Source organism: Rhodococcus sp. AW25M09, from assembly GCF_000333955.1.
GTDB lineage: Bacteria > Actinomycetota > Actinomycetes > Mycobacteriales > Mycobacteriaceae > Rhodococcoides.
In genome coordinates this window covers 1-115,343 of the sequence record NZ_CAPS01000081.1, presented here as the reverse complement: position 1 = coordinate 115,343, position 115,343 = coordinate 1, and the positions used below count along the sequence as shown (strand labels likewise).

Genomic DNA, 115,343 nt, shown 5'->3' with positions numbered 1-115,343 from the left:
CTCGAAAGCGAAAGCTGTTCGCGCATTGGTCGATTCCGGTGACCTACGGTTGGTGGTCGAGATCGACGGCGGCATCAACTCCGACACGATCGAGCAGGCTGCAGAGGCCGGAATCGACTGCTTCGTCGCAGGTTCGGCCGTCTACAACACCGCCGACCCTGCTGCTTCCGTGCGCAATCTGCGTGCCCGAGCTGCGCGCGCGTCCCACCACCTGTCGTAATGAGCAACACGAGCGCGGCGGTATGAACGACGAGAGCGCAGCGGTATGAACGACGAGAGCGCAGCGGTGTCCGTCGTAGACGCCATGGCCCTCGCCATCGAGGCATCCGAGACCGCCCGCGGCGTCAGCAGTCCCAATCCCGCCGTCGGCGCTGTCGTTCTCGACGCACGCGGTGCAGTAGTCGGAATCGGTGCGACACGTCCGCCGGGCGGTCCGCACGCCGAGGTGGTGGCGCTGGCCGAGGCCGGGGATCGAGCCCGGGGCGGTACCGCGGTGGTGACGCTCGAGCCCTGCAACCACACCGGCCGGACCGGACCGTGCTCGCAGGCCCTGATCGACGCAGGAATCGTCGCGGTCGTGCATGCCGTCGCCGACCCGAATCCACTCGCATCCGGCGGTGCCGACACCCTGCGTGCTGCAGGCATCCGCGTCGAACAGGGGACAGGCGAGCACGAGGTGCGCAACGGGCCGCTGCGAGCCTGGTTGCACAAGCAGCGAACCGGTAGGCCACACGTGACGCTGAAATACGCCGCGACCCTCGACGGACGCAGCGCTGCAGCAGACGGAACCAGCCAGTGGATCACGGGACCGCAGGCGCGGGCGCATGTCCACACCGAGCGGGCCAAGCTCGACGCGATCATCGTGGGAACCGGAACCGTGCTCGCCGACGACCCACGGCTGACCGCACGGCACCCCGACGGCACCCTTGCGCCTCATCAGCCCGTGCGGGTCGTCGTGGGATCCAGGCCGACACCGGCGACGGCTGCGATTCGCGGGTCCGAGGCCGCCACGGTGTTCCTCGACACACACGAGCCGGCGGAGGTGATCGATGCGCTGCGCGAACACACCGACATCCAAATCGAAGGCGGTCCGACCCTGGCCGGTGCGTTTCTCGCCGCCGGTCTCGTGGATCGAGTGGTGGCCTACATCGCGCCTGCCGTGTTGGGCGCCGGACCCGCAGCGGTGGAGAATGCTGGCATCGGAACAATTGCCGACGCAATTCGGTTCCGCACGGAGACAGTCACCATGATCGGCAACGACATATATCTCGGTGTCGTGCCCGAAGGAGCGAAGTAGATGTTCACCGGAATTGTCGAAGAGCTCGGCGAGATCGTTGCCAAGAACGAAATGTCCGACGCGGCTCGCTTCACCGTCCGCGGCCCACTGGTGACCTCCGACGCCGGACACGGTGACTCCATCGCAGTCAACGGAGTCTGCCTCACCGTCGTCGAGGTGCTGCCCGACGGTGGCTTCACCGCCGACGTCATGCAGGAAACTCTCGACCGATCGAGTCTCGGAGCGCTGAACGTGGGCAGTCGGGTCAACCTCGAACGCGCAGCGGCGCTGGGGAGCCGACTCGGCGGGCATCTCGTACAGGGCCACGTCGACGGCACCGGATCCATCATCGGTCGTTCCCCGTCCGAGAACTGGACTGTCGTACGCATCGGCCTGCCCAACTCGGTCGCTCGCTATGTGGTGGAGAAGGGCTCGATCACGGTCGACGGCGTCTCGCTCACCGTGTCCGGATTGGGCGTCGAAGACGGATCGCACTGGTTCGAGATTTCGCTGATCCCCACCACCCTCGATCTGACCACCCTCGGGAAGGCCGAGGTCGGATCCCCGGTCAACCTCGAAGTCGACGTCATCGCCAAGTACGTGGAGCGGCTGCAGACCATCGACGCAGATTAAGTACTGTTGAGATGCACGCACCATAGCGATGCATCGAAGAATTCCAGGGCGCTGAGCCAGGCCCGAGACGTATGGAGCGCATTTTCGTGACCAGGTTCGACAGTATCGAGCGCGCAGTTGCGGACATCGCTGCGGGCAAAGCAGTGGTGGTCGTCGACGACGAGGACCGCGAGAACGAAGGCGACCTGATCTTCGCCGCCGAGAAGGCCACCCCGGAACTGGTCGCCTTCATGGTTCGCTACACCTCGGGCTACCTCTGCGTTCCGTTGTCCGGTGAGGACTGCGACCGACTGGGCCTGCCGCCGATGTTCGCCACCAACCAGGACAAGCACGGAACCGCATACACCGTCACCGTCGACGCCCGTGAGGGCATCGGCACCGGAATCTCGGCTTCCGATCGAGCGGCCACCATGCGGCTGCTCGCCGACCCCGACACCGGAGCCAGCGACTTCACCCGCCCCGGCCACGTCGTACCGCTGCGCGCCAAGGAAGGCGGAGTTCTGCGTCGCCCCGGCCACACGGAGGCGGCCGTCGACCTCGCCCGCATGGCCGACCTGCGCCCCGCCGGCGTCATCTGCGAAATCGTCAGCCAGAAGGACGAGGGCGCGATGGCCCAAACCGACGAACTGCGTGTGTTCGCCGACGAACACGATCTCGCGCTGATCTCCATAGCCGACCTCATCGCGTGGCGTCGCAAGCACGAGAAGCATGTCGTTCGAGTCGCCGACGCCCGGATCCCCACCGACCACGGCACGTTCCGCGCTGTCGGGTATCAGAGCATCTACGACGAGGTCGAACACGTTGCGCTGGTGCGCGGCGACATCGCCGGACCCGACGGCGACGGCAACGACGTCCTCGTTCGAGTGCACTCCGAATGCCTCACCGGCGATGTCTTCGGATCGCTGCGCTGCGACTGCGGACCACAATTGGATGCCGCTCTGGAAATGGTCGCCGCCGAGGACCGCGGCATCGTGCTGTACATGCGCGGACACGAGGGCCGCGGAATCGGTCTGCTGCACAAGCTGCAGGCGTACCAACTCCAGGACGCAGGCTCCGACACCGTCGATGCAAACCTCCAACTCGGCCTGCCCGCCGATTCCCGCGACTACGGAATCGGCGCACAAATCCTCGTCGACCTCGGCGTCTCTTCCATGCGGCTGCTGACCAACAACCCCGCCAAACGAGTAGGACTCGACGGCTACGGACTGCACGTCACCGAGCGTGTGCCGATGCCGTTGCGCGCCAACGCCGAAAACCTCACCTACCTGCGCACGAAACGCGACCGGATGGGCCACGATCTCACCGGCTTGGACGAGTACGAAAACGACCACCCCGCAGGCTCCACTCCCGATACGAACGGTCATTCCGCAGGCTCCACTCCTGATACGAACGGTCATTCCGCAGGCTCCACTCCTGATACGAACGGTCATTCCGCAGGCTCCACTCCTGATACGAACGGCGTCAACCCATGAGCGGCGAAGGAGAACCCACGCTCCAGCTGGCAGGCGCGAGTGATCTCAAGCTTGCGATCGTTGCCGGTCAGTGGCATCGGCAGATCTCTCAGGCCCTGCTCGACGGTGCGCTTCGCAAAGCCGAGTCTGCGGGAGTGCAGGACGTCACGGTCATCCGAGTCGCCGGTGCCATCGAGCTGCCCGTCGTCGCGCAGGCGCTCGCCCGCAACCATGATGCCGTCGTCGCGCTCGGCGTCGTCATCCGCGGTGGCACACCGCATTTCGAGTACGTGTGTGACGCTGTGACTGCCGGCTTGACGAGAGTGTCGCTGGACGAGGGCACGCCGGTCACCAACGGGGTGCTCACCACCAACGATGAGCAGCAGGCCCTCGATCGTGCCGGCCTGCCCGATTCGTTCGAGGACAAAGGCGCCCAGGCCACTGCCGCCGCGATCGACACCGCCCTGACACTCAAGCATCTTCGTCAGCCCTGGACGAGCCAGGAGTTCACGTGAGCGATAGCGAGCCGGCAGGCTGGGACATGCAGGTGAAGTCGCGTAAGTCGGCGCGGTTCGCCATCGCGGCCGCGGTGCTGCTCGTCGTGGCCCATTCGACCGTCGCCATTCTGCTCCGAGTCTCGCCGACGGGGGTGTATTTCCGTACCGCCGATCAGCTCGCGATGGCAGGGATCGGAATCCTGCTGGCCTGCCTGGCCCTTCTACTGACTCGGCCCCGTCTGCGGGTCGGTCCCGCGGGCGTCGCGGTGCGAAACGTTTTCTCGGAGCGGTTGATCGAGTGGGACCTCGTACGCGGACTGTCTTTCCCGGAAGGGGCGATGTGGGCCCGAGTGGACATTCCCGATGACGAGTTCATCAACGTGATGGCCATCCAGTCCAACGATCGCGAACATGCTGTCGCCGCGGTTCGCACGTTCCGCACCCTCGAGCGCAAGTACGCGCCCGCCCAGGTGGATCAGGACTGACGTCCTCGGGTACACACGGCAGCTGAGCTGCTGATGCGGAGAACGTCGGACCCTACGGCTAACGTGGAAGCCGTGTCCGACCCCGCTACCTACCGCCCGGCCACCGGAACCATCCCGGTGGAGCCGGGGGTGTACAAATTCCGTGATCAACACGGTCGCGTCGTCTACGTAGGAAAAGCGAAAAGCCTGCGCAGCCGGCTCAATTCCTACTTCGCCGACATCGCCTCGCTGCACCCTCGCACGCGCCAGATGGTCACGACGGCAGCATCTGTGGAATGGACCGTGGTCACCACGGAGGTCGAGGCGCTGCAGCTCGAATACAACTGGATCAAAGAATTCGATCCTCGGTTCAACGTTCGGTATCGCGACGACAAGAGCTATCCGATGCTCGCGGTGACGATGAACGAGGAATTCCCTCGATTGTTCGTCTACCGCGGCCCCCGCCGCAAGGGCGTGCGCTACTTCGGTCCCTACGCACACGCTTGGGCCATTCGCGAGACCCTGGACCTGTTGCTGCGGGTGTTTCCCGCGCGAACCTGTTCGACCGGAGTGTTGAAGCGGCACAACCAGATCGGTAGACCCTGCCTACTGGGATACATCGACAAGTGTTCGGCTCCATGCGTGGGTCGGGTCAGCGCCGACGAGCACCGCCGCACCGTCGAGGACTTCTGCGATTTCCTGGCGGGCAAGACCGACAAGCTCGTTCGGCAGCTGGAGAAGAAGATGCAGGTGGCGTCCGAGGATCTGGACTTCGAGACCGCCGCACGACTACGTGATGACGTCGGTGCGTTGCGGCGAGCGTTGGAGAAGCAGGCGGTGGTGCTCGGTGACGGCACCGATGCCGATCTCGTAGCGTTCGCCACCGACGCCCTCGAAGCCGCCGTCCAGGTGTTCCACGTCCGGGGTGGCCGAGTGCGTGGCCAACGCGGCTGGGTGGTGGAGAAGGCGGGCGAGGTGATCAAGCGGCAGGACGAGGCCGACCTACCGGCCCTCGTCGAGCAGTTTCTCACTCAGTTCTACGGCGAGCAGGCCTCGCTGTCTGCACAGGCACCGGGCGGTGACGACGGTGGTTCCAATGCCGTACCACGAGAAGTACTGGTGCCGGTCCTGCCGGACAATGCCGACGAGGTGCAAATCTGGCTCAGTGAACTCCGGGGGTCGAACGTGACCTTGCGTGTTCCCCAGCGCGGCGACAAGAAGGCGCTGGCCGAGACCGTCGAGCGCAATGCCAAAGAGGCCCTGCAGCAGCACAAGCTGAAACGGGCGGGCGATTTCACCTCGAGATCTGCCGCGCTCCAAGGTATTCAGGAAGCTCTCGATCTGGATTCGGCACCGTTGCGCATCGAGTGCATCGACATCTCCCACGTGCAGGGGACCGACGTGGTGGCGTCGCTGGTCGTCTTCGAGGACGGATTGCCTCGCAAGAGCGACTACCGCCACTATGCGATCAAGGAGGCCGCCGGTGACGGCCATTCGGACGACGTCGCGAGCATCGCCGAGGTGACTCGCCGTCGATTCCTACGACATTCGGCCGATGGGTCGGCGGGAGGAAGCGGAGGCGATCTGGCTCCCGAAGCGTCGCTCGATCCGCAGACCGGACGGCCGCGGAAATTCGCGTATCCGCCGAACCTGTTCGTCGTGGACGGAGGAGCCCCTCAGGTGGCCGCAGCGGCCGCAGTTCTCGACGAACTGGGAGTTACCGACGTGGCGGTGGTGGGTCTGGCGAAACGACTCGAAGAGGTGTGGGTGCCCGGCGAGGAGGATCCGGTCATTCTGCCGCGCACGAGTGAGTCGCTCTACCTGCTGCAGCGAGTCCGCGACGAGGCGCACCGATTCGCGATCACGTTTCATCGCAGCAAGCGGTCGCGTCGGATGACGGCCTCGGCACTCGATTCGGTCCGCGGGCTCGGTGAATCCCGTCGAACGGCACTCGTCGCGCACTTCGGTTCGGTCGCCAACCTCAAACGTGCGACGGTCGCGGAGATCGTCGAGGTACCGGGAATCGGCGAGACAACCGCGAAGTCGGTGCTGGCCGCGCTGGGTTCCGACACGGACGACGCCGATGTAGGCGATGATGGCAGCGCAACTGCAACGACATCGGGCGAGAACACGACGGAACGTGCGATAACACCGAGCGTGGAATCGGCGGGACAGGCTTCCTAGTGAGCAAACACCAGAACCAGAGACAGCCACCGTCCGAAGATCTTCCCGAACCGACCGGGGAGGGCGAATCGCGGAACGACGACATAGAGGTGGCACTGGTCACCGGAGTCTCCGGTGCCGGGTTGCGCACCGCGGCCAAGATTCTCGAGGACCTCGGCTGGTATGTCGCGGACAACCTGCCGCCCGAGCTCATCTCCAAAATGGTCGATCTCGGTCTCGAGTCCAAGCCCCGTATCGAGCGACTCGCCCTGGTCATGGATGTGCGAAGCCGGCTGTTCACAGGCGATCTGGGTTGGGTGGTCAAGGAGCTCGATTCCAAGGGCGTGCGCAACCGAGTGCTGTTTCTGGATGCTTCCGATGCGGTACTCATCCGTAGATTCGAGTCGAACCGGCGTAGCCATCCGTTGCAGAACGACGGTCAGGACGCAACGCTGACCGAGGGCATCACTGCCGAACGGTTGCGGCTCGCTGCGGTCGAGGCCGTGGCCGATCTGACAGTGGACACGACGTCCCTGTCGGTGCATCAGTTGCGTCGGAAGATCGAGACGGTGTTCGGTGACGCGGACACCACCGGTGTGGGTGTCACCGTGCAGTCGTTCGGCTTCAAGTACGGCCTGCCGATGGACGCCGACCTGGTCTGCGACGTCCGCTTTCTGCCCAATCCGCACTGGGTGCCCGAGCTCCGCGAGCACACCGGACAGGACGCGGACGTCCGCGATTACGTCCTGGGGCAGGACGGGGCCCGCGACTATCTGCAGACATACACGCACCTGCTGAATCTGACGATCGAGGGATACGTGCGGGAAGGCAAGAGGTACATGACGGTAGCCGTGGGCTGCACCGGAGGGAAGCATCGAAGTGTGGCGATGACCGAGGCGTTGGCCGCGATTCTCGGCGAGCAAGGTGATGTGTCGGTCCGCGTGTTGCACCGCGATCTGGGTCGCGAATGAGCGAGCTCGGCACCGAACATTCGGGATCGGGCCCGAAGATCGTCGCCCTCGGAGGTGGTCACGGGCTGTACGCCACCCTGTCGGCGGCGAGGCTTCTCGGTCACGATGTCACCGCTGTCGTCACGGTCGCCGACGACGGCGGATCCTCGGGGCGTCTACGGGCCGAGCTCGGGGTGATTCCGCCCGGGGACCTCAGAATGGCACTGGCCGCACTGGCCCGGTCCGACGAGCGAACGCAGCTGTGGACCGATGTTCTGCAACACCGTTTCGGCGGTACCGGTGCGTTGGCCGGGCATTCGGTGGGCAACCTCATTCTCGCGGGACTGACCGAGGTAGTGGGCGACCCGATCGCGGCACTCGACGAAATGTCGCGGATGCTCGGTATCGACGGACGAGTTCTCCCGATGTCGCCGATCGCGCTCGACATCGAAGCGGACGTCTCCGGTCTCGAGGACGACCCCCGCGTCAGCCGCGTCATTCGCGGTCAGGTGGCGGTGGCGACGACTCCCGGCAAGGTACGACGCGTGCGCTTGCTGCCACCCGACCCTCCTGCGTGCGCGGATGCTCTGGCGGCAATCCACGAGGCGGACCTCGTGGTGCTCGGACCGGGCTCGTGGTTCTCGAGTGTCATTCCTCACGTCCTCGTGCCGGAGCAGCGCGCTGCGCTGGCCCGCACGTCCGCGCTGAAAGTTCTCGTGTTGAACCTGGCACCCGAACTGGGGGAGACCACCGGATTCTCCGCGGAGCGCCATGTCCACGTACTCTCCCAACACGCACCTGATTTGGGAATCGACTACGTGTTGGTCGATTCCGCCTCGGTACCGGAAGGCAGCAACCGCGAACACCTAGCGCGGGCGGCGGCTCGGTTCGGTGCCGAGGTCGTCTATGTCGACGTTGCCGAAAACGGCACTCACGCACATCATTACGGCAAGCTTGCTGCGGCTCTCGGCTCCATCGTGTCGCCCACCGGCGACACCGAATCGACTGCCGCACGCAGAGAGGGGATCACTTCGTGGCCATGACAGCGGAGGTCAAGGACGAGCTGAGCAGGCTCACCGTCAGTCAGGTCAGTTGTCGCAAGGCCGAGGTTTCCGCGCTCCTGCGATTTGCCGGGGGACTCCACATCGTGGCCGGCCGGGTCGTGGTCGAGGCCGAGGTCGATCTCGGGTCCATCGCGAGGCGATTGCGTCGTGAGATCTTCGAGCTGTACGGGTATTCCTCGGATGTGCACATGCTCGGTGCGGGTGGTCTGCGTAAAACCTCCCGCTACGTGGTCCGCGTGGCCAAGGACGGGGAGGCCTTGGCACGCCAGACCGGCCTGTTGGACTTGCGTGGACGCCCCGTTCGTGGCTTGCCCGCGCAGGTCGTCGGCGGCACGGTGGGGGACTCCGAGGCCGCATGGAGGGGCGCCTTCCTGGCGCACGGCTCGCTCACCGAGCCGGGCAGATCCTCGGCGCTCGAGATCAGCTGCCCGGGACCGGAAGCTGCGCTCGCACTCGTCGGAGCTGCCCGCAGACTCGGCGTGGCCGCGAAAGCTCGTGAGGTCCGCGGAACCGATCGAGTGGTCGTTCGCGACGGCGAAGCGATCGGCGCGTTGCTCACCCGCATGGGAGCACAGGACACCCGGCTCGTCTGGGAAGAACGACGGATGCGGCGAGAGGTACGAGCCACGGCAAACCGACTCGCCAATTTCGACGATGCAAATTTGCGTCGATCTGCTCGGGCCGCCGTCGCAGCCGCAGCGCGGGTCGAGCGGGCCCTGCACATCCTCGGTGACGACGTGCCGGATCATCTGGCCGCCGCGGGCTCGCTCCGAGTGCAGCACCGGCAGGCTTCGCTGGAGGAACTCGGCCAGTTGGCCGATCCGCCGATGACCAAAGACGCTGTGGCGGGCCGGATTCGACGACTGCTGTCGATGGCCGATCGTAAAGCGAAAGAAACCGGAATTCCGGATACCGAGTCGGCGGTCACTGCGGAGCTGCTCGACGAAGCGTGATCGGCCCCGATCGAGTGATGCGCGCGCTCTGCCTGCGCGCACACTAGGGTAGGAACCGCGTGTGGCACCCCGCACGCAGGCACGACCAGACATCTGTTTTCACAACTTTTAGGAGCGAACAGTGACGATCCGGGTAGGCGTCAACGGCTTCGGCCGCATCGGGCGTAACTTCTTCAGGGCTGTCGACGCGCAGAAGGCGCTCGGTACCACCGACATCGAAATCGTTGCTGTCAACGACCTGACCGACAACGCATCGCTCGCACACCTGCTCAAGTACGACTCGATCCTGGGTCGCTTGCCGCACGATGTCTCGCTCGAGGGCGAGGACACCATCGTCGTCGGTGGCCAGAAGATCAAGGCACTGTCGCTGCGCGAGGGCCCGTCCGCACTTCCTTGGGGTGACCTGGGCGTCGACGTCGTCGTCGAGTCCACCGGCATCTTCACCGACGCTGCGAAGGCCCAGGGCCACATCGACGCCGGTGCCAAGAAGGTCATCATCTCCGCGCCCGCCAAGGGCGAGGACATCACCATCGTGATGGGCGTCAACGACGACAAGTACGACGGCAGCCAGAACATCATCTCCAACGCGTCGTGCACCACCAACTGCCTCGGCCCCATCGCCAAGGTTCTCGACGACGAGTTCGGCATCGTCTCGGGTCTGATGACCACGATCCACGCGTACACCCAGGATCAGAACCTGCAGGACGGTCCGCACAGCGACCTGCGCCGTGCGCGCGCTGCCGCGCTGAACGTCGTCCCGACCGGCACGGGCGCAGCCAAGGCCATCGGCCTGGTTCTGCCGCAGCTGCTCGGCAAGCTCGACGGCTACGCACTGCGGGTGCCGATCCCAACCGGCTCGGTCACCGACCTCACTGCGCTGCTGAAGAAGAAGGCCAGTGCCGAGGACATCAATGCCGCGATGAAGGCAGCTGCCGAGGGTCCCCTCAAGGGCATCTTGAAGTACAACACCGACCCGATCGTCTCCTCGGACATCGTGACCGATCCGCACTCGTCGATCTTCGACGCGCCGCTGACGAAGGTCATCGACGACCAGGTCAAGATCGTCTCCTGGTACGACAACGAGTGGGGCTACTCCAACCGCCTCGCCGACCTCATCGGTCTCGTCGGCAAGTCCCTCTGACACCGATGGCTGTCAAGACACTGCAAGATCTGCTCGATGCCGGTGTCGAAGGACGTGGCGTTCTCGTGCGATCGGACTTCAACGTCCCGCTCGAGAACGGCACGATCACCGACCCCGGCCGCATCCAGGCTTCGATTCCCACGCTTCGGGCGTTGGTCGAGGCCGGTGCCAAGGTCATCGTCACCGCGCATTTGGGGCGCCCCGACGGCAAGCCCGACGCGAAGTACAGTCTGGCTCCGGTCGCGGCCAAGCTCGGTGACCTTCTCGGACGCCACGTGCAGCTCGCCGGCGATGTGGTGGGCCAGGATGCAGAGGCGCGGGCCGAGGGTCTGACCGACGGCGACGTGCTGCTGCTCGAGAACATCCGCTTCGATCCACGCGAGACCAGCAAGGACGAATCGGAGCGAGCCGCTCTGGCTCGCGAGCTCGTCGCCCTGGCCGGAGACGACGCGGCCTTCGTCTCCGACGGATTCGGCGTCGTACATCGCAAGCAAGCGTCGGTCTACGATGTGGCGCAGTTGCTGCCCCACTACGCAGGCACGCTCGTCGCGGCCGAGGTGGAGGTGCTGGCCAAGCTCACCGAGGATGCGGCGCGTCCGTACGCGGTGGTGCTCGGCGGGTCCAAGGTTTCGGACAAGCTCGGTGTCATCGAGGCATTGGCTCCCAAGGTCGACACTCTCGTCATCGGCGGCGGAATGGTGTTCACATTCCTGGCTGCTCAGGGCTACGCGGTCGGAAATTCGCTGCTGCAGGAGGATCAGATCGAGGTCTGCAAGGACCTGCTCGAGCGCTTCGGCGACGTGATCCACCTTCCGGTCGACATCGTCGTCGGAGACAAGTTCGCTGCGGACGCCGAGGCGAAGACCGTGAAGGCCTCCGAGATTCCGGACGGCTGGATGGGTCTCGACATCGGCCCGGACTCGGTCAGTCGTTTCGCCGTCGTGCTCTCGAACGCCAAGACCGTGTTCTGGAACGGACCGGCCGGAGTGTTCGAGTTCGACAAGTTCTCGGCCGGTACCAAGGGAATCGCCGAAGCGATCATCGGAGCCACCGAGAAGGGCGCGTTCAGCGTTGTCGGCGGCGGCGACTCCGCGGCAGCAGTGCGCACCCTCGGATTGCCCGACGACGGCTTCTCGCACATCTCCACCGGCGGCGGTGCCTCTCTCGAGTACCTCGAGGGCAAGCAGCTCCCCGGTCTATCCGTTCTGGAGGCGTAACGCATGGCACGTAAGCCGCTCATCGCGGGCAACTGGAAGATGAATCTCAATCACCTCGAGGCCATCTCGCTGGTGCAGAAGATTGCTTTCTCGCTGCCCGAGAAGTACTTCGACAAAGTCGACGTGACAGTGATCCCGCCGTTCACCGATATTCGCAGCGTCCAAACTCTGGTCGAGGGCGACAAGCTTCTGCTCACCTACGGTGCGCAGGACGTGTCGTCCGAGGACAAGGGTGCCTTCACCGGCGAGATCAGCGGTTCGATGCTGGCCAAGTTGGGGTGCACCTTCGTCGTCGTCGGTCACTCCGAGCGACGCACTCTGCACAGCGAGGACGACGCCGTCGTGTTGGCCAAGACGAAGGCGGCACTGAAGAACGGCCTCACACCGATCGTGTGCATCGGCGAGGGTCTGAACATCCGCGAGGCCGGTGAGCACGTGGCATACAACGTGGCCCAGCTGCGCGGTTCGCTCAGTGGACTCTCGGCCGACGACATCTCCAAGATCGTCATCGCCTACGAGCCGGTATGGGCAATCGGCACCGGCCGGGTCGCGTCGGCGTCGGACGCTCAGGAAGTGTGCGGGGCCATCCGCGAGGAACTGAAGTCGCTGGCCTCGGATGAGGTCGCAGCGGGCGTACGCGTGCTCTACGGCGGCTCGGTCAACGCCAAGAACGTCGGCGAGATCGTCGGCCAGCCCGATGTCGACGGCGCTCTCGTCGGTGGAGCGTCGCTCAAGGCCGACGACTTCGCCACGCTGTCGGCCATCGCCGCAGGTGGACCGTTGCCCTGATCGGTATCACTGCACAGCGCGTATTTCGGACACCCTGCATACGGCGGGGTGTCCGAAGCTGTTCGTAGGCCAGGTAGGCTGCTGAAGGCATCGAATCGAGTTTGAGGTGGACATGGATCTGTTTCTGGATATTCTGCTGGTCATCACCAGCCTGGCGCTGATCTTGCTGATCCTGCTGCATCGCGGCAAGGGTGGGGGATTGTCCAGCCTGTTCGGTGGCGGTGTGCAGTCCAGCCTGTCCGGTTCCACGGTGGTCGAGAAGAACCTGGACCGTCTCACAGTCTTCACCGGCCTCGTCTGGCTCATTGCGATCCTCGGTATCGGCCTGGAGATCAAGTACACCTGATCGAGTTCTGCTCCGAGTGCGAGTTGGTGGCGGAGCGACGATAATGGGTTGATGAGCGAATCCTCCTACGAGTCAGTCGGTTCCCCAGCCTTTGTCCCACCGACAGCTCAGGGTCGGGAGTTGACCGAGCCTCTCCGTGAAGACATCCGCTATCTCGGCGGCATCCTGGGTGAGATCATTCGTGAACACGAGGGCGAGGACGTCTTCGATCTCATCGAATCTGCTCGTGTCGAGTCCTTCGCGGTGCGCAGATCCGAGATCGAACGCGACGACTCCGTCGGTAGGTACACCGATGTCGAAGTGGCGCAAGCAGTTCCGCTGATTCGAGCATTCAGTCACTTCTCTCTGTTGGCCAACCTCGCCGAGGACCTGCACCGCGAACGTCGACGCGCAATTCACCTCGATCGCGAGGATCCGCCTCAGGACAGCAGTCTCGACGCCACCTGGCTGAAGATCGATACCGTGGCACCGTCCCGCGAGCAGGTCGCTGCTGCATTGACCGACGCGCTGGTGGCCCCGGTGATCACCGCGCACCCCACCGAGACACGTCGCCGGACAGTGTTCGACGTGCAGTCGAAGATCACCGAGCTGATGCGGCGCCGCGACATTGCGACCGCTGCTCGTGAGGGCAAAGCTGCCAGTGCGGCCAAGGAACTGGCTGCCATCGACGTGCAGATCCGCAGACAGGTGCTGACTCTGTGGGAGACGGCTCTGATTCGCTTGTCACGGTTGCGAATTCAGGACGAGATCGAAGTCGGTCTTCGCTACTTCGAGTCCTCGCTCTTCGATGTCATGCCCTCTCTCAATGCAGATGTGCGCGCAGCGCTGCGCGCGCGGTGGCCCGAGGACGACCTGCTGCCCCGACCGATTCTGCGCCCCGGTTCCTGGATCGGCGGCGATCGGGACGGCAACCCGAACGTCACCGCAGAGGTGGTGCACACCGCGACGCATCAGGCGGGATACGTCGCGTTCGAGCGCTACCTGGACGAACTGGTCGCGTTGGAGAAAGAACTGTCGATGTCCTCGCGCTTGGTGGACGTCACCGAGGACCTGAAGGCGCTCGCCGGGGCATCGGCCGAGCCGGACGATCGCCGAGCCGACGAGCCGTATCGCGTCGCAGTCGTCGGCATCCGGGCCCGGCTGACTGCCACTGCACAGGCGGTACTTGACGCGGTACCTGTCTCGGGTACCGATCTCGGGGCGAAGAAGTACGACGGACCGCAAGACATTCTCGACGATCTCGATGTCATCGATCGTGCTCTGCGCGCCGACGGCGACGCGGTGATCGCCGACGATCGCTTGCTTCGGCTCCGGCAGTCGGTCGAGACGTTCGGATTCCACCTGCAGGCTCTGGACATGCGACAGAACTCCGAAACACACGAGGAAGTTGTTGCGGAACTGCTGGCCTGGGCCGGAGTGCACTCGGATTACCTCTCCCTCGACGAGGACGAGCGTGTCTCCGTGCTGTCGCAGGAACTCGCGACTCGTCGCCCGCTGATCGGCCCTCACGCGCAGCTCAGTGAGCTGGCAACCAAGGAGCTCGGCATCGTCAGGGCAGCCAAGGAAGCGATCGATCACCTGGGACCAGACACAATCCAGAACTACATCATCAGCATGTGTCAGTCGGTCAGTGACATGCTCGAAGCGGCATTGTTGCTCAAGGAAGCCGGCATCTTCGATCCCGGTGCGGACGGCTCGTCGCCCACCTCCACGGTGGGCGTCGTACCGCTGTTCGAGACCATCGAGGATCTTCAGCAGGGTGCAGCAACTCTGCTGGCCACGCTCGACGTTCCGATCTACCGCGCCCTGGTGGCCGGGCGCGGTATGAATCAGGAAGTCATGCTGGGGTATTCGGACTCGAACAAGGACGGCGGATACCTGGCCGCGAACTGGGCTCTGTACCGCGCCGAACTGGATTTGCTCGAGGCATCTCGCAAGACGGGAATTCGGCTCAGGTTGTTCCATGGTCGAGGTGGGACGGTCGGCCGTGGAGGTGGCCCCAGCTACGACGCGATTCTGGCGCAGCCGCCCGGAGTGGTGCAGGGGTCGCTGCGACTCACCGAACAGGGCGAGATCATCGCGGCCAAATACGCCGAGCCGTCCATGGCGCGTCGTAACCTCGAATCCCTTGTCGCGGGAACTCTGGAGTCGACTCTGCTCGACGTCGAGGGCCTGGGCGACGGTGCAGAGGCCGCGTACGACATCCTGGACGATCTCGCCGCCAAGGCCCGCGCCGCATACGGTCGTCTGGTGCACGAGGAGCCCGGGTTCGTCGAGTACTTCCGCACCTCGACGCCGGTAGCCGAGGTCGGTGAGCTGAACATCGGTTCACGTCCCGCGTCCCGGAAGCCGACGAACTCGGTATACGACCTGCGTGCCATTCCGTGGGTGATGTCGTGGAGTCAGTGTCGCGTCATGCTGCCCGGGTGGTACGGCACCGGCTCGGCATTCGAGGAGTGGGTCGGCGACGACGATTCCAAGCTCGATGTGCTGACCGACCTGTATCGAAAGTGGCCCTTCTTCCAAACCGTCCTGTCCAACCTCGCGCAGGTCATGGCAAAGTCCGATCTGGGCATTGCTGCGCGCTACGCCGACCTGGTTCCCGACGCAGACCTACGGACGCGAATCTTCGGCATGATCGAAGCGGAGCACGCGACCACGGTGCGGATGTATCTGAAGATCACGGGCCACAGTCGACTGCTCGAAGACAATCCGTCGCTCGAGCGCTCGGTGCACAACCGCTTCCCGTATCTGGAGCCCCTCAACCAGATGCAGGTGGAGATGTTGCGCCGTTACCGGAACGGGGACGAGGACGAACGCGTCAAACGAGGAATCCTGTTGACGATGAACGGCCTCGCGACGGCACTGCGCAACAGCGGCTAGCCTCCTGCTTCCCCGTCGTGCGCCTTTTGCATACCTCTGAGGGTGCAAAAGGCGCACGACGGGAAGGAACCGGTCCGCTGCGGATCGCGTCCAACAGGGTATGAGGCAGTGCAGAAACACCACCGATGCCTGGCGCGACGGATCCGCCTACCGCAAGCGCGGTAGGCGGATCGGTAGATCGAACCTCGGGCAGTCCGCTCGCGTGAACGACACCGACGACGAGCGACAGGAATGCGACCCGGACGCTGCCGAACCCAGCTAGCCCGGTGGTGCGGGACGTGAGATCAGACGCTGTGGGATCAGACGGTGTGGGATCAGACGGTGTCCAGTTTCGACGCCGCTCCTGCGTCGAGGAACCACACCGTCGATGCCGTGCCCGCAGCGCCGGCAGAGGGGACGTCATCCGCATCCGCTCCACCCACCGCAGCTGCAACGGCGTCCGCCTTGTTCGCTCCTGCTACGAGCAGCCACACGTGCTGTGCTCGGCAAACGGCAGGCAGCGTCAGCGTGATTCGGACGGGTGGAGGCTTGGGTGAGTCCTCCACCGCGACGACATAGCGATGCGTTTCACGCACTGCATCGGTGTGGGGAAAGAGCGAATTGATGTGGCCCTCGCCGCCCATTCCCAGCAGATGGATGTCGAATTCAGGCGTCGGCTGGCCCTCGGATCGAGAATGGAGGATCTGCGCATACGCCGCTGCGGCCACTTCGGCATCACTTCCGTGCGGACCGTCGGATGCAGCCATCGGAAAGACCCGATCCGGATGCACGTCGACGTGGTCGAGCAATGCTTCTCGCGCCTGAACTTCGTTTCGCTCGGGATCGCCCGAGGGCAAAAAGCGTTCGTCGCCGAAGTAGATGTCGACCTTGCTCCAGTCGATCGATCCGGAGTCCTTGCGCAGCGCCTCCAAGAGGCCGATGCCGGCCCCACCGCCGGTGATGACCACCGACGCCGAGCCCCGATCGGCCTGCGCTGCGGTGACGACCTCGACGAATCGAGAGCGCGCGGCGTCGACCAATGCCTGCGAGTCGAGGTAGTGGAGAACCGATGTCTTACCCATAGCTCACTTTCGAAAGTCCGTGGAGGGCGAGTTCGTAGATCTCGTCCGTGTCGAGTCTGCGCAGTTCCTCGGCGAGGCACTCGCGGGTGGTTCGCCGAGCCAATGCCACTTCGGCATCGGGCTGGCCGGTACGGCGCAAGGTAGCGGTCTTCCCGGTCTGCGGACGCATCAGCGAAATACTGCTGTTCTCTCTGGACAGTTCCACCTTGAGCTCACCCTCCCGGCGATAGACCGGCACGTCGAGCTTGGCGGCAAGCCAGCCGGCCAGGATGTCGAGTGCGGGTTCCTCGGCCAGTCCCGAGACCGTCGCCGAGACGACCGCGTCGAAGGGAGCCTGGTCCAGGGCCGTGGCCAACAGACCGCGCCAGTAGGTGATGCGACTCCAGGACAGATCGGTGTCGCCTTCGTTGTAGCTGCTCAGCCGGCCCTTGATCGTCGCGGTGGTGTCGGGGGAGTTGGTGGCATCGGTGATTCGCCGAATCGCCAAGCGCCCGAGCGGGTCCTTCGCCGGAACAGCGGGTGCCTCGTCCGGCCACCACACCACGATGGGAGTGTCGGGAAGCAGGAACGGGATCACCACACTGTGTTCGTGGTCGGCAAGTTCGCCGTGCAGACGCAGCACGACGACCTCCGACGCACCGGCGTCACCGCCGACACGGATCTGTGCGTCGAGGCTCGTCTCGGCCGATCGGTCACCGTGGATGAGCACGATCACGCGGCACGGATGCTCGCGGCTCGCCTCGTTCGCTGCGTCGATCGCTCGCTCGGCCTTGGCCGGATCGCGACTGGCGACGATCAGAGTCAGCACCCGGCCGATGGTCACCGCGCCGCCTGCCTCACGAACTTCCACCAGTTTCTTGCCCACTTCGGCCGTCGTCGTGGCTGGAATGTCGACAATCACGGCCTTCTCCATTCGCGTCCGGTGCGCTGCATCATTTCGTCACCCGAGGAAGGACCCCAGGTTCCGGCTTCGTACGGTTCCGCTGTACCGCCGGAGGCCCAGAAATCGAGGATCGGGTCCAGAATCTTCCACGACAGTTCGACTTCGGCGTTGACCGGAAACAGCGACGGCTCACCGAGCAACACGTCGAGGATGAGTCGCTCGTACGCCTCCGGCGACGATTCGGTGAACGCCTGGCCGTAACTGAAGTCCATGCTGACATCGCGCACCTGCATGCTCGACCCGGGCACCTTCGAGCCGAACCTCATTGTCACGCCTTCGTCCGGCTGCACTCGAATGACCAGAGCATTCTGGCCGAGCTCCTCGGTCATCGTGGCATCGAAAGGGAGGTGCGGCGCACGCTTGAACACCATGGCGATCTCGGTCACTCGGCGGCCGAGCGCTTTACCGGTGCGGAGATAGAACGGAACCCCACCCCAGCGTCTGGTGTCCACTTCGAGGGTGATGGCAGCGTAGGTCTCGGTGTTCGACTCGGAGTCGAAGCCCTCTTCCTCTTTGAGCCCCTTCACTTTCTGGCTGCCCTGCCACCCCGCGGAGTACTGACCGCGGGCGCTGGTGCGATCGAGGGGCTCGGCGAGCTTGGTCGCGGAGAGCACCTTGATCTTCTCGGACTGCAGCTCGGTGGGGTTGAAGCTGACCGGCTCCTCCATCGCCGTGATGGCGAGCAGTTGCAGCAGGTGGTTCTGGATGACGTCCCGGGCCGCACCGATGCCGTCGTAATAGCCCGCGCGACCGCCCAAACCGATGTCCTCGGCCATCGTGATCTGGACATGGTCGACGTAGTGCGCATTCCAGATCGGATCGAACAACTGGTTGGCGAAGCGCAGAGCCAGGATGTTCTGCACCGTCTCCTTGCCGAGGTAGTGGTCGATGCGAAACACGGTGTCCTCGGGGAACACTCGGTTCACGATCGCATTGAGTTCTTTTGCGCTCTGCAAGTCGTGGCCGAACGGCTTCTCGATCACCACTCGTCGCCAGTTCCCGTCCTGACCCTGCGCCAGACCGGAGCGCGAGAGTTGCTCCAGCACAACGGGAAATGCACTGGGCGGAATGGACAGGTAGAACGCGTGGTTGCCGCCGGTGCCGCGGGTTTCGTCGAGCTCGGTCAATGTGCGCGACAGCTCGTCGAAGGCAGCGTCGTCGTCGAAAGTGCCTTGCACGAATCGGAATCCCTCGGCGAGGGTGTTCCACACTTCTTCGCTGAACGGAGTTCTCGCGTGATCACGCACGGAATCGTGCACGATCTTGGCGAAATCCTGGTTCTGCCATTCCCGTCGGGCAAACCCGACCAGGGCGAAACCGGGGGGTAGGAGCCCCCGGTTCGCCAGGTCGTACACCGCAGGCATGAGCTTCTTACGCGCGAGATCACCGGTCACCCCGAAAATGACCATGCTGCACGGGCCCGCTATTCGCGGAAGCCGCTTGTCTCGCGCGTCGCGAAGAGGATTGGTCCAGTCCGCGGAATTCAGATTTTCTGTGTCTGCGGTGGGCACAGGTCAGCTCTTCTGGCCCGCGCGGGCGAGCTGCTCACCGGTTGCGTCGAGGAGCTCGTTCCACGCCGCTTCGAACTTCTGGACACCTTCGTTCTCCAATGTCAGGAAGACATCGGTGAGGTCGATTCCGAGAGCCGAAATGCGGTCGAAGATCTCCTGGGATTCCGGTCCCTTGCCCGTGACCGTGTCGCCGACGATTTCGCCGTGGTCGGCAACCGCATCCATGGTCTTCTCCGGCATGGTGTTGACCGTGTTCGGAGACACGAGGTCGGTGACGTACATGGTGTCGGGGTAGGCATCGGACTTGACTCCGGTCGAGGCCCACAGCGGCCGCTGCGGACGCCCGCCGCTGCCAGCGAGCTCGTGGAAGCGCGGAGCAACCTCGAAGATCTGCTGGTAGGCCACGTACGCCAACCGTGTGTTCGCCAGCGCGGCCTTGCCCTTCAGAGCCTCTGCATCGGGCGTACCGATGGCGTCGAGCCTGGAATCGATCTCGCTGTCCACCCTGGACACGAAGAACGAGGCGACCGAGTGAATCTTGTCGAGGTCGTGGCCCGCTGCACGCGCGGTCTCCAGGCCGTCGAGGTACGCATTCATGACCAACTCGTACCTCTCGACAGAGAAGATGAGCGTGACGTTGACGCTGATGCCCTCGCCGATCACCTTGGCGATGGCGGGAATGCCCTCTTCGGTCGCCGGGATCTTGATCAGCAGATTGGGTCGGTCGACTATCTTCCACAGTTCGACGGCCTGGTCGTATGTCTTGTCGGTCTCGTGTGCCAGGCGAGGATCAACCTCGATGGACACGCGTCCGTCGACGCCTGCACTGGCCTCGTACTGGGGCATCAGGATGTCGCACGCCTCGCGGACGTCGTCCGTGGTGACGGTACGGATCGTGGTCTCGACGTCGGCACCTTCACCGGCGAGCTTGGTCACCTGTTCGTCGTATGCGTCACCCTTGCTCAGTGCGGCCTGGAAGATCGACGGGTTGGTGGTCACGCCCACGACGCTCTTGGTGTCGATGAGGTCCTGCAGGTTGCCCGAGCGAATGCGATCACGGGACAGGTCGTCCAGCCATACCGAGATTCCGGCGGCGGAGAGCTCTGCGAGATTCTTGTTCTGGGTCATGAATTATCCCTTCACATTGGTGATGGAGCGCTGCGCGGCTGCGGTGACGGCCTCGGCCGTGAAGCCGAACTCGCGGAACAGCGTTGCAGCGTCGGCGGATTCGCCGTAGTGCTCGAGTGAGATGATCTCGCCGAAACCGCCGACGATCTTCCACCACGGCATTGCGATGCCGGCTTCGATCGACACCCGAGCCTTGACCGTCGGTGGGATCACCTGGTCGCGGTAGTTCTGGTCCTGACTCTCGAACCACTCGACACACGGCATCGAGACCACGCGGGCGGCGATGCCCTGATCCTCGAGCTGCTTCTGAGCCTCGACTGCGTACTGCAATTCCGAACCGGTACCGATCAGCACGACGTCGGGAGTCGCCTTGGATGAGTCGGCCAGGATGTAGCCGCCCTTCGAGACACCCTCGAAGCTGGTGCCGTCGAGGACGGGGACGCCCTGACGCGTCAGGGCGAGACCGACGGGGCCGCTGCTGCTCGACTTGGCGAGCACTGCCTGCCACGCGAATGCGGTCTCGTTGGCGTCACCGGGACGTACGACCGAAAGGTTCGGGATTGCCCGCAGCGCCGCGAGATGCTCGACCGGCTGGTGAGTCGGTCCGTCTTCACCCAGGCCGATGGAATCGTGGGTCCATACGTAGATGGGATCGATGTCCATGAGCGATGCAAGCCGAACAGCAGGCCGCATGTAGTCGCTGAACTGCATGAACGTGCCGCCGTATGCGCGGGTGGGACCATGCATGACGATGCCCGACAGGATGGCACCCATCGCGTGTTCACGGATGCCGAAGTGCAGTGTCCGGCCGTAGGGCTCGGCATCCCAGTCGTCGGTGGAGATCGACGTGGGGCCGAACGACTTCGCGCCCTTGATGGTGGTGTTGTTGCTGCCGGCAAGGTCGGCCGAGCCGCCCCACAGTTCCGGCAGAACCGGCCCGACGGCGTTGAGCACCTCGCCCGATGCCGCACGTGTGGCGACAGCCTTGCTGCCGGGCTCCCACGTGGGAAGCACGTCGGTCCAGTTCTCGGGCAGCTTGCCCTCGGTGAGGCGATCGAGCAACTTCTTGCGCTCGGGCTCGCGTGCGGCCCAGGCCTCGAACTGTGTGGTCCACTCGGCGTGGGCCTTGCTGCCTCGTTCCTGCAGCTTGCGGGTGTGTCCGATGACCTCGTCGGTGACCTCGAACGTCTTGGCGGGGTCGAAATCGAGGGCCTGCTTGACCTTCGCGATCTCGTCGTCGCCCAATGCAGCGCCGTGGACGGCACCGGTGTTCATCATGGTCGGAGCCGGAAAACCGATGATGGTGCGCAGGACGATGATCGACGGCTTGTCGGTGACGGCCTTGGCGGCTTCGATGGCCTCTTCGATCGCCGTGACGTTCTCGCCGCCCTCCACGACCTGCACATGCCAGCCGTAGGCCTCGTAGCGCGCTGCCGTGTTCTCGGACAGAGCGATGTCGGTGGAGTGCTCGATCGAGATCTTGTTGTCGTCGTAGAACAGGATCAGGTTGCCGAGCTGCTGCGTGCCTGCGAGCGAGGACGCCTCGGAGGTGACACCTTCTTCGATGTCGCCGTCGGATGCGATGACGTAGATGTGGTGGTCGAACGGGCTCTCACCCTGCGCCGACTCGGGATCGAACAATCCACGCTCACGACGTGCCGCCATCGCCATGCCCACGGCGGAGGCCAGTCCCTGACCGAGCGGGCCGGTGGTGATCTCGACGCCGGCGGTGTGGCGGAACTCCGGGTGCCCCGGGGTCTTGGACTTGTAGGTGCGCAGGGCCTCGATATCGGAAAGCTCGAGCCCGAAACCACCCAAGTAGAGCTGCAGGTAGAGCGTCAGGCTCGAGTGGCCGCACGAGAGCACGAATCTGTCGCGGCCGATCCAATGCGTGTCGGTGGGATCGTGACGCATGGTGCGCTGAAAGAGGGTGTAAGCGAGCGGAGCCAGGCTCATCGCGGTTCCGGGGTGGCCGTTGCCGACCTTCTGCACTGCGTCCGCTGCCAGAACACGAACGGTGTCGACCGCTCGGGTGTCCAGGTCCGACCAGTCGCTCGGGTGGTGCGCTGTGGTGAGGACGTCAATATCGTCTGTGATCGACACGAGCAGAAATCTCCTGACATTCGTTCGAGTTGTGGCTCCGAGGAATCGTCGCTTGACCCCGACTGTGATGTGCCTGCGTGAAGCGCACACATCGTCGGTGCCGAAGGACGTCCTCCACCAGCCTAGTTCCGTCCGACCCTACTGTCGTGCCTTCCCCCGGGCGAGTGCGTGCGGGTCGGTCGTAGAGCGCAGATTCATCCTTTGGGTGCCCTGCGAATTGGAGGTACAAACCCTGCCGTCTACCATCGGTTGTAGTAGGCGCGTGTTTGTCGGCTCTCGGTAGCAGTGATCCGGGTGGGGTGCGCGTCGGCGTCGAAGGTCGCCGCAAGAGCGAACCCGCGTGCCGGTGGTACGCAAGCAAGTGGCCGAGCGCCAGAGAACGACAGTCGTGCAAGGAGACGCAGTGCGAATTGGGCAGCAGCCGGGCGGACACGGTTTCGCCGGCGGCCCCGGATTCGGAGCAGACGATCAAGGTGAGTCCGTCCAGGGCGCACCAGCGCCGTCCGCCCCGCGCAGAGCGATCGCACTTCTTCTTGCGTATGTCGCGCTGACGAAACCCCGGGTCATCGAGCTTCTTCTGGTGACGACCATTCCCGCGATGTTGCTGGCCGACCGCGGCCACGTGAATCCGTGGTTGATTCTCACCACGCTCTTCGGTGGCATGCTCGCCGCGGCCAGTGCCAACACACTCAACATGGTGGTCGACGCCGATATCGACAAGGTCATGAAGCGGACCGAGAAGCGTCCGCTCGCCCGCGGTGCCATGCCGGTGTCGCACGCGTTGGTGTTCGGTCTCGTGCTCGGTGTGTTCTCGTTCTTCTGGCTGTGGGCAACGACGAACCTGCTCAGCGGCGTGCTCGCCGTCGTGACGATCTGCTTCTACATCTTCGTCTACACCCTCGTTCTCAAACGCCGCACCTCGCAGAACGTGGTGTGGGGTGGAGCTGCCGGATGTATGCCGGTGATGATCGGTTGGTCGGCTGTGACCGGCACGATCGGCTGGCAAGCCCTGGTGATGTTCCTGGTCATCTTCCTGTGGACGCCGCCGCACACCTGGGCGTTGATGCTGCGCTACAAGGAGGACTACCAGGCAGCCAACGTACCGATGCTGCCTGCGGTCGCCTCGGAAACGAAGGTCACCAAGCACATCGTGCTCTACGCCTGGGCAACCGTCGCCGCGACTCTCGCGCTGGCACCCGGCTCGGGCGTCATCTATGCGGTGGTCGCGGTGGCATCGGGAGTCTGGTTCCTGGTCGTGGCTCATCGCCTGTACGCGGGGGTACGAGCCGGCACTCCGGTCAAGCCTCTGAAGTTGTTCATCTTGTCCAACGAGTACCTGGCTCTGGTGTTCTGCGGCCTGGCGGTCGATTCGGTACTCGGCTGGCAGACGCTCGCTCAGATCTTCTCCTGAGCGAGCGTCTGCCGAGAATCCGATCAGGGAACCAGCACGATCGAGCCTGTCGTCTTACGCGATTCCAGGTCGATGTGGGCCTGGGCCGCGTCGTCGAGTGCGTAGCGCGCCCCGACCTCGACCGTGAGTGCACCGCTGGCCATTGCCGCGAACACGTCGCCGGCCCGCCAGTCGAGCTCGGCCCGGTCCCGTATGTGATGTGCGAGCGTGGGTCTGGTCAAGAACAAGGACCCTGCGCCGTTGAGCCGCTGCGGGTCCACGGGCGGCACCGGCCCGCTCGCGGCACCGAACAGCGCCAAGGTCCCTCGAATCCGCAGCGACGCCATGCTGGCCTCGAAGGTGTCGGCACCGACGCCGTCGTAGACCGCGTGCACCCCCGCGCCGTCGGTGAGATCGCGGACCCGTGCGGCGATGTCGTCGTCGTACCGCAGCACATGAGCGGACCCGGCCCGCCTCGACAGTTCGGCCTTCGCGTCGGTGGAGACCGTGGTGATGACGTTGACGCCTTTGGCCACCGCGAGCTGAGTCAGCATCAGACCGACGCCGCCTGCGCCCGCGTGTACCAGCACGGTGTCGCCGCGCTGAGCGGGGTACGTCGATTCGATGAGGTAGTGCGCCGTCATGCCCTGTAGCAGTGCCGAGGCGGCCTGGTCGGCAGGTACGCCCTCGGGGACCGCGATGGCCGACGAGGCGTCGACCAGCACGTACTCGGCATAGCTACCCGGCGCCGCCGCCCAAGCGACGCGATCGCCCGCGGTGAAGTCGGTGACGCCGGATCCGACCTGATCGATCACCCCGGACCCCTCGTCACCGGGAACGTACGGAAGCGTGCGCGGATACGAACCGCGACGGAAGTAAGTGTCGATGTAGTTGATGCCTACGGCGTCGATTCGGACCAGGAGCTGACCCGCTCCGGGGTTCGGTATCGGGAGCTCGACGATATTCATGACCTCGGGGCCACCTGTTGTGTCTATTCGAATGGCGCGCATGGAGACCGTTCTACACGGGAGCGCATCGCTTTGGTTCGAGGATCGGGACATGGCATGTCGGCCATCGAAGTTACCGAGCAGTAACGACTCGACGGGTCGATGCGGGGAGTGTGGACGACCTGGGTATCGTGTCTGTATGGCTACCGAAACCGACAGTGCGGGCACCGAGAAAATAGAGTCCAGCGACATTCCCAAGGGAACTCTGGCGGCGGTGAAGAGCTTCCTGGCCGATCACGGCAATTCCGCGAATGTGGTGATCCAGCCGGTCGGTCGATGCGGAACTAGGTTGACCATGGTCGGTGCCGACGGAGTGCTCGGCGATCAGGTGGTCGCCTCCCACGCTGTGGCCCGCGCGATAGTCGACGGGCTCGACGAGCTGACCGAGGCCGAATGGGACCGTGAGCTGGTCAGCTCCGTCAACCCAGCCCGCGGGCATTACGAGAAGATGGCCGGGTGGGTGGCCCGTCAGAAGAAGTTTCCGAAGGCACGAAATCAGGCAATCGTCTGAGCAGAAAGTTCCCATAATTTCGTTCGATTCAGCGGGAACCATTTCGGTATCCGGTGCGTCGAAGTCAGTGGAGGGGCAGTCGGCCATCTGAGGGGGAGGTCGGCTGCCCCTCCACTCTGTTCGAAGCCGGGCCCGCTCTCACGATCCGACTGCTACCCCTTCGGTGCTTTCGGTCGGTGTGGTCTCAACGGGGCCGCGCGTGCGGCACGATGCCCAGAGTGCTGCAGTCGCGGCGGTGCACGCGCCCGCTCCTGCGACGTGAAAAGCCACGAGCGCAGATGGAACTCCGGTGAAGTACTGCACCAATCCGATCAGAGACTGCGCCAGCACCAGGGCGATCAATACGTGTAGGCGGCGCTTGACCACGCTCGGTGCACCAACTGCGTACAGCGCGAATCCCAGTCCGACCAGTAGTGCCAGGTAGCCCACCAGAAATTGCGCGTGTGCGTGCACGAGCGTCACGATTTCGATGCCGAGGCGCGGTACCGGTTCTTCGATACTCTTGTCGCCGGCGTGGGGACCGGCTCCGGTCACCATCGTCCCGGCGATCAGCACGCCGGTCAGTGCAATTCCGGACAGTCCGGTGAGTGCGCGAAGAGCAGCTGGAACAGTCGGCGTCGACTGCGACGCCGCGTCGCTTTCGCCCACCTTGGCGTACAGCAGGGTGGCCAGCCAGACCATGGCCATCGAGACGACGAGGTGCACCGCTACGGTCCACCAGAGCAATCCCGTCAATACGGTGAATCCGCCGATCACGGCTTGCACGACGGTGCCGAGCGGCATCAGCCACGCGAAGAGCAACACCTCGCGGCGCCGACGTGCGCGGGTGACGGCGATGACGATAGCGGCGGCGGCGAGCACAACGACGAACGTGAGCAGGCGATTTCCGAACTCGACCGCCTGGTGCAGTACCGGAACCTCGGACACGCCGACGGGAGTGAAGCTACCGGGGAAGCACTGCGGCCACGTGGGGCAACCGAGGCCGGAACCGGTCACTCGCACGACGGCTCCGGTGACGGCGATGCCGCCTTGCGTCAGGATCGCGACGAATGCCAGCACCCGCTGCACTCGAAGTGACGGCAGTGGGAAGAGATCGACGACGCGCAAGAACGCTCTGTACAGCACTACACGATGGTAAACGCCGATCAACTACACAGCGTCGTTGGGTGGCGAGCGTCGTTGGGTCGTGCGCTCAGGTGAACTTGAACGTGCGGACTGCGAGAGTGCTGCACACCGCAGCCCACACCAGCAAGACGACCACTCCGAAAACGTCGACGGACGACGCGACGCCTCGGCTCAATGCCTCGCCGAGCGCCCCGGACGGAACGATGCGAGCGACGTTCTGCAGGCCCTGGGGAATTTGATCGTCGACGAACACTGCGCTGCCGATGCCGAGCATCACGAACCAGGCGATGTTGGCCAGTGCCAACACGATCTCCGCGCGTAGGGTGCCGCCGAGCAGCAGTCCCATCGAGGCGAAGGTGACGGTTCCGAGGGCGATGATCACGGCACCGAGCAACAGACCGATTGCGGTCGGGCGCCAACCCAGTGCGACGCCGATCGAGCCGAGCAGAATCGACTGCAAAATCACTACGATCACCACGGCAGCGGATTTGCCGCCGATGATGCCCCACCGGGGCAACGGCGTTGCGCCGAGCCGCTTCAGCGCGCCGTATCGACGGTCGAAGCCGACCGCGATGGCTTGGCCGGTGAATGCCGTCGACATGATGGCCACCATCATCACCGCGGGCACCACCTGAGCCACTCGGTTGTCGCCGAGTGCGCCGAACGGCAGCAGCGTGAGGCCGACCAGCAACGTGATCGGGATGAACATCGTCAACAGCAACTGCTCGCCGTTGCGCAGCAGCAGCTTCAGTTCGAGGCGGGTTTGCGCCGACAGCATTCGTGTTGCCGACGCCGGTTGCGGGCGCGGCGCGAACAGACCTGTCTCGAATCGGTTGTCGGCGAGCCGGGCGTCTCTGCGCACCGTCATTTCCTCAATTCTCTGCCGGTCAGCTCGAGGAACACGTCCTCGAGACGGCGCTGATCCACCTGCAGCTCGGTTGCCAACACGTCCTGCTGGGCACACCAGGACGTAACGACGACCAGAATCTGCGGCTCGATCACACCCGAGACCACGTAAGAACCTGGTGTCGGTTCCGACGGTACATAACCCGGGGGGAGTGCCGCATCGAGCATGGACAGTTCGAGACCCGGGGGAGCGGTGAAGCGTAGCTGGCCTTCGGCACCCTGCTTGGTCAGTTCCGACGGCGAACCGGAGGCCACCACACGGCCGTTGTCGATGATCGTGAGCCGGTCCGCCAACTGCTCGGCCTCGTCCATCAGATGCGTCGTGAGCAGAACGCTCACCCCGTCGCGTCGTAGCGCATCGATCATTTCCCACACCAACAGGCGGGCCTGCGCGTCCAGCCCGGCAGTCGGCTCGTCGAGGAACACCAGCTCGGGCCTCCCCACGATGGCGCAGGCCAGCGCGAGCCGCTGTTGCTGGCCGCCGGAGAGCCGGCGGTACGGGGTGCGGACGGCGGACTTCAGCCCGAGGCAGTCGAGCAGCCACGCCGGATCCAGTGGATCGGCCGAGTACGACGCAACGAGTTGTAGCATTTCGCCGGCCTTGGACCCTGGATACGCACCGCCGCCCTGCAGCATCACGCCGATGCGAGGCCGCAACTGTGCCGACTGGGCGATGGGGTCCAGTCCGAGGATGCGGACCGATCCGCTGTCGGGTTCGACGAATCCTTCACACATCTCCACGGTGGTCGTCTTCCCGGCACCGTTCGGACCCAGCAGTGCGAGGACCTCGCCTCGGCCGATGCTCAGGTTCAGGCCGTCGACGGCAGAGATGTCGTCGTACGACTTGCGTACGTCCGTCAGCTGCACGACAGATTGCGTCGCATTCGACGTCCCGTGGATCACGAGGACTCAGCGTATTCCCCGGCACTGCGGTCGCGTGCCGGTGGTCCGGTGCGGGTGGGCCACGGCATTCGCTTTCGCGTGAGCAGGTACAACACGCCGATGGTCAGGATCGTCATCACTGCGGCCTGCACGATCTGAAACGGCAGGTACTCGCTGCCGTTCGGCATCAGGATGACGCTGACCAGGGACGAGAACGCGATTGCAGGCCGGCGAAACGACGGCGTGGTGGCCCAGGCCGCCAGCGGAATGACCGCCCACAGCAGATACCAGGGTTGGACCACCGGAAAAAGGAGCACGACCGCACCCAGCGCTACGCCGAGTGCCCCGACCGGGTGCAGTCGTCCACGCAGAACGGCGATCAGCATGCGGACGACGATCACGCCTGCAACGACGGCAGCGATCGGTCGAGTGAGACTCAGCACAGCCGTGGTGTGGTCGCCCAGGCCGAGGAGCACGCCTACGAAACCGGTGCCCAGCCCCAGGATCGTGGGGATCGACATCCAACTGCGCACTACGCCTGCGGTACCCAGGGTATTGATCCATCCGAAACCGAGGCCACTGCTCACGCTGACACCGACCTGCACTGCAACGGCGATGGAGCCGAGCAGGACCGCCGCGTAGACAACGGATTTCAGGGTGCCGCCCCATCGCCTCGACAGTGCCATCCCCACGAAGCCGAGAGCAATGAGCGAGGGGATCTTGACGGTAGACGACAGTGCGATCAGTCCGGCTCCACCGAGGAGCAATGCGATGTCGGTCTTGCGCATAGCTCCCGAATGTTCGACGGCCCGCAGCGCAAGCTCGGTGCCTGCGAGCATGAGTCCGATCATCAGGGCTTCGTTGTGGATGCCGGCTACGAGGTGAAACAGCAGCAGCGGGTTCGCGGCTCCGAGCCACAGGGCGGTCACCGAGGCCACGCCGCAGCGTCGTGCCAGACGCGGCAGAGACCAGACGATCAACGCGACGCCCGCCAGTGCCAGGAGGCGATGCAGAAAGATTCCGGCAACGATGTTCTCGCCGGTCAAGTACGTGATTCCGCGGCCCATCCACAGAAACAGCGGGCCGTACGGTGCCGGCGTCTCACGCCAGATGTTGGGAACGGTTCGGGTCAGCACGTTGTCGGCACCGAGTGCCGTCTCCGGACCGACCTCGTAAGGGTCCAGCCCACGAGCGGTGATCTCGCTCTGAGCGAGGTAGGAGTAGACGTCCCGCGAGAACATCGGTGGCGCAACACACAGCGGCAGAATCCACAGCAGCAGCGTGCGGTCCATCTGCGATCGGGTGAGGCGCCGCGGAACGGCTCCGGATCGAGTACGCCCCAGAGCGAACCTGCCGAGCAGCAACCAGGCGAGCACCACGATGACGGTGCCGGTCATCGTCACGGTCAGGGCCGAGGTGGCCATGCGAGAAGGCAGGCTCAGAAGTCGCACGCCGGCGATCGGGTTCTGCAATACCGGCTGCGCTCCCGCACCGAGGGCTCCGATCGCCATCAACAGAGCGCCTGCTGCTCCGAATCGACGGATATTGCGCAGCTGAACCGTTTCGGACCGATCGAGCCCGGGCGCTTCCTGCTCGTCCCCGTGCAGGGTCGCAACACCCCTACCCAGCGGGGTGGAGTCGAGCCCGATCACGCGGCGTGCGGGGGCAACGACATACCGATGAAGGCCGCGTGTGAGTGCAGTCGGTGAGTTGTCGGAAACGAGCCGAGTATCAGCACCACCCGCGAGAGGTGAGCCCTCGGAACTCTGCTCACTGTCTGTCGATGGCACAGTGGGAGCGTAGCCGGGCTGTCGTTCGCATCCCGCACCGTCCTCCTCACTGCACAGCGCCGAGTATCGCGATCGGCATAGGGCACCCTTGGTGGACCAGGCAAAACAATTCCGTCACACTGGTGTTGTGAAAACAACCGAGAGCACGTTCGCGCGTCCGGGAAGTGTCGAATCCTCGGCCGCCGGCGCTAGCGCGCCGTCGGTCCGTCAGTCTCCGCTGCCCGAGGGGCAGACGAGGGGCGCGGTGGTCACCCTGCTGCTGGAAGAAGGTCCGATCACGGCTTCCGATATCGGGACTCGGCTGGGGTTGAGCGCAGCGGGCGTCCGCCGTCACCTCGACGCGCTCATCGATGCGAGCGAGGCTCGCATCACCACCCCTGCCGGCGCGCGGCAACGAGGCCGGGGTCGACCGGCCAAGTATTTCCAGCTCACCGCTGCGGGGCGTAACCGTCTCGGTCACACCTACGACGATCTTGCCGGTGCCGCCATGCGGCAACTCCGCAAGATCGGCGGGGACGCTGCCATCGAGACGTTCGCTCGCCAACGCGTGAACACCATCGTGGCAGATGTAGAACCAGCAGCCGGGTCCGATGCACATGCTGTGGAAGACGCAGCGGAGCGCATAGCGGACGCCTTCAGCGCTGCCGGGTTCTCGGCTACCACTCGCCAGGTGGGCAACGGTGTCCAGATCTGCCAGCACCACTGCCCGGTATCGCACGTCGCTTCGGAGTTTCCGGAGCTGTGCGAGGCAGAACAGACCGCGTTCGCCGAGATCCTCGGCACGCACGTACAGCGACTCGCGACCATCGCCAACGGAAATTGCGCGTGCACCACGCATGTGCCGTTGACGGTGTCACGGTTCGCGCAGGATCGACCCGATACCGATAGTCCCGACAAGAAAACTTCCGACACGCAGCCCCGTGTCGGAGAACGCCCACGCCTCCGGAAGGAGCCCGCATGACCGTCACACCAGACCAGGTGACACCCACCGCGCCGCTGACCCAGGACGAGACCATCGCCTCGCTCGGCTCGTACGGATACGGCTGGGCCGACTCGGACGTAGCCGGTGAAAGCGCCAAGCGCGGTCTCTCCGAGGCCGTCGTCCGGGACATCTCGCAGAAGAAGAGTGAGCCCGAGTGGATGCTCGAGGCGCGCCTCAAGGCGCTCAAGACCTTCGAGCGCAAGCCGATGCCGAACTGGGGTTCCAACCTCGACGGTATCGACTTCGACAACATCAAGTACTTCGTTCGTTCCAGCGAGAAGCAGGCTGCGACGTGGGAGGACCTGCCGGAGGACATCAAGAACACGTACGACAAGCTCGGTATCCCCGAGGCGGAGAAGCAGCGCCTCGTCTCCGGTGTCGCCGCGCAGTACGAGTCCGAGGTCGTCTACCACTCGATCCGTGAGGATCTCGAGGCCCAGGGTGTGTTGTTCCTCGATACCGACACCGCGCTCAAGGAGCAGCCGGAGCTGTTCCGCGAGTACTTCGGAACCGTCATCCCCGCCGGCGACAACAAGTTCTCCGCGCTGAACACCGCGGTGTGGTCGGGTGGATCGTTCATCTACATCCCGCCGGGCGTCCACGTCGACATCCCGCTGCAGGCCTACTTCCGGATCAACACCGAGAACATGGGTCAGTTCGAGCGCACGCTGATCATCGTCGACGAAGGTGCGTACGTGCACTACGTCGAGGGCTGCACCGCACCGATCTACAAGTCGGATTCGCTGCACTCCGCCGTGGTCGAGATCATCGTCAAGAAGGGTGGTCGCTGCCGCTACACGACCATTCAGAACTGGTCGAACAACGTCTACAACCTGGTGACCAAGCGCGCCAAGGCCGAAGCAGGCGCCACCATGGAGTGGGTCGACGGCAACATCGGCTCCAAGGTCACCATGAAGTACCCGGCCGTGTGGATGACCGGCGAATACGCAAAGGGCGAGGTTCTCTCGGTCGCGTTCGCCGGCCCGGACCAGCACCAGGACACCGGCTCGAAGATGCTGCACCTGGCACCACACACGTCCTCGAACATCGTCAGCAAGTCGGTCGCTCGTGGCGGCGGACGCACGTCCTACCGCGGTCTGATCCAGATCAACAAGGGCGCGCACGGTTCGCGCTCGACGGTCAAGTGCGACGCGTTGCTCGTCGACACGATCAGTCGTTCGGACACCTACCCGTACGTCGACATCCGTGAGGACGACGTGTCCATGGGACACGAGGCCACCGTCTCGAAGGTCAGCGACGATCAGTTGTTCTATCTGATGAGCCGCGGTATGACCGAGGACGAGGCGATGGCAATGGTGGTGCGCGGATTCGTCGAGCCGATCGCCCGCGAATTGCCGATGGAATACGCGCTCGAGCTCAACCGGCTCATCGAGCTGCAGATGGAAGGGTCGGTCGGATAAGTGAACAACCCCCTCACCGGAGTCATGGGTGCCGTCGCATCCGAAAACCCGACATCCGAGAACGCCGAGTCGGCCAAGGAAGACAAGTCGAAGCTCGTCGAGAACAAGGGTGCGCAGTTCACGTCCTACGACGTCGATGCGTTCGAGATCCCGTCCGGTCGTGACGAGCTCTGGCGTTTCACGCCGCTGCGTCGTCTGCGCGGCTTGCACGACGGTTCCGCTGTTGCCGACGGGGCCGCGCAGGTCACCGTCGGCGCACCGGACTCGGTGGTCGTGGAGACCGTCGGGCGCGGAGACGAGCGCCTCGGCAAGGCCGGAGTTCCGGCCGATCGCATTGCCGCTCAGGCATTCTCGGCTTTCTCCGAGGCGACGGTCGTCACCGTGCCCAACGAGGTCGAGGTGGCCGATCCCATCGAGATCACGATCGATGGGCCGGGCGTGGACCGGATCGCGTACGGACACGTGCAGATCGAGCTCGGCACCTTCGCGCGTGCGACCGTCGTGATCGATCAGCGCGGTAGTGGCACGTACGCCGAGAACATCGAGTTCGTTCTCGGGGACAGCTCGCAGCTGCAGGTGGTTCTGATCCAGGATTGGCAGTCCGACGCCGTGCACGTGGCTGCGCATCACGCGCTGCTCGGTCGCGATTCCGTGTTGCGGCACTACAACATCAGCCTCGGCGGCGATCTGGTGCGCATCAGCCCGACCGTGCGCTACAGCGCACCGGGCGGCGACGCGAACCTGCTCGGCGTGTATTTCGCCGACGCCGGCCAGCACCTCGAGCAGCGTCTACTGGTCGATCATTCGGCTCCGCACTGCAAGTCCAATGTGATGTACAAGGGCGCGCTGCAGGGAGAAACCGGACCCGGCACCGTCGATGCGCACACCGTGTGGATCGGAGATGTTCTGATTCGAGCCGAGGCCGAGGGCACCGAGACGTACGAGTTGAACCGAAACCTGGTGCTCACCGACGGCGCTCGCGCCGACTCGGTGCCGAACCTGGAAATCGAAACCGGCGAGATCGTCGGAGCTGGGCACGCCAGTGCGACGGGTCGTTTCGACGACGAGCAGCTGTTCTACCTGCGTGCTCGCGGCATCTCGGAGGAGGTTGCCCGGCGACTGGTCGTCCGCGGCTTCTTCCACGAAATCATCGACAAGATTCCGGTCCCCGCTGTACGCGAGCGTCTCGACGCCGCTATCGAGACCGAACTCGCCGTCGTCGGCGCGTAGGTCCACCCGAACCTTTCTCGACTGCACAAAGGAACTTTGATGTCCACACTCGAAATCCGCGACCTGCACGTCAGCGTCGCCAACACCGACTCGTCCGCCGAGCCGATCAACATCCTCAAGGGTGTCGATCTGACCGTGAAGTCCGGCGAGACGCACGCGATCATGGGGCCCAACGGTTCCGGCAAGTCCACCTTGTCGTACGCCATTGCAGGCCATCCGAAATACACCGTCACCTCCGGCACCATCACCCTCGATGGCGAAGACGTTCTCGCGATGAGCGTCGACGAGCGCGCCCGCGCCGGCCTGTTCCTGGCGATGCAGTACCCGGTGGAGGTGCCCGGTGTTTCGATGTCGAACTTCCTGCGCACCGCCGCCACCGCAGTGCGCGGCGAAGCTCCCAAGCTGCGGCACTGGGTCAAGGAAGCCAAGACCGCCATGAGCGAACTGGAGATCGAGGCCAACTTCCTCGAGCGCAACGTCAACGAAGGTTTCTCCGGTGGCGAGAAGAAGCGTCACGAGATCCTGCAGCTGGGGCTGCTCAAGCCCAAGATTGCGATTTTGGACGAGACCGATTCCGGTCTCGACGTCGACGCACTGCGCGTGGTCTCCGAGGGCGTCAACAAGTACAAGGAGCGCCAGGACGGCGGAGTGCTGCTGATCACGCACTACACCCGCATCCTGCGCTACATCAAGCCTGATTTCGTGCACGTGTTCGTCAACGGCGAGATCGTGAAGTCCGGTGGAGCAGAGCTGGCCGACGAGCTCGAGGCCAACGGTTACACCGGCTACGCGCAGGCCGCGACCACCGGAGCATGAGTATGGCTGCACCGGCAGCTGTGGCGGTGGCGGCGTCGTTCGACGTCGCCACAGTTCGCCGCGATTTCCCCATTCTTTCGCGCACCGTCCGCGACGGAAAGCCGTTGGTGTACCTGGACTCCGGTGCAACCTCGCAGCGGCCCGTGCAGGTTCTCGACGCCGAGCGCGAGTTTCTGACCACCTGCAACGCTGCTGTACATCGCGGCGCGCATCAGTTGGCCGAGGAAGCAACCGACGCCTACGAGGGTGCTCGCGGTGCCATCGCGTCGTTCGTCGGGGCCGACGTCGACGAGATCGTGTTCACCAAGAATGCGACCGAGTCGCTCAACCTCGTCACCCACGTTCTGGCCGATGATCGATTCGACCGGCACGTCGGTCCCGGGGACGAGATCGTCGTCACCGAACTCGAACATCACGCCAATCTCGTGCCGTGGCAGGAACTTGCCGCGCGTACCGGTGCGACACTGCGCTGGTACGGAGTGACCGACGACGGTCGAATCGATCTCGATTCCCTCGAATTGTCCACTGCGGTCAAGGTTGTCGCGTTCACCCACCAGTCCAACGTGACCGGCGCGGTAGCTCCGGTGGAGGAATTGGTGCAGCGTGCGCGGTCGGTGGGCGCGTTGGTCGTGCTCGATGCATGCCAGTCGGTGCCGCATATGAAGGTCGATTTTCGCGCGCTGGACGTCGACTTCGCCGCGTTCTCCGGCCACAAGATGCTCGGTCCCTCCGGGGTCGGAGTGCTGTACGGCAAGGCCGCACTGCTCGACGCGATGCCCCCGTTCATCACCGGTGGGTCGATGATCGAGACCGTCACGATGGAGAAGACGACCTTCGCCGCGCCTCCGCAACGCTTCGAGGCCGGGGTACCGATGACCTCACAGGTCATCGGTCTCGGTGCCGCTGTCCGGTATCTGGAAAACATCGGTATCGACGTCATCGCAGCTCACGAGAAGTCATTGGTTGCCGCCACTCTTGCCGAGTTCGCGCAGATCGACGGCGTCCGCGTGATCGGTCCTACCGAGAATGTCGAGCGAGGTTCGGCCGTGTCGTTCGTGGTGGAGGGCATTCACGCCCACGATCTCGGACAGATCCTGGACGACGAAGGGGTGGCCATTCGCGTCGGACATCACTGCGCGTGGCCGTTGCACCGCCGTTTCGGCGTTGCCGCGACCGCGCGGGCATCCTTTGCGCTGTACAACACAATCGAGGAAGTACAGGTTCTGGCACAGGCGATTCGCCGCGCACAGTCGTTCTTCGGAACCACCGACCATGGCGGGGGAGGGCAGCTGTAGATGCGGATGGAACAGATGTACCAGGAAGTGATTCTCGATCACTACAAGCACCCGCACGGGCGCGGACTGCGCGAGCCCTTCGGCGCGGAGGTACACCACGTCAACCCCACCTGCGGCGACGAGGTTACGCTGCGCGTGCAGGTCGAAGACGGCACCGTCGCAGACGTGTCGTACGACGGTCAAGGCTGCTCGATCAGTCAGGCAGCGACGTCCGTTCTCACCGATCAGGTCGTGGGCCTGTCCGTCCCCGACGCGCTGAAGACTGTCGACGCGTTCAGCGAGATGGTCGGTAGCAGAGGTACCGTCGACGGTGACGAGGACGTCATCGGTGACGGGATCGCGTTCGCCGGTGTGGCCAAGTACCCGGCCCGCGTGAAATGCGCGTTGCTGGGGTGGATGGCTTTCAAGGACGCGGTTGTTCAAGCAATGGACGCAGATTCGACAGCTACGACGGGCGGGACCGCCCAGTCGGCACTTTCCGGAGGACAGCAATCATGACCGAAGCAACAGAGACGACTCCAGCCGTGACCACGACTCCGGTGGAACTGACCGCCGATGAGATCAAGGTGCTCGAGGACCTCGAAGAAGCGATGCGCGACGTCGTCGATCCCGAGCTCGGAATCAACGTGGTCGATCTCGGTCTGGTGTACGACATCAAGATCGATGCCGACGACATCGTCACGGTGGATATGACGCTCACCTCGGCGGCGTGCCCGCTGACCGATGTCATCGAGGATCAGGCCCGCGGTGCGCTCGTGCGCAGCGGACTGGCCGCCGACCTGAAGATCAACTGGGTCTGGATGCCGCCGTGGGGTCCGGACAAGATCACCGACGACGGCCGCGAGCAGCTCAGGGCACTCGGCTTCACCGTCTGACGGACGGGCCGGTCGGCCTCGTCACGCGCCCTGTGCTTCGGCGTTCTTTGCGTCGTCGGATTTGGCGGCGGTCGCCTTCTTTGCCGTGGACTTCTTGGCGGGAGCCTTCTTCGGAGCCGACTTTTTCGAAGCCGCCTTCTGTGCGGTTGCCTTCTCGGCCGGAGCTGATTTCGTAGCCTGTGATGAGCCCGATTTCGTATTCTTACCGGCCGCCTCGACGCTGCGCTGCAATGCGGCCACCAGATCGACCACCTCGGCGTCCTCGCCGTCGTCGTCTTTTTCCGCCTCGGTGCGGACGACTTTCTCGCCACCGTTGGCGAGTGTTTCGTCGATGAGCTTGCGCAGTTCGATCTGGTAGTCGTCGGTGTACTCGGTGGGATCGAATTCCGAGGACATGCTTTCCACCAGCGACGTGGCCATCTTCACTTCCTGTGGCCGCGAAGACGGCGCATCCTCGAGCGAAGGGAACTCGGCGGCCCTGACTTCGTCCGGCCACAGCAGCGTCTGGATCACCAGCACGTCGTCGCGCACTCGCAGCGCAGCCAGCCGGGTTTTCTGGCGCAAGGTGAAGTGCACGAGGGCAGTTCGTTCGGTTTCTTCGAGAGTCTCCCGTAGCAGGACGTATGCCTTGGGCGACGCGGAATCCGGCTCGAGAAAGTAGCTCTTGTCGTACAGAATCGGATCGATCTGCTCGGTCGGCACGAATTCGAGAACCGGGATCTCGTGCTTCTCAGCGGCCGGAAGTTTGTCGAAATCGTCGTCGGTGAGAATCACGCGTTCGCCGTCGGGGGAGTCGTAGGCCTTGTCGATATCGGCGAACTGGACCGACTTGCCGCACTCCTGGCAGATGCGGTCGTATTTGATGCGACCGCCGTCCTTCGCGTGCACCTGGTGGAACCGAATGTCGTGTTGTTCGGTGGCCGAGTAGACCTTCACCGGAACATTGACCAGTCCGAAGGCGATCGAGCCCTTCCAAATACTGCGCATGTGTCCATGATCGCCGACCGGAAGCCCGTGTGTCGACCGTTGGGACGGAAAAGTCAGCCGCGGTGAAGTGGGCGCGCTACCGTGCGCGCTATTGCGATTCTGGCCGAGGCAGGCAGCGTGGGAAACATCTTCAGCATCGCGGTCATCGTGCCCACGGCGTCGTCGTGCCCGGAGAGATACGAACGCTGCAGTTCGACCGGAAGTGAGAAGAAGCTGGCGAAGAACTGCGGAACCATCTCCGGCTGGAGACTCAGGGCGGTACGGAGGCCGAGGTTGCGGAGCTTCTGGACCGTCCAGATGTGCACCGGACGGCTGCGTCGCGACCGGCCGCCACCGCGAAATCGCTCCACCAGGTGATCGGCCGAGGCCAGCGATGCCGCCACGCTGTACCCCGTGGCCGGATGCATCAGATTCGACCGCGATCCGAAGAGCACCGGGCCGCCTCGTCCGGTGTGCAATTGCGACCGAGGCGGCGGTTCCACCGAAAAACGTACCCGCTCGACATCCTCGTTGCCGGTAGGTTCCAAGTTGCGGTGGGAGAGTCGATGATGCAATCGCGTCCGGAGAACTCCGAGATCGAGAGCCGGTCGGCCCACCAAGCAGGTCTCTTCGAGCAATACCCGATCGGCGTCGAGCGCGACGGCGTACAGAAAGCTGGGAACGTCACCCGGCATCGCTCCGTTGTCGGTGCGCCAATCCATGAACCAGGCGTCCGAGCCCTCCAGGATCGGTTCGGCGCGCTGACGTTCGACGACGATGCCGTACGCGGTCTGCTGCGCAAGGTCGCGAGAATCGAGCGTCCCTCGGGCGTCGACGACGTGACGCGCATCGACGATCGTCCCGTCGGAGGTCGTCACGCGAGAACCGGTGACGTCGATGGCCGTCCCCGCCAACACGCGCACTCGGTCCAGCGCCAGGGCCGTCTGCAGCGCGAGTGTGTCCAATACGCAGTACGTGCGATCGATGATCCTATGGTGATCGGTCCATACGGCAGGCTTCGGCGCGATAGAGGCCACAGCAGTCTCGGGCAACCAGGACGGCAGCTCGTCGGCCCAGGCCGAGTACGTCGGCGTCCACGTACGCAACGGGTGTGGATCGAGGGCCACCACCTCGAGTCCTGCTGCAGCACATCGGTGCGCGAGGGCCCTTCCCGCTGGACCCAGTCCGACCACCGCCACGTCGGCGGAGAATGTGCTCACATTCCGCCGGTGGCGAGCAAACCACCGTCCACACGCACGGTCTCGCCGGTGATCCACGACGACGAATCCGACACCAGGAAGGCGACCAGTGCTGCCACGTCTTCGGGGGTTCCGAGGCGCTTCATGGGATAACCGGCCGCCGCTGCTTCTTCTCCGTTGGCGACCAGAGCCTCGGCAAACTTGGTCTTCACCACGCCCGGGGCCACGGCGTTGACGCGAATCTTCGGACCCAGTTGCCAGGCCAGTTCCTCGGTGAGACGGATCAGGGCGGCCTTGGATGCGCCGTACGCCGCGATGACGCCGGTGGAACGAATGCCTGCCACACTCGCGACATTCACGATTGCGCCGCCGTGCTCGCCCATCCACGCGTGAAATGCCTGCTGGACGAACCCGAGGGTGCCGACGACATTGGTGTCGAAGATCTTGCTCACCCCATCCAGGTCGGCGTCCATCAGTGAGCCGTAGACGGGGTTGATGCCGGTGTTGTTCACGAGGATGTCCAGTGAACCGAATGTCTCGACGGTCTTCGCCACCGCGGTGCGTCGGTGCTCCGGGTCGCCTGCGTTGCCGTCCAGTGCGAGGACGGAGTCGCCCAGTTCTGCGGCGGCAGCCACGAGGGGTTCGCGCTTGCGTGCGGTGATCGCGACGTTTGCGCCTCGGGCCAGAAGCTCTGCGGCGATCGCCCTGCCGATACCCCGGCTGCCGCCGGTGACGAGGGCGGTGCGTCCGGTGAGATCGAGGGGCGCCGTGCTGCGCGGGGTGACTGTTTCGGAAGCGTCGGTCATCGATCAGACGTTACCGGTGTCACCGTCGTTCCTGGGGTAAGGCACGTCGATTCTGAGCTAAAATGGAGGTTTGCTGTGTCGGCCTTCGACGCACCTGTGTTCGCTCGTCGCTCGACGGGCAACGGTTTTGTTCGGCAATCGCTAGGAGCTCACGCGTGATCACCGCCACCGACCTGGAAGTTCGTGCCGGTGTGCGGACCCTTCTGTCCACCGAGGGGCCCGCGCTCCGTGTACAGGCAGGCGACCGCATCGGGCTGGTGGGTCGCAACGGTGCGGGCAAGACCACTACCCTCCGGATTCTGGCCGGCGAAGGTGAGCCGTACGCGGGGGAGGTCGTGCGTACCGGAGACCTCGGTTATCTCCCGCAGGATCCCAAAGAGGGCGATCTCGACGTACTGGCCAAGGACCGAGTGCTCTCGGCCCGAGGTCTCGACACTCTGCTGCACAAGATGGAGAAGCAGCAGGCGCTGATGGCCGAGGTGGCCGACGAGGCACTGCTCGACAAGGCCGTCCGCAAGTACGGCGAACTCGAGGAGCGTTTCGCGTCCCTCGGCGGCTACGAAGCCGAGAGCGAAGCGGCCCGCATCTGCAACAGCCTCGGCTTGGCCGACCGCATCCTCGGTCAACCGCTGCGGACCCTGTCCGGTGGTCAGCGTCGACGCGTCGAACTGGCTCGAATTCTGTTCGCCGCGTCCGACGGCAGTGGCGGACGCTCGAACACCACATTGCTGCTCGACGAGCCCACCAACCACCTCGACGCCGATTCCATCACCTGGTTGCGCAGTTTCCTACAGAACCACGAGGGGGGACTCATCGTCATCAGTCACGATGTCGAACTGCTCGGTGATGTCGTGAACCGCGTCTGGTTCCTCGACGCCGTGCGCGGTGAGGCCGACATCTACAACATGAACTGGAAGAAGTACCTCGACGCCCGTGCCACGGACGAGCAGCGACGACGCCGCGAGCGTGCGAACGCGGAGAAGAAGGCCGGTGCGCTGCGCGTCCAGGCCGCCAAGATGGGGGCCAAGGCAACAAAAGCCGTTGCGGCACAGAACATGGCGAAGCGAGCAGACAAGCTGATGGCCAATCTCGATGCGGAGCGCGTGTCCGACAAGGTTGCGCACATTCGTTTTCCCGAGCCGGCTCCGTGCGGCAAGACACCACTGATGGCAAAGAACCTGACCAAGATGTACGGATCGCTGGAGATCTTCGCGGGCGTCGATCTGGCCATCGACCGCGGAAGTCGAGTGGTCGTGCTCGGTCTCAACGGCGCTGGCAAGACGACGCTGCTCCGGATCCTCGCCGGCACCGAGAAGGCCGACACGGGCGAGATCGAACCCGGCCACGGCATGCGCGTGGGCTACTTCGCGCAGGAGCACGACACCCTCGACGACCTCGCGTCGGTATGGGAGAACATCCGGCACGCAGCACCCGACACCGGTGAACAGGAACTGCGGTCACTACTCGGTGCCTTCATGTTCACCGGCCCGCAGCTCGAGCAGCCGGCTGGGACGCTGTCCGGCGGTGAGAAGACTCGACTGGCGCTGGCCGGGTTGGTGTCCTCGGCCGCGAACGTGTTGTTGCTGGACGAGCCGACCAACAACCTGGATCCGATCTCACGTGAACAGGTTCTCGACGCCCTCCGCAGCTACAAGGGCGCCGTTGTTCTCGTCACGCACGATCCCGGTGCCGCCGAGGCGCTGTCGCCGGAACGAGTGATTCTGCTTCCCGACGGCACCGAGGATCATTGGTCCCAGGAGTACCTGGAACTGATCCAGCTGGCCTGACGGATCACTCTCGCCGGCGGACCGATTCTTCGACCAGATCGAGAATGGCCGCCAGATTCGATCCACCCTGTCCGGACGCGATGCGGGCCACCAGTCCGTCGAGGACGAGATCCAGATAGTCGGCCAGGACGTCGTTGGGTACGTCGTCACGCAGTTTTCCGGCCGTCTTCTGGCGCTCCAGTCGGCCGAGGGTCGCGTCGGTCAGCTCGGCCGACCGCTCGGCCCAGCCGGTCCGGAAATCGGCGTCGGTTCGTAATCGACGGGTGATCTCCAGCCGGGTACCGAGCCACTCGAATTGCTCGGGTTGTGCCAGCATGTCTCGCATCACCTGGACCAGGCCCTGGGACGCAGCAACCTCTGCCATGCGACGGGCGTCTTCCTCTGCCAGCGCAAGGAAGAGACCGTCTTTGTCCTTGAAGTGGTGGAAAATCGCTCCGCGCGACAGGCCGGTGGCCTCTTCGAGACGTCGCACCGTCGCGCCTTCGTAGCCGAACTCGCCGAAACATTTGCGGGCACCATCGAGAATTTCGCTCCGGCGGGCGGCCAGGTGGTCTTCGCTGACCTTGGGCACGTGTCGATTCCTACTTTCGGTGGAAGGCCCCGACCGATACGGCGATGGGCCCGGAAACACGTTCTCGGTTCCGGGCCCATCGCCGTGCGAGGCACACGTCAGACGACGTGCACTCAGCCTCTGATCATGTTGCGCAGCACGTACTGCAGGATGCCGCCGTTGCGGTAGTAATCGGCTTCACCCGGGGTGTCGATACGAACGACCGCGTCGAACTCGACCTTGGTGCCATCGGTCTTGGTGGCGATGACGGCCATCGTCTTCGGTGTCGTGCCTTCGTTCAGTTTCGCGACGCCGGTGATGTCGAACGTCTCGGTACCGTCGAGCTCGAGCGACGCCGCGCTCTCGCCGGCCGGGAACTGCAGGGGAACGACGCCCATACCGATGAGGTTGGAGCGGTGGATGCGCTCGAACGACTCGGTGATGACGGCCTTGACGCCCAGCAGCGAGGTTCCCTTGGCAGCCCAGTCACGTGAGGAACCGCTGCCGTACTCCTTGCCACCCAGCACGACCAGCGGGATGCCGGCCTTCTGGTAGTTCTGCGAGGCATCGTAGATGAAGGACTGCGGTCCGCCGTCCTGGGTGAAGTCACGGGTGTAGCCACCCGAGACGTCGTCGAGGAGCTGGTTCTTGAGACGGATGTTCGCGAACGTTCCGCGAATCATGACCTCGTGGTTTCCGCGACGCGATCCGAGCGAGTTGTAGTCCTTGCGCTCGACACCGTGGGAGTCCAGATACTGCGCGGCAGGCGTTCCGGACTTGATGGGTCCGGCCGGGCTGATGTGGTCGGTGGTGACCGAATCGCCGAGCAGGGCCAGGACACGGGCACCGGTGATGTCCTGTACCGGAGCCGGGTCCATCGTCATGCCGTCGAAGTACGGAGGCTTCCGCACGTATGTGGACTTGGGATCCCACTCGAAGGTGTCGCCCTCGGGAGTCGACAGGTTCTGCCAACGGCTGTCACCGGCGAAGATGGTCTCGTAGGACTTGGTGAACATATCGCGGCTGATCGAGGACTGGATGGTCTCCTCGATCTCCTGCGTGGAAGGCCAGATGTCCTCGAGGAACACGGGGTTTCCCTCGTGGTCCTCGCCGAGCGGGTCGGACTCGAAGTCGAAGTCCATCGTTCCCGCAAGGCCGTAGGCGATGACCAGCGGCGGTGAGGCCAGGTAGTTCATCTTGACGTCGGGGGAGATGCGGCCCTCGAAGTTGCGGTTGCCCGACAGCACAGCCGTGACCGAGAGGTCGTTGTCGTTGATCGCCTTCGAGATCGGCTCGAGCAGCGGGCCGGTGTTACCGATGCACGTGGTGCAGCCGTAGCCGCCGAGGTAGTACCCGAGCTTCTCGAGGTACGGCCACAGGCCGGCCTTCTCGTAGTAGTCGGTAACGACCTGCGAGCCGGGAGCCATGTTGGTCTTGACCCAGGGCTTGGTGGACAGGCCCTTCTCCACAGCGTTGCGGGCGAGCAGTGCGGCACCGAGCATGACCGACGGGTTCGAGGTGTTGGTGCAGGAGGTGATGCCTGCAACCACGACAGCGCCGTGATCGAGGACGAACTCGCCGGCCTCGTCGGTGGTGACCCGGATCGGCTTGCTCGGACGGCCTTCGGAACCGTATGCGGCAGAGCGAACATCGACGGAGTCTTCTTCGGCGAAACTCAGCGAGGCGGAGTCGCTCGCCGGGAAAGACTCGTCGAGGGCCTCGTCGAGCTTGCTGTCACCCTCGTGCTTCGGGTGGTTCTCCTCGACGTAGTTGTGGATGTCCTTGCGGAACGCCACCTTCGACTCGGACAGCAGGATTCGGTCCTGCGGACGCTTCGGTCCGGCGATGGACGGCACGACCGTGTTGAGGTCGAGTTCGATGTACTCGGAGTACACGGCCTCGTTCTCGGGGTCGTGCCACATCCCCTGTTCCTTGGCGTACGCCTCGACGAGCGCGAGCTGCTCGTCGGTGCGGCCGGTCAGGCGCAGGTAGTTGATCGTCTCTTCGTCGATCGGGAAGATCGCAGCGGTCGAACCGAATTCGGGACTCATGTTGCCCAGGGTCGCGCGGTTCGCCAGCGGAACCTCGGCCACGCCCTCGCCGTAGAACTCGACGAACTTGCCGACGACGCCGTGCTTGCGCAGCATCTCGGTGGCAGTGAGCACCACGTCGGTGGCGGTCACGCCGGGCTGAATCTCACCGGAGAGTTTGAAGCCGACGACGCGCGGGATGAGCATGGAGACGGGCTGGCCGAGCATGGCCGCCTCGGCCTCGATGCCGCCGACGCCCCAGCCCAGCACACCGAGGCCGTTGACCATCGTGGTGTGCGAGTCGGTGCCGACGCAGGTGTCGGGGTACGCCTGGCCCTTGCGGGTCATGATGGTCGGTGCCAGGTACTCGATGTTGACCTGGTGCACGATGCCCATGCCGGGCGGGACGACCTTGAAGTCGTCGAAGGCGCCCTGACCCCAACGCAGGAACTGGTAACGCTCGCCGTTGCGCTCGTATTCGAGGTCCACATTGCGCTCGAGGGCATCTTCGCGGCCGAAGACGTCGAGGATGACCGAGTGGTCGATGACCATGTCGGCGGGGGAGAGGGGGTTGACCTTGTTGGGGTCGCCGCCCAGGGTGGTGATGGCTTCACGCATGGTGGCCAGGTCGACGATGCACGGAACGCCGGTGAAGTCCTGCATGATGACCCGAGCAGGGGTGAACTGGATCTCGAAGCTCGGTTCCGCGGACGGATCCCACGAGGCGATCGAGCGAATATGGTCGGCGGTGATGTTGGCACCGTCCTCGGTGCGAAGGAGGTTCTCCGCGAGGACCTTCAGTGCGTAGGGCAATTTCTCGGCACCGGGCAAAGCCGACAGTCGGAAGATCTCGTACGAGTTCTCGCCGACTTCGAGGGTGCCCTTTGCACCGAATGAATCATTACTTGCGGTCACTTCAGCTCCACTCGTCTATGCGGCACACCGCCGACGGGGCTGTGTCGACGGTTGAAGCGAGGCGCTGACCGAGGGTCTCGGCTTCGATTCTCGGGACCGAGAGTTCGAGGCGGACGTTCGGTCAGTGTCTCGATGGAAGTCTAACAGTACGCTTGTCCTGTGAAACCTGCGGTTCGGATCTCCAGGAGTGTCGAGAGACCAACCCGCATGACGATCCTCACGTAGTGCTCCGCGACGCGCAATGAAGGGCGACCTCAGAACCGGCACGGGGGCCGCAGGCCTACCCGGCCAGGGCCGGACGGTGACGTAGGGTTCGACGCGACTGGTTCCTACCGACTGGACGAGAGATGCCTGAGCCGATTCACGCCGTTTCCCCATTTGCCACCGATATCCCGGCAGGTGTGGACGTCGACAGCATCGTCGCCACGGTCCGCGAGTCCGGCGTGAGCGCACCCGCCGACGAGGAAGCAGGGTTGTCCGATGCAGTGGCCCGCGCCGATGATCACGGCATCGATCTGAGCATCGTGATCGTGCCGAACGAACCGCGTCACGACTCCCAACTGCGCGATCTCGCCACTGCCGTCGGTGCACGTGACGGCGGTACCGTCCTCGTGCTGAGCCCTGGGCAGGTCGGTACGTTCAGCGATTCCATCAGCCGGGTGACCCTCGAAGCAGGCCAGGACCGCACCTATACCGGCAATCACGTCGTTGCTGCCGACAACTTCGTCGACACACTCGTCGAGGATCAGACGCCGTGGGGTCTGCTCACCGGCGGTCTGGTTGTCGCCGTCGCCGCCGTCGCAACGCTGACAGCTGCCGTCAAGGCACGCAGGTACCGCTCTGCGGCGACGACGGATCACGCACGTAGCGGCTCCGGCGACAGCTGAACCGGCGGGCCGTCGTGTCGTTCGGTTGACCGACGGACGCATCGTGCGAGTCGTTCTCGATCCGAGCCCGGGGTCGGTCGAAAAAGTCGGAAAAATTGTTTCCGGTAAACCCCGAGTTCACAGCGTTGTGCCTGGTGAAATCACAAATGTGTCATTTGTGACTGGAGTTTCTTTAGGGTGCGAAGTGTCGTACGGTGCCATTGGCACTGCTGGGGAAGGAGTGTCGCAGAAGGCAGGGTGTCGTCCGTGGGGAACTCGGGAGGCCACTGCTTCGGGTGTGACTGACGTGGTCCACACCTGTCGTGTCGCTGCGCGTTTCTTTCCCGCCCGGCGAGACCGCTCACCGTCACCTGCGATCGGGGTGGAGGACGTGGAGCACCTCGGCGGCACGACGGTTCGACTCGGACCCGACTGATTGCCGGACCCGAGGGAGACATTTGTGAGCCGACGTCCAGTTCGCGGCATCCGCCGCAGAGCGCTCGTCCGTACCCGATTCGTCCTGGTAGGCGCAGGCCTCGTACTCGCGCTGACGGCAGCGCTGCCCGGGGTCGCCGCCGCAGTGCCACCGCCGCCGCCCAACCCGTCGGACAACGACCTCGCCGCGGCAGGAAGCGCAGTCGATTCACGGCTGGGCCAGGTAGGCCAGCTGATCGACTCGATCGCGTCCGCGAATCAGCAGCTCGCGCAACTCGACGACGAGGTCGCCTCGAAGCGAGAAGGTGTCAACAAGGCCTTGGTCGATCTGCAGAATGCGCGCGACGCAGCCGATGTCGCTGCTGCGGTGGTGAGTGCAGCCCAGCAGGCCCTTGCAGATGCCGGCACCCAGATTCAGGCGGCCCAACGCAAGTTCGACGAGTTCGCGAAGTCCAGCTACACCCAGGGTTCCGGAGTCGCGTCCATGGCGTCGTTCCTCGGTTCGAGTGGACCGGATGACATCCTCGACCGCGCCCAAGTGCTCAAGGTGCTCTCCAACAGCCAGAACGCAGTACTCGACGGCTTGCAAAGAGCACGCACCGAGCAGGCGAATCGTGATTCGGCGGCACGAGATTCCAAGCAGCAGGCCGATGCTGCGGCGTCCGAGGCCGAGACCAAGAAGGCCGAGGCCGAGCAGGCCATCGCAGAGGCGCAGGCGGCACTGCAGGCCGAGGCCGATCGGAAAGCTGCCATCGAGTCTGCGCGGGACGCAGCGCAAACCGAGCTCGATATCGCGCGAACCGACGTGGCAGGCCTGCAGGATCAGCGGGCGGCTTACGGCGACTGGGAAAATCAGAAGGCAGCGGAGGACGCGGCGGTCGCCGCAGCAACTGCCGCGGCGCGGGAAGCCGCCGTACAGGCTGCTGCCCGGGTATCGGCCAACCTCGCGGCGCAGCAGCGTGCAGCGGCCATTGCCGAAGGCCAGCGATCACACGTCGACGTCGACGACGATTCGAGTGCCACCACAGACTCGAACAGCTCGACCGGAACTACTCCGGTCACGCCCACCAAGCCCAGTACTTCCAAGCCCAGTCCTACCAAGCCGAAGACGTCCACAACGCCGTCGGTGACCGGCAGCGCGGCAGTGGAATTGGCAATCGACCGCGGAATGAGCCAGCTGGGGGTGCCCTACTCCTGGGGCGGCGGTGACGAGAACGGACCGACCAAGGGCATCAGGGACGGCGGTGTCGCAGACAGCTACGGCGACTACAACAAAGTCGGCTTCGACTGCTCGGGCCTGATGATCTACGCATTCGCCGGCCTCGGAATTTCGCTGCCCCACTACACCGGATACCAATACACGGCCGGCAAGCAAGTTCCGTCCTCGGACATGAAGCGCGGCGACATGATCTTCTACGGCCCCAACGCCAGCCAGCACGTCGCCCTCTACCTCGGCAACGGCAAGATGCTCGAAGCTCCGCAGTCGGGCTCGGTGGTCAAGGTGTCCGACGTGCGATACAGCGGCATGACGCCGTACGCCGTGCGAATGGTGTCCTGAGCAACAGCCGGTATTTCCGGGTCGTTCCGCAGGCCCCACTCTTGCTCGCCCGGGGGTGCCTTTCGGCACTCTCGGCGATCACCTGGAATAGTTGGTTGCGGCGGTATCGACACACGCCCGACGATGATCGACTGAAAGCGGTGAATTCTTGGTGACATCACGTGACGGCCGGATTTCGAACGACGAGGAGTCGACGCCAGTCGAGACCTCGACACCGAATCCACAGGGTGGGGAGCCGAAGCGCGTGGACAGCCCAGGCCTGGCACAGGACGTTCAGCTCCTGGAGAAGGCCGTGTACGAGGTCAAGCGGGTGATCGTCGGTCAGGATCGGCTGGTCGAGCGAATCCTGGTCGGTCTGCTCGCCCGCGGACACGTACTGCTCGAGGGTGTTCCCGGCGTTGCCAAGACCCTTGCCGTCGAGACCTTCGCACGCGTCGTGGGCGGCACGTTCTCGCGAGTCCAGTTCACTCCCGACCTGGTGCCGACCGACCTCGTCGGCACCCGCATCTACCGTCAGGGCAGGGAGGAATTCGACACCGAACTCGGCCCCGTTGTGGCCAACTTCGTGCTGGCCGACGAGATAAACCGCGCACCGGCCAAAGTGCAGTCGGCACTACTCGAGGTCATGGCCGAGCGGCACGTGACCATCGGTGGCAAGACGTTCCCGATGCCCGATCCGTTCCTGGTGATGGCGACGCAGAACCCCATCGAGAACGAGGGCGTCTATCCGCTTCCAGAGGCTCAGCGCGACAGATTTCTGTTCAAGATCATCGTCGACTACCCCACGGTGGAGGAAGAACGCGAGATCGTCTATCGGATGGGCGTCAAGGCACCCGCGCCGAAGCAGATTCTCGACCCGGTCGAGCTGGTTCGGCTACAGAACCTGGCCAGCTCGGTGTTCGTGCACCACGCGCTCGTCGACTACGTGGTGCGGGTCATTGCCGCCACGCGTACCCCAGAACAGTTCGGTCTGGACGATGTGGCCAACTGGATTGCCTACGGCGCGTCGCCGCGAGCGACGCTCGGCATCATCGCGGCCTCGAGGGCGCTGGCACTGCTTCGGGGTCGCGACTACGTGGTCCCGCAGGACGTGCTCGAGGTCATTCCCGACGTGCTCCGGCACCGTCTGGTGTTGTCCTACGACGCACTGGCGGACGAGGTGACGCCGGAGACGGTGATCTCACGGGTGCTGCAGACCGTAGGTCTGCCGCAAGTGTCCCCGCAGGCGGTTCCCATGCCGCAGAGCAGCGGAACCGGTTCGGACGCCCCGCACTTCGACGGACGCCCGAGCGGGCCGCAGGGGCAGTACCCGGCCCAGGGGCAGATTCCCGCGCCAGGTCAGTTCCCTGCTCCGGGTCAGTTTCCCGGCCAGGGACAGGTCCCGCCGTCGCAGCAGCCCGGATCTCAGCAGCACCCGCAAAGCGGTCAGTTCGGACAACCGGCACCGGCATTGCAAAAGCCGTCCGGTGACGGATCGTCGATCGGTACGCAGGGGCAGTGAACGGATCCGACACCACTCCCGCGGCAGGAGGCCGTCCCGTCGTCTCCCGGCCGCCGTCGTTCCGATCGGGTGAGCTTCGCGATCCGAAACTGGCCGCAGCGCTGCGGACCCTGGAACTGACGGTGCGTCGACGGCTCGATGGGGTTCTGCACGGTGACCACCTCGGATTGATTCCCGGCCCCGGCTCCGAACCCGGCGACGCCCGGGAATACCAGCCCGGCGACGACGTCCGTCAAATGGACTGGTCGGTGACCGCGCGTACGACGCATCCTCACGTGCGACAGTCCGTAGCCGATCGCGAGCTCGAGACCTGGCTCGTTGTCGATCTGTCCGCCAGCCTCGATTTCGGCACCACCGGGTGCGAGAAGCGTGATCTCGCGGTCGCGGCCTCGGCGGCTATCACCCATCTGTCCGGCGGCGGCGGTAATCGTATCGGCGCGGTGGTGGCCACCGGTGCCACCACCACTCGCATACCGGCCCGGGGCGGCCGGGTACATACACAGTCGATGCTCCGCGCCATCGCCACGACTCCCGCCGCGGCAGACGGTGTGCGCGGAGACCTCCGGGCGGCTATAGAAGCCCTACGACGACCCGAACGTCGGCGAGGGATGGCCGTGGTGATCAGCGACTTTCTCGGGCCCATCGACTGGGAACGGTCGCTGCGTGCCATCTCGGCCAGACACGATGTGTTGGCCGTCGAAGTACTCGACCCACGGGACCTCGCGTTGCCCGACGTAGGTGACGTGGTGTTGCACGATCCGGAATCGGGCCGAACTCGAGAATTCAGCACTACGCCACGGCTACGTGCGGACTTCGCGCGCGCTGCGGCCGCGCATCGCGACGACGTGGAGAAGGCTCTTCGAAGGTGCGGGGCACCTCGATTGACGCTACGTACCGATGGTGACTGGATTGCCGACGTGGTCCGGTTCGTCACTGCACGCAGGCACACCATCGGATCCGGTTTCACCAATACTGCTCGGGCGGGTTCGCGATGAGCCTGACCGATTTCGCGTCGCCGTGGTGGCTCGGATTTCTCCTGGTCGTCATTGCGCTCACGGTCGGATATGTCTGGGTTCAGCGGCGCAAGCAGAAGCACGTTCTGCGTTTCTCCAACATGGAACTGCTCGAGTCCGTTGCGCCGGTGCGGCAGAACCGGCTGCGACACCTGCCCACGGCATTGGTCTTGGTCGGTCTGCTGTTTCTGACCGTCGCGCTCGCGGGTCCTACCGCGGACGAGCGTGTCCCACGCAACCGAGCGACCGTCATGCTCGTCATCGACGTGTCGCTGTCGATGGAGGCCACCGACGTCGAGCCGAGCCGGTTGGCCGCTGCGAAGGACGCCGCGAAGTCCTTCGCCGAAGGCCTGACACCTGGCATCAATCTCGGGTTGGTTGCGTTCGCCGGCACCGCGTCCGTCCTGGTGTCCCCAACAGCCAATCGCGAGGCCACCAAGTCCGCGATCGACAAACTGCAGCTCAGCGAGCGAACGGCCACCGGTGAGGCGATCTTCACCTCGCTACAGTCGATCGACACTCTCGGAGCGATACTCGGCGGCGGTGACGCGGCGCCACCTGCTCGCATCGTGCTGCTCTCCGACGGTAAGCAGACCGTGCCGCAGAATCTCGACGACCCGCGCGGCGGCTACACCGCGGCGCGGGCCGCCAAGGACAAGGGCGTACCCATCTCCACGATCTCGTTCGGTACGAGCTACGGCTCGGTCGAGATCGATGGGCAGGGCGGCCCAGAACGCGTTCCGGTGCCGGTCGACGATCCATCGCTGCGCGAGATTGCCGATCTGTCCGGCGGCAGCTTCTTCACTGCCTCGTCGATCGAGGGTCTCCGCGATGTGTACGACACCTTGGAGGAACAGATCGGCTTCGAGATAACCCGCGGGGACGCGTCGCGTCCGTGGTTGATTCTCGGGGTGCTGTTCATCTCGTCGGGGTTGGGTTCGGCATTGGTGATGCGGCAGAGATTGCCGTGATCACTGTTATTACTCACCAGTAAGTTTCGCTTTGTCATTCCAGGACGAACAGATAGGTTGCTAGGCATGTCCACACCTGACTTCATCGCGCGATCGGTACTCGTCACCGGAGGTAACCGGGGTATCGGTCTGGCCATCGCCCAACGACTCAGTGCCGACGGACACAAGGTGGCCGTCACCCACCGTGGATCCGGGGCTCCCGAGGGATTGCTCGGGGTCGTCTGCGACGTCACCGATTCCGCCTCTGTCGACGCTGCCTTCAAGGAGGTCGAGGAGAAGCAGGGGCCCGTCGAGGTGCTCGTGGCCAACGCCGGCATCACCGACGACACGCTGCTGATGCGGATGACCGAGGATCAGTTCCAACGCGTCATCGACGCGAACCTGACCGGAGCCTTTCGTGTTGCCAAGCGCGCCAACCGTGCCATGTTGCGTGGACGCTGGGGCCGGATGATCTTCCTCAGCTCGGTTGTCGCGCTCGGCGGTGGACCGGGTCAGATCAACTACGCGGCATCGAAAGCCGGTGTCATCGGCATGGCGCGCTCGATCACGCGTGAACTCGGTTCGCGCTCGATCACGGCGAACGTCGTATCTCCGGGGTTCATCGAAACGGATATGACCGCAGACCTTCCCGACGAACTCCGCGGCAAGGCGAAAGAGTTCATTCCCCTCCAGCGACTCGGTCAGCCCGAGGACGTCGCGGCAGTGGTGAGCTTCCTCGCCGGACCCGATTCGGCGTACGTCTCCGGTGCCGTCATTCCCGTCGATGGCGGCATGGGCATGGGGCACTGAGAGATTTTCTCGCACAACTTTTTCGACTGATCGTCACAGATTTCCATCTTCGAAGGTAAGGAACACAGCACTATGGGCGGATTGCTCGAAGGCAAGACGATTCTGATCACCGGCATCATCACCGACGCCTCCATCGCGTTCCACGCCGCGGCCATGGCACAGGAGCAGGGTGCCAAGGTGATCATCACCGGGTTCGATCGGCTCCGGCTCATCGACCGCATCGCGCAGCGTCTGCCCAAGGAGGTGCCGCCGGCGATCGAGCTCGACGCCACCAACGAGGAGCACCTCGCTGCGTTGGCCGATCGGGTCCGCGAAGTGGCACCCGAAGGTATCGACGGGGTTCTGCATTCGATCGCGTTCGCGCCCCGCACTTTGATGGGCCCGGACGCGAAGCCGTTCCTCGACGGCCCCGGCCCCGATGCCGCGAAGGCGTTCGAGATCTCGGCATGGAGCTACGCGTCGCTGGCCCGTGCAGTGCTGCCGGTCATGAACGAGGGTGGCTCCATCGTCGGAATGGACTTCGACCCCCGCACGTCGATGCCTTACTACAACTGGATGGGCGTGGCCAAGGCCGCACTCGAATCCGTCAATCGCTACGTAGCTCGGGAAGTGGGAGCAGCCAAGCGAATTCGCTCCAACCTGGTTGCTGCCGGGCCCATCAAGACCCTCGCTGCCAAGGCGATCGCCGGTACGGCAACCGATGATGCCGCCAAGATGAACCAGCTCAACGTCTACTGGGACGGTGCCGCACCGATCGGATGGGACGTCAACGACCCGACCGTCGTCGCGAAGTCCATCGTCGCTCTGCTCTCGGATTGGCTGCCCGGCACCACCGGCTCGATCATCTACGTCGACGGTGGAGCCAGCCACAACACGTATCTGCCCGACAACATGTGACGCCGAGGTGAGCGGAACCGCATATGGTCTGGCTCACCGCAGGTTTCGTTCGCAGACCGGACCCCTTCGGGGACCGGTCTGCGACGGGGGCACAATGGAATCATGACCACCCCTGGAGACTTCGACGCACTGTTGGTGCTCTCGTTCGGCGGACCGGAACAGCCGGCCGACGTACGCCCGTTCCTGGAGAACGTCACTCGCGGACGCGGAGTGCCGCCCGAGCGTCTGGACGCCGTCGTCGAGCATTACATGCATTTCGGCGGCGTGTCTCCGATCAACGAACTCAACCGCGACATTATTGCTGCGCTTCGTAGTGAATTCGATTCGGCGGGAATCGATCTGCCGATCTATTTCGGAAATCGCAACTGGCACCCGATGATCGAGGACACCGTTGCCACCATGAAGTCGGACGGGGTCCGATCGGCGCTGGTGTTTCCGACCTCGGCGTGGGGTGGTTACTCCGGGTGCAGGCAGTACCACGAGGACATTGCCCGGGCTCGCGCTGCCGTCGGTGAGGATGCACCACATCTGCTCAAGATTCGGCAGTACTACGACCACCCGTTGATGGTCGAAGCATTCACCGATGCCGTGTCGGCCGCCCGAGCCTCGCTGCCCGAGCAGCACCGCGCCGGTGCACGTCTGGTGTTCACCGCACATTCGATTCCCTCGGCCGCCGATGCCAATGCCGGGCCGCCCGAAGACGGCGGCCACCTCTACAGCCGTCAGGTGGCCGAGGCCTCGCGGCTCGTCGCGGCTGCATCCGGTGTGGACGATTACGACCTGGTGTGGCAGTCCCGCTCCGGACCGCCCCAAGTTCCGTGGCTCGACCCCGACATCTGTGATCACCTCGAAGCGCTGTCGGCCCGGTCGGTCGATGCGGTGATCGTGTGTCCGATCGGATTCGTATCCGACCATCTCGAGGTGGTGTGGGATCTCGACACCGAGGCCGAGGACAAAGCTCGTGAACTGGGTATGGCATTCGCCCGCGCTGGTACCCCCGGATCGGATGCGCGTTTTCCGAGGATGATTCGCGAACTGGTCGACGAGTACCGTGTCGGCGGTAGTTGCCGCGGCCTCGGTCGCGTCCCCGGCTTCGGATCGACTCTCGATGGCAATCGATGCGCCGTGGGATGCTGCGAACAGCCGACTCGGCCTACACGGCCCGCAGCCACGGCGGCTCGGGAGTAGATCCTCGACTGTCCGGCCATCGTCGACGGCAGTCGAATGTCAGGCGGAGTGCATCGCCGCTTCGATGCTCGTCGCGACGGCAGTGGTGCGCGCAGTTCTCACCGCTGCCCACAGCGGCCGGAGGAGTTCTTCACGCGCCGCGGCGGCCGACGCGGTGGGAGCCTCCGAGGGCGCGGCCCCGGCTGCAACGGTGAGAATGGCGGCTACCCGGTCGGCCGACTCGAGTACACGGAAGGCCCGGTCGGACATCTCGGCCGGATAGCGATGCCGGGCCGCGTCGGCCATCAGCGCGGCAATGCGCGTGCGTGGATCGGCGTCGAGGGTTCGGGTGGGCAGCGATTGCATCTGCGCCAGCGCGTCCGCCGCTCCGCGCACCGCCTCACGCATTTCGTACTCGGCCTCGCCCAATCCCTGTTCGCGATGACCGTGCTCGGGCACGACGATCGAGTAGACGGTCCAGCGCAAGACATCCGGCCCCTCGACGACAGGTACCAACCCGATCCCGGGGCAGCCCGAGGCACCGACCACGACGGCCTGCCCGGTATTGAGCGCGGCGCGAGAGAAGTCGGTGTTCGCGGGCAATCCGGTCACTGCCCCGGGGGCGGGCAGAACGAGCCTGACCGTGCCCTCTCCCTCCGCGGACCGTGTCTGTGCCCCCGCGGTGGCCCTGATCGCCTGCAAAAGGCCCGCGATCGATTCGGCGTAGCCGGGGTACTGCAGCGCGAAGGCCTCTGCCGCATCTGCATCGCCCGCACCCACGAGATGCATCGGCGCCCACTCGAACATGGCGTCGATGACGTCGTCGGGTGAGCTGGCTCCGGCCAGCCAGGAACTGGTCCACAGGGCGAGGCTTGCACTAGAAGAACACACGACTCACGAGCATAGGTCGGCGTGGCGAACCGTGCGCGGGGTGCCGGTGTCGCTAGCGTTGGTTGCCGTGAACGACATGTACGGCGGAGACATTCTCAAAGGACACAGTCGGATGCGCAAGGTCCCGGCACCGGAGGTGTCGGCCGAGCGTGGACTGGTTGTCGAAGACGCAGGGTCCGGCTACTGCGGTGCGGTGGTCGGCTTCGAGCGCACCTATGACGGAGACTTCGTTCGACTCGAGGACGGTGCCCGCACGACGCGTCTGTTCGCTCTGCGGGAAGCTGCATTCCTGATCGACGGACGACGGGTGACTCTGGTGCGCCCGAAGCCTGCCGCTGCGGCACCGCAGCAGACGCGCTCCGCCTCTGGTTCGACCAAAGTCGAGGGACTGCGCGCGCGTACGGCCCGTGCGAGCCGGATCTGGGTCGAGGGCGTGCACGACGCGGCCCTCGTGGAAAGCGTGTGGGGGCACGATCTTCGGGTGGAGGGCGTGGTGGTCGAGCACCTGGAGGGTCTGGACAATCTGGGGGAGCGGTTGGCCGAATTCGGTCCTGGTCCCGGGCGTCGCGTCGGTGTTCTGGTGGACCATCTGGTGACCGGCTCCAAGGAATCGAAGTTGACGAGGTCGCTGGGCGAACATGTGCTCGTCACCGGTCATCCGTTCATCGACGTGTGGGAGGCGGTGAAGCCGGCCGCCGTCGGAATCGCTGCGTGGCCGAAGATTCCGCGGGGTGAGGACTGGAAGACCGGAATCTGTCGAGAGCTGGGCTGGGGGAGTCCGCGGGAGGGGTGGCGCAGGGTGTACTCGTCGGTGTCGAGCTTTCGGGATCTGGAGGCACCGTTGATCGGAGCTGTCGAACAACTGGTCGACTTCGTCACCGAGTAGGCCCTCTGAGCAGACGATCCACCTCCCGATGTCCGGTTCATGCCAGGATGGAGGTTGTGGCAGCGATCATTTGGCTCATAGCGGCAGTGGTACTCGCCGGTGCCGAGGCACTGACGGGCGATTTCTTTCTTCTGATGATCGCCGGAGGTGCTCTCGGGACCGCCGGCGTTTCTGCTCTGACCGATTTTCCGGTGTGGGCCGATGCGATCGTGTTCGGTGTTCTGTCGCTGGGATTGGTTCTCGGCTTGCGACCGATTCTGTTGCGACGCTTCGCGAATCCGCCCGATACCCCAATGGGTATGGCGGCGCTCACCGGCAAGAGCGCGGTGGTGCTCGAGCAGGTCACTGCGCAGGAAGGCCAGATCAAGCTCGGTGGTGAGGTGTGGACCGCTCGTCCTCTCGACGAGACCGAGGTCTATGCCCCGGGTACCACCGTGACCGTGATGGAAATTGACGGCGCTACCGCCGTCGTATGGAAGGGACTGTAGTCAGTGGAAGCACTCATAGCACTGGCCGTCATCGTCGCGTTCGTCGCGGTGTTGATGGCCAAGTCCATCTCGATCGTCCCACAAGCCGACGCTGCCGTGATCGAACGGCTCGGCCGCTACACGCGCACCGTGTCCGGTCAGCTCACGTTCCTCGTGCCGTTCGTCGACCGTATTCGCGCGAAGGTCGACCTGCGCGAGCGGGTCGTGTCGTTTCCCCCACAGCCGGTGATCACCAAGGACAACCTGACGGTGTCGATCGACACCGTCGTGTACTTCCAGGTGACCAATCCGCAATCGGCCGTGTACGAGATCAACAACTACATCGTCGGCGTCGAGCAGTTGACCACCACCACGCTACGCAACGTCGTCGGCGGAATGACCCTGGAAGAGACGCTGACCTCGCGCGATTCGATCAACGGTCAACTCCGGGTCGTACTGGACGAGGCGACCGGCCGCTGGGGCCTGCGCGTGGCCCGCGTGGAGCTCAAGAGCATCGATCCGCCACCCTCGATCCAGGAGTCGATGGAGAAGCAGATGAAGGCCGATCGTGAGAAGCGAGCGACCATCCTCACCGCCGAGGGTCATCGTGAATCGGCGATCAAGACCGCCGAGGGTGACAAGCAGAGTCGGATTCTCGCGGCCGAGGGCGGTAAGCAAGCGTCCATCCTCACCGCCGAGGGTGAGCGGCAGTCTCGAATTCTGCGAGCTCAGGGTGATCGCGCCGCCAAGTACCTCGAAGCTCAAGGCCAGGCCAAGGCCATCGAGAAGGTGTTCGGTGCCATCAAGGCGGGCAAGCCCACGCCCGAACTGCTGGCGTACCAGTACATGCAGACTCTGCCGCAGATGGCTCAGGGTGACGCCAACAAGGTGTGGATGATCCCGAGCGATTTCGGCGATGCACTCAAGGGGTTCGCCAAGACTCTCGGTGCGCCCGGCGAGGACGGCGTATTTCGGTACGAGCCCAACGAGTCGGCGGGCAACGAGCCCAAGCCCGAAGACGACTCGGACGAGGTTGCCGAATGGTTCGAGACCAAGACCGATCCGGCTGTCGCCGAGGCGGTCAAGGCTGCGGAAGCAGTGGCCAGAAAGCCGGTCGACACGTCGTTGTCCGGTCCACCCGAGCTGTCGAAGGGGGTCGACCTCGGTGCGCTGTCGACGGCACCGGAGGCCGAGCCGGAACAGCGCTGACGTCCTTCGCGATCAGTTGATCAGGGCGGTTCCCACGCCGGCAGCGGCCAAGGCCCACAGGACGCTGGCGAAGGTGCCGATGATGAACTGTTCGGAGGCATGGGATTCACGAAGTTCGGGATAGCGCGCGAGTCCCTTGACGGCCAGCACGATGGCGATCCCCTCCGGCCAACCGGCGAGGATCGACACGGCCACGGCCACGCGTTCGAGGACACCGATGGTCAATCCACCACGAAGCGGCTCGACCGGATCGTCTCCGGTCGAGTCGTTCTGTCGTCGGGCGACCCGGAATACCGTCGGCACCGCCGCAGTTCCGCCCAGAGCTGCGGCGACGACGCTGAGGACGACTCCGGCGGCATGGCCGAGACCGTGGGCAGGCCCGGCGACCGTCGCAAGAATCGCCGCAACGCCGAGCAAGGCCGTGGCGGTCGCAGTGTTAAGCCACTGCCATCTGGTGGGCACGACGGCTGCGAGTGCGGCCAGTGCCAGCAGAACGAGGGTGACGACGATCATGACCGATCACTTTCGGTTGTGTTCGCGGCGTTTAGCAGTCGCACCGCGAGGGTGCGACCGGCGGTCTCGATGTGCCAGCCGGCGACCGAGAGTCGCTGCGACATGGCTTGTTTGCTGATCTTCAACTGCTCAGCGGCATCGGTCTGTGACAGTCCGCGAGACATGAGGGCAACCGCTTCTCGGCCGGGATCCGTCCGTCGATCGACGAGTAGGGCCACCAGGGTCGCTGCGGTCTCCGCATCCTCTGCAGCAGCGGGGTGGGGACCGCTGACGGCAAGCGCGAGCGGGGCATTCTTGGCCCTGTTCACGGCGTCGCGCGCTGCCTCGAAGGCCGGGCCGCGGCCGGCTCGCGTTGTTGTCGGCAACGGAAGCTCGACGGAACCGATGCCTATTCCCACGGTCCAGTGCGTCGTGGATACCAATTCCAGGGCGATGGAGACAACGGTGGCGGCGTCCTCGCACACTGCTTGGACTTCGTCTCCTGCGGTGCGATCGAAGGGACGAGTCAGCTTGTGGTCGCGATAACGGTCGAGTAGTTCGGGCACGCGATCCATATCGCGTCTACTGCGACGTTGATCCACGGTCAGCACGAACATTGGACAAGGCTAGATCATTGATTTCCACCAGTCAATCTTCAAGGCTTGACTCGACAGAATCAAGTTCTTGGCCTTGACCGGTCTCGGCTACGTAAGGCTCCGAGCTCGCGTTGCGCGAAAGCCGCCAATCGACGAACAGGCCACTCAACCCGATCGCGATGCAGACCGCGGACACCACCAGCAGTACTGGATGAGTATCGCCTCCGATGGCACCGCCGATCACAACGATCGCGAGAGTCCCCGGCAGCAGGCCGGCTGCAGTTGCCAAGGCGAACGGCGTCACACGTACCGCCGACACACCGCAGGCATAGTTGACCAACGAGAACGGCACCGGAGCGATCAGACGCAGGGAGCCGACGGCCAACCATCCTCTCCGGCGCAGGCTGTCATCGATAGAGTCCAGGGCCGAGTGCGACATCCGAGCCGCCACGGCCTCCCGACCGATCGCACGCACCAGCAACAGAGCCAAGACCGCACTGACCATCGATGCGCCGATGGTGACGGCCAGCGCGGTCAGTGGGCCGAACAGTACTCCGGCGCTGAGTGTGAACAGGGTTCGCGGGACCGGCGCGATGGTGACGATCGCGTGTAACGCAAAGAACACGAGCGGGAATGCAGGACCGACGGATGTGCCCCACTGGCGAATCTGATCGACACTCGGATGTGGTGCGAAGACAGCCACGAGGGCGAAGGCGAGAATCACCGCCAGCAGCGCGATCAGTCTCAGGTCGCGCAGGTGCCGGGTCACGAGAGACCAGCGTACCGGCGCAAGGTGACACCTCTGCTTCTCGCGAGAAGCAGAGGTTGCGCGAACAGATCCACGGGCGGTGCACTGCAGCACCGAACGTGAGGTACTCCTCACGATAGCCTGCAACGAGGTGGGGTTAGCATCACTTCAAGTCGGGTGTAGTACTACCCGCCGAACCGAGGGAGCAGCACACGTGTCCATCGCGTCGCACGAAGATGCCGCACGCAGCGCTCATGCGTCCTGGCAACGAGCAGTGGCCGGTGTGTTGGCCAAGTCACGTCGGGTCGAGGTGGCCGACCTGCCCGCTGATCCCGAGCACCTTCTCGATTCCACGACGTACGACGGCATCACCGTCTCCCCGCTGTACACCGGATTCGACGAGCGTCCGGAAAGTCCATTGCCCGGGCAGTTTCCGTTTCTGCGTGGCCGCGACCCGCATCGAGACGTCAACGCCGGCTGGAAGGTGTGCACTCGCCACGGCTCCAGAAGCGGTGAGGCGACCGACACCGACGTGTCCGCTCTCAACACCCAGATACTCGATTCACTGTCCAACGGCAGCAGTGCCCTGTGGTTGACGGTGGGTGGTCGCGGTGTCGATCCGGTTGCACTGCCGGAGGTTCTGCAAGGAGTTTTCCTCGAGCTCGCTCCGCTGACGGTCGACGCGCGCGGCGACGTGAGTGCCGCAGCAACAGCATTGTTCGCAGTACTGGACTCGGCCGATATCGACGATCGCGCCGCAGTGGACATCCGGCTCGGAGTGGACACCCTCACCGCCCGATTGGGCGGAACCGAGTCGATCGAGATGGCCGAGACACTCGAACTGATTCGCCGGTCCATCGGCCGAGCCGAATCGGTTCGCGCGATCACCGTCGACGGCACCGTGTTCCACAATCTCGGGTCCGCCGACGCACAGGAGGTCGGTGCGTCCGTCGCTGCCGGTCTCGAGTACGTCCGGTCCATGACGGCAGCGGGAACAAACATCACGGACGCTCTGCGGCAGATCGAATTCCGATTCGCAGCCACCGACGATCAGTTTCAGACCATTGCCAAGTTCAGGGCCGCACGCACTCTCTGGGCGCGCATCGCGCAGGTCTGCGGAGCCCCGGACGCCGGTGATGCGCCACAACATGCGGTGACGTCGGAAGCGATGATGTCGCAGCGCGATCCGTGGGTGAACATGCTGCGGACCACCCTGGCCTCGTTCGGTGCCGGCGTGGGCGGCGCAGATTCGGTGACCGTGCTGCCGTTCGATGCTGCGCTCGGTGGCGGCGCGGCGGGGGTGTCGAAGACGTTCGCCGCTCGCATCGCCCGAAACACCCAGTTGCTGCTGCTCGAGGAGGCGCATCTCGGACGGGTGTTGGATCCGGGCGCGGGGTCCTGGTACATCGAGGACCTGACGGCGGCGGTCGCCGCAAAGGCCTGGGAATTCTTCCAGAGCCTCGAGGCGGCGGGTGGTTTTCGGGCCGCTCTCGACGACGGTTCGCTGGTGGCGGCACTCGAGAAGACCCGCGCCGAACGCGATTCCGACACGGCCCATCGGGTGACCCCGTTGACCGGTGTCAACGAGTTTCCCAACCTGGCCGAGGCTCCACTGACGCCCGAGCAGATCGCGCCGCAGGATTCGGCAACCGTGTATCGGTACGCACGCGCCTTCGAGTCACTGCGAGATCGTTCGGATGCCTACCTGGCCCAGCATGATTCGCGACCCTCAGTGCTTCTCGTACCGCTGGGCAGCGTCGCCGAACACAACGTCAGAACGACATTCGCCTCGAACCTGTTGGCATCGGGGGGAATCGAGGCCGTCAATCCCGGTCCGCTGACCGTCGATGCCATCGCGGGTGCGGTCGGTGCCTCGTACGGTGTGGCCGTGGTGTGCGGCACCGACAAGCGGTACGCCGACGAGGCTGCCACCGCCGTGGACGCACTGCGCGCGGCCGGCGTCTCGCAGGTTCTGCTCGCCGGTCCCGAGAAGATTTTTGCCGGCGTCGAGACCGCTTCGCGTCCCGATGGATTCCTGACCGCGAAGGTCGACGCCATCGCGGTGCTGACCGAACTTCTCGACACGCTGGGAGCCTCGAAGTGAGTACCGACGAGAACCGAATCTCGCACATCATCGGCAGTTTCGCCGACGTGCCCCTCGTCGATCCCGACGAGCCGACTCCGGCGCCGCCATCGGCCGAGGACGTCACCGCACACGTGGAGCAGGGTGCGAAGGCCAACTTCTACACTCCCGAGCAAGTGGTGTGGTCGACGCCGGAGGGCATCGACGTCAAGCCGGTGTTCACCGAGGCCGATCGTGACGCCGCGGAGGCCGAGGGATACCCGCTGCACAGCTATCCGGGTGCTCCGCCGTTTCTGCGAGGGCCGTATCCCACGATGTACGTCAATCAGCCGTGGACCATTCGTCAGTACGCCGGCTTCTCCACTGCTGCCGAGTCCAACGCCTTCTACCGCCGCAACCTCGCGGCCGGGCAGAAGGGGTTGTCTGTCGCGTTCGACCTGGCCACCCACCGGGGCTACGACTCCGATCATCCGCGCGTGCAGGGTGATGTCGGAATGGCCGGAGTCGCCATCGATTCCATCTACGACATGCGTCAGCTGTTCGACGGCATCGACCTCGGTAGCGTCTCGGTCTCGATGACGATGAACGGAGCGGTACTGCCGATCCTGGCGCTCTACGTCGCCGCCGCGGAAGAGCAGGGCGTCGGCCCGGAGAAGTTGGCCGGGACCATCCAGAACGACATCCTCAAAGAGTTCATGGTCCGCAACACCTACATCTATCCGCCGAAACCGTCGATGCGCATCATCTCGGACATCTTCGCGTTCACGAGCGCGAAGATGCCCAAGTACAACTCGATCTCCATTTCCGGCTACCACATCCAAGAAGCCGGGGCCACAGCCGATCTCGAACTCGCCTACACCCTGGCGGACGGCGTCGAGTACATCCGGGCAGGTCTGGATGCAGGCATGGACATCGACACGTTCGCGCCGCGACTGTCGTTCTTCTGGGCCATCGGAATGAACTTCTTCATGGAGGTCGCCAAGCTGCGCGCCGGACGTCTGCTGTGGGCCGAGCTCGTCCAGCAGTTCGAGCCCAAGAGCGCCAAATCCCGCTCGCTGCGTACCCATTCGCAGACGTCGGGTTGGTCGTTGACGGCGCAGGACGTGTTCAACAATGTCGCGCGCACCTGTGTGGAAGCCATGGCGGCCACGCAGGGCCACACTCAGTCGTTGCACACCAATGCGCTCGACGAGGCTCTCGCTCTGCCGACGGACTTCTCGGCCCGCATCGCTCGCAACACTCAGTTGCTCATCGCACAGGAGTCCAACACCGTTCGGCCGATCGATCCCTGGGGTGGCTCGCATTACGTCGAGTGGCTCACGCACCAGCTCGCAGATCGAGCCCGTGCTCACATTGCCGAGGTCGAGGAAGCCGGAGGAATGGCTCAGGCCATCGGCGAGGGCATTCCCAAGCTGCGCATCGAGGAGGCAGCGGCCCGCACCCAGGCGCGCATCGACTCCGGCCGCCAGCCATTGGTGGGCGTCAACAAGTACGTGCCAGACGAGCCCGACACCATCGAGGTACTCAAGGTCGAGAACTCGAAGGTGCGTAAGGAGCAGATCGAGAAGCTCGAGCGACTGCGGGCCGAGCGCGACACGGCCGAGGTCGAGGCGGCACTGGCGAACCTGACCAGAGCTGCGGCGTCGGATCAGCCGGGGATGGAGAACAACCTGCTGGCACTGGCCATCGATGCGGCACGCAAGATGGCCACCGTGGGCGAGATCTCCGACGCGCTCGAGAAGGTGTACGGGCGCCATCAGGCAGAAATCCGGACAATCAGTGGTGTGTACCGCGACGAGGCAGGCAAGTCCGAGAACATCATGCGCGCCACCGCGCTGGTCGAGCAGTTCGCCGAGGACGAGGGCCGCAGGCCCCGTGTCCTGGTGTGCAAGATGGGCCAGGACGGACACGACCGCGGCCAGAAGGTGATCGCCACCGCATTTGCGGACATCGGCTTCGACGTCGACGTCGGACCGCTGTTCCAGACGCCCGAAGAGGTGGCCCGTCAGGCTGCCGACAACGACGTCCACGTCGTCGGTGTGTCGTCCCTTGCGGCCGGTCACCTGACGCTGGTCCCGGCCCTGCGACAGGCATTGGCCGACGTGGGCCGGGGAGACATCATGATCGTCGTCGGTGGCGTCATCCCGCCCGGCGATTTCGACGAACTCTACGCAGCTGGCGCCGCGGCGATCTTCCCTCCTGGCACCGTCATCGCCGACGCGGCGATCGGGCTGGTGGAAAAGCTGTCCGTCTCGCTCGGGCACGCCCCACGAGAGGCCAACGCCTGAACATGGGTGCTCCGAACAGCGCCGCGTCCAACCGGGGTCGCATCATCGACGTCGATGCGGTTGCCGAATCGGTCCGAGCGAACGAGCGATCAGGTCTGGCGCGTGCCATCACACTGGTCGAATCGACTCGCTCGGACCACCGTGACCTGGCGCAGCAGTTGCTGCTGCAGGTATTGCCCGATGCAGGCGGCTCCCATCGGGTCGGTATCACCGGAGTTCCCGGGGTAGGCAAGTCGACGTTCATCGATGCGCTCGGTATGCGGTTGATCGAGAAGGGGCACCGAGTCGCGGTGCTGGCGGTCGATCCGTCGTCGACGCGTACCGGCGGTTCGATTCTGGGCGACAAGACCAGAATGTCGCGACTGGCTGTGCAGGAGAACGCCTACATCCGGCCATCTCCGACATCGGGCACTCTCGGCGGGGTGGCGCGTGCGACCCGGGAGACGATCGTGTTGCTGGAGGCGGCCGGTTTCGACGTCATTCTCGTCGAAACGGTGGGCGTCGGTCAGTCCGAGGTGACAGTGGCCAACATGGTCGACTGCTTCACGTTCCTCACGCTCGCGCGCACCGGAGACCAGTTGCAGGGCATCAAGAAGGGCGTTCTGGAACTCGCCGATCTGGTGGCCGTCAACAAGGCCGACGGCAAGCACGCGAACGATGCGAAGAATGCGGCGCGGGAGTTGGCGGGCGCATTGCGGCTGATCTATCCGCACGACGCAATCTGGAAGCCTCCGGTGTTGACGATGAGTGCCATCGAGGGCACCGGGCTCGACGAGTACTGGGATACCGTGCTTCGTCATCAGCAGGTGCTCCGCGACGCAGGCGAATTCGCAGAAAAGCGACGCAAGCAACAGGTCGATTGGACCTGGACGATGGTCAACGATCAACTGCTGCGGAGGCTGGCCCAGAACCCGTCGGTCAAGGCGATACGCGGTGACGTCGAATCCCGTGTGCGCGACGGTTCCCTCACTGCCGCACTTGCAGCCCAAGAACTCCTGGACGCGTTCGATTCCTGATCGTCGTTCGCCTCATTTCACCGCGGGATAGAGCCGGGCGGCAAGGGCCCCGACGCGTTCGATCAGCTGGTCGAAGAATGCCTGCGGATCGGTGTGCGTGGCGATCGCGACGTTCGGCTCCTTACCCCACATTCCGCGCCAATCCGCGACTGTCGTTCCGCGTGTAAGGGTTCCGACGAGTTCGACGTCGACGGTGGCGTGTCGATACGTGGCGATGCCCGGTTGCACTGCAACGGCGGCCGCGAACGGATCGTGCATGTGCGCCAGGAAACCCTGATCGTGATCGCGATGGAATTCCAGGTAGAACCGCACCGCGTCGGAGAAGTGCCGCACGATCGGGTTCGATGCGGTCGATCGAACACCCGGGGCGTCGTCCGGCGAGATGATCTCCAGCGGCAGGCTTCCCGCTCGTGCGGCGAGCCGCCGAATATGTTCGGGCGTCATTTCGATGGTTTCGGTGATGTCGAGCGCGCACACGATCGGCCGCCGCTCGGGAGGCAGTCCGGAGAAGGCCGCGAACACCTCGGCGGCGGCCTCGGGGTCCACCGCGATGTTCCATTCGCTCGTCGGTGTCGTGTTGCCCTGGTGCTGAAATGCCCCGCCCATCAACACCAGCCTCTTCAGCAGCCGGGGAAGCTCGGGGTCACGGCGGATTGCGAGAGCCAGATTGGTCAGCGGGCCGGTGACGAGACCGGTGACCTCGCCCGGTCGCGACCGCACCAGCTCGATCCACATGGTAGTGGCGTCTCGCGGCGACAGCGGCCGAGTCGACACCGGTAGTTCCGCGTACCCGATTCCTTGCGGTCCGTGGGTGTCCTCGGTGGTCATCAACGGGGCCACCAGGGGCACCTGCGCGCCCAGGGAGACCTCTACGTCCTCTGCGCGGCACAGATCGAGCCACGCCAGGTTGTTCGCGGCGACCTGGTCCACCGGAACGTTCCCAGCGGTGGACGCAATCCCGAGAATCTCGGCATCCTCGGTGGCGAGGAGGTAGAGCAGGGCAAGCGAGTCGTCGATTCCGGTGTCGACATCGACGATCAGGGGGACTCTCATGACGCCACCTCGGTGGTCGGTGTGTGCCGTACCGGTAAATTGACCGATCGTGCGATGAAGCATTTGGCTGCCGCGGAAGTGTGCAGCTCCTCGGCACGGTGCGTCATCGAAGGATCGGCGACAGTGACGATCGGGGCGAGAGTGACCTCGACGAACTGTCCCGAACCGTCGGATTGCTCGGTCATCACTCCGGTGGGGGAGTCGACGTAGTCGGTGACGATCACCCCGGACGCCGCGGCCAGTCCGAGGTACCAGAGCATGTGGCAACTCGACAGCGATGCCACGAGCATCTCCTCTGGGTTCCATCGTTGCGGATCGCCGCGAAAACTCGGATCGGCACTGGCGTGGAGTTCGGGTCTACCGGGAGCCGACACGATGTGGTCCCGGTCGTAGTCGCCCGGACCGGAGGTTCCGTCGCCGCGGTTACCGGTCCAGTTCACCGTCAGTCCGTAATTGTGGTTCGGCACGCTGTCCATCGTGCCAGTTCCGAGGCGATCGATGGAGTCCCGACGCGGCCGCGGTTGCCCGTATTGGTGTAATTGCCCCAATTGTCAACGTGGCGTGGAATATTCGATGAATCAGGAGTTCACCTGCGGCAGAACCGGGACGGCAGAAGGTACCTCTTACCAAGCGTTGAAATCGAATCGTTCGACTGGCTAACGTTGAGTGAATGACCGCAGCGCAAGGACCCGACGCACCCCCACAGCAGACACGGTGGGGACATCGACACGTCCAGCGTCTTCGGCGCGACGCGTTCTCGAAGCGAATGCGCAAGAAGCCGGCGCTCTCGGAAGAGAGCATCACCGTCGTCGATCAGCCGATGCTTCAGCGCGCAGTGTCGGCCGCAGCACTGGGAAACACGATGGAGTGGTTCGCACGTGACCAACTACATGGTGACGTCGTACCTGCCCACGTACTTCACCGAGGTCGTCGGACGCAGTCAGCTCAGTGCCGATCTGCTCGTACTGTCGGCGATGATCGTGGTGGTCACCATCATCGTGGGCGTCGGCAGGCTCACCGACCGTATCGGCCGCAAGCCGGTGTTCGTCTTCGGTGCCGTCGGGCAGATCGTCCTCGCCGTTCCCTGCTTCCTGTTGCTGCGCGGTAGCGGGTGAATCGGCCCACTGATCGCATGCCTGCTTCTCGGCCTCGTGCTGGCGTGTTTCGCTGCCCCGAGCGCATCGACGCTCCCCGCCCTGTTCCCCACTCGGATTCGCTATGCAGCGCTGTCGATCGGGTTCAACCTGTCGGTGTCCATCTTCGGTGGAACGACACCCTTGGTGACCTCGGCATTGGTCAGCGCTACCGGCAGCCCGATGGTCCCCGCGTATTACCTCGTCGTGAGTGGCATCGTCGGCCTCATTGCCGTCGGCTTCCTCCGTGAGTCCGCCACGCAACCGTTGGAAGGGTCGCCGCCGCAGGTGGATTCGACCGAGGAAGCCAAGGAGCTCTACATCGAGACGTCAGCGATGGCTGCCCGGCCCTGACGCGGCGGCTGCTCACCGTCACTGTCAGTTTCAGAAGTCGACTGCACAGCCACCAGGTGTTTCAGGTCCGATTGAAGCTGCCTTCTGAAGATTTTCGTTGAGAAGTCGTGTTCACAAAGCAGCACTAGGTCGAGGACCTGGTTACACACTCAGGGACTAACCCTTGTCGTATGTACCGACGCGACTGGGGTCGACCCACCGCACAACGATCTTCAGCAGGGTATCCGGTGGTGCTTGCTTCCACGGCTCCAAAGACACCTTGTGAGTGCTGCCCTCAGGGCCAGGCACCGCACCGCCCGACTGTTCTAGGTAGGTGCGCCAAGCGGCGAGTGTCCTGACCCCTATCTCTTCGCGCGCCTGTTCAGCGCTGAGCTCTTCGATAATCAGTTGGCCAATGTCATTCATGACGGCAACCTCCTCTCATGGTGTAGAAGCATGAGGGTAGTTCGCCAACGCACGCCTGGCCTGGCGAAGACCGGATCGTAATACCGGCCCCTCTTCCGCGGGCTCCGCCGGGCTTGGGTGTGCAGTTTGACCATCGGCACGACGGACGGTCTTGATGCCCGTCAACGAGCCTGGTGGTCTCGCTTGGACGAGCCCGACCGTGTGGGCTACCGTTGATGCAACGTCGCGTGCCGTTGACAGTCCCTGTCAGGTATGGAGGCGTCGGACTTTTTGGGAGCCGACGATGATTTCGTTGCACCCTACATTCTCGCGTGACTAGCCGCGAGATGCGACAGCACCTAATGCTGTATCTACCCCCGGCCGCGGTTACTTCTGTGGTTCACACGGCAGGCATGCGGGCTCCGCCGTCGAGCTGAGTAATTACCTCTCATCTTCGACGATTGGAAACCCAATGACTGCCACTTTCAACCACATCATCATTCCTGCCAACGACGCCGAAGTTTCGGCGGCGTACTACCGGAACCTGTTGGAGATTGTTGATGCTCCCTCCTGGGGGCCTTTCGCCAATCTGATCATGTCTAACGGCGTGCTCCTGCAACTCGCCAAAGCCCCGCGAACGTTTGATTCACTACACTTCGCATTCCTCGTTGACGACGAGCATTTCGATCGAGTCCTCGCGTCGTTGATCGAATCTCGGACCGACTACTGGGGCGATCCCCAGCGCTCGCACAACGAGATTAACCACGAAGACGGAGGCCGCGCTCTCTACCTTCTCGACCCGGGCGGGCACTTGGTCGAGCTGCTGACGCGGCCATACGTCTGACTTCTGGTACTGCCGAGCCCACTGCTTGTAATACGGAACAACGGTTGTTACTGGCCTCGCGCCGCGCTTTCGCAACGTTCCTGCTTCATGGTCGATAAACAGGCAGCCACTCACAAAACCGACAGGCTCAGATCGTGGCAGGTCCCCGATAGTCGGACCACCGCGTTCTAGAGCCACGTTCTGATTGATGTCAGTCGATCTCGCAGCCCGCAGGTTGGTGGGTGTGGGTGCATTGGGCAGCGTACTCGGCCGGGTTGAGGTAGCCCAGTGACGAGTGCCGATGTCGGTTGTTGTGGTCGTTTTGGTCGCGAGAGGCGAGTAGTGCAGTCCATCTCTGAAACAGTGCAGTCGTCTTCTGAAACAGACAGTCACGTCCAGTCCGCGTCGTCGGTTCCCCACGGGCGTGCCGGAAACGGGTAGTCCACGTACTCGTCGAACACCGGCCTCGCCGCCGTGACGCGACCGTGCGTCACCACGCAGTCCGGTGGCGGCGTCTGGGCCGGACCATGGCCGTGATCCCGTCCGGGAAGTGTCAGCAACCATGCTGCTGTTCGGGCCAGGGACACCTCCACCGACGCATTCGAGCCGAATCCGTCCGCCCGATCGGCCAATTCGGACACGATACCCGCGGCGAGCAGATACCCGCTCGCGTGGTCGAGTGCCTGGGCAGGCAGACGCCCCAGTTCTCCGGCACGGCCTTCGAGGATCGAGATGCCGGTGGCAGCCTGTACGAGGCTGTCGAATCCGCGTCTACCCGACCATGGCCCTCGGGTACCCCAGGCGCTGACTCGCCCGTGTACGGCCTCCGCACGGTGTTCGAGTCCGAAGCGTTCCAGAGCTCGCGGCCGATACCCGGTGACCAGAACGTCCGCGGAGTCGAGCAATCGGTGCACTCGGGCGAGTCCGGCGCGGGTGTTCATGTCTACCGACGCCGAACGCTTGCCCTGCCCGTTTTCCAGATGCTGCCAGGCGATTTCGGGGCGGTGGGGCGAGTCGATACGCAGCACTTCGGCACCGAACAGGGCAAGAGCGCGAGTGGCGACCGGGCCGGCGATCACCCGAGTGAGATCGAGCACGCGGATACCCGCGAGTGGAGCGGCAGCCGTGCAGCCTCGGAACCCCGGGACTCGACAGTTCGTGGAGTCCGCGGCATCGGTACGCGCGATCACCGGGCCGAAGCGAGCCGCTTCGCCTGCTGGGTGGGCCCACCACTCATCTTCCGTGCGAACCTGCACCGCGAGAGCCCCGTTCTCGGCACACGACCGATCCAGCTCGGCTGCAGCCATACTCGCCAACCGGTCGACGAATCGATCTCTGCCGCAATCACTGTCGAGACCGACGGCATCGAGCAGCGCCGCCCGGTGATGCGGATAGTTCGCGTGGGTCCGCACCCAGCCGTCGGCCACGCGGAAGAAACCGGACAGGTCAGCGAACGGCTGCACCGGTGCATCGTCGATACGCAGCATCGAATCGCCCATGAACGATGCAGCTATCCGCTGCATCGATGCGGTCGGTGCCCGCGTGGAAGCGTCCGAGTCGGCGGACGGATGGAGCCCGAGAACGCGCCGCAACCTGCCGACTTCGGCACCGAGGGCTGCGACCGACTCGGCAGCAACAGTTGCCACCGGCAAGGTCGCTGCGAGGAAGGCACTCACCGCCTGGTGCTCCATCCGAGAACAGTTGCCGCGCCGACGTCAGCTGCGCTTGGCCCAGATCTCCATTCCGGCCGAGTTGAGACGATCGATCAGAACGTCGCCGATTGCGGTCGCCGGAGTGAGTACGCCACTCGCCTTCGGCAGCGCGTCACCTCCGAGTACGAGAGCCAACGCCGACTCGGCGAGCATGACTGCCGTCGCCTTGTAGCCGGGATCGCCCGACGCCTTCACACGGGCCCGGTAGCGCGCACCCGACGTGGTGAGCGTGTACAGGTCGACGGTGAAATGCCCCTTCTCGCGGGCCTTTTCGCTGGGGCCGGTGCCCGGCTTGGGAAGAATACGGTCGAGAACCTTGCCCGGCAGCACGGTCATGGCGGACACACCGATGAACAGCCCGGCCGACAATGCTCCGGCGAGAACGGGGCTGGCGAACGACGATCCGACACTCATCACCTCGCTGTACCGGAATTGCTTTCCGTACGCCCAATCGCGAAGCGCGTTGCTGCGCCGCACGACTCGCGTGTTGTACGAGGCCATGACGAAAGGTGCCTTCCAGCCACGCAGACTCGGATCGATCTTCTTGCCGTCGATCAGCACGGTGTCGAGTTGCCGGCCGAGCTGTGGTTCGAGGCCTCGGTCGGGGCTGAGCGAGTACGGCCGAGCGGCGATGCGTCGGGCCCGCTTGTCCTTCTTCATCGTCTCGATCTGCCCACGCAAGGAGTCGACGGTGCCGCCGCTGACTCCGCCGGACATCGAGGTGACCACCAGGGTGGTGTCGGTGAGTTCGCCTGCGTTGTCGGCGGTGACAGCCTCGTACAGCGCATGTACACCGATGTCGGACGGGACGGAATCGAATCCGCACGAGTGGACGATGCGGGCCCCGGTACGTTGCGCGATCTCGTGATTGGCGTCGATGCTCTCTCTGGCGAACAGGACCTCGCCGGTGAGGTCCACGTAGTCCGTCCCGGCCTCGGCGCAGGCTGTCGCCAGAGCCAATCCGTACTTCGCATAGGGGCCGACCGTCGTGATGACCACGCGCGTGGATCGGGCCATGGCCTCCAACGACGCGACATCGGTAGCGTCTGCTTCGAGGACCGACCAGCTACCGGCCTTCGGTCCGAGTTCCTTCTGCGTGGCCTGCACCCGCTTCGCCGAGCGACCTGCGAGGGCGATCCGGGTGTCGGCCGGTGCGTGCTCGGCGAGGTACTTCGCCGTCAGTTTCCCGACGAAGCCGGTGACGCCGTAGACGACGATGTCGTGAGTGCGATCGGGGCCGTTGGTCGAGTCCGGAGCAGGCGAGTTCATGTCAGCGACAGTAACCCGAATCACCCAGGCGAGTCGAAACGCCGTCAGATCGTCCAGGTATGCACCGGTTCTCCCGCGTTCATGAGCGTGACGTAGTCGCCCAGCATCGAGGCAAGGGCTCGGTCACGCTTGTCGCCTGCCCGCTCGCGAGCGACGACTGCCTCTCGTTGCCAGACCGAACCGGACTTCTTCGCCAGGCACCGAGCCTCGATCACGCCGAGATAGCGATCGCGGACCGCTGCGTCGACGCCGTACGCCGCCAATCCGGCGTCGGCCATCGGTAGCAACCGACGCAACACCAGTTCTTGCGGACTCACCCAGCCGACCTCGGGCCAATACAGCATCGAATCGAAGCCGCCGCGGGCCGCCGAGTGCACGTTCTCCTCGGCGGCGTCGAAAGACATCTGCGACCAGAGCGGTCGATCGGCGTCGGCCAACGCGCGCACGGTGCCGTAGTAGAACGCGGCGTCGGCAAGGGTGTCGATCACCGAGGGGCCGGCCGGAAGAACGCGGTTCTCGAGTCGGAGGTGATGACCGTCGCCGGACCGGTCGTAGATCGGGCGGTTCCATCGGTAGACGGTTCCGTTGTGCATGCGCAGCTCGGCCAGCGACGGAATCTTTCCCTCGGCGAGCGCGGCTTTGGGATCCTCGTCGCTGCAGACGGGCAACAGGGCGGGGAAGTAGCGCGAGTTCTCCTCGAACAGATCGAAAATGGAGGTGATCCACCGTTCGCCGAACCACACCCGTGGACGAACGCCCTGATTCTTGAGCTCTTGTGGCCGGGTGTCGGTGGCTTGCTCGAACAGTGGGATACGAGTTTCGTGCCACAGGGCGCGCCCGGCGAAGAACGGCGAGTTGGCGGCCAACGCTATTTGCACACCGGAGAGGGCTTGCGCTGCATTCCAATACGAGGCGAATTCATCCGGCGCAACTTGCAGATGCAACTGCACCGAGGTGCACGCGGCCTCGGGGAGGATGGTGTCGGTGACGATGTCCAGGTCTTCGGAGGCGGCGGCTCCGGGAAGTCGCACACCGCCGATCTTCAGTTCGATGTCCTCGCCTCGTGCGGCGAAGATCTGCTGATTGAGTAGGTCGTAGCGTGGATTCGCCGAGAGCCATCGATGCTCGAAGTGTTCTTCGTCCAGCGTCGGAAGCATTCCGATCATGGCGAGGCGACTGCCCGAGGTGCGAGCGCGTTCGTCCGCCGCATTCAGCGATCGCCGCAGATCCGTTTCCAACTGTGCGATGGATTCGCCTCGCAGCGGCCGCGGATCGACATTGATCTCGATGTTGAACTGACCCAGTTCGGTTTGGTAGTCGGGATCGGCGATGGCGTCGAGCACCGCGGCATTGGCCATCGCCGGTGCCATGTCGTCGTCGACGAGGTTGAGCTCGATCTCCATGCCGATCTGAGGTTCGCCGACGTGAAAGGTTTCGTCGGCCAACATGATCGCCAACGCGTCGAGACAGTCCTGGACCTTCTGGCGAAACTCGTGCCGGTCTTGTCTGGTGAACTTGCGACGCTCGACGTCCTCGCCCATGGTGACCGCCTATCGGTGCGTCTGAAGGGCCGTCCGCTCACGCGAACAGCTTCGGGTTTTCCGAGTATCGCAGCCCGCGTTCCTCCTGGGGGACGCACACGGAAAACACACCGAGATCACCACGGCGACGGCTGGTAGTCCTTGAGGAAGGCACCGTACAGATCGATTCCGAGTTCTCCCTGCACGATCGGGTCGTACACGCGAGCGGCGCCGTCCACCAGGTCGAGCGGTGCGTGGAATCCCTCGTCGGCGAGCCGCATCTTGGTGGGATGTGGGCGTTCGTCGGTGATCCAGCCGGTATCGACGGCGCTCATCAGGATTCCGCTGTCCAGCATTTCCTTTGCGCTGGTACGTGTCAGCATGTTGAGTGCCGCCTTGGCCATGTTGGTGTGCGGGTGTCCGGGGCCCTTGTACGCGCGCCCGAACTGGCCCTCCATTGCCGAGACGTTCACCACGTATTTGCGTCGCGCCTGAGAGGCCTCCATGGCCGGGCGCAGTCGCGACACGAGGATGAACGGCGCAACGGAGTTGCACAGCTGGACCTCGAGCAGTTCGACCGGGTCGACCTGCTCGACGGTGTGGATCCAGCTGTTGGTCTCGGCGAGATCGGGTACCAGACCGCCCGCGTCGATAGCGAGGCCGCTTTCGATTCTCTCGGCCGTGACCGAGCCCGCGACCATCGCGAGCGAGGCCACATCGTCTGCGCTCAAGGCAGCGGCCGGCTGTTCACCGAGCGCGGTGACGGGCAACGAGCTCGCCAGTGACGCGGGGTGGGCATCGCTGGTCTTGCCGAAGGTGATGCGCTCGGGGCCTGCTCCCTGGGTCAATGCAGCGGGCAGTGGTTCGGCTTCGGCATCGGCCAGTGCGCTGTACGAACCGGGGGAGCGTTTGACGGTCTGGGCGGCATTGTTGATCAAGATATCGAGCGGGCCTTCTGCGGCGACCGAATCTGCAAGGGCCACAACCTGAGCCGGGTCACGCAGATCGATCCCGACGATGCGCAGACGGTGCAGCCACTGGCTGCTGTCGTCCATCGCTGCGAATCGCCGGACCGCATCGTTGGGGAACCTGGTGGTGATAGTTGTGTGTGCGCCGTCGCGTAGCAGTCGAAGTGCGATGTACATCCCGATCTTCGCCCGCCCACCGGTCAACAGCGCGCGTCGTCCGGACAGGTCGGTCCGAGCGTTGCGCTTGCCGCGGTTGAGTGCGGCGCATTCCGGACAGAGCTGGTGATAGAACGAATCGACATCGGTGTAGCGCTGCTTGCAGATGTAGCAGGGCCGAGCCTTGATGAGCGTGCCCGCGATCTCGCCCTCGGCGCGCGAAGTGAGCGACAGACCGGCCGTCTCGTCGTCGATCCGGTCCGGGGATCCAGTTGCGGTCGCAGCGACGACGGCGCGGTCGGCGGCATTGACGGCATTGCGCGCAGCGACGCGTCGAGCACGCTTGAGGTCTTTGAACATCGCACCGGAGGCGCGTTGAACGGCAATCGAATCTGGGTGATTCTTGTCCAGTTCGGCGGCCTGCGCCAGTACCCGCAAGCACGTCTCGAGCTCGGTGGGGTCGATCGAGTCCATCGTCGGTCTCCTAACATCGGCCCGGTCGAGCCGTCGAAGTGGACACAACGAAAAAGACCCCGATTCCGAAGAATCAGGGTCGATTTCGTCTGTCTCAACTCAGATCTGTGAAAATCTCTGTCTGTCAAAACTTTCAGACGGTGTCCGAGGGGGGACTTGAACCCCCACGTCCGTTAATAGGACACTAGCACCTCAAGCTAGCGCGTCTGCCATTCCGCCACTCGGACATGTGCGACCGTTGCCGCATATTCTGTTGTTGCCTTCACAGCTGGTCGCTGTGCGCTGCGTAAGATTATCCGACGGGTTCCCGATAACCCAAATCCGCACGTCAGTTCATGCTCGAGGCCAATCCAGGTGGTGCCCGCGACCAATTCTGGTGGTAGGAACAATGGTGTGCCCAACGATGTGAGCGACCCCGGAAATCGCACCGATACCAACCCCACCGTCGCCCTCGACGAAGTCGTGGATCTGGTCAGTTCCCTCATCAGGTTCGACACGTCGAACACCGGAGAACTCGAGACCACCGTCGGCGAGAAAGAATGCGCCGAGTGGGTGGCGAGCAAGCTCGAGGAGGTGGGGTACGAGACCGAATACGTCGAGTCCGGTGCACCGGGCCGAGGCAACGTGTTCGCGTGGTTGCGCGGAGCTTCGAACTCCACCCGCGGCGCCCTGTTGGTCCACGGCCACCTCGATGTCGTACCGGCGGAGCCGGCCGACTGGAGCGTGCATCCGTTCTCCGGTGCGGTCGAGGACGGGTACGTATGGGGCCGCGGCGCAGTGGACATGAAAGACATGGTGGGCATGGCGCTGGCGCTGGCCCGCCAATTCAAGTCGAACGGAACCGTTCCGCCCCGCGACATCCTCTTCGCGTTCCTCGCCGACGAGGAGGCGGGCGGTAAGTACGGATCGCACTGGTTGGTCGACAACCGACCGGACCTGTTCGAAGGCGTCACCGAGGCAGTGGGCGAAGTCGGGGGATTCTCGCTGACCGTCGCTCGCCCGGACGGCACCGAGAAGCGGCTCTACATGGTCGAGACGGCAGAGAAGAGTCTGGCCTGGATGCGGCTCACCGCGAAGGCGCGAGCCGGGCACGGGTCGTTTCTGCACGACGACAACGCCGTGACGTATCTGGCCGAGGCCGTCGCGAAGCTCGGCAATCACACGTTCCCGCTTGTTCTCACCGAGTCGGTGTCACAGTTCCTCCGCGCGGTCTCCGAGGAGTCGGGTCTCGATTTCGACCCGACGTCGCCGGACATCGACGGCACCCTGCTCAAGCTCGGCAGCATCGCCCGCATCGTCGGAGCGACCCTGCGAGACACGGCCAACCCGACGATGCTCTCGGCCGGATACAAAGCGAATGTGATTCCGCAGACAGCGACCGCGGTGATCGACTGCCGGGTGCTACCCGGGCGGCAGGCAGCATTCGAGAAGGAGGTCGACGAGTTGATCGGCCCCAACGTCGAGCGCGAGTGGATCACGAAGCTCGAACCGTACGAGACCACGTTCGACGGCGATCTCGTCGATGCGATGAACGAGGCGGTGCTCGCACACGATCCGAACGGCCGTACCGTTCCCTACATGTTGTCCGGCGGTACGGATGCAAAAGCGTTCGCGCGCATCGGAATTCGCTGTTTCGGCTTCGCTCCTCTGAAGCTTCCGCCCGAACTCGATTTCGCGGCGTTGTTTCACGGCATCGACGAACGAGTACCCGTGGAGTCGTTGGAGTTCGGTACACAGGTACTCGAACACTTCTTGCTGCACAGCTGATACGAAAGGACACATCGTGGCGTACAACCCATACGACTCGCTTCCGGACCTACCGACCTTCGAGTTGACGTCCGAGGACGTCGAGGACGGAAAGTCACTGGCCACTGCGCAGGCCAGCGGCATCATGGGAGCCGGTGGTCACGACACCTCTCCACAACTGTCCTGGACCGGATTTCCCGAGGGCACCAAGAGCTTCGCTGTCACCGTCTACGACCCCGACGCGCCGACGGCATCGGGATTCTGGCACTGGGCAGTGGCGAATATCCCCGTCGAGACGACGTCTCTGGTCTCGGGCGCAGGCGACGACGGCGGCACCGGAGTGCCCAGCACCGCAGTGACGCTGAAGAACGACGCGGGCCTGTTCCGCTACATCGGTGCGGCTCCGCCCGCCGGACACGGCCCGCACCGGTATTACATCGCCGTCCATGCGGTCGATGTCGACCGACTAGAGGTCGACGAGACGGCCACCCCGGCCTATCTCGGATTCAATCTGTTCTCGCACGCCATCGCGCGCGCGGTGATCTCTGGCACCTACGAGGCCTGACTGCGTCCCCTCGTGCGCCTTTTGCATACCTCTGAGGGTGCAAAAGGCGCACGAGACCGGGACGGTCAGACTCTGTTGGCCGAACCCACCGCGTCGGCGATCGTGGCGAAACCGTGCTGCGCGAGCCGCGCCGACAGCCCCCGGTGAATGCTCCGGATCCACAGTGGGCCGCCGTAGATGAAGCCGGTGTATCCCTGGACCAGAGAAGCGCCTGCGGTGATGCGTTCCCACGCCTGCGCCTCGGTCTCGATGCCCCCGACCGAGATCAGGGTGAGCTGGGTCCCCACCCGGCGGTACAGGCGACGCAGTACCTCCAGCGAGCGGTCGGCCACCGGCGGTCCGGACAGTCCGCCCGCTCCCACCGCAGCGACCACCTCGGAATCGGTCCGCAGTCCGGAGCGGGAAATCGTCGTGTTGGTGGCCACGATGCCGTCGAGACCGAGTTCGACAGCCAAGTCGGCAACGGCGTCGATGTCCTCGTCGGACAGGTCGGGGGCAATCTTGACCAGAACCGGCACTGTCACCACCGCCTGCACCGCGACCAGAATCGGTCGCAGGGATTCGACGGCTTGAAGGTCGCGAAGCCCAGGGGTGTTGGGGGAACTGACATTGACGACGACGAAATCTGCGAGTGACCCCAACAGTTCGGCGCTCGCCGTGTAGTCCGCAGCTGCGTCCGCCGGCTCCACGACCTTGGTCTTGCCGATGTTGGCACCGATGGGGATACGGGTGCGCCTCGAGCGCACTCTGCGCGCCGCGTGCTCGGCTCCGTGGTTGTTGAATCCCATCCGGTTCACGATTGCGCGGTCGAGGGGCAACCGGAACAGTCGGGGCGTGGGATTGCCGGGCTGGCTCTGCGCCGTCACGGTGCCGATCTCGGCGAATCCGAACCCGATGGGGGCCCAGCAATCGATGCCGTCGGCATTTTTGTCGAATCCGGCCGCAAGTCCGAGCGGAGCCGGGAAATCGATGCCGAACACAGTCGAGCGCAGCCGCGGGTCGTCCACCACGAACATCTTCTCGGCCAGGTAGCGAAGAGGCGGGACGACGGCCACGGCGCGGAGCACCCCGAACGCCAGGTGGTGAATCCGCTCCGGTGGTACGAGGAACATCAAGCGCAACAGGGCGCGGTACAGACTGTCTGCCACGGTCTTCTTTCCGATCGATCCGGCTCGTCGAGCATTCTGCGCTCGAACAGTAACTGCCGGGCGATCAGATTCCGGGCTCGGGGATGTGATGTGCAGTCTTTTTGCGCTTGAGCAGGACCCGTCTGCTGCCGTCGGTGTAGAGACGAACCCGCGACAGCTCCCAGCCGCCGAATTCTGCCTGAATGGCGAGCCGCATCGACGCCGTCACCCTGGTGACGTCCGGCGGAAGCCGCAACGGAACGTACTCCCAGTCGTCAGAGGGCGATACTTCCCATCCGACGGGCATCTTCGCCCGGCCCGGCACCGAATTCTCGTGCGTGTTCACGTGCCTCCTCCACTACTGCGGTCGCTCCTGCACGCTCTACTCCGGTCGACGCCCCGCAGCAGGGATGCGCTGGAGTCCGTCTCCGGTTGCCGACCCCACGTACAGGTCGCCGGTGTCGGCGTCTACGGCAATCGAATCCGGCTGCCGCACAGTGGCCAACCGTTCGACTTCGACCGGAATTCCGGTATCGAGTGTGTATCCGACCACTTCGTTGCGGGCAGGCAGTGTCACCCACGCGACACCGGACTGTTCATCGTAGGCGACTGCCCACGGCTGTGACCCGACCGGAAACCGTTGCCGCATCAGCAGATCGTGTGAGGTGAAAACAAGGAGTTCGGTACCGGTCGAATCGGTGACCAGCAGACGACCGAATTCATCGCTGGTCATCTCGGCTGCACCCTCACCGGCGCGCAGGGCGACTCCCAGAGTGCCGTCGTCGAGATTCAGATCGGTGACCGATGTCTGTCGACGATCGAGAACCGAGACGCCGTCCGGTGTACTTGCCAGCACATCGGCCGAGGTGACGCTGCCCCCGGACACAGTGCTGGTGACCTGACCGCTCGCGTCGAACACGCGGACCTTGCCGGTGTCGTCGCCGACGGCAGTCGTGCCATCGGGTAGGTCGGCAGCAGAGCGGGCATTGGAATCGACTGCCAGATCGGTGCGCTGCCCGTCTGCCACATCGATTCTCACGACCGAACCGTCCATGGGGATCAGCACAGTCGAGTCTCTTCCGGCGACCAGAGCCGCTCCCGTGGAGCCCAGGTCGACGACCCGTGTGTCCGACGACGCCCCGGCGCGGACCAGATTCACGGTTGTCGATGCGTCGGTCAGCGCCACGAGTGTGCGGGTGACGGGATCGAAGGTGAGCGCGTCGACGGGCGCGAACTCGGTGACGGTACCGGCGGGAGCAACGGTGGTCGCGGGTGATTGAGCCGCAGGCAACGGTTCGACGGATATCTGGCCACTGTTCTCGTCGTCGCTGGAGCACGCGCTCGTCGACAACACTGTGACTACGGCGAGCGCTGATGCAACTGCCGCTCGAACCGTACGAGCCGACGGTGTTCGCATGGGATCGAACCTACTTCCCTCGAGTGACGCTGCCGGTGAAGGCACCGGCGTGTTCTGGCGTTGCCACATCTGTACCAGCGTGCTTGGTCTCGGCGAAATCTGCCGGTCCGGATCAGGCGCGATCCGGTGGTGTGGGGAGAAGCGGTAGCGTGTTCGTCCGACGAGGAATGCGTGCCGGAGTGGAGCCTGCGGAATGACCGTTGGTTCCCGGAGTGGAGCCTGCGGAGTGACCGTGAGCTGTAGCTGCACGATATGGGAGTGGACGTGGAATCCGAGGAAACGAATTTCGTCGTCGAGGAAGTCAACGCGGGAACGCATCCGAACGGCTTCGGGCAGACCGACGACGGCCGGGCGTTCGCGTTTCGAGTGCATCGGCGCACCCTCTACGTGGAGATTTATCGGGCCGACGTGCGATCGCCGGTGCCGGACCGATCCGAGATCGAAGCGGTTGCCGAGCATTCGGTCGCCGAGGTCGATCTGACGGACGAGCGCAGCATCATCGGTGTGGTGCGTGACGCGGTCGCACACGCGCAGCACTTGTCCGATGCGTCACAACGTGACACCACTGCCGTTCGCGCGTTCTTCAACAGGGTCAACTCCGTGCTGGAGGGATTCTGACGGGGACAACCGCGTCCCGACCGATCACGCGCTGACGTCGTCGAGGGCAGATGTGATGGCGGACGGCAGTTCGAGTTCCTCGGCCATCAATGCGCCCATCAGCTGAGCGAGATCGCGAGCGCCCACGATCGCGCTGCTCACTCCCGGCCGATCCCGAGCCCATGCGAGCGCTACCACCAGTGGAGAAGTGGCAAGTCCGTCGGCCGCGGTGACGGCGGCGTCGACGATGCTGACGGCAGAATCCGTCAGGTACGTCAGGACGGACTCGGCGTGCAACTCATCGGCACCGCGGGAATCCGCGGGGATACCGTTGCGGTACTTGCCCGTCAGCACGCCGCCCGCGAGGGGGATCGCAGCCAGTACGCCGATGCCGTGGTGGTGTGCGGCGGGAATCAGTTCGTCCTCGATTCCACGGGCCAGCAGCGAGTACTCCGCCTGCGTGGCCACGATACGTCCGGTACCGGCTGCGCCCGCCGCTGTGGCCAACTGCCAGCCGAGGTATCCGCGGGCACCGGTGTAGCGCACCCGTCCACTGCTCACTGCGTAGTCGAGCGTGGCTGCGATCTCGTCGACCGGAGTCATCGGGTCCCATGCCGCTACCTGCCACAGATCGAGATAGTCCGTGCCGAGTTCGCGCAGTGTTGCGTCCAGTTGGCCGAGTAGGCCGCGTCGAGAGCAGTCGACGTCGTATCGGCCGTAGCGCGGTTCGAGTCCCGCAGCGCTGCTGATCACCAGTTCATGCCGGGGGACCACGTCGTCGAGCAACTCGGCGAGAACTCGTTGCGCGCGACCGTCCCCGTAGGCGGGAGAGGTATCGACCAGGGTTCCGCCGGCCTCGGCGAATGCCGACAACTGCGCTGCAGCGTCATCACCATCGGTTCCGCTACCCCAGCCGAGGGTGCCGAGGCCGAGTCTGGAGACGCGAAGCCCGCTGGTGCCGACCGATCTCTGCTTCATATATGCCGAATGTCCTTTTACGATTGATCGTCGGTGTCGAAACTGCACCGCCGCCAGTGCACAGTAGTGCGGAGCGCCGCCGGGTGTGAACCTGCCGCGCCGCGTCGCTGCGCTCGGTATGAACCTGTCGCGGCGGGTACGGTCATGCCCGTGAATCGCGAATTCAGGGGGCAGGCCGTCGGCCGCGCATCGGTAGTGAAAAGTTCAACCACATCGTTTTCGGAGCGGGGTGCCGCATGATCGACATGACGTGGCTGCAGGCGGTCGTACTCGGTGCAGTGCAGGGCCTGACGGAATTCCTGCCTATCTCCTCTTCGGGCCACCTGCGCATCGTGTCCGGAGTGTTCTGGAACGAGGATGCCGGTGCCTCGTTCACCGCGGTGACTCAGCTCGGCACCGAGGCTGCGGTGCTGCTGTTCTTCTGGCGCGACATCGTCAGAATCGTCAAGGCCTGGTTCATCGGTCTGACGAAGAAGGAGGAGCGCGGTCTCGACTACCGGATGGGGTGGTACGTGATCATTGCCACCATTCCCATCGGTGTCCTGGGTCTGCTCTTCAAGGATCAGATCCGAACCGGTGCCCGCAACCTGTATCTCATCGCGTTCATGCTGATCGCATTCGCGGTCGTCATTGCGATCGCGGAGAAGGTCGGCCGCAAGGAGCGACCGATCGAGAAGTTGACCACCCGCGACGGCATCGCCATGGGTCTCGCGCAATGCCTGGCGTTGGTCCCCGGGGTGTCCCGCTCCGGAGCAACGACCAGCGCAGGACTGTTTCTCGGGCTCGAACGCGAAGCAGCTGTCCGCTTTTCGTTCCTGCTCGCCATTCCTGCTGTCACCGCGTCCGGTTTGTTCTCGCTGCCCGATGCCTTCGAGCCGGTCGGCTCGGGGCTGGCCGCATCGGGGCCGCAGCTGTTGGTGGCCACCGTCATCGCGTTCGGCCTGGGCTATGCCTCGATCGCCTGGCTGCTGAAGTTCGTCACGAACCATTCGCTGTACTGGTTCGTCGGCTACCGGATCGTGCTCGGCGTCGTCGTGCTCGGGTTGCTGGCGGGCGGGGTCGTTTCCGCCACCTGACGTTTGTCTCGTTAGGCTCGTAGCAATGACAGTCATCTTGCTCCGGCACGGCCGTTCCACGTCGAACACCGCCGGCACTCTTGCCGGTCGTAGCGAAGGCGTCGCACTCGACGAGCGCGGACGCGAGCAAGCGCGGGCGGTTGCCGAGCGACTCGGTGATCTTCCGATCGCCGAGATCGTGCGGTCTCCGCTGCTGCGATGCGAGCAGACCGTGGAGCCGCTGGCGGCCGAGCTGGGTATCTCGGCGGTGGTCGAGGACCGTCTGGTGGAAGTCGACTACGGGCAGTGGACGGGTCGGACGATCAAGGAGTTGTTGGCCGAGCCGCTGTGGAAAGTGGTGCAGCAGCATCCATCGGCAGCGGTGTTTCCCGAGGGCGAAGGCTTGGCCGCGGTGCAGCAACGTGCGGTCCAGGCGGTTCGGGAGCACGACGCCCGACTCGCCGCGAAGCACGGCCGGGACGTGTTGTGGGTGGCGTGCTCGCACGGTGACGTCATCAAGTCGGTGATCTCGGACGCAATGGGCGCGCACCTCGACACTTTCCAGCGCATCGTCGCCGACCCTGCATCGATCAGTGTCGTTCGGTACACCTCGACGAGGCCGTTCGTGCTGCGGACCAACGACACCGGAGCGGACCTGAGCGCGTTCGTCCCCAAAGCCGAGGAGCCCAGCACCGAGGACGGTGCGAACTCGTCCGATGCGGTCGTCGGTGGTGGTTCGGGCAGCTAGAGCGGCCGATTCAGCGCCTGAATGTCGATCGGTGGCAGGCTGGAGAGCACGCAATACCGTCCGTGGTCGATCTGTGACCGATAATGGAGGTTCCGCGATTTGCTTCGCGGAGCTGTTCGAGTCGTAAGGAGGTGCAATGCCGCGCGCCATACACGTTTTTCGCACCCCTGATCGTTTCGTTGCCGGGACCGTTGGTGAACCGGGCGACCGAACGTTCTTCCTGCAAGCGGTGCACGATGCCCGAGTGGTGTCGGTGGCCCTGGAAAAGCAGCAGGTCCAGGTTTTGGCCGACCGAATGGGGCTTCTCCTCGAAGAAGTGCACCGCCGGTTCGGTGCCGACGTGCCGGTCGAGGAGACCGACACGGTCGACACCAGTCCGTTGCTGACGCCGATCGACACCGAGTTCAGGGTCGGCACGATGGGACTCGGCTGGGACGCCGATGCCAACGCTGTCGTCGTGGAACTGTTGGCAGTCAGTGAAGTAGAAGTGGACGAATCCGTCGTTCTCGACGACACCGACGAAGGCCCCGATGCTGTGCGGGTGTTCCTCACCCCGGTTCAGGCTCGCGAATTCGCGGTTCGGTCCGAACTCGTGATTGCCGCGGGACGTGCGCCGTGCCCGTTGTGCGGCCTGCCGCTGGCTCCCGAGGGGCACGTCTGTATCCGAACGAACGGATACCGCCGGGGTGCGACGTTCGGGCCGGTCACCGAGGTCGACGAGCCTTGACAGTCGAACTGCCTCCGTTCGAGGGGCGCGAGACCATGGAGACCGGCGAGCTCACTGTCGTCGGGCGAGTGGTGTCGGCCAGCAACGCGACGCTGGTGTGCGAGGCGGGCGAGGGAGACGCGTCCGTTCGGTGCGTATACAAACCTGTCCGCGGCGAAGTGCCGCTCTGGGACTTTCCCGACGGCACCCTCGCGGGACGGGAAGTGGCGTCGTACGAGATCTCCGAGGCATTGGGTTGGGGCGTGATTCCGCCGACAGTTCTGCGTGACGGGCCGTTCGGGCCCGGCATGGTGCAGAAGTGGATCGAGACGCCCGCGGACCATGCCGAAGGACGCGTCGACCTCGTCGATATCTGCCGTCCGGATCTCGTTCCGAAAGGGTGGATCCCGGTGTTGCAGGCCTACGACGGGGATGGCGAGGAGATCGCGCTGATCCACGCCGACGATCCGCGTCTGCAGCGGATGGCGGTTCTCGACGTGATCCTCAACAACGCCGATCGCAAGGGTGGCCACGCACTCGAAGGTCTCGACGGATACGTGTACGGAGTCGATCACGGCATCTGCCTGCACTCCGAGAACAAGTTGCGCACGGTGTTGTGGGGCTGGGCGGGCCAGGCTGTGGACGACGCGTTGATGAGCGACGTGGTGCGCTTCGTCGAGACCTTCGACGCAGTCACCGCGCCGCGCCTGGTCGACAAGATCACCCTGACCGAAACGATCGCGGTTCTGGATCGGGCGCAGGAGTTGATCGCACGCCCGGTCATGCCGGAGCCTCGCTCGAGTAGACCCATACCCTGGCCCGCCTTCTGATCGGGCTCGGATAGGCTCGGCTGCATGCATTCTTGGTCGAGCCCGGAAATCCCGACAATTCCGGGGCAGGGTCCCGCGCTTCGATTGTTCGACACCGCAGACCGCCAGGTGCGTCCGGTCACCCCGGGTTCGACGGCACGGATGTACGTCTGCGGAATCACCCCGTACGACGCCACCCACCTCGGACATGCCGCGACCTACCTCACGTTCGATCTGATCAACCGTCTGTGGCGGGACGCGGGCACGGACGTGCATTACGTTCAGAACGTCACCGACGTCGATGATCCGCTGTTCGAGCGCGCCGACCGTGACGGTGAGGACTGGCGCGATCTGGGTGCCCGCGAGATCGAACTTTTCCGCTCCGATATGGAGGCGTTGCGCGTGATCCCGCCGCGCGACTACATCGGCGCCGTCGAATCCGTCGACGAGGTCGTCGAACTGGTGGAGAAGTTGGTCGCGGCAGGCGCCGCCTACGTCGTCGAGGATGCCGAGTATCCCGACGTGTACTTCAGCGTCGCCGCCACCGAGCAGTTCGGCTACGAGTCCGGCTACGACCGCCCCACGATGGATACTTTCTTCGCCGAACGTGGCGGCGACCCGGATCGGGCCGGCAAGCGGGATCCTCTCGATGCGTTGCTGTGGCGTTCGGTGCGGCCGGGTGAGCCGTCGTGGCCCTCGCCGTGGGGTGATGGTCGGCCCGGTTGGCACGTCGAATGCGCGGCCATTGCACTCAATCGCATCGGATCTGGGTTCGACATTCAGGGTGGTGGAAGCGATCTCATCTTCCCGCACCACGAATTCTCGGCCGCACACGCCGAGGCCGCCACCGGTGATCCCCGCTTCGCACGGCATTACGTGCACACCGGAATGATCGGGCTGGACGGCGAGAAGATGTCCAAGAGCCGCGGCAACCTGGTGTTCGTCTCGAAGCTACGCGCCGAGAACGTCGATTCCGCAGCCGTGCGACTCGGCCTGCTCGCCGGCCACTATCGGCAGGACCGCCCGTGGTCCGACGAGGTCCTCGAACGCGCCCACACCAGGCTCGCACTGTGGCGTCGAGCGGCGGCGCTCGAGAGCGCAGCGTCGGCCGACGACGTGATCAACCGGTTGCGCCAACATCTGGCAGACGATCTCGACACACCGAAGGCACTCGATGCGCTCGACGCGTGGGCGAGCTTCGCAGTCGAACGAGGTGGATCGGACGCCGGCGCTCCCGGCGCTTTCGCCGACGCCGTCGACGCGCTGCTCGGAGTTCCGCTGCGTTAGTTCGCAGGCCCCAGGCGCAGATCCGTCAACAGGTCCGGGATCAGGCGTTCTTCCATGACTGCTCGACCCGAATCGCGCAGAGCAGCAGCCAGTTCCGGGGCCCACGGGCTGTCCGTAGGATGCCCCTTCAACGGCTCCGAGTTCCGCGCGTCCAGCGCGGCTCGGTAGGAGTCGACGTCCATTCGCCACGGTACCGCGTCGTACCGAGAGACCGCCCGGGTCACCATGTGCACTCCGGCCCAGTCGAAATCGGCCCGCCAGCGGATGGTGGTACCCGGCGCACGGGAAGCCAACAGTCGGTGCACCGCAGCGGAGGGCTGACCGTCGGTGCAGATCAGACTTGCGCACGCGGAGCCGAGAGTGCGGGCCGCAGCGGCGAGCACGGCGACGTTCTCGCAGACGAACACGACCGACGCGCTGTTGGTGAGTCCGCCGCGCGAGAGCATGTCCACTGTGACGGGAAAGGGAACCCCCTCGTCAGCGGCCTCGTTCAACCATCGTGCAACGGTATGGGACTCCTCGACGCGGTATCCGAGCACCAGCACGCGGCTGGACAACGCATCGACCGAGACCCCCGCGGTTTCCCACAGTGACCTGATCCCGACGGGATCGACGGGGCGAGGCACGTTCTCGCGCAGCGACAGCGCATCGAGAACGAGTTTCGGGGCACCGCCACCCGAGAGAGCCTTGGTGTCTCCGCTGGCCAGTTCCGCGAGCTCGGTCAGAGACAGCCCGTCCACCGGAAGCCGAGCGAGCACCTGCGTGGCCACCGCCAACGCATCGACGGCGACGCGTCCGCCGAGGGTGCCGTCCTGGTTGAGCAGCGATGCGATCCAATGTTCGATCCATTCGCGATCGGTTCCGCCGCCGAGTACCTCCCTGGCTCGTTCCAGCGCGTCCGAGCGCACCTGAGCCTTGTCCGCCGCGATGCGCTTCTTGTCCTGCAACGGCGCTTGCTGGGTGAGGGTGTCGATCAGTCCGAGGCCACCGTTGAGCGAATGACTGAGCCACTCGTCGAACCGTTGGAGGTCGAGCCGGGTACTCCGCGCCCGGGAATGCAGACTGGAATTCGAGCGTGAGATCGCGCTGCACAGGCGCCACAATTCCGGCGCGTCGCTCAAATCCACGGTGATGTTGCCGCCGACGCGAAGCCAGTTGGCCTCCAACTTCTTTCGCGCTGCATCCAGGAGGGCTGCCAATTCGGCGCTGCCCCGCCACTCGCTGTTATCGGTCAAACTCCAGCCCACCTTCGGTCGGGGTCGGAACACGACGCGTCAACGGCGAGCCGAGCGCGGCAGCAAGGTCGGTGCCGTCGTGTTCGGCGAACAGTTCGCCGTTCTCCCACACCAGAAGTGCTGCGCTCACAGTGTTTTCGGCGGTCGAATGGGCCAGATCGTAGTGCGCGCAGCCAGGGACGTCCGCGTAGGTGATCCACAGGTCGTATCCGGTCATGAACAGGTCCAGATCGAATTGCACACTGAGCCCGAGCAATTCGCTGCGCCCGTTGTCGTCGACACCGGCGAACGCTTCGTCGAGGGCAAGCAGTCGGGGCGAGTGCGGATCGGCGGACGAGAGCATGACGTGTGCCGCAGCGAACAGTGGGAGATGAAGTGAGACCGACTGTTCGCCGCCCGAGAGGGCACTGTGACGTGCAACGGTCAGGCGATCCTCGTTCCCGTCACCACTGATGAGGGTGAAGGCGAATACGCGCCAGCGGCGATAGTCCAGTGTCGTCGACAGGATCTCGGGGTACGACCGCTCCGGATGCGCTGCGCGAGCAACCCTGATCTCCGACGCGAAATGGGCTCGCATCGCGGCCAGATCGTCCTGGTTGAGCGCCGATGCGTCTCGATCGAGCATCTTCGATACCGCCCGGGCACCGTCGTCGAGGTTGTCGGCCAACACCCAGTGCACACCGATAGTGTTTCCCGAGGACATCCGGCGCTGCTTCATCTCGGCGGACATCTGCGCGATGAGCTCGCGCGCGTCGACAGTTCGCTCGTGAATCTGCTGCGCCAGACCGGTCAACAGCGCATCCTCGAGAATGCGGCGCTCCTGCTCGGTCAGCAACAGCTCCTGATCGGACCTGGCCGCACCGATTCTGTCCGCGAAGTCGCCGACCGACGAATAGCCCTGCTCGTCCTGCACGCGAACCACCGTCAAACCGTCCGGAGCATCCCACTGCAGGCGGTAGTCCTGACCCGAGGCGGCGAGCTGTGAGTCGAACTCCTGCAACGCACTGGTCAGAGCGGTACGAGTGGACTTTCGGCTCGAATCACTGACCTTCACCGATGCCGTTGCCGCATCGAGTGCCGAATGCAGCGCGCGCACCACCGGTGGTAGCACCGGAACCTCGTCGTCGGGGCCGTCGGCCTGCTGGACTCGATACAGGATCTGTTCCACCGTCAGCCAGGCCGATTCGCTGGCAGGCCAGGCGTACACGTCGTGAACGCCGAGGATGGTGAGCAGGTCCTTGCGGGCGTACGGCGCGAGACGCCCGGCATCACCGAGGGTTTCGGTGACTGCCCCTCGCAGGCTTTCGAGCGCTGTGTTGCATGCACCCTCCGCCTTGCCGATCGCCTCTCCGGCTTCCTTGTCCGCTTTTCGTGCGGCCCGCTGCTCGGCGCGGCACTTCTCGATGCGCTCACGTGCGTTGTCGAGATCGGTGTCGATCTGTTCGGCGGTAGCACCGAGCTTCTCGGTCAGTAACTCCAGGCGTTGGACCTGCTGCCGGTAGCTCTCGTCTGCTATCGCAGCCTCCTCGGCGAGCTCCTCGGCCAGTCCGGATGCTTCGTCGAGTCGGTTCATCGCCTCGCGGGCACGCTCGGCCTCGCGTGTGTGATCGGCACGCTTGCGAATCACCGCCGAGCCCTGATGCTCGAAATGCCTGATCGCCGCTGCGAGCGCATCGATGTCGCGACCGATGTGCGGGGTGCGGTGCGCCACCGCTGCGGTGCGCAGCTGTTTCTCCTTCGCCGACAGGTCTGCGATTGCCTGATCGAATTCGCGGTCAGCTGCTGCAGAACTGTCCTTGGAGGTCCGCAGTGCGCCGGCGGCGGCAGTGACCGCACGCTGCGCCTTCACGATGGACGTCGCTCGGGGGAGTCGCTTCGCGGCAGCGTTGAGCGCCTGCACCAGCTCGCGCGCAGCCTGTTCTTCTACGGTCGCGGTTGCCAACGCTTCGGTCGCGGCATCGATGGCGATATCGAGCTCGGCGATACGTTGCTGACGCCGACGCGCCCGCGCCGTGGCGCCGATGTACTCGGCATCGGATTTGGCGTGACGACCCTGCTGCACACCCTGGAAGTACCGGCCGTCGACGCCCACCGAAACCGAACCACCTGGGGCCGCTCCGTCGTCCCGGTGCAGTGCAACGGACTCGAGCACGGCGAGGACGCGAGATTCCGGGACGGCGGTGCCGGGCTCGGGTTCGAGAACCGACGCCAACGTGGTGCCGGTCGGTCGTGTGGCCTCGGCCAGCGGAGCGAGGTACTGCTCCGAGGCGGACTCGAGCGGAAAGTCGTCGACCGGATGGATCCAGCCGTCGAGCAGATTCGCTGCTTGCAGCGCGGATTCGATTCCGGCCGCATCGGCTGGGCAGACCGCGTCGGCAAAACGAACCAGCTGCCATAGCGGCGCTCCCGAGAGATCCACACGGGTGTCGGTCCGGGCGGCGAACGACGGCGGCGCGTCGTCGTGTTGGGCCCGCACCAGTGCCGATTCGTCGTTCAGCGCGTTCAGCTCGGCTGTCCGGGTGGTCACGTCGACGCGCGCCTGTGCTTGCCTGGCACGAATCGCGTCGACTCCGTCGGCTGTCCGATCGGCGAGAACGGATTCGAGGCTCGGGGCGTCGTCGTCGCCGATGTCTTTCAGCGCAGCGTCGAGTGCTTCGAAGGTGGCCGAGGTAATGCCCGCGGAGGAATACAGCGCCGAATTGGTCGACCACCACGCCCGTAGGCCGGTGGCGAAGTGCGCCTTCTCCAGGTCGACGGCAGCTTCGGCCTCGGTGACCGCTGTCGTAGCCGCCTCGAGCAACTCCCGGGCCTTGGATGCCGCCTTCTCCGCACGGGCGCGTTCTGTCGATGCCTTCTCGACGGTTCCCAGTGCCTCGCGCACCGCCCGTACGTCGCCATCGCGCTCTTCGGCGTGCCCGCGCAGTGCCGTACTGATCTGATCGCTTCGGGCCGTACCTGGCAGGGGAGTCCAGAAAATACCGGCGTCCTCGGCCGCAGTCTGCAATTCTTCCTCGGCCCGGCTCACCCCGGCTACCGAGTCGCGAAGCTCGGAGTCGGCTCGGGCAGCCTCGGTGGTGCGCTGTGCCAGATCACCTTGTGCCTTGCGGGCCCGTTCGGCCTGTTGGGCCGTCGAGATCTCCAGCTTCGCAGCCGACTCGGCCAGGTCGTCGAGTTGCTGCTTGCCCTCGTAGGCGCTCGAGCGCTGCAGCGTCTCGCGGTCGGCGACGGCCTGATCCAGAGCGCGTTCGGCCTCGTCGAACCGAACTTCTGCCGCTGATCGCTCCAGCAGACGCCGATCCTTCAGGGCCGCAGCCGCGAAGTGCGCGGTGGTTGCGTGCGTCACCGCCTCGAGTCGACGCGAGACCTGCTCCACATCCGAACGTGTTTGTACCCGAAGGTATTTGGAATACACCGAGACGAAGTTCGTCGCGGCGTGATCGGCTTGCGCCAAACCTTCCAGCGCACGTCCCACTTCTTCCATATCGCTGAAGGAGCGGGCAGCCTCGAGCACCAATTGCTCGTCCAGCGGACGCAGACCGTCGGTCAATGACTGAGACAGACCCTTGGGGTCCAGATTCTTGGCCAGCTGCGGACGGCGAAGGGTCAGAATCAAATTGATGAGCTGGTCATAGCGTTGGGTGCCGAGCCCGAACATCCGGGCATCGATCGCGGCGCGGTAGTCGACCGGGCGGTCCGTCAGGGCGTCGGTGCCCAGCTGCTCACCGAGTTGCTTCTTCGTCAACGGCCGGTCGTCGGAACCCAACAGCGAGAAGTCCACGCCCACCCGGCCGTCGGCCACGAAGTACCAGCGGGTCACCTTGTCGTTGTGCCGACTGGCCCGCATTCCGATTCCGACGGTCACCGATTCGGGGTCCTCGCGTGAACCGCGACCGAACTCCATCCACACGTACGAGTGTGCGCTTTCCTGCCCCCGATAGAGCAGGTTCGATTTCATCGTCCGCTCTTCTCCGGCAAAAGGATTGAGTCGTCGAGGTTCGATCCGGCCGTCCAGAACGAAGGGAAACAGCACCTCGAGCGCTTTGGTCTTGCCGGACCCATTGGGTCCGCGCAACACCAGGCGACCGTCCGCAAAAGAAAACTCTTGATCGCGGTAGTCCCACAGGTTGACGATTCCTGCTCGCGTGGGCCGAAAGCGATTCGAGTGTGCGGTCATCTACTCAATCCTCTGCTTCGGACGATTCGATACTGACGGGCTGTTCGGTACTGACGGGTTTCTCGGCGGCGAACAACGAATCCTGCGGGGTTCGATCGCGCACACTGACCATGACGTCTCGGTACCGCGCGATCACCGGAAGCACCAACACTCCGCCGGATACGCTGTGTACGAGGCGAAGCCGATGCAGCAGAGCGAGTGCTCGCAGCCGTAGACCGTCCCGATCGGTCTGCCACTGGGCGGCGAAGGTGCGGCCGAATCGTTCGACGAGATCATCGACCACCGTCACGAGCCAGCTGTCTTCGATCAGTGGGTACTGTTGCCTGCTGTCGGCATCGGCGAATGTCGTTGCATCGGAGGGAAACCCGAACTCGGCAAGATCGCCGAAGATTCCGCCGTCAGGGATGGCTCGGTCCAACTGTTCGATCAGGGCATCGCCGTCGGGCAGCGGATAGGCCGCCAGCGCCGGTGCATCGGGATCGATCACCCGATCCGAGATTTCACCCGCAATCAACAACGCGACCTGAGCAATGGTTCCGGTACTGGGGAATCGGTAATCCGACAGTCGGCCCGAAGTATCGATGAGAGCCACTCCCTCGGAGCGACGCTCGGCAACGAGGCCCGTGAGCAACTCGACATCCGCAACAGTGCGAGACGCGGCCAGCGCAGCGCGGGCGTCCCGATCCAGGTCGGTCAGGTAGACAACCGGCTGTTCGACCAGTGCTCGGCGCACCGACCGCAGCGTTTCCTTCGGGTCTGCCGGGCGCTCGGGATCAGTACGCTCGGAATCGAGATCGTCGGGTTCGAGCGGAGCGTCCGAGCCTGCCAGCAATCCGCGAATCGAGCGCAGATGCTGGACGGCACGGGGCGGACGGAACATCGCGACGACCACCGGACGGTCGATGTCGTAGAGGGCCTCACCTGCGGACGGATTGTTGGCCCAGCCTGATGCGTCGCCGTCGGCCAAGGCGATCGCACCGCGGGTCGCGAGCCAGCCGATCGCGTCGACGAAGGCATCTCTGTCGCTCGCTCGATCGGTCGTCAGCTCGACTCCGTCGACTTGGCTCGCCTCTGCCGCAACGTGATCGGCGAGCTCGGAGAGTGTGATCTGGTTGCCCGCTCGACCGAGTGCCGCCAGTGCCAGCGAAAGATACGCGTATCTGCGACGGTCGAAGATTCGGTCGGTCGACGTCCGGGCGGGTTGGCTGTCGTCGAGTCGGTCGATCACCGGGAACAGGCGCGCGGTGGTTTCGGTGACCTCGAGCCGATACCCGAACAGCTCGAGCAGGTCCTCGCGCAGCTCGGTTGCCCATCTGCGCAGAAGAGGGAGGGCTATTCGATCGGGATATGTGGTGGTCACCAGGTGATTCGACAGCGCCACCCTGGCGGCACGCTGGTAGGAATCCAGTGCGAGGGAGGAGATTTCGCGAGCTCTCATCGGCGAGCGACCTCACTGACGTCGAGCGAGAGCCGGTCCAGATGCAGTCGACCGCGGGTGGTCCGCACGATCGTCGATCGGTCGCTGTCGCTCAGGGTCAGTCGCACCCCACTGTCCGATCCGGACGAGTCCGAAGTGCGTCCACTCACGCGTACCCGCGCCGTCAAGGCAGCGTTCAACAGGCTCAGCAGCACCTCGGTTTCCTGCTCGTTCAGAACGCGGTCGTGAATTCCTGTGGAGGCCAACGACTGCGCCGCGGCACTGCGCGAACGCTGCGCGTCGAGCTGCTGTTCGCGGAGTCGCCGGATGCCACCGTCGTTGCGCTGTACCCGGCCCGGCACGCCGGGGGTGGGGTTCGGCCGGTCTCGGCCAAGGTCCGCGAGATCTCGACCGGCGGTGCCTCCCACCAGGACCTGGACGTCGAAATGATGTCGGCATCGGGGTGGACCATCGACAGGTGCCGAGGTCTGCCGAGGCCGAACACGGCGTGGAACAGCGCGTGCGCGCTGTCTTCGGTAGGTGCGGCAGCAAACCATCCGGCCAGGTGGCGCAGTTGACTTTCGCGGCTGACGCCGCCTTTGCGGGTCTCGGTGACACGACGCAGCAGCGACAGCACGGCGGCGATCGCGCTCATCGTGCCTTCGCGAAGGCGCTCGGACTCGCTGAGTTCGGACTCGGCCGAGACGAACCAGTGCGACAGCCCGGCCCAGCGATCGGTCCAGTCGGCCTGCCGTTCGGTCACGGTGAGAAACACACGTTCGTCGCTCACGGCGGCGCGCTCGATGAGATCGTCGATGCCGGTTGCCTCGACGAGTGCGATCGCCTCGGCGAGCTTCGGGGCGTAGCGCGTGAGGTCCGAGCTGAACTCGCGCATGTGTGTCAGCAGCGCGTCCTTGTGGACCAGGAAGGACTCGGGAGTGATCTCGGTGGTGCGCACCAGGTCACCCAGCACGAGATAGAAATGTGCCGCGCGGGTCGCCATTTCCGACAGCGTCGAATCGAGACGACTGAGTTTTCGGTAGATCCGATCGCCGTCTTTCTGTCGGTTCGCCTCGGCCAGCTCGTGCATATCGGCCAGCAGCTCGGGCAACACCAGCCGCGACAGCGAGGCGTCGTCCAGGCGAGCGCCGAGCACGTCCTCGACCGCTCGATAGGCCTTGTAACCGGCCTGACCGAACTGATAGACGAAATGGCGGTTGCGGTACTCGGCGAGGGTCGCGGCCCGGGTGCCGTCGTAGCTGCGCTCGAGCAGGCCCCACGCGTGCAGCTGATCGAGCAGGGGGGCGATGTCGAGCGCCGTCAGCGGTTCCTGCCGACCGGTCCCACGCGCGAGGAGGTCGGCTACGTCTCCCGAGTGCAACAGCACCACGTAGTTCGCGCGAGCCGTGTCGAATGCGCGCAGGACGGCCAGGTATTCGGATCGCTTCTCGGCGACGGCGAACGAAAAGAGACCGAGGCGGTCTTCCTCGACGAACGCGTTCGCGGCGCCCACCCCCGTGTCCTCACCTGAATCGCTCACTGGAACAGGGTAGGGGGTCAGGAGTGGAGCCTGCGGAACGACCCGGGATGGACAGGAGTGGAGCCTGCGGAACGACCCGGGATGGACAGGAGTGGAGCCTGCGGAACGACCCCGCGAGTGGATACGCCCGACTTGTTCGTCCGTGGCGTCTACAACTCCACGGTCACTTTTCCGTCCACCACTGTGGCGGGGTAGGTGCGCACCGAGTCGATGCCGCTGGGGCAGGTGCCGTCGTCGAGCGAGAAGGTGTACTGATGCAGCGGGCACACGACGATGGATCCGTCGATCTGACCGTCTGCCAGGGGCCCGCCCTTGTGCGGGCAGACGGCGTCCATCGCCCGCACCGAGCCGTCGCTGAGCAGGAACACCGCAACCTGCTTGCCGTCCACGACGTAGGCCCGTCCCTCGCCAGGCGTCAGGTCCTCCAGAGCACCCACCGGCACGCTCATCGGACCGGCACCTGAGGTAGCGGAAGCAGAGGCAGCGACGGCTTGAACTGCGCAGGTGACTTCGGCGCTGCGCGGTCCTGCCACGGGTCGACGAATCGCTCGACAGCGGCGTGCATCCGCTCGTCGAGTCCGGCCACTATGCCGTCACGGTCGTCGATCAGCACGCTCTGCAGTTCCTCCAGGCCGACACGCGGAACCCACGCGTACGTTCGCTCGAGCCACTGAGCGTTCTCGCGGTAGTGCTGAATGAACCTGCCTGCCACGGTCAGAACCTCCTCGGCCCCCGTCACGGTGGCCAGTAGATCGCCCTTGCGGATGTGTGCGCCTGCCGCACCGCCGACGTAGATCTCCCATTTGTTCTCGCCCACCGAAACCACACCGAAGTCCTTGCAGAGCGCTTCCGAGCAGTTGCGGGGACACCCGGCGACCGCGAGCTTCAATTTCGCCGGGGTCTCCAATCCCTGGAATCGGTCTTCCAGGGCGATGCCCAATGCGGTCGAGTCGCCCAGGCCGAAGCGGCAGAAGTCGCTGCCCACACAGGTTTTCACCGTGCGCATGCTCTTGCCGTATGCGAAACCCGACGGCATGTCCAGATCGCCCCAGACATGCGGCAGGTCTTCTTTCTTTATCCCGAGCAGGTCGATACGTTGTCCACCGGTGACCTTGACCAGCGGTACGTGGTACTTGTCTGCGACATCGGCAATTTTTCGCAGCTGATCCGGGGTGGTGACGCCGCCCTTCATCTGCGGTACCACCGAGAAGGTGCCGTCCCGTTGGATGTTGGCGTGCACTCGGTCGTTGATGAACAGCGCACCGCGTTCGTCGACCCAATCCGGACCCCAGACGGTCCGCAACAGCGATGCCAGCGGCATCTTGGCTGCAGCGTCCTCGCGGCCGTCGGTTGCCAATGCCGTGAACACCGCGGAGACCGCTCGGAGCTCCTGCGCTCGAACGGCTTCGATCAGTTCGGGTTTGGTCATCGGAATGCACGGTACGTACCAGTCGGCGGTCGGGTCGGTCTCGACGGCACCGCCTGCTGCGCACGCGATGATGTCCTGAACCAGTCCCTTGCACGACCCACACCCCTTGCCCGCGCGGGTCTTGGCGGTGACGTCGCCGAGATTCTTCGCTCCCGCATGCACGCAGGCGACGATGGCACCTTTGGTGACCCCGTTGCAGTTGCACACCTGGACGTCGTCGGCCAGCTCGGCGGCTCCTGTTGCCGCAGAGGGCGTTCCCATGTCGAACAACATGCTGATGCGCTCGTCGGGCAAGGGCACTTTCTCGTCGAACGCTTGGGTCAGAAAGTTGGCCTTGGAGATGTCGCCGAGCAGCGTGGCACCGACGAGTCTGTTGCCCCGGACGATGACCGACTTGTACGTGCCGGTTCGCGGTTCGTAGAACTGGACGAACTCGTCGTCGTCACGTTCGGGCGCGGTGATACCCATCGAGGCGACGTCGACGCCGGCCACCTTGAGCTTGGTGGTCAGACGGGAACCGTGGTACGCCGCAGCCGGATTCGTGCCCGTGAGTACGTCGGCCAACACCGCGGCCTGCTCCCACAACGGTGCAACGAGGCCGTAGACCTCGCCGCGATGCTGACAGCATTCGCCGACGGCATAGATCGACCCCTCGTCCTCGCAGCGCAGTTGGTCGTCGACGACGATTCCCCGTTCGATCACCAGTCCACCCCCGCGAGCTAAATCCACACTGGGACGGATACCTGCGGTGACGACGACCATGTCCGCGTCGAGCGTGGTTCCGTCGTTGAACCCCACGCCGGTGACGACACCGTCCTCCGATCGCATCACCGAGGTGGTCCGCTTGGAGGTGTGGACTCCGACGCCGAGCGACTCGATCTTGTTCCGCAGGACGCGTCCACCGCGTTCGTCGAGTTGCTGGTTCATCAGATGGCCGGGGGAGTGCACCACGTTCACCTCGAGACCTTGTGTACGTAGCCCGTACGCGGCTTCGAGTCCGAGGAGTCCGCCGCCGATGACGACAGCGGAGACGTCGTCTCGCGACTGCGCCATCTGCAGCATGCCGTTCGTATCGGCGATCGTGCGGAATCCGAACACCCCGCGAGCGAGCCTGCCGTCGGATTCTCGTAGACCGTCCATGTTCGGGAAGAAAGTGTTACTGCCGGTGGCGATGATCAGTACGTCGTAGTCGACGGATCGACCGCTCTCGCAGACCACGGTCTTGGCGAACCGGTCCAACGAGATCGCGCGATCTCCGGCATGCAGAGTGACACCGTTGTCGCTGTACCAACTCATCGGATTGAGAATCAGATCCTCGTCGTCGACGGTGGCTTCACCGGACAACACGTGCGAGAGCATGATGCGGTTGTAGTTGCCGTACGGTTCGTCGCCGATCATCGTGATGTCGAACAGCGAGCTGCCACCGCGCTCGAGGATCTGCTCTACCGTGCGGGCACCGGCCATTCCGTTGCCGACCACCACCATCCGCTGTCTACGCGGAGCCATCAGATCAGCACCAGACCGAAATCGACGACGACCTCTCCGGTGGTTCCGGCAGGGGCCGCAACGACCAGCGAGAGCACGGTGTCCGGGTCGACGTCCTCGACCACCCGCAGCGGGATGTTGACGCCGCTCTTGGCACCTATCGGGAAGATGCGCATCGCGCTGCCGTCGCGCAGCAAGGTCACGACCACCAGCTCGTCGCTCGAATTTCCGCCGCGAAAATACAGCGGCTGCGCCATCACACCCTCGGGGACGACGAAGCTCGAGCTCGGGTCTATCAACTCCGGCTTGTCCAGACCGTTGCCGGTGAAGGAGAAGACGCCTTGCAGAAATCGCGGTGTGCTGGCCATACCCACGAGGTTCCGGTGTCGGGGTGACGCCACCGCTGCGGTGACGTTACGTCGGCATCAGAAAGACCTCACCGGCCACCGTTCTCCGCGGTGCGATCGAGTCACAATCCGAAGTTGCCCGGGCCGCGTCGCCGGAGATACTTCTCGAATTCGGCCGCGATGGCGTCACCGTCGATCTTGGCGATCGCGTCGGACATGTCCACCTCGGCGTCTCCGCGCTCTTCGAGGCTGCGCACGTATTCGCTGATCTCTTCGTCTTCTTTGGTCATCTCGCTCACCGCCTCCTCCCATTCCTCCGCCTGGGTGGGCAGCTCGCCGAGGGGTACCTCTATGTCCAAGACATCCTCGACCCGCTGCAGCAGCGCCACGGTGGCCTTGGGATTCGGCGGCTGCGAAACGTAGTGCGGCACAGCAGCCCAGAAGGACACCGCGGGCACTCCGGCCTTGACACATTCGTCCTGCAACACGCCGGTGATCCCCGTCGGGCCCTCGTATCGGGTCTGTTCGAGGTTGAACTGCTCGGCCGACTCCGTGCTGTAAGCGGTGCCGGTGACCGGGACCGGCCTGGTGTGCGGGGTGTCTGCCAGCAGAGCCCCCAGAATGACGACGGTCTCGACGCCGAGCTGTTCGACGAATTCGAGCAGATCGTCGCAGAAGCTGCGCCACCGCATGTTCGGTTCGATGCCGCGCAGTAGGACCACATCACGTTCACTGCCCGGAGGTGAGCAGACCGAGAGCCGGGTGGACGGCCACTCGATCTCGCGGGTGACACCATCGACCTGGCGCACGGTCGGCCGATTGACCTGGTAGTCGTAGTAGTCCTCGGAGTCCAGCTCGGCCAAGGGGCTGGCATCCCAGATCAGTTCGAGATGCTCGATCGCGCCGCTCGCGGCGTCGCCGGCATCGTTCCAACCCTCGAAGGCGGCCACCAGGATGGGCGAACGCAAGTCGGGAATGTCCTCGTCCACGTCGTCGAACTCGGGTTCGTGACGATCTGTGGCGTTGGCCACAGCGTCGTTGACGGCCTCGATCAGGGCGGCATCCACAGGCGCATCCGTATCGGCACCTGAAATGTCGGGATTTTCGGAACCGTCGTCGTTCGGGGACTGGTCATCGAGGTTTCGGGGACTCACCACGACAGCCTACGACCCGTGCCGAGTCCGGTGCCCACTACTCTGTAGTGATGCCCGCTGAACACAAGCCCAGTCTGCTCGATGCGATTTCTCGTCGCGTGGTCATCGGCGACGGCGCGATGGGCACGATGCTCCAGGATGCCAACCTGACGCTCGATGACTTCATCGGTCTCGAGGGATGCAACGAGATACTCAACGACACCCGCCCCGACGTTCTGCGCGAGATACACCGCGAGTACTTCGCAGCCGGAGCCGATGCCGTGGAAACCAACACCTTCGGGTGCAATCTGCCCAACCTGGCCGATTACGACATCGAGGACCGAATCCGCGAGCTCGCGGAGAAGGGCACTCGCATCGCACGTGACACCGCGGACGAGATGGGCCCGGGACGTGACGGGATGGATCGCTACGTGCTGGGCTCGATGGGCCCGGGAACGAAGCTGCCCACCCTCGGCCATGCTCCCTTCGCCCGATTGCGTGACGCGTACACCGAAGCCGCCCTCGGCATGATCGACGGCGGTGCCGACGCCATCCTGGTCGAGACCTGCCAGGACTTGCTGCAGGTCAAGGCCGCGATCATCGGCAGTCAGCATGCGATGGACAAGCTCGGTGTTCGTATTCCGATCATCACCCACGTGACCGTCGAGACGACGGGCGCGATGCTCGTCGGCAGTGAGATCGGGGCGGCGCTCACCGCACTCGAGCCGCTCGGCATCGACATGATCGGCCTCAACTGCGCCACCGGGCCGGCCGAGATGAGCGAGCACCTGCGCCACCTGTCCAAGCATTCGCGCTTGCCGGTGTCGGTGATGCCCAATGCCGGTCTGCCGACGCTCGGCGCCAACGGTGCCGAGTACCCGCTGACCGCCCCCGAACTGGCCGCAGCCCTGAGTGGTTTCGTAGGCGAATACGGCCTCGCCCTGGTCGGCGGTTGTTGCGGTACCACGCCCGAGCACATTCGCCAGGTGGCCGACATGGTCCACGGAGCGACGAAGCTCGAACGTCGGCCTGCACCGGAGCCGGGTGTCTCCTCGCTGTACAGCGCCGTCCCGTTCGAGCAGGATGCCAGCATCCTCATGATCGGTGAGCGGACGAACTCCAACGGGTCGAGAGCATTTCGCGATGCGATGTTGGCCGAGGACTACGACAAGTGCCTCGACATCGCCAAGGACCAGACTCGCGACGGTGCCCACATGCTCGATCTGAACATCGACTACGTCGGCCGCGACGGGGCAGCCGATATGTCGGCACTGGCCAGTCGTTTGGCGACTGCGTCCACACTGCCGATCATGCTCGACTCCACCGAACCTGCCGTTCTCGAAGCCGGTTTGGAGCATCTCGGTGGACGCAGCGCGGTCAACTCCGTCAACTACGAGGACGGCGACGGTCCCGACTCGCGGTTCCAGAAGATCATGCGTCTGGTCAAAGAGCACGGTGCCGCGGTCGTCGCACTGACCATCGACGAAGAGGGACAGGCTCGCACGGCCGAATGGAAGGTGCGCGTCGCGGATCGGTTGATCACCGACATCACCGAGAACTGGGGCCTGCGCCACGAGGACATCATCGTGGACACCCTCACCTTCCCGATCTCGACGGGGCAGGAAGAGGTGCGCCGCGACGGCATCGAGACCATCGAGGCGATTCGCCAGCTCAAGGAAAAGTACCCGAAGGTGCACACCACCCTCGGACTGTCCAACATCTCGTTCGGCCTCAATCCGGCTGCGCGTCAAGTCCTGAACTCGGTCTTCCTTCACGAGTGCACCCAGGCCGGTCTCGATACGGCGATCGTGCATGCCTCCAAGATTCTGCCGATGAACAAGATCCCCGACGAGCAGCGCGAGACGGCCCTGGATCTGGTGTACGACCGTCGTGCCGAAGGCTACGACCCGCTGCAGAAGCTCATGCAGTTGTTCGAGGGCGTCTCCGCGGCGTCGGCGCGAGAGTCGCGCGCCGAGGAACTGGGCCGACTGCCGTTGTTCGAGCGTCTCGAACGCCGCATCGTGGACGGGGAGCGCAACGGCCTCGACGCCGATCTCGACTCTGCTATGACCGAGAAGCCGCCGCTGGCGATCATCAACGAGACGTTGCTCTCGGGCATGAAGACCGTCGGCGAGCTGTTCGGCTCCGGCCAGATGCAGCTACCGTTCGTGCTCGCCTCAGCCGAGGTGATGAAGGCCGCGGTGGCGTATCTCGAACCGCACATGGAAGCAACCGACGACGACGGCAAGGGCCGCATCGTGCTCGGTACCGTCAAGGGCGACGTGCACGACATCGGCAAGAACCTCGTCGACATCATCCTGAGCAACAACGGCTACGAGGTCGTCAATCTCGGTATCAAGCAACCGATTTCGACCATTCTCGAAGCCGCGATCGACAAGCGTGCCGATGTGATCGGCATGTCCGGGTTGCTGGTGAAGTCGACCGTGGTGATGAAGGACAACCTGATCGAACTCAACTCCAGGGGAGTGGCGGAGCAATTCCCGGTTCTCTTGGGCGGAGCGGCACTGACGCGGTCGTATGTCGAGAACGATCTGCAGGAGGTCTACGAAGGTGACGTGCATTATGCGCGTGACGCTTTCGAGGGCCTGCGGCTGATGGACACCATCATGACCACCAAGCGTGGCGGCGGACCGGCGCCCGACAGTCCCGAGGCACTCGAAGCGAAAGCCAAGACCGCCGAGCGCAAGGAACGCCACGAGCGCTCCAAGCGGATCGCCGAGAAGCGCAAGGCCGAAGAGGCTCCGGTCGTCGTGCCCGAACGATCCGATGTCGCTGCCGACATCGACATTCCGGTACCGCCGTTCTGGGGCACTCGCATCGTCAAGGGCGTGTCTCTGTCCGACTATTCCGGGCTGCTGGACGAGCGTGCCCTGTTCCTGGGGCAGTGGGGTCTGCGCGGCGCCCGCAAAGGCGAGGGTGCAACCTACGAGGACCTGGTGGAATCCGAAGGCAAACCGCGCCTGCGGTACTGGCTGGATCGACTGAGCACCGACGGCATCCTCGCGCACGCCGCGCTGGTGTACGGGTACTTCCCGGCGGTGTCCGAGGGCGACGACGTCGTCGTGCTCACCGAACCCGAGCCCGATGCACCCGAACGTTTCCGATTCACGTTTCCCAGACAGCACCGCGATCGATTCCTCTGCATCGCGGACTTCGTTCGCTCACGTTCGGCTGCACGCGATTCCGGACAGGTCGATGTACTGCCGATGAATCTGGTGACGATGGGCCAGCCCATCGCCGATTTCGCCAACGAGCTGTTCGCAGCCGACGCCTACCGGGATTACCTCGAGGTGCACGGAATCGGAGTTCAGCTCACCGAGGCCTTGGCCGAGTACTGGCATCGCCGAGTCCGCGAGGAACTGAAGTTGTCCGACGGCAATTCCGTCGCCTCCGAGGATCCCACCGAGGCGGAGGGCTTCTTCAAACTCGAATACCGCGGTGCGCGTTACTCGTTCGGCTACGGGGCGTGCCCCGATCTCGAAGATCGAATCAAACTTGCAGCCCTTCTCGAACCCGAGAGGATCGGCGTGAAGCTGTCCGAGGAATTGCAGCTTCACCCCGAGCAGTCGACCGATGCGTTCGTGCTTCATCACCCGGAGGCCAAGTACTTCAATGTCTAGTGCACTTCGCCTGCAGGGTGTCCTGTGGGACATGGACGGCACACTGCTCGATTCCGAGAAGATATGGGACGTGGCCATCGGCGAGTATTCCCGGAATCTCGGAACCGAACTCAGCGCGGAGGTGCGCGAGAGCACCCTCGGAAACTCCATGTGGGATGCCTTGCGCAAGGTCCTGGCAAACGCATCGGTCGAGGTCACCGACGAGCATCTGACCCAGGGTCGCGAGTGGTTGACCGCGCGCGTCGGAGACCTGTTCGCCGAGGGCATTCCCTGGCGCCCAGGTGCCAAGGACGCTCTCGCTCTCGTCCGAGAGATGGGTCTGTCCACGGGCCTGGTCACCAACACCGAGCGAGGACTGGTCGAGCGCGCACTGGACACTCTGGGGCGTGAGTACTTCGACATCACGGTCACCGGTGACGAGGTCGAGGCAGGAAAGCCGCACCCGGCACCGTACCTACGCGGTGCCGCCTTGCTCGGAGTAGACGTTGCATCGTGCCTCGCAGTCGAGGATTCGCCGACCGGCTCGCTGTCGGCGCACACCGCAGGCTGTCCGGTGCTGGTGGTCCCCTCCGAGATCGCGGTGCCGTCCGCTCCCGGTTACACGATTCGTGACGGCCTCGTCGGTCTCACCGCCGACGACGTTCGGCGGGCCTGGGCAGCCTGATCTCGACCGATTCGTACCCCTGAGTGACGACGTGAAAGAATGTTCAGCCGTGAAGACTTTCGATTCCCTGTTCGCCGAACTCACCGATCGCGCGAAGACCCGCCCGGAGGGTTCGGGCACCGTGTCTGCGTTGGACGCGGGTGTTCATTTTCAGGGCAAGAAGGTTCTCGAAGAAGCCGGTGAGGTGTGGATCGCGGCCGAGCACGAGAGTGACGAGGCATTGGCCGAGGAAATCTCGCAGCTCTTGTACTGGGTCCAGGTGATGATGGTGGGCAGGGGCATCGAGCTCGAGGACGTCTACCGACATCTGTGAGTTCTGCCCGTACCCCTCCCACGAACTCACCGAACGAGGAAAACTCCATGCTGCGTGTAGCCGTACCCAACAAGGGCGCTCTGTCCGAGTCCGCCGCCGAAATTCTCAGCGAAGCCGGCTACCGGCGTCGAAGCGACTCGAAGGACCTGACGGTTCTCGATCCGGCCAACGGGGTCGAATTCTTCTTCCTCCGCCCCAAGGACATCGCGATCTACGTCGGATCCGGCCAACTGGATCTGGGCATCACCGGACGCGACCTGGCTCTCGATTCGGGCGCTGCGGTGGAGGAGCGGCTGGCCCTCGGATTCGGTCGGTCGACCTTCCGCTACGCCGCCCCGGCCGGGAAGCAGTGGTCGCCCGAGGATCTGGGCGGACTGCGCATCGCGACCTCCTATCCAAACCTCGTGCGCAAAGACCTGGCCGACCGAGGGCTGGAGGCCACGGTCATCCGCCTCGACGGTGCGGTGGAGATCTCCATTCAACTCGGCGTCGCCGACGCGATCGCCGATGTCGTCGAGTCGGGGCGCTCGCTGCGCCAGAACAACCTCGTGGCGTTCGGTGAATCGCTGTGCGATTCGGAGGGCGTGCTGATCGAGCGTGCAGGGACCCCGGGCACCGATTCGGCACGCAAGCAGCTCATCGCGCGGGTGCAAGGCGTCGTCTTCGCGCAGCAGTATCTGATGCTCGATTACGACTGCCCCAAGTCGATCCTCGACGAGGCGGTCAAGATCACCCCGGGAATCGAATCGCCCACTCTGGCACCGATGGTGGACGACAACTGGGTCGCCGTGCGCGCTATGGTCTCTCGCAAGGTCCACAACAACGTCATGGATCAGCTGGCCGACCTGGGTGCCAAGGCCATCCTCGCGTCCGATATCAGGTCGTGCCGGGCCTTCTGAGTCCACACGGTCCGCCGTGACGCATCGTTCACGTCGAGACCGCAGGCTGACCCTCCTAAGGGAGTACGTCTCTCGACAGGGTCGACGCTGGGCAATCCCGCGCCGAACAGTTCGTGGGTGGAGAGACTCCGACCGCACTGTCTGAGCCGGCCGGCTGCAGCATTTCATTCTCCGGCTGAAAATCGGTCCATCCGATACCTTGCTCAACAAGGTAGCTTCCACTACCTTGTTGAGCATGAGTGCAGTGGAAAGACGAAGCCTAGTGCTTCGAGGCGTACTGGACCTTTGCTTACTGGCCTTGCTTCGAGAGCGTCCGGTGTACGGCTATGAACTGACGCAGCGCCTGGCCGAGCAAAACCTGCCTGTATCCGGCGGGTCTGCGTATCCACTGCTGGCTCGCTTGGAGAAGTCGGGGCTCGTGGTAACCACGAAGCAGCCGTCGACGTCCGGTCCGCCGCGAAAGTACTACTCGCTCAGCGAATCCGGTGCCGAGGCGCTCGCTGTCGGAACCAAAGAATGGCGTGACATTTCCACCAGCGTCACCTCGCTGCTTCAGTCGTCGGCTTTGGCCGAAATCAACGGAACGGGGTTGAAATGAACACCACAATGCAGGACGTCGACGCTAGTGAGTTGCGGGACATCCGACGCCAAGCGAGTCGTGTGTGGCGCCGCGCAGGAGTCCTCAAAGCAGACCGAGAAGACTTGCTGTCGGAGCTGGAAGCCGAAATCAACAATGCAAGACTGGACGGCCACAACATTGCGACTGTTCTCGGCGACGACAGCTCGCGCACCCTCGAAAGGTGGGCTGAGGAGCGAGAGTTGGCCGGACGGGCTCTACGCCTGGGTGCAGTTCTGCCTGCGGCCCTCGTAGGGATTCTCACTGGCCTCGCAGTAGTTCTGGGTGCAGTCTTCGCAGCATTCACCGGTCGAGCGACGATCGAAGCAGGCCCCTTCCTCCTGCCGTTGTATGCCTCAGCAGGCCTGTTCGCCTACCTGTGTGCGCTCGTACTCGTTCGGCTAGCGCTCATTCACGACCCGAACGCGTCCGGTACGGTCCGGTGGCTCGCCATGTTGTTGCCGGTGGGTGCCGCTCTCAGCACAGGAGCTGGCATCGGCGTTGCATGGTGGAGAAACTTCAACACCAGCGCGACCGTATTCGTCGTGGTGATCGGGGTAGTTCTCGTCGTGCTGGCGACCACGGTCGGGTTGGCCCGCTACCGTGCAGTGGGATCAGCGTCCGACGGCCGCTGAAGTGATATCTGGGGGCCACATGTCACAGAAAGACATCGATAACGATCTCGATCGACTCGCGAGGGCGGTGTTCGCCGCTCAACCGTTCACTCGACTCCTCGGTGCCGAGCTGATCTCCATGGACGGAGGCAATGTCGAGGTCCGCCTACGCATCCGACCTGAGCTACAGCAGCAGCACGGTTTCGTACACGGCGGAGTCATCAGCTACCTGGCGGACAACGCTGTGACCTTCGCCGGTGGAATCGCGCTCGGGGGCGACGCGGTGACGGCACACTGCACCGTCAACTTCTCCAGGCCGGCATCGGGCGAGTACCTGATTGCTCGTGCACGCGCAGTGTCCGCGACTCGAAACCAGGCCATCTGCCACAGCACCGTGTATTCGGTCGACGGCGAGACCGAACGCATCGTGGCGGTGGCTCAAGGCACCGTCGTCGCCGCGCACACGCCGTAGAGGTCGGCTCGTCAGTCGCGACGCCGAACCAGGACCGTCTGAGCGATGCGGCCCACCGTGCCCAGTTCGTCGCTGAGAGTCCCCGCGCACATGGCGATGCCGTCCGGTCCGGTCGACGTCTCCGCCGCCACTCCGACCCATTCGCCCTGAGGCACCCGGAATATGTGCACCGTCAGATCGGTGTTCAAAAACGTCCATTTGTCGATCGGAAGCTTGGCACCGATGCCGTTCGCGATGTCCGCAATCGAGAACAGTCGCTCCAGCGGCGTCATCGTTTCACCCTGCACCAGAACAGGTCTGGGCCGCGCCCAGATTTCACCCGGCCCGGCGGCACCGAACTCGGTCAGAATCTTGAACTCGATGGCGTCGAGGAAGCCCGAGGACCACGAATCGCCGAAGGCGTAGTCGACCCCATCGCCGACCGGCTTCATCACCCGGTCGCCGGAGTGAGCGACGTCCTCGGTCGGTGAACTGCGCATGCGCCACGCACTACCTCGCGCCACCGCTCGCGCAGTTCCGGACGAACTCGCCGCCCACAATTCCGCGACGACCAGTTCGACGTTGGCACCGGGACGTTCTGTCCATGCCCGAATCTCGATGTCCTCGACCGGAATCGGACCGAGAATATCGACCACGACTCGGCTGATCCTGGTGTCCTCCCTGGCATCGACGCGCTCGAGCGCACGGACCAACAGTGCGGACGGCGGAGCGCCGTGCTGCATCGTCGGCGCCCAGACGCTGACGGTGTGTTCGGTGGCAGTGACCATTTCGTATCCGTCGTTGCTGACACCGGCAGGGACGAAGAAGGCGTCTGGAATCGTCACAGCTCGGCCTCCGCTTGTGTCGGAGTGGCCTGAGCGACCGGTCCTGAAGTGACCTCGGGCCAACCCGGGTAAGGCGGGGGAGTGCCACCGAACTCCGGGCACAGCGCCTGATGGTCGCACCACTTGCACAGTGCGCCTCGTTTGGCGCGAAAGTCGCCGGTCTCGCCAGCGGCCAGTATCGCTTTCCAGATGGCGGACAGCATGCGCTCGAACCTGCGCAGTTCGTCTTCGTCGGGGGTGTAGGTCAGCTCTTGCTTGTCGGCCAGGTACATCAGTTTCAGTTGCGCTGGAACGACTCCGCGTACGCGCATGATCATCAGGGCGTAGAACTTCATCTGGAACAAGGCTTTGGACTCGGTGAACTCGCGGGGCGCTCGGCCGGTCTTGTAATCGACGACTCGGATCATCCCGTTTGGTGCGACGTCGATCCGATCGATGAAACCACGAAGCGGCGTGCCGTCCTCCAAATCCACCTCCACCCGCTGCTCACAGGACTCGGGATCGAAGTGGGTTGGGTCCTCGAGCTCGTAGTACCCCTCGACCAACGCGCGAGCGCGGTCCAGGAACGCCGCTTGCTCGTCCGCCGGTACCAACGACTCGAGGTCGGGTGCCTGTGCCACCACTCGCTCCCACGCCGGATCCACCAGATCACGCGCGGTCGTCGGCACTCGGTCCTGCGCAGGTAATGCGTACAGAGCTTCGAGTGCGGCATGCACCACGGTTCCCTTGACCTGAGCTTCGGTGGAGACCTCGGGAATGCGGTCGACGGCACGGAAGCGATAGAGAAGTGGACACTGCTTGAAATCGCCTGCGCGAGAGGGAGACAACGCCGGCTTGCTTCGGGGCCTCGGCGTCGCACGCGTCGGCTGCGCAGTGTCGCCGAGATCGAGTAGAGGCAAGTCGATCGGAGTCGACACAGAAATACTCACGACTGCGACACTATGCCGCTGGTCCGACATCTTCGGTCAAGGCCGTAGTCTGGCACGTCGAGTCGTAAGAGACGCCGCCCGCTCCGGTCGGTCGTCGACCAGCAACGAAAGCAGGTTCCGCTGTGTCCACCGGTGATTCCGCGTCCGCGTCGACCGATGGTTCAGAGGTCGACGCGCTCGTCGATGTCCCGGTTCCGAGTGCGGACGAAGTGGTGACCGCAGCGGTCGACGAAATCGAACTCGACAACATCGAACCCGGCGATATCGAACCCGACGGGGCCGCGGCGACGGACGAGACCTCCGTGGCTACGCTGCCGACCGGCCCGGCTCGCAGTGGACCGTTCCGGGTCGGAGATCGGGTGCAGCTCACCGACGGCAAGGGCCGGCACTACACGGTGGTGCTCGAGGCAGGCAAGGAGTTCCACACCCACCGGGGCGGCATCACCCACGACAAGTTGCTCGGTGCCGACGAGGGCAGCGTCGTCACCTCCGTCAACGGCACCCCCTATCTCGCGCTTCGGCCGCTGCTGACCGACTACGTGCTCTCGATGCCACGCGGCGCTCAGGTCATCTATCCCAAGGACGCTGCGCAGATAGTCCACGAGGGTGACATGTTCCCCGGCGCACGAGTGCTCGAAGCCGGTGCCGGATCGGGCGCGCTGACGTGTTCGCTGTTGCGCGCGGTCGGTACCGCGGGAACGGTCATCTCATACGAGATCCGGCAGGACCATGCCGATTACGCGGTGAAGAACGTCGAGACGTTCTTCGGCGAGCGACCGTCCAACTGGCACTTGACGGTGGCCGATGTCGATCAGTTCGGTGTCGATCGGCCGGGGGAGCAGGTCGATCGCGTGGTGCTGGACATGCTCGCACCCTGGGACGCATTGCCTGCTGTGTCGAAAGCTCTCGTTCCCGGCGGAGTGCTGTTGGTATACGTCGCGACGGTGACACAACTGTCCAAGGTCGTCGAAGCCTTGCGTGCGCAGGAGTGCTGGACCGAACCGCGTTCGTGGGAGTCGATCGTCCGCGGCTGGCACGTCGTCGGCCTCGCAGTTCGGCCCGAGCATCGCATGCAGGGACACACGGCATTCCTCGTCAGTGTTCGACGCCTCGCCGAAGGAACCGTCACGCCGAAGCCCCAGCGGCGGTCCGGCAAGGGCTGACGCGCCGCGGCGGCAAATATCGAATTGTGATCGTCGTGACCGAAAATATCCCGATCGGACCACTTCGAGCTCCCGCATCGTCTCCACTGGCAGTGCGAGAACTGCCGAATACCTGTGCATCGACACTGGTGAAGCGGCCGATTTCGTGGTCGGTCCGTTGCTCGACCAGCGAGGTCGACGGTGCGCGGGCCGGTGTCGGGATGCGGTGGACCCGTACGGCAGTCGATCCCGATCGTGGTGTCGGTCCGCACATTCGGGCCGGTGCCGGTAGCGTTGATAGATCGTCACTGGGAGGAGTCGCTCATGAGCTCAACAGACAATCCGGATGTGGCCGCGGCCAGAGCCGAACTGGACGCCGTTCGAGCCGAAGCCGCGTCGCTACGTCGTCAACTGGGGGAGTCCCCCGAACAGGTACGCGAACTCGAAGGCCGTGTCGATTCGCTCTCGCTTCGCAACAGCAAGTTGATGGACACCCTCAAAGAGGCCAGACAACAACTCATCGCGCTGCGTGAGGAAGTGGACCGACTGGGTCAACCACCGAGCGGCTACGGCGTTCTGCTGAGCGTGTTCGACGACGGAACGGTCGATGTCTTCACGTCCGGTCGAAAGATGCGCCTCACCTGCTCGCCCAATATCGAGGCCGACTCGCTTGCACCGGGGCAGACGGTGCGCTTGAACGAGGCTCTGACCATCGTCGAGGCCTGCACCTTCGATCAGGTCGGCGAGATCAGCACTCTGCGAGAGCTTCTGGGCGACGGATCCAGGGCGCTGGTCGTCGGACATGCAGATGAAGAGCGGGTCGTGTGGCTCGCCAAGCCACTGATCGACATGGTCAACGACGAGGGACCCATCGACCCGGACGAGCCCTCTCGCAAATTGCGTCCCGGCGATTCGCTTCTGGTCGACACCAAGGCCGGCTACGCCTTCGAGCGCGTCCCGAAAGCCGAGGTGGAGGATCTGGTCCTCGAGGAGGTTCCGGACGTCGGCTACGAGGACATCGGTGGTCTCGGACGGCAGATCGAGCAGATTCGCGACGCCGTCGAGCTTCCGTTCCTGCACAAGGACCTGTTCCGCGAATACTCGCTGCGCCCGCCGAAGGGGGTACTGCTCTACGGCCCTCCGGGGTGCGGCAAGACCTTGATCGCCAAGGCCGTGGCCAACTCGCTGGCCAAGAAGATCGCCGAGGCCCGCGGGCAGGACGCCAAGGAAGCGAAGTCCTTCTTCCTCAACATCAAGGGTCCCGAGCTGCTCAACAAGTTCGTCGGTGAGACCGAACGCCACATCCGGATGATCTTCCAACGCGCCCGGGAGAAGGCGTCCGAGGGCACTCCGGTCATCGTGTTCTTCGACGAGATGGACTCGATCTTCCGCACCCGTGGATCGGGCGTCTCGTCCGATGTCGAGACGACGGTCGTTCCGCAGCTGCTCGCCGAGATCGACGGTGTCGAGGGGCTCGAGAACGTCATCGTGATCGGTGCGTCCAACCGTGAGGACATGATCGACCCCGCGATCTTGCGGCCCGGTCGCTTGGACGTCAAGATCAAGATCGAGCGTCCCGACGCCGAGTCGGCACAGGACATCTTCTCGAAGTACCTGACCGATTCGCTTCCGGTCAACGCGGACGATATGGCCGAGTTCGGCGGGGACCGCGCGGCATGCATCCGAGGGATGATCGACCGTGTCGTCGAGCGGATGTACGCCGAGAGCGACGACAACCGCTTCCTCGAGGTGACGTATGCCAACGGAGACAAGGAAGTCCTGTACTTCAAGGACTTCAACTCCGGGGCCATGATTCAGAACATCGTGGACCGCGCGAAGAAGTACGCCATCAAGTCGGTACTGGAAACCGGTAACGCCGGTCTGCGGATTCAGCACCTGTTCGATTCCATCGTGGACGAGTTCGCCGAGAACGAAGACCTGCCGAACACCACGAATCCGGACGATTGGGCGCGAATCTCGGGCAAGAAGGGCGAGCGGATCGTCTACATCAGAACGCTCGTCACCGGCAAGAACGCCAGCGCAAGCAGGGCGATCGACACCGAGGCCAATACCGGGCAGTACCTGTAGGTCCTGCACAGACGACAGATCGGGGCGCGTCCGCACAGGGCGCGCCCCGATCTGTATCCATCTTCCGTCTAGGCTCGAACTCATGCAGCGCATCATCGGTATCGAGGTCGAGTACGGCATCTCTTCGCCCACCGAACCCACCGCCAACCCGATCCTGACGTCGACCCAGGCAGTTCTGGCCTATGCGGCCGCGGCGGGAGTGCCGCGGGCCAAGCGCACGCGCTGGGACTACGAGGTCGAGTCGCCCCTACGCGACGCCCGCGGCTTCGACCTCGGACGCTTCAGTGGCCCGGCACCTGTCATCGATGCCGACGAGATCGGCGCGGCCAACATGATTCTCACCAACGGAGCCCGCCTGTACGTCGACCATGCACACCCCGAGTACTCGGCCCCCGAAGTTCGGGATCCGTTGGACGCGGTGATCTGGGACAAGGCCGGCGAACGGGTCATGGAAGCAGCGGCCCGCCACGCCTCCAGCGTGCCCGGTGCCCCGCGCCTGCAGCTCTACAAGAACAACGTCGACGGTAAGGGCGCCTCCTACGGCACCCACGAGAACTACCTGATGTCGCGTGAGACTCCTTTCTCGGCCGTCGTCGCCGGTCTGTCGCCGTTCTTCGCATCGAGGCAGGTCATCACCGGATCGGGGCGGGTCGGAATCGGCCAGTCCGGCGACGATGCCGGGTTCCAGCTGTCCCAGCGGGCGGACTACATCGAGGTGGAGGTCGGGCTCGAGACCACCCTCAAGCGCGGAATCATCAACACCAGAGACGAGCCGCACGCGGACGCCGACAAGTATCGACGACTGCACTGCATCATCGGTGACGCGAACCTTGCCGAGATGTCCACCTACCTGAAGGTCGGCACCACGGCGCTGGTCCTCGATCTCATCGAAGCCGGCGTCGACCTGTCCGATCTTCAGCTGGCGCGCCCGGTTACCGCCGTCCACCAGATCAGCCACGACCCAACCCTGCGCAAGGCCGTGGCTCTTGCCGACGGGCGCGAACTGACCGGGCTTGCGCTGCAGCGCATCTACCACCAACGGGTAGCGAAGTTCGTCGCCGCCGAGGGCAGCGACGATGCGCGTGCGCTCGATGTGCTCGACAAGTGGGCCATGGTGCTCGACCTCCTCGAGCGTGATCCGATGGAATGTGCTCATCTGCTGGACTGGCCGGCCAAACTACGACTGCTCGAAGGCTTCCGTCAGCGTGAGGGGCTCGGCTGGTCGGCACCGAGGCTGCACCTGGTGGATCTGCAGTACTCGGATGTTCGGCTGGACAAGGGCCTCTACAACAGGCTTGTCGCGCGCGGGTCGATGGAACGCTTGGTCACCGAACAGCAGGTACTCGATGCCGTGGGCACGCCGCCGCCGGACACCAGGGCCTACTTCCGCGGCGAGTGCCTGCGCAAATTCGGCGCGGACATCGCTGCAGCGAGCTGGGACTCGGTCATCTTCGATCTCGGTGGTGACTCACTGGTCCGCATCCCGACCCTCGAACCGTTGCGCGGCACCAAAGCGCACGTCGGCGAACTACTCGAATCGGCCGACAGCGCCGCTGAGCTCGTCGATCAGCTCACCAACTGACCAGTCGAGGCAATACCCCGACTATTCGATGGTGTCTCGACGACCCGGCGGCCCGGTCTGTCGGTAGGGTAAAGGTCCGTGCACTTTCGGCGGAACGTTCGGTTGCACGTGCACATCCACGACGGTGCATCCCGGATGAATCGGTGAGTGTGCAGTAGAACTGTTTTCTCGATACACGGAGGAGGTCGGCGACTATGGCACAGGAGCAGACACGGCGCTCTGGCGGCGGCGACGACGATGAGGTCCCAGGCGACACCGGAGCCGGTGGTCAGGAACGGCGCGAGAAGCTGGCCGAGGAGACCGACGATCTTCTGGACGAGATCGACGACGTTCTCGAGGAGAATGCCGAGGACTTCGTTCGCGCCTACGTTCAGAAGGGCGGCCAGTGACGGTGGATCGTTCGGACCCACGGTCGGCCGGCGACGGAATGACGATCCCACTCGGATCGAGTAGCTCGTCGTTTTCCGACTATCTCCGTCAGCACGCCCCCCATCTGCTACCCGCGAGCGGTCTGGCCGCAGATCTGGCGTCCCACACTGCGAACGGTGGCTCCGACAAGTCCGGTATCGCTCCGCACGGGACGACGATCGTCGCTCTGACCTATGCGGGCGGTGTCCTGATCGCGGGTGATCGGCGGGCAACTCAGGGCAATCTGATCGCGAACCGCGACATGCAGAAGGTGTACGTTACCGACGAGTACTCGGCGGCCGGTATCGCCGGAACTGCAGGCATCGCGATCGAGCTGGTTCGGCTGTTCGCCGTCGAGCTCGAGCACTACGAGAAGATCGAAGGAGTTCCGCTCACCTTCAACGGCAAGGCCAACAAGCTGTCGTCGATGGTTCGGAGCAATCTCGGTGCCGCGATGCAAGGACTCGCTGCCGTTCCCCTGCTGGTCGGATTCGACGTCGACATCTCGGATCCGGATCGTGCCGGCCGAATCGTGTCCTACGACGTGGTCGGCGGGCGATACGAGGAGCGTTCGGGCTACCACGCGGTGGGGTCGGGTTCACTGTTCGCCAAGTCCGCGCTCAAGAAGCTCTATCGCCCCGGAATGACCGAGGACGAGGCGCTTCACGCAGCAGTCGAATCGCTCTACGACGCCGCCGACGACGACTCGGCAACCGGCGGTCCGGACGTCACCCGAGGGATCTACCCGACGGCGGTCGCCATCACGAGCGTCGGCGCGGACGACGTTGCGCACGACCGCGTGTCGGCAGCAGCGCGGTCCGTTCTCGCGGAGCGAGCCGAAAGTTCTGCGCATACCGGCGGTGCCGAGCACCACACCCGGTCCGGCCAGGAAGTGAGCGAAGGGGATAGCGCACCATGACGATGCCGTACTACGCATCTGCCGAGCAGATCATGCGCGATCGTTCGGAGTTGGCGCGCAAGGGAATCGGTCGCGGCCGCAGTGTCATCGTCCTGACGTATGCGGATGGCGTTCTGTTCGTGGCCGAGAACCGTTCGACGGCCTTGCACAAGGTCAGCGAACTCTACGACCGGATCGGTTTCGCCGCCGTGGGCAAGTACAACGAGTTCGAGAATCTGCGGAAGGCCGGTATTCAGCACGCAGATATCAAGGGATACACCTACGACCGGCGTGACGTCACAGGTCGGTCACTCGCCAAGACGTACGCGCAAGCGCTGGGAACGATCTTCACCGAGCAGCTCAAGCCCTACGAGGTCGAGATCTGTGTCGCGGAGGTGTCGCATCAGGACGAGCCGATCGCGACGCAGCTCTACCGCATCACCTACGACGGGTCCATCGTCGACGAGCAGGATTTTGTCGTCATGGGCGGGACGACCGAGCCGATCGTCGCAGCGCTGAAAGACACCTACCGTTCCGGCCTGAATTTGGCCGACGCGATACGGGTTGCGGTCGACGCGCTCACTGCAGGTCCCACCTCACCTCCCGCAGCGGGCGGTGAGCCCGAGAAGAAGGTTCTCGAGGTATCGGCGCTCGAAGTAGCCGTGTTGGACCAGGGTCGGCCACGACGGGCGTTCCGACGCATCGCAGGAACTGCGTTGGAGGACATGCTGCCTCCTTCGGCTCCGGCCGTGGATGCGTCCACCGACACCGCCGACGGTGCTCCCGAGGTGGGAACTTCGTAGGAGATTCGTTTATCACCAGTGATGGCCTCGTGCTCTACCGCTTCCGGTAGAGCACGAGGCCGTTCTTGTCACTGGTGAACTCGAACCGTGTACCGTCGCCCACCACTTCGCCGTCGGCTGCCAGAGCGACCGGAGCACCCTCCACCGCCACGGTCAGCTCTTGCACCGCTCGGCGGACGTAGGCAGGTGACGAGCCGAGAGTGCCGGTGACCGTTGCCCAGAGCAATCTGGTTCTCGACGCCTTCGGCTCCGACGGCAGGAATCGAACGTCCAACGTGCCGGCGTGAATGCTGCTGCGCGACATAGGGACCTGATCGGCCGGCGCGTAATTGCCGTTGCCGACGAACAGCATCCAGACCGAATGCCGGGCACCGTCGAGTCCGATGTTCAGCGGTTCTGCAGCCGCCAGCACCCTCGTCATCGCCACCGCGGCGGCCGGCCACTTGCCGATTCGACCCTGCAGCTTCTGGCGCAACCGCACCGAGTCGGGGTATCCGCCGAAGGTCGCGGTGTTGACGAACGACACGCTGCGGCCGTCGATGGTCACCTCCGCGATGTCGACGAGCTCGGCGGTGCCCGCCTCAACGGCGGTAGCAGTGTCTTCTACGGCGGTCAGGCCGGTGTCTCGAGCGAAGTGATTGAGGGTGCCACCGGGAAACGCCGCCATCGGTAGCCCGTTGCGCACCGCCGCCGCGGCCACGCAGACCACCGTGCCGTCGCCGCCACAGACTCCGAGGGCGCGTGGAGAGGTGCTCAGGATTCGCTGTTGCAGCTGCTCCTCGAAGTCCTTTTCCGGGTCCGGCTCGAACAGGTCGGCGTCCGGAAGTGCACGGCGAATTGCGTCGGGCACCGACTCCGAGTTGTCACCTGACCCCGGATT

The 115,343-nt window shown here is 64.5% G+C and carries 103 protein-coding genes, 2 tRNA genes and 1 pseudogene (1 of these 106 running past the window's edge); 64 read left to right on the top strand and 42 right to left on the bottom strand.

Annotation, left to right across the window (positions count from 1 at the left end; all coding sequences use genetic code 11):
- The 15 genes from rpe to ppc all read left to right on the top strand — a co-directional run.
- Nucleotides 1-220, top strand: partial view of a ribulose-phosphate 3-epimerase gene (rpe, locus tag RHODMAR_RS16520; RefSeq protein WP_042939565.1) — the end only. 455 nt of this gene lie to the left of the window's left edge; only the last 220 of its 675 coding nucleotides appear in the window; its start codon lies beyond the left edge, outside the window; it ends in the stop codon at nt 218-220.
- Nucleotides 221-265: 45 nt separating this feature from the next.
- Nucleotides 266-1,297: a bifunctional diaminohydroxyphosphoribosylaminopyrimidine deaminase/5-amino-6-(5-phosphoribosylamino)uracil reductase RibD gene (ribD, locus tag RHODMAR_RS16515; RefSeq protein ID WP_008716556.1), complete on the top strand. Its 1,032-nt coding sequence runs from the start codon at nt 266-268 to the stop codon at nt 1,295-1,297.
- On the top strand, nt 1,298-1,909 hold the full coding sequence (locus RHODMAR_RS16510; protein WP_008716554.1) for a riboflavin synthase: 612 nt from the start codon (nt 1,298-1,300) through the stop codon (nt 1,907-1,909). It abuts the gene before it with no gap.
- A gap of 86 nt (nt 1,910-1,995) precedes the next feature.
- Nucleotides 1,996-3,381 carry a bifunctional 3,4-dihydroxy-2-butanone-4-phosphate synthase/GTP cyclohydrolase II gene (locus tag RHODMAR_RS16505; RefSeq protein ID WP_442970057.1) on the top strand — a complete coding sequence of 462 codons (1,386 nt, stop codon included), beginning with the start codon at nt 1,996-1,998 and terminating at the stop codon, nt 3,379-3,381.
- Nucleotides 3,378-3,875, top strand: a complete 498-nt coding sequence (gene ribH / locus RHODMAR_RS16500; protein WP_008716549.1) for a 6,7-dimethyl-8-ribityllumazine synthase — start codon at nt 3,378-3,380, stop codon at nt 3,873-3,875. The genes RHODMAR_RS16505 and ribH overlap by 4 nt, the downstream gene beginning before the upstream one ends.
- Before the next feature lie 26 nt (nt 3,876-3,901).
- Nucleotides 3,902-4,342, top strand: a complete 441-nt coding sequence (locus tag RHODMAR_RS16495) for a PH domain-containing protein (protein ID WP_042939597.1) — start codon at nt 3,902-3,904, stop codon at nt 4,340-4,342.
- A gap of 72 nt (nt 4,343-4,414) precedes the next feature.
- On the top strand, nt 4,415-6,505 hold the full coding sequence (uvrC, locus tag RHODMAR_RS16490) for an excinuclease ABC subunit UvrC (protein WP_042939596.1): 2,091 nt from the start codon (nt 4,415-4,417) through the stop codon (nt 6,503-6,505).
- 83 nt (nt 6,506-6,588) lie between these two features.
- Nucleotides 6,589-7,455, top strand: a complete 867-nt coding sequence (rapZ, locus tag RHODMAR_RS16485) for an RNase adapter RapZ (RefSeq protein ID WP_042939594.1) — start codon at nt 6,589-6,591, stop codon at nt 7,453-7,455.
- Nucleotides 7,452-8,477 carry a gluconeogenesis factor YvcK family protein gene (locus RHODMAR_RS16480; protein ID WP_008716542.1) on the top strand — a complete coding sequence of 342 codons (1,026 nt, stop codon included), beginning with the start codon at nt 7,452-7,454 and terminating at the stop codon, nt 8,475-8,477. Before rapZ ends, RHODMAR_RS16480 begins: the two co-directional genes overlap by 4 nt.
- Nucleotides 8,468-9,451, top strand: coding sequence for a DNA-binding protein WhiA (whiA, locus tag RHODMAR_RS16475; RefSeq protein WP_008716540.1), 984 nt, complete (start codon nt 8,468-8,470; stop codon nt 9,449-9,451). The genes RHODMAR_RS16480 and whiA overlap by 10 nt, the downstream gene beginning before the upstream one ends.
- A gap of 121 nt (nt 9,452-9,572) precedes the next feature.
- Nucleotides 9,573-10,592 (top strand): type I glyceraldehyde-3-phosphate dehydrogenase, encoded by a 1,020-nt coding sequence (gap, locus tag RHODMAR_RS16470; protein WP_008716538.1) that lies wholly within the window; start codon nt 9,573-9,575, stop codon nt 10,590-10,592.
- Between the two features lie 5 nt (nt 10,593-10,597).
- Nucleotides 10,598-11,809: a phosphoglycerate kinase gene (locus RHODMAR_RS16465; RefSeq protein WP_008716536.1), complete on the top strand. Its 1,212-nt coding sequence runs from the start codon at nt 10,598-10,600 to the stop codon at nt 11,807-11,809.
- A 3-nt stretch (nt 11,810-11,812) separates the two neighbouring features.
- Nucleotides 11,813-12,598: a triose-phosphate isomerase gene (gene tpiA / locus RHODMAR_RS16460; RefSeq protein WP_008716534.1), complete on the top strand. Its 786-nt coding sequence runs from the start codon at nt 11,813-11,815 to the stop codon at nt 12,596-12,598.
- Between the two features lie 112 nt (nt 12,599-12,710).
- The gene (gene secG / locus RHODMAR_RS16455; protein ID WP_042939563.1) at nt 12,711-12,944 is read left to right on the top strand and encodes a preprotein translocase subunit SecG; all 234 of its coding nucleotides are present in this window, start codon (nt 12,711-12,713) and stop codon (nt 12,942-12,944) included.
- A gap of 51 nt (nt 12,945-12,995) precedes the next feature.
- Nucleotides 12,996-15,827 (top strand): phosphoenolpyruvate carboxylase, encoded by a 2,832-nt coding sequence (gene ppc, locus RHODMAR_RS16450; protein WP_008716530.1) that lies wholly within the window; start codon nt 12,996-12,998, stop codon nt 15,825-15,827.
- 314 nt (nt 15,828-16,141) lie between these two features.
- On the opposite strand, the gene pgl is transcribed toward ppc, so the two are convergent.
- Genes pgl through tkt form a run of 5 tightly spaced genes read right to left on the bottom strand, consistent with a single transcriptional unit; the run spans nt 16,142 to nt 22,573 of the window.
- A complete protein-coding gene (pgl, locus tag RHODMAR_RS16445) occupies nt 16,142-16,888 on the bottom strand; it encodes a 6-phosphogluconolactonase (RefSeq protein ID WP_008716529.1) in 747 nt (248 codons plus the stop codon).
- A complete protein-coding gene (opcA, locus tag RHODMAR_RS16440) occupies nt 16,881-17,789 on the bottom strand; it encodes a glucose-6-phosphate dehydrogenase assembly protein OpcA (RefSeq protein WP_008716527.1) in 909 nt (302 codons plus the stop codon). Before opcA ends, pgl begins: the two co-directional genes overlap by 8 nt.
- Nucleotides 17,786-19,342: a glucose-6-phosphate dehydrogenase gene (gene zwf, locus RHODMAR_RS16435; RefSeq protein WP_008716525.1), complete on the bottom strand. Its 1,557-nt coding sequence runs from the start codon at nt 19,340-19,342 to the stop codon at nt 17,786-17,788. The genes opcA and zwf overlap by 4 nt, the downstream gene beginning before the upstream one ends.
- Nucleotides 19,343-19,345: 3 nt before the next feature.
- Entirely contained in the window at nt 19,346-20,470 is a 1,125-nt protein-coding gene (tal, locus tag RHODMAR_RS16430; RefSeq protein ID WP_008716523.1) for a transaldolase, read from the bottom strand.
- Between the two features lie 3 nt (nt 20,471-20,473).
- A complete protein-coding gene (gene tkt / locus RHODMAR_RS16425) occupies nt 20,474-22,573 on the bottom strand; it encodes a transketolase (RefSeq protein ID WP_008716521.1) in 2,100 nt (699 codons plus the stop codon).
- A gap of 403 nt (nt 22,574-22,976) precedes the next feature.
- Between tkt and RHODMAR_RS16420 the strand changes: the two genes are divergently transcribed.
- Nucleotides 22,977-23,984 carry a heme o synthase gene (locus tag RHODMAR_RS16420; protein ID WP_008716519.1) on the top strand — a complete coding sequence of 336 codons (1,008 nt, stop codon included), beginning with the start codon at nt 22,977-22,979 and terminating at the stop codon, nt 23,982-23,984.
- 23 nt (nt 23,985-24,007) lie between these two features.
- On the opposite strand, the gene RHODMAR_RS16415 is transcribed toward RHODMAR_RS16420, so the two are convergent.
- Complete coding sequence (locus RHODMAR_RS16415) at nt 24,008-24,973, bottom strand: quinone oxidoreductase family protein (protein WP_008716518.1); 966 nt, start codon at nt 24,971-24,973, stop codon at nt 24,008-24,010.
- A gap of 136 nt (nt 24,974-25,109) precedes the next feature.
- On the opposite strand from RHODMAR_RS16415, the gene RHODMAR_RS16410 reads away from it, so the two are divergent.
- Nucleotides 25,110-25,481 (top strand): hypothetical protein, encoded by a 372-nt coding sequence (locus RHODMAR_RS16410; protein ID WP_008716516.1) that lies wholly within the window; start codon nt 25,110-25,112, stop codon nt 25,479-25,481.
- A 138-nt stretch (nt 25,482-25,619) separates the two neighbouring features.
- Here RHODMAR_RS16410 and RHODMAR_RS16405 read toward each other — a convergent pair whose 3' ends face one another.
- The 4 genes from RHODMAR_RS16405 to mptB form a co-directional block, all read right to left on the bottom strand.
- Entirely contained in the window at nt 25,620-26,606 is a 987-nt protein-coding gene (locus RHODMAR_RS16405; protein ID WP_008716514.1) for a COX15/CtaA family protein, read from the bottom strand.
- A gap of 67 nt (nt 26,607-26,673) precedes the next feature.
- Entirely contained in the window at nt 26,674-27,474 is an 801-nt protein-coding gene (locus RHODMAR_RS16400) for an ABC transporter permease (RefSeq protein ID WP_042939559.1), read from the bottom strand.
- A complete protein-coding gene (locus RHODMAR_RS16395) occupies nt 27,471-28,379 on the bottom strand; it encodes an ABC transporter ATP-binding protein (protein WP_008716508.1) in 909 nt (302 codons plus the stop codon). Before RHODMAR_RS16395 ends, RHODMAR_RS16400 begins: the two co-directional genes overlap by 4 nt.
- Nucleotides 28,380-28,411: 32 nt before the next feature.
- Nucleotides 28,412-30,046 (bottom strand): polyprenol phosphomannose-dependent alpha 1,6 mannosyltransferase MptB, encoded by a 1,635-nt coding sequence (gene mptB, locus RHODMAR_RS16390; RefSeq protein ID WP_008716506.1) that lies wholly within the window; start codon nt 30,044-30,046, stop codon nt 28,412-28,414.
- 355 nt (nt 30,047-30,401) lie between these two features.
- Here mptB and RHODMAR_RS16385 point away from each other — a divergent pair, with 355 nt between their 5' ends.
- Genes RHODMAR_RS16385 through RHODMAR_RS16355 form a run of 7 tightly spaced genes read left to right on the top strand, consistent with a single transcriptional unit; the run spans nt 30,402 to nt 36,803 of the window.
- Nucleotides 30,402-31,145, top strand: coding sequence for a helix-turn-helix transcriptional regulator (locus RHODMAR_RS16385; RefSeq protein WP_442970060.1), 744 nt, complete (start codon nt 30,402-30,404; stop codon nt 31,143-31,145).
- Entirely contained in the window at nt 31,142-32,587 is a 1,446-nt protein-coding gene (gene sufB / locus RHODMAR_RS16380) for a Fe-S cluster assembly protein SufB (RefSeq protein WP_008716501.1), read from the top strand. The genes RHODMAR_RS16385 and sufB overlap by 4 nt, the downstream gene beginning before the upstream one ends.
- 24 nt (nt 32,588-32,611) lie before the next feature.
- A complete protein-coding gene (gene sufD, locus RHODMAR_RS16375; protein ID WP_086000267.1) occupies nt 32,612-33,817 on the top strand; it encodes a Fe-S cluster assembly protein SufD in 1,206 nt (401 codons plus the stop codon).
- Nucleotides 33,818-33,856: 39 nt separating this feature from the next.
- Nucleotides 33,857-34,633: a Fe-S cluster assembly ATPase SufC gene (gene sufC, locus RHODMAR_RS16370; RefSeq protein WP_008716496.1), complete on the top strand. Its 777-nt coding sequence runs from the start codon at nt 33,857-33,859 to the stop codon at nt 34,631-34,633.
- Nucleotides 34,634-34,635: 2 nt separating this feature from the next.
- Nucleotides 34,636-35,928: a cysteine desulfurase gene (locus RHODMAR_RS16365; RefSeq protein ID WP_008716495.1), complete on the top strand. Its 1,293-nt coding sequence runs from the start codon at nt 34,636-34,638 to the stop codon at nt 35,926-35,928.
- Nucleotides 35,929-36,426 (top strand): Fe-S cluster assembly sulfur transfer protein SufU, encoded by a 498-nt coding sequence (sufU, locus tag RHODMAR_RS16360; RefSeq protein ID WP_008716493.1) that lies wholly within the window; start codon nt 35,929-35,931, stop codon nt 36,424-36,426.
- The gene (locus tag RHODMAR_RS16355; RefSeq protein ID WP_008716491.1) at nt 36,423-36,803 is read left to right on the top strand and encodes a metal-sulfur cluster assembly factor; all 381 of its coding nucleotides are present in this window, start codon (nt 36,423-36,425) and stop codon (nt 36,801-36,803) included. The genes sufU and RHODMAR_RS16355 overlap by 4 nt, the downstream gene beginning before the upstream one ends.
- Before the next feature lie 21 nt (nt 36,804-36,824).
- On the opposite strand, the gene ku is transcribed toward RHODMAR_RS16355, so the two are convergent.
- The 3 genes from ku to RHODMAR_RS16340 are packed head-to-tail and all read right to left on the bottom strand — an operon-like array spanning nt 36,825 to nt 39,774.
- Nucleotides 36,825-37,790, bottom strand: coding sequence for a non-homologous end joining protein Ku (ku, locus tag RHODMAR_RS16350; RefSeq protein WP_008716490.1), 966 nt, complete (start codon nt 37,788-37,790; stop codon nt 36,825-36,827).
- Between the two features lie 53 nt (nt 37,791-37,843).
- Complete coding sequence (locus RHODMAR_RS16345) at nt 37,844-38,989, bottom strand: lycopene cyclase family protein (RefSeq protein ID WP_008716488.1); 1,146 nt, start codon at nt 38,987-38,989, stop codon at nt 37,844-37,846.
- Nucleotides 38,986-39,774, bottom strand: a complete 789-nt coding sequence (locus RHODMAR_RS16340) for an SDR family oxidoreductase (protein WP_008716486.1) — start codon at nt 39,772-39,774, stop codon at nt 38,986-38,988. The genes RHODMAR_RS16345 and RHODMAR_RS16340 overlap by 4 nt, the downstream gene beginning before the upstream one ends.
- Nucleotides 39,775-39,929: 155 nt before the next feature.
- Here RHODMAR_RS16340 and RHODMAR_RS16335 point away from each other — a divergent pair, with 155 nt between their 5' ends.
- The gene (locus RHODMAR_RS16335) at nt 39,930-41,561 is read left to right on the top strand and encodes an ABC-F family ATP-binding cassette domain-containing protein (RefSeq protein WP_008716484.1); all 1,632 of its coding nucleotides are present in this window, start codon (nt 39,930-39,932) and stop codon (nt 41,559-41,561) included.
- Nucleotides 41,562-41,565: 4 nt separating this feature from the next.
- Here RHODMAR_RS16335 and RHODMAR_RS16330 read toward each other — a convergent pair whose 3' ends face one another.
- A complete protein-coding gene (locus RHODMAR_RS16330) occupies nt 41,566-42,132 on the bottom strand; it encodes a TetR/AcrR family transcriptional regulator (protein ID WP_008716482.1) in 567 nt (188 codons plus the stop codon).
- Nucleotides 42,133-42,245: 113 nt separating this feature from the next.
- Nucleotides 42,246-45,056, bottom strand: coding sequence for an aconitate hydratase (locus RHODMAR_RS16325; protein ID WP_008716480.1), 2,811 nt, complete (start codon nt 45,054-45,056; stop codon nt 42,246-42,248).
- A 347-nt stretch (nt 45,057-45,403) separates the two neighbouring features.
- On the opposite strand from RHODMAR_RS16325, the gene RHODMAR_RS16320 reads away from it, so the two are divergent.
- From RHODMAR_RS16320 to RHODMAR_RS16285, 8 genes are all read left to right on the top strand, one after another.
- Nucleotides 45,404-45,943 carry an Rv1476 family membrane protein gene (locus tag RHODMAR_RS16320; protein ID WP_008716478.1) on the top strand — a complete coding sequence of 180 codons (540 nt, stop codon included), beginning with the start codon at nt 45,404-45,406 and terminating at the stop codon, nt 45,941-45,943.
- Nucleotides 45,944-46,382: 439 nt separating this feature from the next.
- Nucleotides 46,383-47,915 (top strand): NlpC/P60 family protein, encoded by a 1,533-nt coding sequence (locus RHODMAR_RS16315; RefSeq protein WP_008716477.1) that lies wholly within the window; start codon nt 46,383-46,385, stop codon nt 47,913-47,915.
- 244 nt (nt 47,916-48,159) lie between these two features.
- Complete coding sequence (locus RHODMAR_RS16310; RefSeq protein ID WP_008716475.1) at nt 48,160-49,416, top strand: AAA family ATPase; 1,257 nt, start codon at nt 48,160-48,162, stop codon at nt 49,414-49,416.
- Entirely contained in the window at nt 49,413-50,411 is a 999-nt protein-coding gene (locus RHODMAR_RS16305; protein ID WP_008716473.1) for a DUF58 domain-containing protein, read from the top strand. The genes RHODMAR_RS16310 and RHODMAR_RS16305 overlap by 4 nt, the downstream gene beginning before the upstream one ends.
- A complete protein-coding gene (locus RHODMAR_RS16300; RefSeq protein WP_008716471.1) occupies nt 50,408-51,400 on the top strand; it encodes a VWA domain-containing protein in 993 nt (330 codons plus the stop codon). The genes RHODMAR_RS16305 and RHODMAR_RS16300 overlap by 4 nt, the downstream gene beginning before the upstream one ends.
- Before the next feature lie 66 nt (nt 51,401-51,466).
- Complete coding sequence (fabG1, locus tag RHODMAR_RS16295) at nt 51,467-52,189, top strand: 3-oxoacyl-ACP reductase FabG1 (RefSeq protein WP_042939553.1); 723 nt, start codon at nt 51,467-51,469, stop codon at nt 52,187-52,189.
- Nucleotides 52,190-52,261: 72 nt separating this feature from the next.
- Nucleotides 52,262-53,086 carry an NADH-dependent enoyl-ACP reductase InhA gene (inhA, locus tag RHODMAR_RS16290; RefSeq protein WP_008716467.1) on the top strand — a complete coding sequence of 275 codons (825 nt, stop codon included), beginning with the start codon at nt 52,262-52,264 and terminating at the stop codon, nt 53,084-53,086.
- 102 nt (nt 53,087-53,188) lie between these two features.
- A complete protein-coding gene (locus RHODMAR_RS16285; RefSeq protein WP_008716465.1) occupies nt 53,189-54,274 on the top strand; it encodes a ferrochelatase in 1,086 nt (361 codons plus the stop codon).
- Nucleotides 54,275-54,313: 39 nt separating this feature from the next.
- On the opposite strand, the gene RHODMAR_RS16280 is transcribed toward RHODMAR_RS16285, so the two are convergent.
- The gene (locus RHODMAR_RS16280) at nt 54,314-55,144 is read right to left on the bottom strand and encodes a hypothetical protein (protein WP_008716462.1); all 831 of its coding nucleotides are present in this window, start codon (nt 55,142-55,144) and stop codon (nt 54,314-54,316) included.
- Nucleotides 55,145-55,220: 76 nt separating this feature from the next.
- Here RHODMAR_RS16280 and RHODMAR_RS16275 point away from each other — a divergent pair, with 76 nt between their 5' ends.
- From RHODMAR_RS16275 to RHODMAR_RS16265, 3 genes are read left to right on the top strand one after another with little or no spacing between them, the layout of a single operon-like run.
- Nucleotides 55,221-56,030, top strand: coding sequence for a DUF3097 domain-containing protein (locus tag RHODMAR_RS16275; protein ID WP_042939588.1), 810 nt, complete (start codon nt 55,221-55,223; stop codon nt 56,028-56,030).
- A gap of 56 nt (nt 56,031-56,086) precedes the next feature.
- Nucleotides 56,087-56,518, top strand: coding sequence for an NfeD family protein (locus tag RHODMAR_RS16270; RefSeq protein ID WP_008716458.1), 432 nt, complete (start codon nt 56,087-56,089; stop codon nt 56,516-56,518).
- 3 nt (nt 56,519-56,521) lie between these two features.
- Nucleotides 56,522-57,706 (top strand): SPFH domain-containing protein, encoded by a 1,185-nt coding sequence (locus RHODMAR_RS16265; RefSeq protein WP_008716456.1) that lies wholly within the window; start codon nt 56,522-56,524, stop codon nt 57,704-57,706.
- Between the two features lie 12 nt (nt 57,707-57,718).
- On the opposite strand, the gene RHODMAR_RS16260 is transcribed toward RHODMAR_RS16265, so the two are convergent.
- From RHODMAR_RS16260 to RHODMAR_RS16250, 3 genes are read right to left on the bottom strand one after another with little or no spacing between them, the layout of a single operon-like run.
- A complete protein-coding gene (locus RHODMAR_RS16260) occupies nt 57,719-58,219 on the bottom strand; it encodes a hypothetical protein (protein WP_008716453.1) in 501 nt (166 codons plus the stop codon).
- Entirely contained in the window at nt 58,216-58,815 is a 600-nt protein-coding gene (locus tag RHODMAR_RS16255; protein WP_042939550.1) for a hypothetical protein, read from the bottom strand. The genes RHODMAR_RS16260 and RHODMAR_RS16255 overlap by 4 nt, the downstream gene beginning before the upstream one ends.
- Nucleotides 58,816-58,846: 31 nt before the next feature.
- Entirely contained in the window at nt 58,847-59,563 is a 717-nt protein-coding gene (locus tag RHODMAR_RS16250; protein WP_008716449.1) for a TVP38/TMEM64 family protein, read from the bottom strand.
- A gap of 193 nt (nt 59,564-59,756) precedes the next feature.
- On the opposite strand from RHODMAR_RS16250, the gene RHODMAR_RS16245 reads away from it, so the two are divergent.
- From RHODMAR_RS16245 to meaB, 3 genes are read left to right on the top strand one after another with little or no spacing between them, the layout of a single operon-like run.
- Nucleotides 59,757-61,646, top strand: a complete 1,890-nt coding sequence (locus RHODMAR_RS16245) for a methylmalonyl-CoA mutase family protein (protein WP_008716447.1) — start codon at nt 59,757-59,759, stop codon at nt 61,644-61,646.
- On the top strand, nt 61,643-63,913 hold the full coding sequence (gene scpA, locus RHODMAR_RS16240) for a methylmalonyl-CoA mutase (RefSeq protein ID WP_008716444.1): 2,271 nt from the start codon (nt 61,643-61,645) through the stop codon (nt 63,911-63,913). The genes RHODMAR_RS16245 and scpA overlap by 4 nt, the downstream gene beginning before the upstream one ends.
- A gap of 2 nt (nt 63,914-63,915) precedes the next feature.
- Nucleotides 63,916-64,929, top strand: a complete 1,014-nt coding sequence (gene meaB, locus RHODMAR_RS16235) for a methylmalonyl Co-A mutase-associated GTPase MeaB (protein ID WP_008716442.1) — start codon at nt 63,916-63,918, stop codon at nt 64,927-64,929.
- A 12-nt stretch (nt 64,930-64,941) separates the two neighbouring features.
- Here meaB and RHODMAR_RS16230 read toward each other — a convergent pair whose 3' ends face one another.
- On the bottom strand, nt 64,942-65,982 hold the full coding sequence (locus RHODMAR_RS16230; protein WP_008716440.1) for a nucleoside hydrolase: 1,041 nt from the start codon (nt 65,980-65,982) through the stop codon (nt 64,942-64,944).
- Complete coding sequence (locus RHODMAR_RS16225; RefSeq protein WP_008716438.1) at nt 65,979-66,458, bottom strand: OsmC family protein; 480 nt, start codon at nt 66,456-66,458, stop codon at nt 65,979-65,981. Before RHODMAR_RS16225 ends, RHODMAR_RS16230 begins: the two co-directional genes overlap by 4 nt.
- 402 nt (nt 66,459-66,860) lie before the next feature.
- Between RHODMAR_RS16225 and RHODMAR_RS29135 the strand changes: the two genes are divergently transcribed.
- A complete protein-coding gene (locus tag RHODMAR_RS29135; RefSeq protein WP_232433682.1) occupies nt 66,861-67,097 on the top strand; it encodes an MFS transporter in 237 nt (78 codons plus the stop codon).
- A 36-nt stretch (nt 67,098-67,133) separates the two neighbouring features.
- The gene (locus tag RHODMAR_RS29130) at nt 67,134-67,469 is read left to right on the top strand and encodes a hypothetical protein (protein ID WP_232433681.1); all 336 of its coding nucleotides are present in this window, start codon (nt 67,134-67,136) and stop codon (nt 67,467-67,469) included.
- Between the two features lie 156 nt (nt 67,470-67,625).
- Here RHODMAR_RS29130 and RHODMAR_RS16215 read toward each other — a convergent pair whose 3' ends face one another.
- Nucleotides 67,626-67,874, bottom strand: a complete 249-nt coding sequence (locus RHODMAR_RS16215) for a hypothetical protein (RefSeq protein ID WP_008716435.1) — start codon at nt 67,872-67,874, stop codon at nt 67,626-67,628.
- A 451-nt stretch (nt 67,875-68,325) separates the two neighbouring features.
- Between RHODMAR_RS16215 and RHODMAR_RS16210 the strand changes: the two genes are divergently transcribed.
- Nucleotides 68,326-68,697: a VOC family protein gene (locus RHODMAR_RS16210; protein WP_008716433.1), complete on the top strand. Its 372-nt coding sequence runs from the start codon at nt 68,326-68,328 to the stop codon at nt 68,695-68,697.
- A gap of 368 nt (nt 68,698-69,065) precedes the next feature.
- Here the strand turns inward: RHODMAR_RS16210 and RHODMAR_RS16205 are convergent, their stop codons facing one another.
- The 5 genes from RHODMAR_RS16205 to RHODMAR_RS16185 all read right to left on the bottom strand — a co-directional run bounded on the left by RHODMAR_RS16205 (nt 69,066) and on the right by RHODMAR_RS16185 (nt 75,002).
- The gene (locus tag RHODMAR_RS16205) at nt 69,066-70,352 is read right to left on the bottom strand and encodes a CoA transferase (RefSeq protein ID WP_157226124.1); all 1,287 of its coding nucleotides are present in this window, start codon (nt 70,350-70,352) and stop codon (nt 69,066-69,068) included.
- 39 nt (nt 70,353-70,391) lie between these two features.
- On the bottom strand, nt 70,392-71,657 hold the full coding sequence (locus tag RHODMAR_RS16200; RefSeq protein WP_008716430.1) for a saccharopine dehydrogenase family protein: 1,266 nt from the start codon (nt 71,655-71,657) through the stop codon (nt 70,392-70,394).
- Nucleotides 71,658-71,701: 44 nt separating this feature from the next.
- Nucleotides 71,702-73,198: a glutamate-cysteine ligase family protein gene (locus tag RHODMAR_RS16195; protein ID WP_008716428.1), complete on the bottom strand. Its 1,497-nt coding sequence runs from the start codon at nt 73,196-73,198 to the stop codon at nt 71,702-71,704.
- Nucleotides 73,199-73,314: 116 nt separating this feature from the next.
- Nucleotides 73,315-74,775: an SDR family oxidoreductase gene (locus RHODMAR_RS16190; RefSeq protein WP_008716426.1), complete on the bottom strand. Its 1,461-nt coding sequence runs from the start codon at nt 74,773-74,775 to the stop codon at nt 73,315-73,317.
- A gap of 141 nt (nt 74,776-74,916) precedes the next feature.
- Nucleotides 74,917-75,002, bottom strand: a tRNA-Leu gene (locus tag RHODMAR_RS16185).
- Between the two features lie 178 nt (nt 75,003-75,180).
- Between RHODMAR_RS16185 and RHODMAR_RS16180 the strand changes: the two genes are divergently transcribed.
- Together RHODMAR_RS16180 and RHODMAR_RS16175 are read left to right on the top strand one after the other, a co-directional pair.
- Entirely contained in the window at nt 75,181-76,542 is a 1,362-nt protein-coding gene (locus RHODMAR_RS16180; RefSeq protein WP_081606018.1) for a M20/M25/M40 family metallo-hydrolase, read from the top strand.
- Between the two features lie 16 nt (nt 76,543-76,558).
- On the top strand, nt 76,559-77,086 hold the full coding sequence (locus tag RHODMAR_RS16175; RefSeq protein WP_008716422.1) for a YbhB/YbcL family Raf kinase inhibitor-like protein: 528 nt from the start codon (nt 76,559-76,561) through the stop codon (nt 77,084-77,086).
- Nucleotides 77,087-77,151: 65 nt separating this feature from the next.
- Here the strand turns inward: RHODMAR_RS16175 and RHODMAR_RS16170 are convergent, their stop codons facing one another.
- The 3 genes from RHODMAR_RS16170 to RHODMAR_RS16160 form a co-directional block, all read right to left on the bottom strand.
- Nucleotides 77,152-78,222 carry a quinone-dependent dihydroorotate dehydrogenase gene (locus RHODMAR_RS16170; protein WP_008716419.1) on the bottom strand — a complete coding sequence of 357 codons (1,071 nt, stop codon included), beginning with the start codon at nt 78,220-78,222 and terminating at the stop codon, nt 77,152-77,154.
- A gap of 76 nt (nt 78,223-78,298) precedes the next feature.
- Nucleotides 78,299-78,520: a DUF5703 family protein gene (locus RHODMAR_RS16165; protein WP_032377864.1), complete on the bottom strand. Its 222-nt coding sequence runs from the start codon at nt 78,518-78,520 to the stop codon at nt 78,299-78,301.
- Nucleotides 78,521-78,595: 75 nt separating this feature from the next.
- The gene (locus tag RHODMAR_RS16160) at nt 78,596-79,630 is read right to left on the bottom strand and encodes a YncE family protein (protein ID WP_008716415.1); all 1,035 of its coding nucleotides are present in this window, start codon (nt 79,628-79,630) and stop codon (nt 78,596-78,598) included.
- Between the two features lie 258 nt (nt 79,631-79,888).
- Between RHODMAR_RS16160 and RHODMAR_RS16155 the strand changes: the two genes are divergently transcribed.
- Nucleotides 79,889-80,248: a hypothetical protein gene (locus tag RHODMAR_RS16155; RefSeq protein WP_442970056.1), complete on the top strand. Its 360-nt coding sequence runs from the start codon at nt 79,889-79,891 to the stop codon at nt 80,246-80,248.
- Between the two features lie 24 nt (nt 80,249-80,272).
- Here the strand turns inward: RHODMAR_RS16155 and RHODMAR_RS28305 are convergent, their stop codons facing one another.
- Complete coding sequence (locus RHODMAR_RS28305) at nt 80,273-80,830, bottom strand: aldo/keto reductase (protein WP_157226123.1); 558 nt, start codon at nt 80,828-80,830, stop codon at nt 80,273-80,275.
- Between the two features lie 53 nt (nt 80,831-80,883).
- Between RHODMAR_RS28305 and RHODMAR_RS28300 the strand changes: the two genes are divergently transcribed.
- The 6 genes from RHODMAR_RS28300 to mshC all read left to right on the top strand — a co-directional run bounded on the left by RHODMAR_RS28300 (nt 80,884) and on the right by mshC (nt 85,810).
- Nucleotides 80,884-80,974: transfer RNA gene (locus tag RHODMAR_RS28300), tRNA-OTHER, on the top strand.
- 476 nt (nt 80,975-81,450) lie between these two features.
- Nucleotides 81,451-82,281, top strand: coding sequence for an undecaprenyl-diphosphate phosphatase (locus RHODMAR_RS16145; RefSeq protein ID WP_081606023.1), 831 nt, complete (start codon nt 81,451-81,453; stop codon nt 82,279-82,281).
- 25 nt (nt 82,282-82,306) lie between these two features.
- Nucleotides 82,307-83,008, top strand: a complete 702-nt coding sequence (locus RHODMAR_RS16140) for a histidine phosphatase family protein (protein ID WP_008716407.1) — start codon at nt 82,307-82,309, stop codon at nt 83,006-83,008.
- A 136-nt stretch (nt 83,009-83,144) separates the two neighbouring features.
- On the top strand, nt 83,145-83,735 hold the full coding sequence (locus RHODMAR_RS16135) for a DUF3090 domain-containing protein (protein WP_008716405.1): 591 nt from the start codon (nt 83,145-83,147) through the stop codon (nt 83,733-83,735).
- 35 nt (nt 83,736-83,770) lie between these two features.
- Nucleotides 83,771-84,544, top strand: coding sequence for an SCO1664 family protein (locus tag RHODMAR_RS16130; protein ID WP_198289465.1), 774 nt, complete (start codon nt 83,771-83,773; stop codon nt 84,542-84,544).
- 24 nt (nt 84,545-84,568) lie between these two features.
- Nucleotides 84,569-85,810: a cysteine--1-D-myo-inosityl 2-amino-2-deoxy-alpha-D-glucopyranoside ligase gene (gene mshC / locus RHODMAR_RS16125; protein WP_008716400.1), complete on the top strand. Its 1,242-nt coding sequence runs from the start codon at nt 84,569-84,571 to the stop codon at nt 85,808-85,810.
- Here the strand turns inward: mshC and RHODMAR_RS16120 are convergent.
- The 8 genes and pseudogenes from RHODMAR_RS16120 to RHODMAR_RS16085 form a co-directional block, all read right to left on the bottom strand.
- Nucleotides 85,807-87,045, bottom strand: a complete 1,239-nt coding sequence (locus tag RHODMAR_RS16120; protein ID WP_008716398.1) for a DUF2399 domain-containing protein — start codon at nt 87,043-87,045, stop codon at nt 85,807-85,809. The genes mshC and RHODMAR_RS16120 overlap by 4 nt on opposite strands.
- The gene (locus RHODMAR_RS16115) at nt 87,035-91,219 is read right to left on the bottom strand and encodes a TIGR02680 family protein (RefSeq protein ID WP_008716395.1); all 4,185 of its coding nucleotides are present in this window, start codon (nt 91,217-91,219) and stop codon (nt 87,035-87,037) included. Before RHODMAR_RS16115 ends, RHODMAR_RS16120 begins: the two co-directional genes overlap by 11 nt.
- A 4-nt stretch (nt 91,220-91,223) precedes the next feature.
- On the bottom strand, nt 91,224-92,657 hold the full coding sequence (locus tag RHODMAR_RS16110) for a TIGR02678 family protein (RefSeq protein WP_008716393.1): 1,434 nt from the start codon (nt 92,655-92,657) through the stop codon (nt 91,224-91,226).
- Nucleotides 92,654-94,149, bottom strand: a pseudogene (locus RHODMAR_RS16105) (TIGR02677 family protein). The gene RHODMAR_RS16110 and the pseudogene RHODMAR_RS16105 overlap by 4 nt, the downstream one beginning before the upstream one ends.
- Before the next feature lie 176 nt (nt 94,150-94,325).
- Nucleotides 94,326-94,625 (bottom strand): Rieske (2Fe-2S) protein, encoded by a 300-nt coding sequence (locus tag RHODMAR_RS16100; protein ID WP_008716384.1) that lies wholly within the window; start codon nt 94,623-94,625, stop codon nt 94,326-94,328.
- Nucleotides 94,622-97,111: a nitrite reductase large subunit NirB gene (gene nirB / locus RHODMAR_RS16095; RefSeq protein WP_008716382.1), complete on the bottom strand. Its 2,490-nt coding sequence runs from the start codon at nt 97,109-97,111 to the stop codon at nt 94,622-94,624. Before nirB ends, RHODMAR_RS16100 begins: the two co-directional genes overlap by 4 nt.
- Entirely contained in the window at nt 97,111-97,458 is a 348-nt protein-coding gene (locus tag RHODMAR_RS16090) for a hypothetical protein (RefSeq protein ID WP_008716379.1), read from the bottom strand. Before RHODMAR_RS16090 ends, nirB begins: the two co-directional genes overlap by 1 nt.
- A 101-nt stretch (nt 97,459-97,559) precedes the next feature.
- The gene (locus RHODMAR_RS16085) at nt 97,560-98,468 is read right to left on the bottom strand and encodes a PAC2 family protein (protein WP_051048073.1); all 909 of its coding nucleotides are present in this window, start codon (nt 98,466-98,468) and stop codon (nt 97,560-97,562) included.
- Between the two features lie 173 nt (nt 98,469-98,641).
- Here RHODMAR_RS16085 and metH point away from each other — a divergent pair, with 173 nt between their 5' ends.
- The 7 genes from metH to RHODMAR_RS16050 all read left to right on the top strand — a co-directional run bounded on the left by metH (nt 98,642) and on the right by RHODMAR_RS16050 (nt 105,789).
- A complete protein-coding gene (gene metH / locus RHODMAR_RS16080; RefSeq protein WP_042939543.1) occupies nt 98,642-102,211 on the top strand; it encodes a methionine synthase in 3,570 nt (1,189 codons plus the stop codon).
- Nucleotides 102,204-102,875 carry an HAD family hydrolase gene (locus RHODMAR_RS16075; protein WP_008716373.1) on the top strand — a complete coding sequence of 224 codons (672 nt, stop codon included), beginning with the start codon at nt 102,204-102,206 and terminating at the stop codon, nt 102,873-102,875. The genes metH and RHODMAR_RS16075 overlap by 8 nt, the downstream gene beginning before the upstream one ends.
- 49 nt (nt 102,876-102,924) lie before the next feature.
- Nucleotides 102,925-103,188, top strand: a complete 264-nt coding sequence (locus RHODMAR_RS16070; protein WP_008716372.1) for a phosphoribosyl-ATP diphosphatase — start codon at nt 102,925-102,927, stop codon at nt 103,186-103,188.
- A 47-nt stretch (nt 103,189-103,235) separates the two neighbouring features.
- Nucleotides 103,236-104,087 (top strand): ATP phosphoribosyltransferase, encoded by an 852-nt coding sequence (hisG, locus tag RHODMAR_RS16065; protein ID WP_008716369.1) that lies wholly within the window; start codon nt 103,236-103,238, stop codon nt 104,085-104,087.
- A 235-nt stretch (nt 104,088-104,322) separates the two neighbouring features.
- On the top strand, nt 104,323-104,685 hold the full coding sequence (locus RHODMAR_RS16060) for a PadR family transcriptional regulator (protein WP_042939578.1): 363 nt from the start codon (nt 104,323-104,325) through the stop codon (nt 104,683-104,685).
- Nucleotides 104,682-105,338 carry a hypothetical protein gene (locus tag RHODMAR_RS27040; RefSeq protein WP_008716365.1) on the top strand — a complete coding sequence of 219 codons (657 nt, stop codon included), beginning with the start codon at nt 104,682-104,684 and terminating at the stop codon, nt 105,336-105,338. Before RHODMAR_RS16060 ends, RHODMAR_RS27040 begins: the two co-directional genes overlap by 4 nt.
- Nucleotides 105,339-105,357: 19 nt before the next feature.
- A complete protein-coding gene (locus RHODMAR_RS16050) occupies nt 105,358-105,789 on the top strand; it encodes a PaaI family thioesterase (protein ID WP_008716362.1) in 432 nt (143 codons plus the stop codon).
- Nucleotides 105,790-105,800: 11 nt separating this feature from the next.
- On the opposite strand, the gene RHODMAR_RS16045 is transcribed toward RHODMAR_RS16050, so the two are convergent.
- Together RHODMAR_RS16045 and RHODMAR_RS16040 are read right to left on the bottom strand one after the other, a co-directional pair.
- Nucleotides 105,801-106,556, bottom strand: a complete 756-nt coding sequence (locus RHODMAR_RS16045; RefSeq protein ID WP_081606021.1) for a thioesterase family protein — start codon at nt 106,554-106,556, stop codon at nt 105,801-105,803.
- 53 nt (nt 106,557-106,609) lie between these two features.
- Entirely contained in the window at nt 106,610-107,512 is a 903-nt protein-coding gene (locus RHODMAR_RS16040) for a RecB family exonuclease (RefSeq protein WP_442970058.1), read from the bottom strand.
- A 341-nt stretch (nt 107,513-107,853) separates the two neighbouring features.
- On the opposite strand from RHODMAR_RS16040, the gene RHODMAR_RS16035 reads away from it, so the two are divergent.
- From RHODMAR_RS16035 to prcA, 6 genes are all read left to right on the top strand, one after another.
- Nucleotides 107,854-108,705, top strand: a complete 852-nt coding sequence (locus RHODMAR_RS16035; RefSeq protein WP_086000264.1) for a tRNA (adenine-N1)-methyltransferase — start codon at nt 107,854-107,856, stop codon at nt 108,703-108,705.
- A gap of 303 nt (nt 108,706-109,008) precedes the next feature.
- A complete protein-coding gene (gene arc, locus RHODMAR_RS16030) occupies nt 109,009-110,772 on the top strand; it encodes a proteasome ATPase (protein ID WP_008716352.1) in 1,764 nt (587 codons plus the stop codon).
- Nucleotides 110,773-110,854: 82 nt separating this feature from the next.
- Complete coding sequence (gene dop, locus RHODMAR_RS16025; RefSeq protein ID WP_008716350.1) at nt 110,855-112,354, top strand: depupylase/deamidase Dop; 1,500 nt, start codon at nt 110,855-110,857, stop codon at nt 112,352-112,354.
- Between the two features lie 194 nt (nt 112,355-112,548).
- Nucleotides 112,549-112,743 (top strand): ubiquitin-like protein Pup, encoded by a 195-nt coding sequence (locus tag RHODMAR_RS16020; RefSeq protein ID WP_008716348.1) that lies wholly within the window; start codon nt 112,549-112,551, stop codon nt 112,741-112,743.
- A complete protein-coding gene (gene prcB / locus RHODMAR_RS16015) occupies nt 112,740-113,681 on the top strand; it encodes a proteasome subunit beta (protein WP_008716346.1) in 942 nt (313 codons plus the stop codon). The genes RHODMAR_RS16020 and prcB overlap by 4 nt, the downstream gene beginning before the upstream one ends.
- Nucleotides 113,678-114,463, top strand: coding sequence for a proteasome subunit alpha (gene prcA, locus RHODMAR_RS16010; RefSeq protein ID WP_008716343.1), 786 nt, complete (start codon nt 113,678-113,680; stop codon nt 114,461-114,463). Before prcB ends, prcA begins: the two co-directional genes overlap by 4 nt.
- A 34-nt stretch (nt 114,464-114,497) precedes the next feature.
- On the opposite strand, the gene RHODMAR_RS16005 is transcribed toward prcA, so the two are convergent.
- The coding region (locus tag RHODMAR_RS16005; RefSeq protein ID WP_157226122.1) for a diacylglycerol/lipid kinase family protein at nt 114,498-115,343 on the bottom strand (846 nt) is incomplete at its 5' end.

Bases quoted from the DNA above. Each gene is read 5' to 3' on its own strand.
- RHODMAR_RS16075 (WP_008716373.1), top strand. From the start codon at position 102,204: ATGTCTAGTGCACTTCGCCTGCAGGGTGTCCTGTGGGACATGGACGGC.
- RHODMAR_RS16215 (WP_008716435.1), bottom strand. From the start codon at position 67,874: ATGAATGACATTGGCCAACTGATTATCGAAGAGCTCAGCGCTGAACAG.
- RHODMAR_RS16415 (WP_008716518.1), bottom strand. From the start codon at position 24,973: ATGCGCGCCATTCGAATAGACACAACAGGTGGCCCCGAGGTCATGAAT.
- RHODMAR_RS28305 (WP_157226123.1), bottom strand. From the start codon at position 80,830: ATGACTCCGGTCGACGAGATCGCAGCCACGCTCGACTACGCAGTGAGC.
- RHODMAR_RS16020 (WP_008716348.1), top strand. From the start codon at position 112,549: ATGGCACAGGAGCAGACACGGCGCTCTGGCGGCGGCGACGACGATGAG.
- RHODMAR_RS16115 (WP_008716395.1), bottom strand. From the start codon at position 91,219: ATGACCGCACACTCGAATCGCTTTCGGCCCACGCGAGCAGGAATCGTC.
- RHODMAR_RS16510 (WP_008716554.1), top strand. From the start codon at position 1,298: ATGTTCACCGGAATTGTCGAAGAGCTCGGCGAGATCGTTGCCAAGAAC.
- mshC (WP_008716400.1), top strand. From the start codon at position 84,569: ATGCATTCTTGGTCGAGCCCGGAAATCCCGACAATTCCGGGGCAGGGT.
- inhA (WP_008716467.1), top strand. From the start codon at position 52,262: ATGGGCGGATTGCTCGAAGGCAAGACGATTCTGATCACCGGCATCATC.
- RHODMAR_RS16320 (WP_008716478.1), top strand. From the start codon at position 45,404: ATGCCTGAGCCGATTCACGCCGTTTCCCCATTTGCCACCGATATCCCG.
- RHODMAR_RS16200 (WP_008716430.1), bottom strand. From the start codon at position 71,657: ATGAACTCGCCTGCTCCGGACTCGACCAACGGCCCCGATCGCACTCAC.
- tal (WP_008716523.1), bottom strand. From the start codon at position 20,470: ATGACCCAGAACAAGAATCTCGCAGAGCTCTCCGCCGCCGGAATCTCG.
- ribH (WP_008716549.1), top strand. From the start codon at position 3,378: ATGAGCGGCGAAGGAGAACCCACGCTCCAGCTGGCAGGCGCGAGTGAT.
- secG (WP_042939563.1), top strand. From the start codon at position 12,711: ATGGATCTGTTTCTGGATATTCTGCTGGTCATCACCAGCCTGGCGCTG.
- RHODMAR_RS16300 (WP_008716471.1), top strand. From the start codon at position 50,408: ATGAGCCTGACCGATTTCGCGTCGCCGTGGTGGCTCGGATTTCTCCTG.
- meaB (WP_008716442.1), top strand. From the start codon at position 63,916: ATGGGTGCTCCGAACAGCGCCGCGTCCAACCGGGGTCGCATCATCGAC.
- RHODMAR_RS16495 (WP_042939597.1), top strand. From the start codon at position 3,902: ATGCAGGTGAAGTCGCGTAAGTCGGCGCGGTTCGCCATCGCGGCCGCG.
- RHODMAR_RS16060 (WP_042939578.1), top strand. From the start codon at position 104,323: ATGAGTGCAGTGGAAAGACGAAGCCTAGTGCTTCGAGGCGTACTGGAC.
- RHODMAR_RS16340 (WP_008716486.1), bottom strand. From the start codon at position 39,774: ATGACCGACGCTTCCGAAACAGTCACCCCGCGCAGCACGGCGCCCCTC.
- hisG (WP_008716369.1), top strand. From the start codon at position 103,236: ATGCTGCGTGTAGCCGTACCCAACAAGGGCGCTCTGTCCGAGTCCGCC.
- fabG1 (WP_042939553.1), top strand. From the start codon at position 51,467: ATGTCCACACCTGACTTCATCGCGCGATCGGTACTCGTCACCGGAGGT.
- pgl (WP_008716529.1), bottom strand. From the start codon at position 16,888: ATGGGTAAGACATCGGTTCTCCACTACCTCGACTCGCAGGCATTGGTC.
- RHODMAR_RS16480 (WP_008716542.1), top strand. From the start codon at position 7,452: ATGAGCGAGCTCGGCACCGAACATTCGGGATCGGGCCCGAAGATCGTC.
- RHODMAR_RS16135 (WP_008716405.1), top strand. From the start codon at position 83,145: ATGCCGCGCGCCATACACGTTTTTCGCACCCCTGATCGTTTCGTTGCC.
- RHODMAR_RS16255 (WP_042939550.1), bottom strand. From the start codon at position 58,815: ATGTTCGTGCTGACCGTGGATCAACGTCGCAGTAGACGCGATATGGAT.
- RHODMAR_RS16140 (WP_008716407.1), top strand. From the start codon at position 82,307: ATGACAGTCATCTTGCTCCGGCACGGCCGTTCCACGTCGAACACCGCC.
- sufD (WP_086000267.1), top strand. From the start codon at position 32,612: ATGGGTGCCGTCGCATCCGAAAACCCGACATCCGAGAACGCCGAGTCG.
- sufU (WP_008716493.1), top strand. From the start codon at position 35,929: ATGCGGATGGAACAGATGTACCAGGAAGTGATTCTCGATCACTACAAG.
- RHODMAR_RS16190 (WP_008716426.1), bottom strand. From the start codon at position 74,775: ATGGACTCGATCGACCCCACCGAGCTCGAGACGTGCTTGCGGGTACTG.
- RHODMAR_RS27040 (WP_008716365.1), top strand. From the start codon at position 104,682: ATGAACACCACAATGCAGGACGTCGACGCTAGTGAGTTGCGGGACATC.
- RHODMAR_RS16285 (WP_008716465.1), top strand. From the start codon at position 53,189: ATGACCACCCCTGGAGACTTCGACGCACTGTTGGTGCTCTCGTTCGGC.
- RHODMAR_RS16260 (WP_008716453.1), bottom strand. From the start codon at position 58,219: ATGATCGTCGTCACCCTCGTTCTGCTGGCACTGGCCGCACTCGCAGCC.
- tpiA (WP_008716534.1), top strand. From the start codon at position 11,813: ATGGCACGTAAGCCGCTCATCGCGGGCAACTGGAAGATGAATCTCAAT.
- ku (WP_008716490.1), bottom strand. From the start codon at position 37,790: ATGCGCAGTATTTGGAAGGGCTCGATCGCCTTCGGACTGGTCAATGTT.
- RHODMAR_RS16090 (WP_008716379.1), bottom strand. From the start codon at position 97,458: ATGGCCAGCACACCGCGATTTCTGCAAGGCGTCTTCTCCTTCACCGGC.
- RHODMAR_RS16210 (WP_008716433.1), top strand. From the start codon at position 68,326: ATGACTGCCACTTTCAACCACATCATCATTCCTGCCAACGACGCCGAA.
- RHODMAR_RS16045 (WP_081606021.1), bottom strand. From the start codon at position 106,556: ATGGTCACTGCCACCGAACACACCGTCAGCGTCTGGGCGCCGACGATG.
- ppc (WP_008716530.1), top strand. From the start codon at position 12,996: ATGAGCGAATCCTCCTACGAGTCAGTCGGTTCCCCAGCCTTTGTCCCA.
- nirB (WP_008716382.1), bottom strand. From the start codon at position 97,111: ATGGCTCCGCGTAGACAGCGGATGGTGGTGGTCGGCAACGGAATGGCC.
- RHODMAR_RS16165 (WP_032377864.1), bottom strand. From the start codon at position 78,520: ATGCCCGTCGGATGGGAAGTATCGCCCTCTGACGACTGGGAGTACGTT.
- RHODMAR_RS16145 (WP_081606023.1), top strand. From the start codon at position 81,451: ATGACGTGGCTGCAGGCGGTCGTACTCGGTGCAGTGCAGGGCCTGACG.
- RHODMAR_RS16110 (WP_008716393.1), bottom strand. From the start codon at position 92,657: ATGAGAGCTCGCGAAATCTCCTCCCTCGCACTGGATTCCTACCAGCGT.
- ribD (WP_008716556.1), top strand. From the start codon at position 266: ATGAACGACGAGAGCGCAGCGGTGTCCGTCGTAGACGCCATGGCCCTC.
- RHODMAR_RS16400 (WP_042939559.1), bottom strand. From the start codon at position 27,474: ATGACGGTGCGCAGAGACGCCCGGCTCGCCGACAACCGATTCGAGACA.
- RHODMAR_RS16225 (WP_008716438.1), bottom strand. From the start codon at position 66,458: ATGGACAGCGTGCCGAACCACAATTACGGACTGACGGTGAACTGGACC.
- RHODMAR_RS16100 (WP_008716384.1), bottom strand. From the start codon at position 94,625: ATGAGCGTGCCGGTGGGTGCTCTGGAGGACCTGACGCCTGGCGAGGGA.
- RHODMAR_RS16050 (WP_008716362.1), top strand. From the start codon at position 105,358: ATGTCACAGAAAGACATCGATAACGATCTCGATCGACTCGCGAGGGCG.
- RHODMAR_RS16355 (WP_008716491.1), top strand. From the start codon at position 36,423: ATGACCGAAGCAACAGAGACGACTCCAGCCGTGACCACGACTCCGGTG.
- dop (WP_008716350.1), top strand. From the start codon at position 110,855: ATGCAGCGCATCATCGGTATCGAGGTCGAGTACGGCATCTCTTCGCCC.
- RHODMAR_RS16195 (WP_008716428.1), bottom strand. From the start codon at position 73,198: ATGGGCGAGGACGTCGAGCGTCGCAAGTTCACCAGACAAGACCGGCAC.
- metH (WP_042939543.1), top strand. From the start codon at position 98,642: ATGCCCGCTGAACACAAGCCCAGTCTGCTCGATGCGATTTCTCGTCGC.
- arc (WP_008716352.1), top strand. From the start codon at position 109,009: ATGAGCTCAACAGACAATCCGGATGTGGCCGCGGCCAGAGCCGAACTG.
- sufC (WP_008716496.1), top strand. From the start codon at position 33,857: ATGTCCACACTCGAAATCCGCGACCTGCACGTCAGCGTCGCCAACACC.
- RHODMAR_RS16275 (WP_042939588.1), top strand. From the start codon at position 55,221: ATGTACGGCGGAGACATTCTCAAAGGACACAGTCGGATGCGCAAGGTC.
- RHODMAR_RS16160 (WP_008716415.1), bottom strand. From the start codon at position 79,630: ATGCGAACACCGTCGGCTCGTACGGTTCGAGCGGCAGTTGCATCAGCG.
- RHODMAR_RS16410 (WP_008716516.1), top strand. From the start codon at position 25,110: ATGGCTACCGAAACCGACAGTGCGGGCACCGAGAAAATAGAGTCCAGC.
- RHODMAR_RS16230 (WP_008716440.1), bottom strand. From the start codon at position 65,982: ATGAGAGTCCCCCTGATCGTCGATGTCGACACCGGAATCGACGACTCG.
- sufB (WP_008716501.1), top strand. From the start codon at position 31,142: ATGACCGTCACACCAGACCAGGTGACACCCACCGCGCCGCTGACCCAG.
- RHODMAR_RS16465 (WP_008716536.1), top strand. From the start codon at position 10,598: ATGGCTGTCAAGACACTGCAAGATCTGCTCGATGCCGGTGTCGAAGGA.
- RHODMAR_RS16365 (WP_008716495.1), top strand. From the start codon at position 34,636: ATGGCTGCACCGGCAGCTGTGGCGGTGGCGGCGTCGTTCGACGTCGCC.
- RHODMAR_RS16130 (WP_198289465.1), top strand. From the start codon at position 83,771: ATGGAGACCGGCGAGCTCACTGTCGTCGGGCGAGTGGTGTCGGCCAGC.
- prcA (WP_008716343.1), top strand. From the start codon at position 113,678: ATGACGATGCCGTACTACGCATCTGCCGAGCAGATCATGCGCGATCGT.